Raw genomic sequence first — 108,961 nt, 5'->3', positions numbered from 1 at the left:
CCCGGGACGAGCTGGCGGCGGGCTTGAGGGCTGGCGCGCTCCGGCTTCCGCCGCCCGTTTCCATCGCCTTTCGCCTGATCGAGGACTGGTTCGATCAGGAGGCGACTACTCCCTTGAGCGCCATCGTTTCCAATCAGGAGGCCAAGCCATGACCGCCTACATCATCGTCGACGTGGAGGTGATCGATGCTGAGGGTTACGCCGAGTACGCGAAACGGGTTCCGGAGACGCTCGAACCCTTCGGCGGAAGATTTCTCGTGCGCGGCGGCCGTCGCGAGACGCTGGAGAGCGGCTGGCAGCCGAAGCGAGTCGTGATGCTGGCGTTTCCGTCCATGGAGAAAGCGAAAGCCTGGCGGGCTTCCGAGATCTACGCGGAGCCGAAGGCCCTGCGCCAGCGCACGGCCAGCGCTCGTATGATCGCCGTGCAGGGGGTGGCATGAGGGTGAGCTCACCCGCCAGGTTGCCCCTCCCCCGGGAGCGGTGCTAGCATCCCGGCGCGCCGTCGGCTCGCTTCCATGCTCCCGCGTTTCCTACGACCCGCGCGCCGGCTGTTCCCCGGCCTGGCCGCCCTCGCCCTTGCCTCCCTGATCGGGTCGCCCCTAGCCCATGGGCCCTGGACGCAACCCGTCATCTGGGCCGGGACCGACGTCTGCACGTCCGGGGATCGGGGAGGCGCGCCGCAAAAACCGGCCTCCCTGCCCCATTCCCAGTGCCTGGTGTGCCTCGCCTTTCATCAGGCGTGTTGTGACCCGCCCCTTGCCCCTTCCGCCCTCCGGCCGCTTGCCGCGGCCGACCTCCGGGCAATCCCGTCCGATGCGGATGCACCCGCAGAAACCCGCCGCGGCCTGGTGCCTCCTTCCCAGGGGCCGCCAGCGTTTTCCTGACCGGCTTTCCCGAGACGGGTTCGTGATCATTCCGTGAACTCTCCCGCGGCCGCCGCCCGCGCCGCGGCCAGGATGCGATGTTCCAGGCGTCACGGCCTGACCGAAGACAAGCGCGCCTTGACCACCGATAGAAGGCTCTACCGGATCGCGCTTCTCTAACGTACTCGACAAGAAGGAGAAACCCATGAAGATTTTTCTCAAGCTGGTCCTGTTCGGGACAAGCCTGATGGGGGCCCTGACCCTCGCCCAAGGCTCAAGCGTGGCGGTGGAAAAAGCCTGGTCCCGAGCGACCGCCGAAGGCGCCTCCACGGGCGCCGTGTATCTCGTCCTGAAAAACGATGGCCCCGCCGACCGGCTGGTGGCCGCCAGCGCCCCGGTCGCCGAACGGGTCGAGCTCCACATCATGTCCATGGAGGGCGGCGTGATGAGGATGCGGGAGCTTCCCGCCATCGAGGTGCCGGCCCAAGGGACGGTGGAGTTCAAGCCGGGCGGCCTCCACCTCATGCTGGTCGGGCTCAAGCAGCCCCTCAAGGAAGGAGACCGCTACACCCTCACCCTGAAGTTCGAAAAGGCGGGCACCGTCCAGGCCCCGGTCACCGTCGCTCCCCTGGGCGCGACGGGCCATCCGGACACCCACCACAAGGGTCATTGAGGATGTCGGCGGCGCCGAGCGGCCCGGACAAGGCCCCTCGGCACCCACCTGATCGTCAACCTGGCTGAACAGCGGCGACGGACGGAACCGGATTGATGAGTCGGCACCACCCCATGGCCGGCCCGCGGAAAGTGAGGAAAATCGCCCCTCTCCGTTCAACGGACGGACGTCGCCGCCGCCACGGCGGTCTGCGGTTGCAAGCCGAACATGCGGATGGTTTTCTCGATGAAGGGCTTATACTGGTCTGGCGCGTTCCGGTACCAGTTGGCGAGATACTGCTCGAAAGAGCCGGTCGCGTCCTCTTCCTCCAGGTTGAGATAACCGATGGCGCCCCAGTACTCGGGATTCTCTTCGAACAAAGGCAGCAGGATATTGGCTACCAGCTCGTTCTTTTCCCTCAAATAAGGATCCCGGCGCAGCCGGAGCTGGTGCTCCCGGTACCAGGCGGCTAGGGTCACGCCGGCAGGCAACCGGCGATGGGCCTCTTCCAGGAAATGCTCGGCGTAGCGTTCGAACGCCGGGGCGTATTCCTTCCAGTGGAGGTAAGGCGGCGCTTCTTCGGAGAGCTGCCAGGACTCGGCCAGCCGCCGCAGGGTGAACAGGGACGCCGCCTCGCACACGGCTTCGTCGAACCACTGATTGTGAGCCGCCGTCTTGTCCCCGTGCCGGTCGTAGTTCGACAGGATGTGGGCGAATTCGTGGGCGAACTGGTAGGCGTACTGGGACCAGCGCCGGTCCTTGGCGCTCAGATGCACGATGTACTCGCCGTGGGGCCCTTTTTCGTATTGCGTCAGCGGATTGCCCGCCGCGGGCACCACGAGGATGGGCTTGAGGCTACGCTTCGGGAAATAAGCCCAGAGCTCCTGGGCCACCGAATAAAGCAGCTTTTCGATGTCCCGGGGATCCGCGTTGCCCCAATCCCCCTTCACCACGTGAATGGCGAGCCGCCGGGTCTTTGCGGCGGGGTGGCTCTTCGATTCGACTTTTTTCCCGGGATAGATCTTGGCGTAAGGACCCGTGGCATGGGCCGGCAAGGTCATGAGCAGGACGAGCCCGATGTAGGCGAGAACAAAAGGCAATCGCATCGGGGTCCTCCTCTCCGGCAAGCTAACCCCGAGACACGGAAATCGAAATTATTTTAATCTGGAAGCGTCCGCCCAGGTAGCCGTTTGCAGGCACCGGTTTGCGCTGCAGACTTGGCTCGTCGAAGCCGTCGTCGCCATTCCCCGGGCTCGCCGATCAGGCGATTGAAGCCCGCTGAGCGGTCTGATCGACGTCGTGGTCGACTGGTTCGGAGCGAGCAATTACGCCAAGGGGGCTTGATTAGCAAAGATGCCGAAAATGGACACGGGGATGGATTCAACGCGTCCGCGATCGACGCCTGACCCGGGTCCATCGGCGGCATGTCAGTCCGCCGCGGGAAATGGCCCAAGCCCGCAGCCACTTGGTGGGAGGCACCATGAGCCGCAAATACGTCGATTGTCGCGAATACCCCAGCGAGATGAACTGCACGCTCGCGTTGTGCGCAGACACCGAGGAGGAGCTTCTGGAGGCTGCCGTGCGGCATGCAGTCGCCGTTCACCACCACCAGACCTCTCCCGAGTTCCGCCAACAACTGCGGCAACTGTTCAAGAACGGGACGCCACCCGAATAACTCGCCCCTGAACCGTGCGCCGGAGCGAGGCGAGGAGCGGCGCACGGTTCGTTTTCCGCCGCAGCGAGAGGAGGAGGAACCGCATTCCCGTGCGGCGCTCCTGGGCGGGCAGCGAGGCTCAAGATCCCGCCATCACGGCGAAAAGGAGGCTTACGCTGCGTCCGGGCGCAAAACCGTGCCGACGCCCGGGGCCGTCCCCTGCCGCTTCCACCCTTCGGAAACGGGCACCGTCCGATGGGAAATCAACGCCGTGTTGATCGCGCGAACTACCCCGCTGATCAGCTCCTTGTCCTGGAACTCGACGAAGGCGCGCACGAAATCCGCCACCGACAGTACGGCTAACGAGGCCGCCACCACCAGAAACATCGCCGAGAACGCGCCCGCCATAAGCCGTTTCGACGCTTCCGCCGTCTTCACCCTGCGTCTCCCAGTTACTTACGTAAAAAAAGAAGCCCGCCCCCGAAAAAAGGGGGGACTGCGGAACGCCCTCGGCGAGGGAACGCCCTGGGAAAGCGCCCCCCAGGGCGGTCTCTTTCGACCGGTGTGCAGCTCTAGTCTTTGTTTTTACCCCTCACCGCCCAGTCAGTAGGCCCTCTTGCCGCCGCCGGCCGCCCCCGAGCCGCCCGGCTGGGCGACGAATTCGTCCATGGACAGCTTGCCGTCCCGGTTGCGGTCGAGGCCGTCGAAATCCAGCCTCGTGTCCGCAGGCACGGCCGCCGCCTCCAGCTTGGATATGTGGCCGTCTCCGTCCACGTCCAGCTTCTTGAACAACTCGGCTTGAGGACCTCCTCCCGGCGGAGTCTTCTGCGCCGGTCTGTCTTGGGCCCAGCCAGTGGACGCTACAAGTAGGAATGCAACCATCAACGCTGAGACTTTCATCACGCTCTCCTTGGCTCATGAGGGATTCGAAAAGCCGACCGGATCGGCCTCGCCCATTCCCGCGCAAGAGGTATGCCATCGGCTTCGCTCGTGACGTTTTTTCTTGGGCGCCAATGGGTTAGTCATGCGGCGGGGACAAGCGCCGCCCCCCCACAGGCAGGCCGGGCCTGTTGCGCCCAGGCGACGCTTTGTCGGAATCCGATTTCATCTCCAGGATTTGCGGCGGGATCGGCTGTCGCCCGGGAACGACGCCCGGGCTTCGTCCCGGGCAGCGGGAACGTCTTATACTCGCCGGCAGGAACAAAAGTCATGGGCGAACCTCATTGAACGAGACGATCTACCGCGGCCGCTTCGCTCCCTCTCCCACGGGAGAACTCCATTTCGGCTCCCTGGTGGCGGCGGTGGGCAGTTACCTGGAGGCGAAAACCCGGGGCGGCCAATGGTTGCTGCGCCTGGAGGACCTGGACCGGCCGCGGGTGGCGCCGAAGGCGGCGGAAGCGATCCTGCGCACGCTAGAAGCCTGCGGCTTCGAATGGGACGGGGAAGTGACCTACCAGGCGCGCCGGGAAAGCGCCTACCACGCGGCGCTTCATGCCCTGCGGGCAGGCGGCGTTCTCTACCCTTGCGCCTGCTCCCGCCGGGAGGTTGCGGACTCGGGGCTCTCCGGCGTGGAAGGGCCGGTTTACCCCGGCACCTGCCGTGGGGGTACTGTCCGCCGCCCCCGGTCCCTGCGGGTGCGCACCGGCTCGGAACCCGTGGGATTCCAGGACGCCGTTCAAGGCTGGGTGCAGCAACGCCTGGCTTTGGAGGTGGGCGACTTCGTGGTCTACCGGTCCGACCGGATCTACGCCTACCAACTGGCCGTGGTGGTGGACGACGCCCTGCAGGGCATCACCCACGTGGTGCGCGGCGCCGACCTGCTCGCCTCGACCCCCCGACAGATCTACCTGCAGCGGCTGTTGGGGTTGCCCACGCCCCGCTACGCCCACCTGCCGGTCGCGGTGAACGAGGCGGGGGAAAAGCTCTCCAAGCAGACCCGCGCCCGGCCCATCGAGCCGGCGCGGGCCGCGGCCCATTTAACGGCGGCCCTGGCCTTCCTGGGCCAGCGCCCGCCGTCGGCGCTGGCACGGGCGGACGTGGCGACCGTATGGCAATGGGCCCGCAACCATTGGCGCTTGGAGCGGGTGCCGCGAAAGCCGGCGGCACTCGCCTACATGGGGACCGGCTCCCCGTTGTGAAACACCTTGAGCTCTCCCGCCTGGAGAGGCGTCCAGATCTCGTTGTCGGTGAGGGGCTGGGTGGCGATGACCGAGACCCGGTCGTCGGGGCCGGCTAGGGCGCTGAAGTCCACGGTCAGATCCTCGTCCACCAGGTGGGCCTGGCCGAAAGGGGCCTTGCGCACGATGTAGGACAGATGGTCCGAGCAGTGGGCGAAGAGGTAGTCACCGTTGGAAAGGAGGAAGTTGAACACCCCGAACACGGACAATTCCCGGGCGGCGTCCCACAGGGCCTCGTAAAGGGCGGACAACTCCGGCTGGCCCTTGGGGAACAGCCGCCGCAGGTTTTCCAGCATCCAGCAGAAGGCCAGCTCCGAGTCGGTCTGGCCCACCGGGCGGTAGCGGCCCTCCAGCGTGGGCTCGAAGTCCTTGAGGGTGCCGTTGTGGGCGAACACCCAGTAGCGCCCCCACAGCTCCCGCTGGAAAGGATGGGTGTTCACCAGCGCCACCGGACCACGGGTGGCCCGGCGGATGTGGGCGATCACGTTGAGGGAGTGGATCGGATACTTGCGTACGAAATCGGCGATGGGCGACTCGATGGTGGCGCGAGAGTCGATGAACAGGCGCACCCCCGGCCCTTCGAAAAAGGCCACCCCCCAGCCGTCCCGGTGGTGGTCGGTGCGCCCGCCCCGATGATGGAAGCCCTCGAACGAGAAACAGATATCCGTGGGGACATTGGCGTTCATCCCCAGTAATTGGCACATGGACGATTCCTTAAACGCCGCCCATCGCCCGCTCGGATGGGAGTGGCCGTAACGGCAAGTTTATAATCCTAGCCATGTCCAATAAAACGTTTACCCTGGACGACCGGCTGTACGACTACCTGCTGGCCGTCTCCCTGCGGGAGCCGCCCATCCTCGCGGAGCTGCGCCGGGAGACTCGGGCGGATCCCCTGGCGCGCATGCAGATCGCCCCCGAGCAGGGCCAGTTCATGGCCTTGCTCGCCCGGCTCATGGAGGCGAAGCGCTACCTGGAAATCGGCGTCTACACCGGCTACAGCAGCCTATGGGTTGCCCTGGCGCTTCCCGAAGACGGTCGTGTGGTCGCCTGCGATACGAGCGAAGAGTGGACCCGCGTCGCCCGCCGCTACTGGGAACGGGCCGGCGTCGCCCACAAGGTCGAGCTGCGGCTCGCTCCGGCCCTCGCCACCCTTGACGCCCTGATCGCCGCCGGCGAGACGGAGTGCTTCGATCTTGCCTTCATCGACGCCGACAAGGAAAACTACTGGGGCTATTTCGAGCGCTGCCTGGCGCTGGTGCGGCCCGGCGGGTTGATCGCCGTCGACAACACCCTCTGGAGCGGCAAGGTGGCCGATCCCGACAACCATGAGCCCACCACGGAGGCGGTGCGTGCCTTCAACCGGCGGCTCTCGGGAGAGCGTCGGGTGGAGCTCGCCCTGGTGCCCATCGGGGACGGGCTCACCTTGGCGCTCAAGCAGTAAAAAGCCCTCTTCCGGCAACCCCCGCCGGCCGCAAAAAAATATCATATTGATTCCTATACATTTCGTTCCCAGGCCGGCGCCCTGCTGCCCTATCCCAGCCTAAGCCGCTGATTGTTGGCTGTTTCAAATTTTGATTTAGCAATGGGGTCTTTTGGACGAAGCCCCGGCTACGCCAGGAAATCCTGCTAAGCAAACTTGATGCCACGTACTAAGTTATTCTAAATACGGCGGTTTCATGAAGTTCCCCGCATGGACAAAAAATTCTCCGCGTCGGATGAGGGAGGGGGCTGGTAAAATGTACTCGTCGTTCGACCGGTAACACGTGTCCCCCGTCCGGGGGGCCGCCGGGAGGACCCCCTGACTTTCCGGAGTAGTTCATGACCACGATCGCTGTCGTCAAGAAGAACGGCTATGCCGCCATCGCCGCCGACACCTTGACCACGTTCGGGAGCACTCGGCTCCCGGCGCACTACGACGCCTCCCACGACAAGATCCTTAAGTACGGGGATTCGTACATCGGCATCTGCGGCAGCGCGGCGCACCATCTGGTCCTGGAAAGCGTGTTTCGCGGGACTCCGAACTTGAAGCTGCACAGCAAAAGCGAGATTTTCGAGTCGTTCCGGCGCATCCATCCGATCCTCAAGGAGGAGCACTTCCTCAACCCGAACGAGGACGAGGACGACCCCTACGAATCGAGCCAGATCACCGCGCTGATCGCTAATCCCTCGGGCATCTACGCCGTGTACTCGATGCGGGAGGTGTTCGAATACCACAAGTTCTGGGCCATCGGATCGGGCAACGAATACGCGCTGGGGGCCATGCATCAAGCCTATAACCGCTTCGACAATCCGGCCGATATCGCCCGGGTGGGGGTAGAGGCGGGGGCGGAGTTCGACAAGAGCTCGGCCCTGCCGCTCACCCTCTACACGGTCAAGCTCAAAAACGAAGCCGACAACCAGTGGAGGCTGTTCCAGCACCCGGCCCTGGAAACCCTGAAGACGGCTTGACCGACCGGTTCACCGGCACCTGGCGAATAGCCTCCCCCAGCCTCAACCTCCCTGGGGGCGCGTGCCGACCCACTCGCGGGAACGAGACCCCCATATCGTTCCCGCTTTTTCTTGCTTGAGTTCCTGGGATGCCCGGCCTCGGAACCGGCCATACGCCCAGCGGCCCCTCCTCCGTGGTGGTGGTCCACGGCCTGTACATGAACGGCTGGCTGCTGAAACCCCTGGCCCGCCGCATCGAGCGCTGCGGCTTCCGGGCCCACCCTTTCACCTACCACGACCTGCGCTGGCCTCTCAAGCGCAACGCCGAGTTGCTCGCGCGCTTCGCGGAAACCCTGCCCGGGCTCCTGCACTTCGTCGCCCACAGCCTGGGAGGGCTGGTGGTGCTTAAGGCCTTGGAGCACTTGCCACCAGGACGCCCTGGGCGCCTCGTCTTCCTGGGCACCCCCTATCAAGGGAGCCGGGTGGCCGAGCAGCTCGCGAGCTTCCCCCTCACCCGCTGGCTGCTGGGCCGCTCGGTGCGGGAAGGCCTGCTCACGGCGCGCCCCCGCTGGAGCGGCGCGGGGGAGCTGGGCGTCATCGCCGGCGACCGGCCCCTGGGGCTGGGCATGATTTTCGGCCGCCCTCCCCGGCCCCACGACGGCACCGTGGGCGTGGAAGAGACCCGGATCCCCGGAGCCGCGGACACTCTGGTGCTGCCTGTGACCCACACCGAGATGCTGTTTTCCGCCGAGGTGGCGCACCAGGTGTGCGCCTTCCTGCGGCAAGGCCGCTTCGCCCGGCCCGTTGTGGCGGGTGCCCCGGCGGCGTAGGATAGGCTCACAACCTCTAACAAGTGGACCGCGCGGGGAGAAGAGGGCGGGCGAGGTTTTCGACCGATGAAGGAGGCCTGCCATGTGCTACGAAGACTGGTACGAATGGAAGATGGCCCGGGAACGGGAAGCGCTTAAAAAAGCGCGGGAAGAAATGCAGCGCTTGAAGGAGCAAGCCCAGGCGTCCGGCAAGCGGGCGCCCAGGCAAGAAACCGAGGAAACCAAGCCCGAAACCGCCACTGCCTGAGGGCAGCGCCGGTTCGGACCGGGACAAGCCCCGCCGTTTCGGCGGGGTTTTTTATTCCGGGAAGAGCGCCGCTCCGTTCCGGTGGGCGATGCGCTCCGCCACCTCCGAAGGAAGTTGCTGGAGCCACTGGCGCGCCGCCTCGGCCATCGCCGGGACCTGGGGCCAGCGAGCGGGAGAATAAGTGTCGGTGCCGTACATGAACCGGTCCGGATGCCGGAGGAACAGGGCCCGCCATCGGGGATCCAGGGTGCCGCCCGGCGCCACATCGCTGCGGATGGACAGTTCCACCCAGAGGGAGCGGTAGCGGTTCAGCAAGCGCCCGACCGTGTCGGGATCCGCCGTCATCCCCGCATGGGCCCACAACACCTTGGCGCCCGGATCTAGCTCGAACAGGATCTCCACCGCCCGGTCGTCGGCGTGGGCATGAAGAAAGAGTCCCTCGCGTCCCGCCAGCCGCACCACTTCCCGGACCACCTCCGAGCGGGCTTCTTCCCCATGGAGATGGAATTCGCCGATGCCCCGGTAGATGCCGCGGCGCAGCCGTTCCTCAAGATAAGGGACGACCGATGCGTCCCGGTGCCAGGTGGCCACGTCCGCCGGGCTGCGGTAGGGCCGGAGCACCGGAATGACCCGCTTGGGCGCCGCCTCGTAGAGGCGCACCGTGCCTTCGTCGGGGGTGCTGGAAACCAGGGCCCGGGTAATGCCGGCCTGGTCCAGAATCTCCAGGGCCATGTTCGGGGGATAGAGCTCCCAGACGTCGCGGCTGTAGTGGATGTGGGCGTCGAACAGGGGCAGGCGTTGGGCGGCGGCCTGCCCGGCGACGAAAAGCAGCGCCACGCAGAAAAAGCGGCCGAACCTCATGCGAGCGATTGCTCCAGATCGTCGATGAGATCTTGCTGGGCTTCGATGCCTACCGACAGGCGCAACAGGTGGTCGTCGATGCCGACTTCCCGCCGGTATTCGGGCGGCATGGCCGCGTGGCTCATGGTGGGCGGATGGCCGATCAGGGATTCCACACCTCCCAGCGATTCCGCCAGGGCGAAGACGCGGGCGCGCTTGAGCACCTTCCGGGCCTCGGCCGGCCCTCCCCGCACCGTGAAGGACACCATGCCGCCGAACCCGCGCTGCTGGCGCTTCGCCAAGGCATGGCCGGGATGGGTTTCCAGGCCCGGATAGTGGACCTGCTCCACCTTGGGATGCCGCGCCAGGAATTCCGCCACGGCGCGGGCGTTCTCCTCGTGGGCGGCCATGCGCAGATGCAGGGTCTTCATCCCCCGCAGCACCAGCCAGGCGTCGAAGGGCGCCTGCACCGCGCCCCCCGTCTTGGCGGCGAACTGGATCGCCCGGTTGAGCTCTTCGGTGCGGGCGACCACCGCTCCCCCCACCACGTCGGCGTGGCCGTTGAGATACTTGGTGGTGGAATGCACCACCAGGTCCACCCCGAAGTCCATGGGCCGCTGCAGCAGGGGCGAGAGGAAGGTGTTGTCGGCGATCACCAGGAGGCCCCGGGCGTGGGCGAAAGCCGTGAGCTCCGCCAGGTCCGTGATCCGCAGCAGGGGATTGGACGGCGTCTCCACCCAGATCGCCCGGGTGGCGGGCTTGAGCGCCTGCTCCCGGGCGGCGGGGTCGCCCAAGTCCAGGAAGGTAACCTCCAGCTTTCCCTGGCGCTCAAGGTGTTGCAGCAGCCGATAGGTGCCGCCGTAGCAGTCCTGTGTACACAGAAGATGGGCGCCAGCCTCGAACACCGCCAGGGCGATGGAGATGGCCCCCATCCCGCTCGCCGCCGCCACGGCGCCCGCACCCCCCTCCAGCTCCGCCAGCAGCGCCTCCAGGGCGTGGCGGGTGGGGTTGCCGAGCCGGGTGTACTCGAAGCCGCTCGTCGCGCCCACGTCCTCGAAGCGGAACGTGGACGTCTGGTAGATGGGTAGGGTGACGCTGCGGTACGCCCGGTCGATTTCCTGGCCGGCGTGTACCAGGCGGGTGACAGGATCCATGGCGTTTTCCTCGAACGGCATTCTACCTGGGGCGTCACGGCGCGTTCTTCCAGCGGAAGCCCAGAGCGTTCACGCCCCGGCGCAGGGCCTCGATGGCCTGGGCGACCTCCTCCGCGGGGCCCCGCACCCCCAGCTCCACCCGCCGTCCCTCGGCGGTGAAGCCGGGGAGGCTATAGACCTTGACCCGGGGATATTCCGCGCCCACTTCGCGCATCAGATCGATGAGCTGGCTTTCCGGCGCTTCATAGACCAGCAACGACGCATCCGCCTGCGGCTCGGGGTGGAACAGGTGCCGGTACTGGGTGTCCAGCACCCATTCCATCATGGGCCAGGCCATTTCCGGGAATCCGGGGAGGAAATAGTGGTGGCCCAGGCTGAACCCGGGAATCCGGTTGTAGGGGTTCGGTACGATCTCGGCGCCGGCCGGGAAGTCGGCCATGAGCACCCGCTTCGGGTACGCCTCTTCGCCAAACTTCTCCAGGAGGATGGCCAGGGCCTCCGGATGCCGGACCAGGGGTCGTCCTGCGGCGGCGGCCGCGCACTGGCGGGTGAGATCGTCGGGGGTGGCGCCGATGCCACCGAAGCTGAACACGATGTCCCCCGTGGCGAAGGAGACTTTCAGGGCATGGGTGAGGCGCGCCGGGTCATCCCCCACGTAATGGCACCAGGCCAGGGCCAGACCTCGGGCCGCCAGAATCTGGATCGCCTTGGCCATGTGCTTATCCTGGCGTTTGCCCCGGAGGATTTCGTCCCCGACGATCAGGGCGCCGATACCGGGCGTGGCGTTTGGCATAGCCGTGCCGATGTTTTTTGCGTTGCAATAGGAAATCTTCTGTATACCTTATTAGCGAGCACTTACTTATATTTTCTCATTGATTTAAAAATAATCCTCGTTGGTAAAGGCGAATCTCCTGGATTGGACGTTTTGCTGCAATGCAGTATAATAGGAATGTAAACGTCTTTATCGTCTCGGAGGATTTCATCATGATCACCGCAGTGTTCGGCATCGGGCAACTCCTCGCCCTGGTGGCGGTCGTCTACGGTGCCCTGCTCACCCTGAAAAACCGCCCCCAATTCTGGGCGGGGGTGGCCCGTGCTTTGTATCGGATCGAGGTTTTCTTCGAAACCTTCGACGAAGCGGTGCGGCTCGCGGAGCTGGCCCGCCGGGACCCCTGCCGGGCGGCCCAGGTCGGCCGGGAGCGGCTCCTCAAGTCCGCCAAAACCGCGGGCACCCCGGCCCGAGCGGAGCGCCCCACCCCCCGCAAGTCGCCTGGCGCCCGGTTCAGTGGAGCCGCCTGACCTAAAGGCTTTCGAAACGGATTAAGGGTTTCGATGGCGCTCGCGCGCCTCGTGCAGCATGTGCAGAGTGATCTTGCGCACTTCCGCTTTGCTGGTCTCGATATGGGAGCGCAGCAGCAAGCATGCGTGATCCACTTTGCGTTGCAGAACCGCCCGCAAGATCTTGGCGTGCTCCTGGTAAGTGAGAGCGATTCGCTCCGCGCGGGTGAAGTCGAGCCGGCGGATGATGCGGATGCGTTCCGTGATTTCCAGATGCATGCGGGCGAGCTCCTTGTTTCCCGTCGCCCGCACCAATCCCTGGTGGAACGCCTCATCGAGCCGGGCGACTTCCCTTTCGTCCTCCAGCCGCTCCGTCTGCGGCACCAGCCAGACTTCCTTGAGAGCCGAAAGATCGGGCATCTGACCGGCGGCGCATAGACGGCGTACCGCCGCCTCCTCCAGAATCACCCGTACGTCATACAAATCCTCGAACTGCTTGAAATCGAACGGCCGCACGCTCCAGCCGTTGCGGGCGCTCACCTGCAAATAGCCCTCCCGCTCCAGGCGAAACAGGGCCTCACGCACCGGCGTGCGGGATACGCCGAGCTGCTCCGCGACCTGAGTTTCGGTGAAGCGCTCGCCGGGCAAGAGGCGGAAATCAAAAATGCTCCCCTTGATCTGGGCGTAGACCAGTTCGGGGAGGCTGACGCCGGGCGCTTTTTCCATTGGGCTGTTCTTTCCCGGGTCAGGCGGCGGCGACGCGCTCACCCGAGCTTGGTGCCCGCGAAGAAAGAATCGGCCCATAGGTAGTGGTAAGCCGGTTGCGGACCATGTCCACCCTGGGAATCATAAGCTTCTGGCGCGCCAGGGCAAGGTTGGCGTGGGCGGGCATCACCGCGCCGTGCCGCCTCACCACGGGAGCAGCGGCGTTCAGGTCCCACTGCGGAAAGCCGTTGGGCGGAATCACCAGGGAGCCGCCCGGGCAAGGGGAATCGGTGCGGTTCGCGCACACCACGTAAACGCGATTGTCCTCCGCCTTGGGCACCGCAAGCAAAGAACGATCGTAAGGGTGGCGCCAGGCGCTGGCCCAGGCAATCAAGTCGGCGCCGAGCAGCGCCAACACCCGTGCCGATTCGGGAAACATGCCGTCGTAGCCCAAGAGCACGCCGAGCCGGCCGAACGGAGTATCGAACACCTGGAAGCCGTCGCCTGCGGCGCACCAGGCTCTCGTTTCCGGTTCCACGTGGACCTGTCGCTGTCTTCCCAGCACTCCGCCGTCGGGTCCCACCATCACCGCGCTGGAATAAATCTTTCCCCCTTCCGATTCCAGGATGGGCATCACGATCAGAAAACCGTACTTCCTCGCGATGGCGCTCGCCCGGTCGATGAGCCCGGGCGCCCGGGCCGCATCCTCCCGGGTTTTACCGGCCTCGGGAAGCCAGGTGGAGGAGCCGAAGAACTGGGGCAACACCGCCACCTTCACGCCCAGCTTGGCTGCATGGTCCACCATTTCCAAGGCGGATTCCAGGCTGCCTTCAGCGGGCGTCGCGTGGGCCTGGACCGCCGCCACCATGGCCAGCGCCTGTTCCGGCACCAGTGCCCGTTCGAGCTCGCCCGCCAGCGGCGTCTCGGCGAAGGGTTGGCCTAGAATCCCGTAGACTTCGGGCCGCCGGTCGGCGAAGCGGTCTCCGGTAACGTGCCAGCGCTTTTCCCGCGCCGCGGCCGGGTCGATCTCCGCGCTCGCCACTCCGTGCACGTCGTAGGGCATGCGCGCCTTAATCTCGCCGTCGGGCGCCACGATCAGGCTGCCTCCGGGATAGTAGATGGAGCGCTCGACCCCGGCCTTGGTGGCCGCAACGAGCCACACCCCGTTCTCGTAGGCCCGCGCCGGCACCCACATCTCCGCCTGGTCCATGGCGAAAAAGTTGGCCATGTCGACGATCACCTCGGCGCCCTGCAGCGCGAGGCAGCGGGCGATCTCGGGAATGCGCCCGTCGAAGCAGATGAGGAGCCCCACGCGCCCCAGCTCGGTGTCCGCCACCGGGCAGCCCTTGGCCCCCACCTCGAACCAGTTCTGGTCGTGGGTGGCGAGGAACTGCTTTTGATAGTGCACGACCAAGTCCCCGCGCGGGTCCAGCAATAGGCCCGAGTTGTAAACCTTGCCGGTGATTGGGTCGAACTCGGTGAAGCCGCTGGCGATATGGAGGCCGTATTCGCGCGCCAGCTCCGCCATCGCCTGGACGTAGCGCCCGGTGACGGGCTCGGCGAGGCTGCGGCAGTGCTCGGGCGAGTCGAACAAATAGCCGGTATTCATGCACTCGGGGAACACCACCAGCTTCGCGCCCTGGCGCACCGCCTCGGCGGTGTAGAGGCGAAGCAATCGAATATTTTCGTCCAGGTCTCCCAGGACCGCCAGCGTTTGTACCACAGCAGCGCGGTAAGTCTTCACGGTCATCGTCGTTCCTTCGCCGGTCAAAAATCGAGAGTATTGCGCCGCCCGCTCATTTTCCGCTCGCCGCCCCCACCTGAATGCCGAGATCGGACGGCTTGAGAATGAGTTTGCGCACGTCCATGCGTTCCTTGAGCACACCTTCCTTCCAGAACACGTCGACGAACGCTTGATAGGAGTTGAGGTCCGTCTCGTTCAGGTCCTTGAAGCCGCGCAGGTAGGGCTGAGCCACGTGCTGCACCTGATCCGGCTTAATGGCGGTGTACTTGGGAATGATGGGGCGGTACTTGTCGAAGCTCTCGTTGGCCATTTTCGTGGCCTGATCCAGGATCTCCACCACCTTCTTCGCCACTTCCGGACGCTCCTTGAGGAACTTGGTGCTCAGCACTGCGGCGCCCGAGTAGAACGGATCGGCAATGTGCATCGCCACCGGATTGGTGATGGCCCGCCTGGCTTGCTTCGAGGCCTCCGCAATGGAACCCACCGGCTCCAGGGAAAGGGTCGCGTCCACCGTCCCGGCCACCACCGACGGAACCTGCAGAGGCACGGCAATCTCGGTGAGCCGCACGTCCTTGTCCGGATCGAGGCCGTTCTGGCGCAGGATATAGCGGAAGATGGTCTTCCATTGGATGCCGGGAACGGTGCCGGCCGTCTTGCCCTTCAGATCCTTGAAGGACTGAATGGGCGAGTTCAGCCTGACGATAAGCCCGTCGTTGATGAAGCCGGCCTTGATGCTACCGCCCTGCAGGCCGAACACCTTGAACGTTCCCGGGTAGCGCGACTCCGCCAGCACCGTGATGCCGGCCGCGGCGCCGGGCGGACCGAAGTCCGCCTGCCCCGACACCAGCGACTCGATGATCTGGTTCGGATTCTGGAACTTGACCGCCTCCACTTCGATGCCCGCCTTTTCGAACAACTTCTCTTCCAACGCCACGTAAAACGCCATGGTCTGCATGATGGGCAGCCAGGAGGCCACCACTTTTTCCTTCTTCTGCGCCCACGCCGGAGCGGCGGCGAGGGACAGGCCGAGGAGCAAGCTTGCAAGCAACCTCTTCATGACACTTCTCCTTTCCAAGAAACCTCCGACTTCCTATTTGCCCGACCAGTGCACCAGCCATTTTTCGATGCCGAGAAAGAACAGGTTGAAGCCGTAGCCCATGATCCCCGTGGCGATGATGGAGGCGTACATCTGTTGCAGGTCGAACACCTGCTGGGCGTCAATGACGCGGTGGCCCATGCCGTTGCTGGAGCCGATGAACATCTCGGCCACGATGATGACGACGAGGGCAATGGATACCGCCATGCGCAGGCCCACGAAGGTCTGAGACAACGATTCGAAGAACATGACGTCCCGGAACGTGCGCCAGCGGGACGCCCCCATCACTTTCGCCGCCAGAATGCGGGTCTGACGTGCGTTCATCACGCCGTAGGCCACGTTGAACACCACCACCAGCCATGCGGCGAAAGCGGCTACGGCGATCTTCGAGAAGTCGCCGATGCCGAAGATCACCAGGAACAGGGGAAACATGGCGGTGGCCGGCGTGGAGCGGAAGAAGTCGACCAGGAACTCGATCGATCGGTACACCTTCTGGCTGGCGCCGAGCACGATGCCGACCGGCACCCCGGCCACCAGCGCGGCGGCGAACGCGGTCAGCGTGCGCCGGAGCGTGGCGGCGAAGTCGCCCGGCATGGTGCCGCTCCACAGGCTCTCGAACAGGGTGCCGAAGGTGCCCCAGGGGCTGGGCAGGAGTTTGTGGGTGACCAGCTCCAGGGCGGTGGCGGCCCACCACAGCAGGATCAGGGCGGCCGGACCGATCAGCCCGTGGCCGACGCGCCGCAGCAGGGCGAGGGACGGCAGCGGCCGGGCGACGTCGTCGCCCGCGATCAGAAGCGCCCGCAAAGGCAAAACAGCGAGCCTTTTCATCGGCGCACCTCCTGCTGGAAGATCTCGAGGCAGCGGGCCTTGACCCGGATGAACTCGTCGCAGGACAGAGTGCGAGCGTCCCGCGGGCGGGGGACGGTGAAGTCCACCACCGCCGCCACCCGCGTCGGGCGCCGGGTGAGAAGCAGGACCTGGTCGGCCAGGTAGACGGCCTCTTCCAGGTCGTGGGACACCACCACCATGGTGGTGCCCGTGGCCTGGAACACTTCCTGCAGCTTGTCCCGCATGAAGAGGGTCATTTCGTAATCCAGCGCCGAGAACGGCTCGTCCAGGAACAGCACTTCCGGATGGGGCGCCAGCGCCCGCATGATGGAGATCAATTGCTGCTGGCCGCCGGAGAGCTCGTAGGGGTAGCGATGGAGGTCGAACTTGACGTCGAACGAGGCCAACAGCTCGTCCACCCTGCGCTCCCGTTCCGCCTTGCCGAGCCCCCGGATCTTGAGGGGATAGACGATGTTGTCCCGCGCCCGCAGCCAGGGAAAAAGGGCATCCCGGTAATTCTGAAACACGTAGCCGATGGTGGTCTCCCGCAGCGTCTTGCCGTCGAACAGCACGCTGCCGGAATCCAACGGCACCAACCCGGAGATCAGGTTGATGAGGGTGGACTTGCCGCACCCGTTGGGTCCGAAGACGCACGTGATTTTCCGCTTCGGGATGTCCAGGTCGAAATCGTGGTACAGCGGGCTGCCGGCGAAACGCTTGGTCACGTTGCGCAGCGTGATGTGGGTATCCGGCGCAGGCCGCCGGAAGCCGGCGGGCCGCGGCCGCAGGGCCGGATCTTCGGGCGTGACTCTCATGGGCGTTACCTTCTGGCGATTTGATAGAACCATCGAAACTGCCTCGCCGGCAGCCATCGGCTACCGCTTCTCTGCGGCCACTGACAGCGTGTGCCCGGTCGCTCCCAGGGGCACATCGGTGGCGCGATGCAACCGCGAGCCCAGGGCGCACAGGGCTTCGTCCCGCCACGCAGGCGAGATCAACGTCACTCCGAACGGAAGCCCATCGTCGCGAAACCCGGCTGGCACCGCGATCGCGGCCAGGTCCAGCAGATTGACGAAGTTGGTGTAGGTGCCGAGCTTGTCGTTGGTCAGCACCGGCTCGGCCATGACGTCTTCGATTTTGTAGATGGTGGGCGCCGTCGGTGTAACCAGGACATCGATGGTGGACCACATCGCGGCGACAATGCGCCGGATCTCCTCGAGCCGGTAGAACGCGCGGAAGACATCCATGGCGTTGAAGCGGCCCGCCTGGTCCAGGATCGCCTTCAGTACCGGGTGCAACGCACCGGAGTGAACTGCGTAGAACGGGCCGAGGGCGGCCAAGCGTTCCGCAACCCACGGGCCGCCATAGAGCAGCTCGGCCGCTTCGCGCAGGGGGGCGAAGTCGATCTCCACCGCAACGCCGCCCAGGGCGACGAGTCGCTGAAGAGCGCGGTCGAAGAGCCTGCGGTAGCCTTCGTCGCCAAAGAACTCTTGCTGGTCGGGCTGCGGCACGCCGAAGCGGAACGGGGCCGGGCAGGCCGCCGGCCCGCTCTCCTGCGGCCACTCCCGGGAGAAGGGATCTGCCGGATCAAACCCTTCCGCCACCCGGAAGACGCGCCACGCGTCGGCGCAGGTGAGGGCAAAGATCGACACGCAGTCGAGAGAGCGGCACGCCGGCACTACACCGCGGGTGCTCACCCGCCCGCGGGTGGGCTTCAGGCCCACTACGTTGTTAAAGGCCGCCGGCACCCGACCCGAGCCCGCGGTATCGGTACCCAAGGCAAAGCTTACGAGTCCCAGCGCCACCGCTACCGCCGAGCCCGAGCTGGAGCCTCCGGGGATATACCGCGGATCGAACGGGTTCGCGCATATCCCGTAAGGAGAGCGGACTCCTACCAGCCCGGTCGCGAACTGGTCGAGATTGGTCTTGCCGACGAGAATCGCCCCCGCGGCCTTGAGGCGTGCAACGACGGCGGCATCGGCGGAAGCCTTGTACGCGAATTCGGGACAGGCGGCGGTAGTCGCAAGCCCCTCGCAGTCGATGTTGTCCTTGACCGCGAAAGGAATGCCGTAAAGGGGGGGCTGCCGGGACGCTCCGGCGCCACGGGCCTCGATGGCCTGCGCTTGAGCAATCGCCTCCTCTTCGTCCATCAGGGTGATCCACACGCCGCGAGCGCGGCCGGTCGCGTCAAGCGAGCGCTGCCGGCGGTAGATCTCCCGCACCAGCTTAGTCGGCCGTAGAATCCCGTCGCGAAAAGCGGCCTGAAGGCTCGCCAAGTCGAAGCTCAGGCCCTGGAGGCTGCCGCGATGGCTTGTGGCAATCGGGATACTCACTTGTATACCAGTAGGTGTACCAAAGTTTAAGCAAACGATGTGCCACCGCCTACACGGAACAGTTTGATTGTTATGTCAACGCGTTACGGAAAAGGGTTGGGCGGGGCAGGCACCGTGTTCGTGCATGGCGCACCGCGTTGGTGCCGGACCCGCCCACTTCGCCATACCGCGAATCACGGGTGCTGATCCCTGACGCCGCGCCACCGCTCTCGTGGGGAGCGTCTGCACGCGACGATCCGGATTTGCCGGAGTAGTCCTCCAGGCTGAAGGACCGGTGAGCCAGCTCCGCCCTTCTAGGCCAGCATCCGGTACCGGCGTAGTTTCACGCCACCGCCTGGAGCAGTGGAGCGTCCGCCGGAAGCCTCGCCAGCGCCGCCACCCGCCCGATCACCACGATGGCCGGCGCGGCGATGCCCGCCGCCCGCGCGTCGGCGGCGATGCGGGAGAGGGTGCTCGCCACCGCCCGCTCTCCGGGAAGGGTGGCCGACTGGATCGCCGCGGCCGGAGTCTCCGGCGCGAGCCCGCCTTCCAGCAACGCCTGGGTGATCGAGGCAAGCCGCGCCACGCCCATGTAGATCACCAGCGTGGTGCCGCAGCGCGCGAGGGCCTCCCAATCGGGCTCCGCCCCGTCCCGGGCGTGTCCCGTGACCAGGGTGACGCCGTGGGCGAAATCCCGGTGAGTCACCGGGATGCCCAGCGCCGCTGGGGCGGCGATGCCGGCGGTGACGCCGTTCACCACCTCCACCTCGACGCCCGCCCGGGCCAGGGTTTCGAGCTCCTCGCCGCCGCGGCCGAAGACGAAGGGGTCGCCTCCCTTGAGCCGGGCCACCACCCAGCCGCGCCGGGCGTAGCGCACCATCAGCCGTTCGATGAGCGCCTGCGGGGTAGAGCGGCAACCGCCCCGCTTGCCGACGGGGATGACCCGGGCGTCTCGCTTGGCGAACCGGAGCGCTTCGGGATTCACCAGCTTGTCCATCAGGATGACCTGGGCCTCGCCCAGCGCCCGGACCGCCTTGAGGGTCAGGAGCTCCACGTCGCCGGGGCCTGCGCCGATGAGGTACACCTTGCCACGTTTTGCGTTCATGGCCGCTCGCCTGACACCGCCCGTTATCGGATAGCGTTCGATTCTTCCGTGCTACGCCGCCTGCCGGCGAGAAGCCAGCATGCGCCTCAACTCCGGCACGCAGGAGCCGCACTGGGTGCCGCACTGAAGCGTCTGCTGCAACGTTTGCAGGTTGGCGCCGGCGTCGATGGCGGCGGCGATCTCCCGCTCCGGAACGTTCAGGCAGTTGCACACCACGCGCCCGCGCGGGGAAAAGCCCGCCGGCGCCACCGGCACGGGGGCCAGTAGCCAGCGGCGCAGCTCCTCCACCGGCACCCCCCGGGTCATCCAGTCCTTGAGCCACGCCAGGGCGGCCGTCTCGCCGGTGAAGCGCGCCGCCGCCAGACGTCCGCCAGCGATTCGCACCCGCTTGGCGACCCCCCGCCGGGCGTCCACGTAGCTCATCACGCCGGCCTCGGATTCGAGGCCGAAAATACGATCGATCTCGGCAACCAGTTCCCCGTCCGCGGCCGAGGCGCTGGCGGCCCGCAGGATGACGCAATCGACGTCATGCCCGAACAGCCCGCAGCTCGCGCAGTCGAAGCGCTCGAGGAGGGGCTGAAGGCGCGTCAAGCGCGCCTGTGTCTCGCCCACCGCCATGGCCACCAGCTCCCAGGGCAGCGCCGCCTTCTCCACCCGCACCGCGGCGTGCTTCAGTTCCGGCTGCTTGGACGTGGGATCGAAAACGCTCACGGTGAGGGCGTTGGTGCCGTGGCCCGCCATAAAGCGGGAACCCCAGTGCATGGGCAGGAACACCTGGCCCGGACGCTGCTCCTCGGAAGCCTTGACGCGTACCACGATCGCCCCACGACGGCTCGCCACCCGCGCGAGATCGCCGTCGCGCAGCCCGCGCCGCGCCATGTCTTCCGGGTTCATCGCCAGCAGCGGTTCCTCTTCGTGATTGAACAGCCTCGCCACCCGCCCCGTGCGGCTCATCCCGTGCCACTGGTCCCGCAGCCGGCCGGTGTTGAGGCGGAACGGGTAGCGCGCGTCAGGCGATTCCGCGGGGGTCCGATAGCGCGTCGCCACGAACCGGGCGCGACCGTCGGCGGTGGGAAACACGCCATCGGCGTAGAGCCGCTCGGCGCCGCGGGCTGCTCCGGCAGGAAACGGCCACTGCTGGGGTCCCAGGGCGTCGAGCAGCGCGTAGCTCAAGCCCGTGATGTCCAGATCCCGGCCCCGGGTGGTCTCCCGGTGCTCGTTGAACACCTCTTCCGGCGCGCGGTAAGGAAAGAGGGTGGAAAAGCGCTCTCCCCGGTTGCCGAAGCGCAAGCGCCACTCCAGGCGACGGGCGAAATCCACCGCGATCACCCAATCGGGACGCGCCTCGCCGGGCGGCGGCACGGCGGCCCGTACCCGGGAGATGCGCCGCTCCGAATTGGTGACGGTGCCTTCCTTCTCGCCCCAAGTGGCGGCCGGCAGCAGCACATCGGCATAGGCCGCGGTCTCGGTGTCCCGGTACGCTTCCTGCACCACCACCAGCTCCGCCTTCTCCAGGGCAGCGCGCACCAGCGCCTGGTCGGGCATGGATTGGGCCGGATTCGTGCACGCGATCCACAACACTTTGATCTCGCCCGCGCGAGCCGCTTCGAACATCTCCACCGCCGTCTTGCCCGGTGTGGCAGGCACCTCGGCGACGCCCCACAGCCGCGCCACTTCCGCGCGATGCGCCGGGTTGGCCAGGTCCCGGTGGCCGGAGAGGAGATTCGCCATGCCGCCCACCTCCCGCCCGCCCATGGCGTTGGGCTGCCCGGTGAGGGAAAAGGGACCGGCACCCGGCCGGCCGATCTGTCCGGTGGCAAGGTGCAGGTTGATGAGGGCTGCGTTCTTATCGGTGCCATGGCTCGACTGGTTCAGGCCCTGGCAATAAAGCGAGAGCGTGGCGGGTGAGTCTGCGAACCAGCGCGCCGCTTGCACGATGTCCTCCGCCGGCACGCCGCAGAGGCTCGCCACCGTCTTGGGCGTATATTCCCGCACCGCGTCTTTGAGGGCGTCGAAACTCGTGGTATGGGCTTCGATGAAGGCGGTGTCGAGCCGCCCTTCCCACACCATGACGTGCAACATACCGTTGAACAGCGCCACGTCGGTACCCGGCAGGATGGGAAGGTGCAGATCCGCCGCCGCCGCGGTGTCGGTGCGGCGGGGATCCACCACGATCATTTTCACCGCGGGGTTCGCGCGGCGCGCCTCCTCGATGCGCCGGAACAGGACCGGGTGGGCGTAAGCGGTATTGGAGCCGGCGATGAAAAAGCAATGGGCGTGTTCGATGTCGGCGTAGCAGGTGGGCACGCTGTCGGCGCCGAGGGTCGCCTTGTACCCGGCCACGGCCGAGGACATGCACAGGCGCGAGTTGGTATCGATGTTGTTGGTGCCGATCAGCCCCTTCGCCAGCTTGTTGAAGACATAGTAGTCCTCGGTGAGGAGCTGGCCCGAGATGTATAAGCCCACGGCGTCCGGCCCGTGCTCCAGCACGATGCGGGCAAAGCGCTCGGCCAGGTAGTCCAGGGCCTCGTCCCATCCCGCGCGGCGGCGCGGCTCATCGCGGTTTCGCCGCAGCTCCGGGTACAGGGCCCGGCCGTCTGCTCCGGCGGTCAAGTGCAACGTCGAGCCCTTGCTGCACAGGCGGCCGAAGTTGGCCGGATGATCCGGATCGCCGGCGACGCCCATGATGCGCCCGCCCTCCGTTTCGATCACGACCCCGCAGCCGACGCCGCAGTAGCAGCAGGTGGATTTGACGTGGGGCATGGACGTTCACCCGGGGCGATCGGCGCTCATCGCGGAGCCGCGGAATCGCAAAGCTGGAGAAAAATCACCCCCTCTTCCACCTTCACCGGGTAGACCGGCGCGCAACCCTCGTCCGGAGCCACCGCCTCCCCCGTGTCCAGGCAGACGTTCCAGCCGTGGAGGGGGCAGGCCACCTTGCGGCCGAACACGATCCCTTGGGACAGGGGGCCGCCCTTGTGGGGGCAGCGGTCCAGGAGGGCGAAGACCTCGTCGGCGGCGGTGCGGAACACGGCGATGTTCCCCTCCGAGGTTTCCACCACCCGGGCGCCCAGGCGCGGTACGTCGTCCAAGGCACAAACCGGTATCCACCGATCCGCCTTCGCCGCGGCCTCTTCCATTTCCATCGCTGCTGCATCCATTCCCACGCATCCCCCGCTCGATCGACAAGACCCGCTTACGCTTCCGCTGCTTCGCGCCGCGGCACGATGCGCACCGGCTGGAACTCCTGGGCGGCGGCCCCTTGCACGCACGCTTGCCAGGGATCTTTCTCGCCCTGCAGCGCGTAGAGCAGCCGCTCGTACAGGGCGCGCCGCCCCTGGGGGTCGTCCACGATGCGGGACTTCACGTAATCGAGCCCCACTCGGCTCACCCAGTGCACCGTGCGGTCCAGATAGCGGGCTTCCTCCCGGTAGAGCTGGAGAAAGGCGCCGCAGTACTCGAGCACTTCCTCGTGGGTTTTCACCTTCACCAGGAACTGGGCCACCTCGGCCTTGATGCCGCCGTTGCCGGCCACATAGATCTCCCAGCCGGAATCCACGCCGATCACGCCCACGTCCTTGATGGTGGACTCGGCGCAGTTGCGCGGACAGCCGGAGACCGCCATCTTCACCTTGTGGGGCGCCCACATGCGCTCGAACGCCTTCTCCAGCTCGATGCCCATGCGGGTGGAATCCTGCACGCCGAAGCGGCACCATTCGCTCCCGACGCAAGTCTTCACCGTGCGCAGCGCCTTCCCGTAGGCGTAGCCGGAGGGCATACCCAGGTCCGCCCATACCTTGGGCAGGTCCTCCTTCTTCACCCCCAGGAGGTCGATGCGCTGGCCGCCGGTGATCTTGACCGTGGGGATCCGGTACTTCTCGGCCACGTCGGCGATGCGGCGCAACTGCTGAGGCGAAGTCACCCCCCCGTAGATGCGCGGCACGACCGAATACGTGCCGTCCTTCTGGATGTTGGCGTGGGCCCGCTCGTTGATGAAACGGGACTGGGGATCGTCCCGGGCTTCGTGGGGCCAGGTGGAGATCAAATAATAGTTGAGCGCCGGACGGCAGGTGGCGCAACCGTTGGGGGTACGCCAATTGAGGAACTCCATGGTCTCGGGGATGGAGAGCAGCTTCTCCTCCCGGATGGCCTTGCGCACTTCCTCGTGGGTGAGATCGGTGCAGCCGCACAGGGGCTTCGCCGTGGGCTGGGGCGCGTAGGCGCCGCCGATGGTGGAGGCGAGGATCTGTTCCACCAGCCCGGTGCACGAGCCGCAGGAGGAAGAGGCCTTGGTGTGCCTGCGCACGTCCTCCAGGGTGAACAGCCCTTTCTCTTTGATGGCCTTCACGATGGCGCCCTTGCACACGCCGTTGCAGCCGCAGACCTCCATGTCGTCGGCCATGGCGGCGGCCTTGTTCTGGCCCTGGTGGCCAGCGTTGCCCAGGTGGGTCTGGCCGAACATCAGGTGATCGCGGATTTCGGCGATGTTCTGGCGGTCGCGCAGCAACTGGAAATACCAGGCGCCGTCCACCGTGTCGCCGTAGAGCACGCTGCCCACCAGCACGTTGTCCCGAATCACCAGCTTCTTGTACACGCCTCCCACCGGGTCGGAGAGCACGATCTCTTCCGAGCCCTCATCGCCCATGAAATCGCCCGCGGAGAACACGTCGATGCCGGTCACCTTGAGCTTGGTGGAGGTGACCGAGCCCTCGTAGCGGCCGATGCCCATCATGGCCAGGTGGTTGGCGCACACCCGCGCCTGCTCGAACAGGGGCGCCACCAGTCCATAGGTGACGCCCCGGTGGCTCACGCACTCGCCCACCGCGTAGATGCGCGGATCGAACGTTTGCATGGTATCGTTCACCACAATCCCCCGGTGGCAATGCAGCCCCGCCGCCTCAGCTAGCGCCGTGTTGGGGCGGATACCCACCGCCATCACCACCAGCTCCGCCGGAAGCTCGGTGCCGTCGGCGAAACGCACCGCTTTCACCCGCCCGTCTTCGCCGCCGACGATTTCCTTGGTCTGGGTCTTCAGCCGGAACTTGAGGCCCCGTGCCTCCAGCGATTTCTGCAACAGTCCCGCCGCCGTGGGGTCGAGCTGCCGTTCCATCAGCCACTCCATGAGATGGACCACGGTCACGTCCATGCCCCGGAGCTTGAGCCCGTTGGCCGCCTCCAGTCCCAGCAGCCCCCCGCCGATCACGACCGCATGGCGATGTCTGGCCGCTGCCTCGATCATGGCGTGGGTGTCCTCCACGTCCCGGTAGGTGATGACCCCATCCAGGTCGTTGCCGGGAATGGGCAGGATCACCGGGTTGGAGCCAGTGGCGAGCAGTAGCCGGTCGTAGGGCGCCTGGGTGCCATCCTCGGCCTCCACCACCCTTTTCACCCGGTCGATCTTCACGACCCTTTTGCCGAGGTGGAGATGGATCCCGTGCTGAACGTACCAATCCAGATCGTTTAGGATGATGTCCTGGAGGGTCTGCTCCCCCGCCAGCACCGGCGAGAGCAGAATGCGATTGTAGTTGGGATAGGCTTCCGCGCCGAATACGGTAATGTCGTACAAATCGGGGGCGAGCTTGAGCAGCTCCTCCAGGGTCCGCACCCCGGCCATGCCGTTGCCCACCACCACGAGTCTCGGTCTGATCACCGCACCCTCCTTCTTCAGGCGATTCATCCCATGCCGGCCATGAACGAAAAAGCGCCCAAGACCTCGGAAACCGCCCGTCCGACGGTCGTGGACGCCTTTGTCCTCGAGAACTTCCGTCCCTTAGCCGATCGGGCTGGGGTCTGATCGCTCGGCCGCCGTTGGCCGGAAGCCCGTGGGGGAACCCTTCGCGCTCCCCCGCTTCACTCCCTGTTTAGCAACTGCTGTGCCAGGCGCCGGGAAAGGGCCGGAGACGGTTTTTCTCCCACGGGGATCGGATCTTGCGCCTCCGCACCCCTGGGGTCGCTCCGGCTCAGTGCACCGGAGCGGTGCGCTCTGGCCGGCGATGCACGCCTATGGTGCCGCTCAAGCCCCCGCCATGAGCAAGTAGATCAGGATCAGGTTCACCGCCAAAGAAGCGAGGGCCGCCCATTGCCACAGCACCAGGGGATCGCGTTCCACCAGGGGGGTCGCGCGCCGCACCCCGATTGGCCGCTGGTCTCCCCGTTCCAGGGCCAGCACCATCTCCTCCGCCGTCTCGAACCTGTGCCGCGGGTCCCGAGCCACCGCTTTCAGGATCACGTCCTCGAACCAGGTGGGGATATCCGGCCGGTAGCGGGACGGGGGAACTGGATCGCCGAAGCGCGGGCGTTGGAACGGCTCGATCTCGCCGTAGGGATAACGGCGGGTGAGTAGGTGGTAAAGGCTCACCCCGGCGGCATAGAGATCCGATTGCACGCTGGCGGGTTCTCCGGCGACGCGCTCCGGCGCCATGTAGCTGGGGGTGCCGGGGTTTGCCGGGGAAGCCCCGGCCGTTTCCCCGGCGTGGAGCGCCACCCCCAGGTCTAGCACCCGCAGCCGGCCGTCGGCCCCCAGGTGGACGTTGGCGGGCTTCAGGTCCCGGTGCAGCACCCGCATGCGGTGCAGGTGGCCCAAGGCCTTGCCCAGACGGATGCCGATAGAAACCGCCTCCGCCACGCTGAAGTGCCTGCCCCGGTCCAGGTGCTGCTGCAGCGTGGCTCCCGGGTGATAGGTCATCACGTAATAGAGAAAGCGGCGCGAGCCCGGAGGCAGCGGAACGACCTGCGGAAAGTAATGGGCCAGCACCCGCCCAGCGAGCCATTCTTCGGACAGAAGCGCCTCCAGGCTTTCCCGGTCGTCCCGCAAGGCGGGCTGCAGAGTTTTCAGCACCAGGGCCTGGCCGCTTTCCCCGTGCCGCACCTGGTAAAGCAGCGTCGCCCGGGATTCGTGCAGTAGCGCCTCCACCACGAAATCGTCGATGCGCTGCCCGGGCCTCAGCCGCGGCGGCAGGGGAAGCTGGCGACCCAGGTCCGCAAGATCCCGCCATTCCCGGGGTGGCACTTCCCTCACCCGCACCACCAGGGCAGTGGCGTTGTCGTGGCCGCCCCGGGCGAGCGCCTCCCGCACCAGGGTCTCGGCGGCGCGCCGGGGCGCCTCGTAGAGGCGCAGGATCTCGTGGATGCGCCGCTCACCCAGCGGCTCCCAGACGCCATCGCTAGCGAGCAGGAACACGTCCCCGGCCGCGAGCTCTCCCTCGCTGTAGTCCACCGCCAGGTGCTGGTCGAGCCCCACCGCCCGCCGCAGCACGTGGCGCAGGTCCGGCCGCTCCCACACGTGATCGTTCGTGAGCCGCTCCAGGGAGTGCTTGCGCAGGCAATAGATGCGGGTGTCGCCCACGTGGGCGACCCAGTAGCGATGGCCCCGCAGCACCAGCAGGCTCAGGGTGCTCGCCATGCCCTGGAGTTCCCGATGGACAGCCGCCTGGGCGAGCAACCACCGGTTGATGGCCGCCAGCACCTTGTCCAGGGCGTAGGGAACGTTCCAGGTCTCGGGGGTGGCGTAGTAGTCTGAGAGAACCCCGCGCACGGTACACTCGGCCGCCTCGCGGCCGCCGCCGTTGCCGCCCACGCCATCGGCCACGGCGAAGGCGAGGCCCTTGGACCAGCGTTGCTCGTCCTCGGGGGTGACGACGCCGAAGCAGTCCTCGTTGCGGCTGCGCCGGCCCGCCTCGGTCGCGTGGCCGAATTCCACCTCGAGCCGCGCGGCCGCGCTCTGCCCGGGCGGCGCGGCTTGGCGGATGGATTCGGACGCAGCGCTGACCATGGAAGGTGAAAACGCTCAAACCCTGGCGGCGGTCATGTGAGGCGCGCCCCAAGTGGTGCGCCAGCGGGTCCTCACCCCGTAGAGCCCCGCGAGCGCCAGCAATCCCAGTCCCGCAAAGACAAGCAGCCCCAGCTGATAGTCTCCGGTCAGCTCTTTCGAGTAGCCCAGGCTGGAGGCGAGAAAGAAGCCGCCCAGCCCGCCCGCCATGCCCACCAGCCCCGTCATGACGCCGATCTCCTTCCGAAACCGCTGGGGCACCAGCTGGAACACGGCACCGTTGCCCATGCCGAGGCACAGCATCGCCGCGACGAACACCGAAAGCGCCATCCATGCCTGGCCCAAGCCGGTGGCCGCCAGCCCGATCAGAAGCGAGGCCAGCGTATACATGGCGAGCAGCGACCGGATTCCGCCCAAGCGGTCCGCCATCGCCCCGCCCACAGGACGCACCAAGGAGCCGGCGAACACGCACGCGGCGGTGAAATAGCCGGCCGACACGGCGTCAAGACCGTACTGGTCATTGAAATAGATGGTCAGCGACGAGGCCAGACCGACGAAGCCGCCGAAAGTGACGCTGTAGAAGAACATGAACCACCAGGCGTCCCGATCTTTAAGCACGCGCAAGTACTCGGCAAGCGGCTTGGGCGCCGGGCATTCCGGGCTGTCCTTGGCGAGCGCCAGATAGATCACAAGCGCGATGCCGAGCGGGATCAAGGCCAGACCGAAGACGTTGTTCCACCCGAACGCCTGGGCGAGCCCGGGGGCGAAGAGCGCTGCCAGCACCGTGCCGGAGTTGCCGGCGCCCGCGATGCCCAGGGCGGTTCCCTGGTGCTCGGGAGGATACCAACGGGAAGCAAGCGGCAGCGCCACCGCAAAGGAGGCGCCCGCGACCCCCAGGAACGCGCCCAGGAGCAGCGCCTGCTGGAACGTGTGAATGCCCCACAGCCATGCCACCGCGAGGGCGGCCATCACCACGACCTGTCCGACCACACCGGCGCGTTTGGGCTTCAAGTGATCCACCAGCACCCCCATGACGATGCGCAGCAACGCGCCAGCGAGCACGGGAGTTGCCACCAGGAGTCCCTTCTGGCTCGCGGTGAGCCCCAGGTCCGCCGCGATCTGCACCGCCAGCGGACCCAGAATCACCCACACCATGAAGCTTAAATCGAAGTAAAGAAACGCCGCCAGCAGCGTGGGCGCGTGGCCCGACTTCCAGAAGCCTGCCTTCATTTGATTCGATTCCTTTCGATCCAGGGATGTTAAGCCGCCGGGCGCATCTGGCGCCGGTACAAGAACTCAAGCACACGGCCCCGCAACTGGTGGTAGCGCGCCTCGGCCGTCAGGGCCACCCGGTCCCGGGGACGCGCCAAGTCCACCGGCACCACTTCTCCCACCGTCGCGGCGGGTCCGTTGGTCATTAGCACGATGGCATCCGACAGAAGCACCGCCTCGTCCACGTCGTGGGTGATCATGAGCACGGTGTTGCCGAGCCGGGCATGGATTTCCATCACCGAGTCTTGCAAGTGGGCCCGCGTCAGGGCATCCAGCGCGCCGAAGGGCTCATCCATCAGCAGCACTTTGGGCTCCATGGCAAGCGCCCGCGCGATTCCGACGCGCTGCTTCATGCCGCCGGAGATCTCCGAAGGACGCTTGTCCTTGGCGGCCGCCATGTGGGTGAGCTCCAAGTTGTAAAGCGTCCACTCGTGGCGCTCGGCGCGAGTCTTGCGGTCGCGGAACACCTTGTCCACCGCCAGCCGCACGTTCTCGTACACCGTCAGCCACGGCAGCAGGGAGTGGTTCTGGAACACCACGGCCCGGTCGGGGCCGGGGCCGCGCACCTCGCGCCCGTCCAAAAGCACGATGCCCTCGGTCGCCTCAAGAAGGCCTGCCACGATGTTGAGCACCGTGGTCTTGCCGCACCCGGAATGGCCGATGATGGAAACAAAAGCGCCCCTGTCCACGGCCAGATCCACGTTCTCCACGGCGCAATATGCGCCCGTAGGCGTGTGGAAGGTCATGCCGACCCGCTCGAGCTGGAGATAGGAAGACACGGTGCGCACTCCTTCAGCGGGCGTTGTAGTCGAAGCGGCGCGAGAGCGCGTTCATCACCGCTTCCAGCACGATTCCGACAGCGCCGATCAAGACGATGGCGACGATGATGCTGGGCACGGAGAGGTTGTTCCACTCATCCCAGACGAAGAAGCCGATGCCGATTCCGCCGGTCAGCATCTCGGCAGCGACGATCACCATCCACGCGATGCCGAGGGACAGACGCATGCCGGTTATCACGTAAGGGAGCGCTGCCGGCAGCATCACCTTGCGCGCGATCTCCAGCGGCCCCAGCTTGAGCACGGCCGCGACGTTGAGATAATCCTTCGGCACCGCCCGCACCCCCGCCGCCGTATTGATGATCATGGGCCAGATGCTGGTGATGAAGATGACGAACACCGCCGACGGGTTCACCGCCTTGAATAGAAGCAGCCCGATGGGCAGCCACGCCAGGGGGCTCACCGGCCGCAGCACCTGGATGAGCGGCTGCCACGCCCGGTGGAAGGTAACGCTCATGCCCATGAGGAAGCCGACCGGAATCCCCACGAGCGCCGCGAGGCCGAACCCCGCCCCGACCCGCGCCAGCGAATAGGCAAGCTGCCAGCCAATTCCCTTGTCATTGGGTCCGTTGTCATAGAACGGATTGGCAAGCAGCTCGACGGCCCGATCCCAGGTCTGGCCCGGCGTGGGAAGCTCGGTAGCGATGTGCTCCTGCATGAAGGCCCAAGCCCCCAGCACGATGAGGAAAGTCAGTCCCGCCAGGGACATGGAAGTCAGAGCCGCGGCCGTCTTTGCAGCCAGCCGAGACTCGGGCTTGCGCCCCACGCTGGCGGGCGCCACGCGCGGTGCGCCGCGCGATCGCGGCGTCGGGTCTCGCGTCTCCGCCCGTCGTTCCTCGCGCACGACCATTGCCAGGTTGACAGGTTTTGCGGTCATGGTGAGCTCTCCGGTTTGATCGGCCGCAGCCGCGGGTGCATCGGCCCGAAGCGGCTACGCATTCAGTTTCGCCAGATCAGACATCGCCGCCTTCATGTTCTTGATCTTGAACCCGGCCAAGTACTGCATGAGCTTGCTCGGGTCATAGCGCATGCCATCGAAGAACAAGTCCGGGCCCATCTCGATGGGCTGGGTGGCCTGGGTCAGCGTCCACTTGCCTTGGTGGACACCTTCCGGCTTGTGGTCGATGGTGGGATAGGGAACGCCCAGCTCCTTGGCCGCTTGCCGGTAAAGGTCCGCCCGATACACGGAAGCGGCCGTTTTCTTGATGTCGATGGGCGTTTCAATCTGGCCCCAGCGCAACATCTGGGTGAGAAACCACGCCGCGTGGGACTGCCAGGGAAACGTGGCCGCGTAGCGGTAGAAGACGTTGAAGTCCGGGAGCGGCCGGGGCTGTTCCTCCTTCGCGTAGCGGAAGGTGCCGGTCATGGACATCTTCACCACGTCCTCCGGCGCGTTCACGTAGGCCTTCTGGGAGATGATTTTCACGACCTCCATGCGGTTTTCCGGCTTGTCCATCCACTGGGCCGCCTCGATCAGCGCCTTGATGGCTGCCTTATGGGTGTTGGGGTGCTTCTCCGCCCACTCCAGGTTCACGCCGAACACTTTCTCCGGGTTGTTGTTCCAGATCTCGTAGTTGGTGACAAGCACGCGGCCGATGCCCATTTCCACCGCTCGCGAGTTCCACGGCTCGCCGACGCAATAGCCGACGATGTTCTTGGCGTTCAAGTTGGCCACCATCTGCGGGGGCGGAATGACGATCAGCCGCACGTCGTTGTCGGGATCGATGCCCGCGGAAGCCATCCAATAGCGGATTTCGTAGTTGTGGGTCGACACCGGGAAAACCATGGCGAAGGTCATGGGCGGCTTTCCCGCGGCCTTGTCCGCGTCGATCACTTTCTTGAGCGCCCGAGCACTCAAGGGGCGCTCGCTCATCGCCGCCGGATCGGCTTCCACCATCCGCTCGTAGAGCTCGTTGGAGACGGTAATGGCGTTTCCGTTGAGATCCATGCTGAAGGCGGTGATGGTGGGCTTGGGCGTGGCGCCGATTCCGAGGGAGGCGGCGATCGGCATCCCAGCCAGCATGTGGGCGCCATCCAGCGCGCCGATCGCCACTTTGTCCCGGATGTTGGCCCAGGAAGCCTCCTTCGACACCGTGACGTCGAGGCCGTACTTCTTGAAGTAGCCCTTCTCGAATGCCACCACGATGGGCGCGCAGTCGGTGAGGGGAATGATGCCGAGCATGAGCTTGGTCTTCTCCAGACCTTCGGAGCCTGCCGCCCACGCGGCCGAGCGGATGGCGGGCGGCACCAGCGACAGGATGGAGGCGCCGGCCGCCACGCCGGCCAGCTTGATCACGCGGCGCCGCTCCGGGTTGACAGGCCCCGGATGGCCGTTGCAATGCGTGCTTTCGGTCATTTCGTCTCCTCGAAACAGGTCACCCAAAAGACAACACAAAAAAAGAAAGCGCCCTGACATTGCGGTTTGCTCCACAATTCAGGACGCCTTTGTCCTTCCGCCGGGCCGGTCTTTCCCGCGCTCCGCCCAGCGGCTGCGCTCCGACGCTGGAACGCTTGCCCGAAGGCCTTTCATGCAGGGAGCATGCCAGCTCCCCGCATCCCGCATTTTTCCAGACGTGCCAAGGTGTTGCAGGCCGATCCCGCCATCGCCGGCCGTGCCCGCCATGCCGCCCGCACCATCGCGGTGCGCCGCTGCACCAAATCAGCCCAATCGCTTCATGAAATCGATCACATCCCGCGCCACGTCCGCCAGCCGCATCTTCCTGTCCATGGCCATCTTGCGCAGGAGGCGGTACGCCTCCTCCTCATCGACGCCACGCGCCTTCATGATGACGCCCTTGGCGCGCTCGACCACCTTGCGCTCGTCGAGCCGCGTTTGCGCTTCCGCCAGCGCCCGTCTGAGCGCCTGGTCCGCCTCGAAGCGCGCGATCGCCACGCGTAGAATACTGTCGATGCGCGCGGGGTCGATGCCGTCCACCACGTAAGCCGAAACGCCCGCCCGAATGGCCGCCTCGATGGTCTGCGCGCTCCGGTCGGCAGTGAACAGGACGATGGGCCGCGGCGTCGCACGGGTCACGGCGCAGAGCTGCTCCAGCACGTCGCGGCTCGGGGACTCGGCGTCGACGATGACCACATCGGGCTTGAGTTTCAGGACCAGCTCGTGGAGCTCGAAAGCCGAGCGCGCCTGAGCTGCCACCTCGCACCCTACCGCGGTCAGGGCTTCCTTGAGCAGGCCCACATCCCTGGCCGTATCGTCCACCAGAATCACGCGCATGGAAGCTCCGTTGTTTCCGAGCAGCGCCGCCAAGTCCGGCTCCAACCGATAAAAAAAATCCACCCCGCCTGCCAGTCAGGAAGGACTTCGTTGTCCACGCGGGACCCCTGCTGGTCACAATCGTTCGGCGCCGCTCCACAGCGGCAGCGGCACGCAACGGCTCGCGGGCTCGCACCGCCGCTGCTCGCTTCCAAAACCCAAACGCAACGTCTGTGCCACCCGCAACGCGGCGGGAGGAGCGCCTTGATTTCAATCGGAATACGAAGCGACCGGAGAATCAGCCCGTGGGCGAAGACAGAGGCATCGCCGCCCCGCCGTGGTGCGGTGCGCTTTGACGATGCACCAAGTCGAGACGTCAGTGCCCCGTCACGACAAGCAACTTGCAGGACACGACACCAGAACCTATCCCAACATCGAACAGGGTGCGTGGAGCGCAGCGAAGCGCATCGCGTACCCGCGCGCCAATCTGGAGCACGCCGCGACATTCGTGGCCAACATCATGCAGAGGGCGATGCTGGTGACGCTCCTCGGTCTCATGCTTGTGGCGATGACCATGCCCGAGGCCTCCCTCCTGGGAATACATCCGTTATCGTTCGCGCATCCCGTCGCCTATGTCTACGGGATGCGCATGGTGAGGCAGGCCCATACGCAACGCCATGGGCCGGCTGCCGCCGCGGAACGCCGACTCAGAGGAACTCGGTCCTGGCGGCCTCCACGGCATCGCGGAGCCTGCGGGCCGCACGCTCGACCTCGTGCTTCAGGTCTTCGAAGACGGCGTCCCGGGCTTCCGGAAGCCGCCGCACCAGGCGCTCGAGCTCCCGGGCCTGGCGCCGCAGGGCGAGCACCCGCTCGTCGGCCCGCAGCCTGCCGCTTTCGGAAAGTTGCGCGGCCCGGCGCTCGAGGCGATCGATCTCGGCTTCCCAGGCCCGCAGGCGGGAACCGATCGAGCGCAGGTAGGCGTCGCGCATGCCCATGGGGCTTCTCCGGGTAGATCTATCCCGCGGCCCCCAGTGCTGCCGCCAGGGCCACCGCCGCCAATCCCAGGGCGGCGCCCGCAGCCATGCGGGAAGCGCGCAAGGCCCGCTCCAGACTTTCGTTGGCGTTGACCTGCTTCTCCAGCGCCTGGGCCAGGCGCTGGATCTGCTCGGCAAGCTCGGCGGTAAGCCTCGCCTGGTCGGTGAAATGGCGCTCCAGCGCCTCGAGCCGGGCGCTCAAGTCCCGCTCCCGCCCGGTGCTGCGGGCCGTCATCCACGAGGAGACGATGCGTTCGGCGACGGACACGAGCGGTCCGATGGACTTCAGGATCGGCATGAGCTCAATGGCCATGGGCTCCTCTCGATGCCATCTCGGGCTAACACAATGGAAGAATGCTAACCGATGCGCGAGCGCCAGAACACCGGGGAGCCGCTCCACCGCCGTCCTTCCCGGCGGCCCACGGCGCGCTTAGAATAACGACCTTGCGCGCCGTGGGACCGGAGCACGAGCAACGCCGCCTGCCGCGAACTTTCGAGAGCCGGCGCGGCGTTTGTCGCCTCCCGGCCCACCCGATGCCTGCTAGGTTCGAATAGGAAGCGAGATCTCCGATCCATGGGCGCCGAAATCCACGCTGTTCATCCCCCCGCGCCCGGGACTCCGGAAGCGCTGAGCGTGAGCCCCGTGCTCGGCACGCCCGACCGGCTGCTGGTGCACTACGCCGAAATCGGCATCAAGGGCCAGAACCGGCCCCGCTTCGCCGAGTTGCTGCGCCAGAACATTGAGCACCGGCTGCGCCGGGCGGGCGCGGCGGCCCGGGCGCGCTTGACCCACGACGGCCTGTACGTGGAGATCCCGCCCGGCGCCGAGCTGGAGCGGCTGGTGACCGCCGTCGCCCAGGTGCCGGGCATCGCCTGGTTCGCTCCCGCCTATTCCTTTCCCCGGCCGGCCGCAGGCTGGAGCGAAACGGACGTCCAGCGCCTCGAAGCGGCCCTGGTCGCCCTCGCCCGGGCGAAGGCCCCCGAGCCGACGTTCAAGGTCCGGGTGAAGCGCTCCGACAAGCGCTTTCCTCTCAACTCCAGCGAGCTCGCCCGGCGCTTCGGCGCGGCGATCATCGCGGGCTCCGGCTGGTCCAAGGTGAACCTGGAATCCCCTGATCGGGTTTTCGGCGTGCACATCGCCCGGGAGGCCGCCTACCTCTTCACCGACCGGGTGGAAGGCATCGGCGGGCTGCCGGTGGGCGCGAGCGGGCGGGTGTTGGCCCTCCTCTCCGGCGGGATCGACTCTCCGGTGGCAGCCTACCTCATGGCGAAGCGGGGCTGCCGGGTGGATTTCCTGCACGTGGCGGCGACCCGCATCGACCAGGAAAGCGTGGCGGCGAGCCCGGTAGCGGAGCTGGCGCGGCTGCTGTCCCGCTACACGCTGCGCTCACGCTTGTTTGTCGTGCCTTCGGCCCGCTTCGACATCGGGCTGCTCCAGCGCCGCAGCGCCTACGAGCAAGTGCTGTTTCGCCGCTTCGCCGCCCGCGTGGCCGAGCGGCTCGCCCGGCGCCTCGGCGCGCCGGCCCTGGTGGCGGGGGACAGCCTGGGCCAGGTAGCCTCCCAAACCCTCAAGAACATGGTCACCATGTCGGCGGCGGTGGAGCTGCCGATCCTCAGGCCTCTCCTCGCCTACGACAAGCGGGAGATCATCGACCTCGCCCGCGCGATCGGGACCTACGAGACCTCCATCCGGCCGTACAAGGACTGCTGCTCCCTCCTCTCTCCCCAGCCGCGGACCGCCTCGCGGCACGAAGAGGTGAGCGCTCTGGAGTCCGAACTCTTCCCCGACTACGGCGTCCTGGTGGAGCAGACCCTGACGGAAGCGATCTGCTTCACCTTCGACTGCGGGGAGCGGATCCAAGAGCCTGTGGGCCTCTCGGCAACCGGGATGGCAGGTGCCGACCGGAACCCGGCCCATCAGGCTGGCCCCGCCCTCGAGGAGTGACGCCATGAAAACGTTTCTGGTGTTGATCATCGGCGGCCTGCTCGGCGCCATCGCAGGCTTTGCCGCCGGCATTTTCGCCTATCCGTACATCTTCCTCGCCGACATCGTCGCGACGGAACAGGTGAACAACCCCGTCGGCCGCCAGGTGGTGGCAAGGGGAACCTTCATCCACGCCAATCCCTCAGATCCGATCCATTACGGCAAGGGGCGGGTGACGGTGTATCGGGACCTGGTGCACCTGGAAAGCAATTTCGAAGTGGGCCCGTGACCGAAGTTTCACGTCTACCTGGTGCCCGAGAAGAACGTGATGCCCGACACCGACGCGGCCAGAACCATGTACGTGGATCTCGGACGGCTCAAGGTATTCAAGGGTAGCCAGAACTACCCGATTCCGGAAGGCATGGACCTTTCCAATTACGAGAGCATGGTGATCTGGTGCGAGCAGTTCGGCGTGCTCATCTCGCCGGCACCCCTCGATCCGTTCTAGCCGGCGGCGCAAGTCCTGGCTGGGAGAAATCCTTGACTTCGACTGACCGTTGCGTCCCGCGGGGCTGCCTTCTCTCCGGGGCAGAGCCTCGCCCCGTTCAGCGCGGCGTTTGCCCTCAGAACTGCCCCAGTAGCACGTACAGCCAAAACAGGGTAAAGAGCGCCGGCGCGCCGATCAGGTAATACTTCGACGGCACGGCACCGGCGACCCGGTGGATGAGCTTGGCGCGCGCCAGGGCCGCACCGCCTTCGTGCAGGTGAAACCGAGCGTCCCCCGGGTAGCGGGCCGCCAGGTCGTCGAGCTTCGCGCCCCACACGTCCTGGAAAAGGACGGTGCGGCCGATAGAGAAGACCCACACCAGGGAGACGACGAAGCCGGCCAGGTAGATGAAGATAGGCCAGGACTGGGCATCCGTGGCGAACGCCAGCTCCACCCCGATCGCCAGCAAGGCGTTGGCCAGCAGCAGGACCTGCAGCTTTTGGGTCTTGATCACGTTTTCCCGTGCCCAGAGATCCATGAGCAAGCGGTAGCTCTGCCAGTCGCGCTCGGTCTCGCTCTCCATCGGCGATCCTCCCCTCTTTTGGCCGGCTCAAGCCTTGCGGCGCGCCCGGGCGATCCGCTCGCCGTCGCCCTCGCCCGCCTCCGGTCGATTCCGAATCTCCATGGGCCTTTCCTCCAGCGGCCCTATGGTACCAGCGTTCGCCCCAGCCGACGCCGGCTCCTCAGCGCAAACCCGCGAGAAACTTCTCGAGCCGCTTCACCGACACGGGATAAGGGGTCTTCAACTCCTGGGCGAAGAGCGACACTCGCAGTTCTTCCAGCATCCAGCGGAATTCCTCCAGCCGGGGGTCGGGGGCGCCGGTCTTGCGGCTGCGCTCCAGGCGTTGCTGCCATTCGCTCGCCAGGCGTTGGATTTCCCTCGTCCACCTGGCATCTCGCTCGCCGAAGTCCCGCAGCTTTTCCAGCCGCCGCTGCACGGCCTTGAGGTAACGCGGGTATTCCGCGAGGCGCGGGTACGGCGTGGCAGCGAGGAAGCCCCGGCGGACCAGGGAGTCCAGTTGCCAGGTCACATCCGGCGCTACGTGTTTCCACGCCCGCGCGGCGGGACTCGCCAGCAGTTTTCTCGCCGCCTGGGCTTCGGTCAGGATCTGGGTGAGAAGCCGGATGTACTCTTCTCCCACCACCGGGAGCTTGGCCCGCACCTGCTTGGCCCGGGCCTCGTAATCGCGGCGGGTCCGGATCGGGGATTCGTCGCTCCATACCGCCCGGTCGGCGATCGCCGAGACGAGCTCCTCCTTGAGCGCTTCCCCGTCCCCGTAAGGGGCGTAGAGCATGGCGAGCTGGGGTGCGTCCCGTAGCCTCCGCTCCATCTGCTTCAACGGCTCTTTGAGCTCCAAGCGGAACAGGCGGTTGATCCCCGCGCGAGATGCCGCCGCCGCTTTTTCCGCGGTCTCCAACAGGGTAAGCCGCACCGACTCTCCCTCGTCCACCAGGGCCGGGTAACCTATGAGGACATGCCCGCCGCGACGGAATTCCACCGCTTCCGGCAGCTCCAGGTCGCCCCAGCGCTCGAGCCCCGGGCGTTCCCAGGCGCCCTCGGGGGCGAACGCGGCCTGGGCCCGCTCCCCCAGCGCCCGGCGCAGCGCGTTCAGGTCCCGCCCCATGGCGAGCTCCGCCCCTTTTTCGTCCACCACCCGGAAGTTCATGTGGAGATGGGCCGGAAGCGCCACCGCCCGCAGCACGTCCGGGGGCACCTCCACGCCGCGCATCCGGGTCAACACGCGGCTCAGGGCTTCCGTCAAGGGCGTTGCCTTCGAGAACCGGTCCAGGGCCGTCAGGGCCTCGGTGACGGATTCCGGGAGCGGCACGAAGGCCCGGCGCAAGGACTTGGGAAGCCCGCGGATCAGGGCGTTCAACTTCTCCCGCAGCATGCCCGGTACCAGCCACTCGAAGGGGGCGGCGGGGAGCTGATTGAGCAAGGGGAGGGGCACGGTGGCGGTGACCCCGTCCAGGGGATGGCCGGGCTCGAAGCGATAGGAAAGCCCGAGTTCCACCCCGTTCACGTCCAGCCGCTCCGGGTAGAGGTCCTCGGTGATGTCTTCCGCTTCATGCCGCATGAGATCCTCGCGGGCCATGAACAGGAGCCGGGGATTCTTCGCTTCCGCCTCTTTGCGCCAGCGCTCGAAAGAGTGGCCGTTGTACACGCCGGGCGGAATGCGGACGTCGTAGAAGGCGAACATGCGCTCTTCGTCCACCAGCACGTCCTGGCGCCGGGACTTGTGCTCCAGCGCTTCGATTTCTTCCCGCAGCCTTTCGTTGTGCCGGAAAAACTCGCCCCGGGTGTCGAACTCGCCGGCTACCAGGCCGCGGCGGATGAAGATCTCCCGGGACGCCTTCGGATCGATGGGGCCGTAGTGGACCCGGCGGCGCGGCACCACCACGAGGCCGTGGAGGGACACCTGCTCCCAGGCGACCACCTGGGCGCCGCTCTTCTCCCAGCGGGGCTCGAAGTAGCTGCGCTTGACCAAATGGGCGCCCGCTTGCTCGATCCACTCCGGCTCGATGGCGGCCACGCACCGGGCGTAGAGGCGGGTAGTTTCCACGAGTTCCGCGGCGACGATCCACTTGGGCGCTTTCCGCCGCAAGCCGGAGCCCGGGTGGATCAGGAACTTGATGCCCCGGGCACCCTGGTACTCCCCCGGCCCCTCCCCCTTCATTCCGACGTTGCCGAGAAGCCCCGCCAGCAGGGCCCGGTGGATCTGCTCGTAAGTGGCCGGGGCTTCGTTCGGCCGCATGCCCATCTCGGTCACCAGGGCATGGAGCTGGCCGTGGATGTCGCGCCATTCCCGCAGCCGCAGGTAGGAAAGGAAGCGCCCATGGATTTCTTCCCGCAGCTTGCGGTTGGATTTCTTGTGCTTGAGCGCTTCGTCGAAAAATTTCCAGAGCTTAAGGTACGACAGGAAATCGGAGCGCTCGTCGGCGAACTCGGCGTGGGCCTCCCCCGCCGCCTGCTGCTTCTCCAGCGGCCGCTCCCGCGGGTCCTGCACCGACAGGGCGGAGGCGATGACGAGTACCTCGTTCAAGCAATGCTCGTCGCGGGCCGCGAGGATCATGCGCCCGATGCGCGGGTCGATGGGGAGCCGCGCCAGCTCCCGGCCAATCTTGGTAATGCGGCGGTTCTCGTCCATGGCGCCCAGCTCGGCGAGGAGCTGATAGCCGTCGGCGATAGCCTTGGGCGCCGGCGGGTCCACGAAGGGAAAGCACTCCACTTCGCCCAGGTTCAACGCCTGCATGCGCAGGATGACGGAGGCGAGGGACGAGCGCAGGATCTCCGGGTCGGTGAAACGGGGCCGGGCGTTGAAGTCCTCCTCCGAGTACAGGCGGATCGCCACCCCGCTCGCCACCCGCCCGCAGCGGCCCGCCCGCTGGTTGGCGGAGGCCTGGGAGATCTTCTCGGTGACAAGTTGCTCAACCTTGTTGCGGTAGCTGTAGCGATTGACGCGGGCGTAGCCCGGATCGATGACGTAGCGGATGCCCGGCACGGTGAGGGAGGTCTCGGCCACGTTGGTGGCGAGCACGATGCGCCGTCCCCGGGAGGGCTCGAACACCCGTTCCTGCTCGGCGGCGGAAAGCCGGGCATAGAGGGGCAGGATTTCCGTCCCCGCCGGATGGTGCTTGCGCAACGCCTCGGAGGTCTCCCGGATCTCCCGCTCCCCCGGGAGAAACACCAGGATGTCTCCGGGCCCGGTGCGATGGGCCTCGTCCACCGCGTCGAGGATGGCGCCAGTCAAATCCCGCTCCTCGTCCCGCTCCGGCTCGGCCCAGGGACGATAGCGGATCTCCACCGGATAGAGCCGGCCGGAGACCTCCACCACCGGGGCACCGCCGAAATGCCGGGCAAAGCGCTCGGCATCGAGGGTGGCGGAGGTGATGATGACTTTGAGATCGGGGCGCTCGGGCAGGAGCTGCTTCACGTAGCCCAGCAGGAAATCGATGTTGAGGCTGCGCTCGTGGGCCTCGTCGATGATGAGGGTGTCGTAGGCCGCAAGCAGCGGATCGCTCTGGGTCTCGGCCAGCAGGATGCCGTCGGTCATGAGCTTGATGCAGGTCGTCTCCGACACCTTGTCGGAGAAACGCACCTGGTAGCCCACCGCCTGGCCCAGGGGTGTGGCCAACTCCCGGGCGATGCGGGCGGCCACCGTGCGAGCGGCGATGCGCCGCGGCTGGGTATGGCCGATCAACCCCGCGACACCCCGTTTCAATTCCAGGCAGAGCTTGGGAAGCTGGGTCGTTTTCCCCGAGCCCGTCTCCCCGCAGACGATCACCACCGGGTGGGCCGCGATGGCGGCGGCGATTTCCTCCCGCTTCTGGGAAACCGGCAGCTCCGGGGGAAACGTGGGCACGGGCAGCCGCGCCAGTCGCTCCTGAAAACGGGCGGCGGAGGCTTCCAGCCTGGCTTCCAGCATCCGCAGCCGAGCCGGGTCGCTCCCCCGAGCGCCCAGGCGCGCGATCTCCGCCGCCAGGGTCGGGCGGTCGCGCGCCATGGTCTCGGCCAGTCGGGCCGAGAGGCGCTCCAGCAGGGGACGGCCGCGCAAGGCGGCAGGCACAACCATGGGAAAGCGAAGCTGAAAGCAAATTTTTTATTTTACAATGACCTTTTCCGGGCGCTTTCAGCCATGGACATTCCAGCATCCCTCATCCAGGTCCTCCCTCGGGCCCGGCGCGTTGCGGCCCTCACCGGTGCCGGCGTCTCCGCCGAATCGGGCGTCCCCACGTTCCGGGACGCCCAAACGGGACTCTGGGCCCAGTACGATCCCCACGAGCTGGCCACGCCGGAAGCCTTCCAGCGCAATCCCCGGCTCGTGTGGGAGTGGTACGCCTGGCGCCGAGAGAAGGTGGCGGGGGTCGAGCCCAACCCTGGTCACTACGCCCTCGCCGAGATGGAACGCCGGTTTCCCGAATTCACCCTCATCACCCAGAACGTGGATGGGCTGCACCGGCGCGCGGGCAGCCGCCGGATGCTAGAACTCCACGGCGACATCACCCGCAGCAAGTGTTTCGCCTGCGGCCGCCCCGCGGAGGCCTGGGCGGAAACGGGGGAGATCCCGCCCCGCTGCCCGGCCTGCGGCGGCCGGCTCAGGCCGGACGTGGTCTGGTTCGGGGAGATGCTGCCCGAGAGGGCGCTCGCGGCGGCCATGGACGCCGCCGCCCGTTGCGACGTCTTTCTCAGCATCGGCACTTCGAGTCTCGTCTACCCCGCGGCCGCCTTGCCGGAAATGGCCCTAGGAGCGGGCGCGGTCGTGGTGGAAATCAACCCCTCCGAAACGCCCCTCACCCCTCGCGCCACCTACTCCCTGCGCGGACCGTCGGGTGTGGTGCTCCCGGCCCTGCTCGCCGCCCTTCGGTCCGAAGCCGGTCGATCGGGTGCGGGCGCGGCCCTCGATTGAGCCGCGCGCCATACGCGCACCGCCAGCGCGAGCAGCGTCATCCCGGTCAGCGGCAGTACGAACAGCAGCATCACGCTGCCGAACGCCGGCAGCGCGTCGTGTTCCGTGGCCTTGAGGATCAGGTGAGCGGTGTAGGCGGCGTAGTAGAGCAGGAACAAGGCCCCTTCCCAGCGGACGATCAAGTGGCCGGTGAAAAAGATCGGCAGGCAGGCCACCGCCACTGCGATCATCGCCGGGATGTCGAAGGCGAGCGCCGTGGGGCGACCGCGATGCCATCAATCAGAAAGAGCAACACCGTGACGGCAATCTCCTCCCTGTCCTCTCAGCCCGCTTTTTGCGATCCTTCGGCGGCCGGCCTGTACACCATGCTCAAGACCACGGACGCGGCCAGGATCGCCGCCACCACGGCGAGCGACACGAACACGGGGATCTTGTAGAAGTCGGCGATCAGCATCTTCACGCCGATGAACATCAGGATCAACGCCAGCCCGTAGCTCAGGAGATGGAAGCGCCCGGCGAACCCCGCCAGCAGAAAGTACATCGCCCTCAGCCCCAGGATGGCGAACACGTTGGAAGTCAGCACGATGAATGGATCCAGGGTGATGGCGAAGATCGCCGGGATGCTGTCCACGGCGAAGACCACGTCGGTCACGCCCACCATGACCATGACCACGAACAGGGGCGTGGCCCATCGCACCCCGTTCCGGGTCACGAAAAACCGCTCTTCGTGGAATTCCGGGGTGATCCGCAGATGACCGCGCAGCCAGCGCAGCATCGGGTTGCGCTCCAGGTCCGGCTTGGCGTCGGCGAACACCCACATCTTGACGCCGGTCGCCAGGAGAAACGCGCCGAACAGATACAGCACCCAGTGAAAGCGGGCGATGAGCCAGGCGCCGCCCAGAATCATGGCCGCGCGCAGCACGATGGCGCCCACGATCCCGTAAATCAGGACCCGGCGCTGGTATTTGAGGGGCACGGCGAAGTAGCTGAACAGCATCAGGAACACGAAGATGTTGTCCACCGCCAGCGACTTCTCCACCAGATAGCCGGTCAGGAACTCGGTCACCTTGAGATTGGCCAGGCTGCGGCCGTGCTGGAGGTCCAGGTACCACCACAGCAGGCCGGCGAAGGCGAGGGAAAGGGCGACCCACAGGGCGGACCACCAGGCTGCCTCCCGCAGCGGGACGCGCCGGGAGCCCTTGCGTTCCAGGAGCAGGATGTCCGCGGCGAGGGCGGCCACGACGAAGACGGCGAAGGCCGCCCACATCCAGGGGGTACCGATGGTCTCTGGCATGACTATCTCCTTTGCAGCTCGTTGGCGGGGTGCCCCGTCCCCGAACCGCCAGCCATCGGCCTGGCCTGAAAATAAAAAAGACCTTTGCCGGCGCTGGCAAAGGTCTCGCTTGCAACCGCAGGTTGCCGGCAGGACCGGGGCGGTGCCCGGATTGACGATCCCGCCGCGAGAGCCCATTGAGACGGGCTCCGTCGAGCTACTCCCCTTTGGGGCTGGCGCGGCTTAAGCGCGCCGGTGCGAATTCTACCGAGTTTGGCGGGCGGTCGGCAAAAAAGTTCCGGCGTCCGCGCGCGTCACTGGATAAACCCAAGGGCAAGGCACAGGGGCAGGGTCAGCCAGAAGGCCACGGTGCTCCAGCCGATGAGGAGCGCCGCCGCTTCGTGGTCTAGGCGGAAGCGGTCGGCCAGCAGCAGGGCCGTCATCATGGTGGGCGTGGTCCCTTCCACCACCGCCGCGTACTCGGGCTCCCCCATGGGGGCGAACAGAAGGCGGGCGGCCACCCACACCAGCGCCGGCACCACCAGAAGCTTGACCGCGGCCACCGCCAGGATCTCCCCCTTCGGGATCAGGGCGCGCCACGGCACCGTGAGCCCGAGCACGAAAAGGATCACCGGGATGGTGGCCTGGCCGATGAAGCGGGTGGCGTTGACCAGGGGCTCGTAGACCCAGCCCAGGGACTGGAGCCCGATACCCAGCACGAAGGCCCAGATGGGGGGCATGGTGGCGACGACGCGCCACACCGAGGGCTGGTCGGCGGCATTGCCCCGGTGGGACCCCAGGCGGGTGCAGATCCACACCCCCACGCTCCACACCACCGGGATGGTCATCAGCATGTCGTTGAACACCGCGTAGCGCAGCGCCTCTGGCCCGTAGAAGAACTGCAGCACCGGCACCCCGATGTTGAAGGTGTTGCCGAACATGCCGCCCACCATCAGCACCGCCCGGGTCGTGTCGTTGAGAGGGCGGCCGATCGGAGAACGATAGAGGATCCAGTACAGCACGACCCCGGAGGCCAGGGAGCCGATGCCCACCAGCAGGGGCACCCGCAGCAGGTCGCCGGTGATGGGCGTGGTGGCGGAGACGGAGAAGATGATGGCCGGGTAGAAGACGTACATCACCAGCCGGTTGAGCTGGCTGCGCAGGGGGGCGAGAGGCGCGTCGCGGAAGACAAGGGGCCAGAGCGCCCCTGCCACCACCAGCAGGGACAGGGGCAGCATCACCTGCACCATCAGGCCGACGAGCTGGGAGTAGCGGTCCATCGGTCCTCAAATCCCGGTGGGGCGCAAGCTGGCGGGAAGCGCAGGCGCGCGGGCCTGCCCTTCTTCTGTGGGCAGCGTCCCGGCCTTCGCCGCCTATCTTTTGCCCTTCGCCTCCGGGTTGACCAGATCGGGAGGATCGCCCCGGGTCAAGGCCGCCACCAGGTTTTCAGCGGCCTTTTTGGCCATGTTGAAACGGGTGGAGCGGGTCGCGCTGGCGATGTGGGGCGCCAGCACCACGTTCTTGAGCCGGAGGAACTCGGGGTGGAGATTCGGCTCGTTTTCGTACACGTCGAGCCCAGCAGCGGCGATGGTGCCGTTCCGCAGGGCCTCCGCCAGCGCCGCGTCGTCCACCACCCCGCCTCGGGCGGCGTTAATGAGGATGGCAGTACGCTTCATCTTCTTGAACTCGGCGGCGCCGATCAGGTGGTGGGTCTCGGGCGTGTAAGGACAGTGCAGGGTCACGAAGTCCGAGCGGGCGAGGAGCTCCTCCTTGGATACGAAGGTGGCGCTGCAGCGGCGCTCCACATCCGGCGCGATCCGGTGGCGGTTCCAGTAGAGCACCTGCATGTCGAATCCGAGGGCGCGCCGGGCCACCGCCTGGCCGATGCGTCCCATGCCGATGATGCCGAGGGTGGCCCCGTGCACGTCGGCCCCCAGGAGTTGCTTCAACTCCCAGCGCTTCCACCGGCCGTCGCGCAGGTAGGCCTCCGCCTCGGTTAGGCGCCTGGCCGCCCCGAGGAGGAGGGCCCAGGTGAAGTCGGCGGTGGCTTCATCCAGGACCCCGGGCGTGTTGGTAACCAGGATACCCCGGCGCGTGCATTCCGCCACGTCGATGTTGTTGTAGCCTACGGCGATGTTGGCCACCGCCTTGAGCCTGGGCGCCTTGTCGAGAAGCGCGGCGTCGATCCGGTCCACGATGGAGACCATCGCGCCGTCCTTGTCCGCCAGGCGTTGCGCCAGGTCCTCGGGACCCCACACGGCGTCGCCCTGGTTGTCGCTCACCTCGAAGTGCTGCCGCAGAAAATCGAGGACTTCGTCGAAGATTTCCCGAGTGACGAGGACTTTAGGCTTCATGGTCGATGGTTCTGAGGGCGGAAAAGTCGGGCATTCCCGCACGCGGGCTCAGTCCGCCCGTGCACGGCGCGACGCCATTATACCGTCCCGCCCGCCCCGGAAGCCCGCCAGCGCGGGTGCCCTCCCCGGAAAAGCTCCGGGCGCAGAGGCCCAGGCGGCGCTCCCTGGACGCCTAGCCCTGCCCCCAGGGCGCCTCCGAGGCGTTGCCCGGCAACTGGTATGGCAGTAATATATCAGGTGCACGAGGAAGGAGGGCAGACCGATGCAGGAAAAACGGGCCAAGCGCACCATCACCGAGATCCGCGATTCCAAGAAGACCGGGGAGAAGATGGTCTACATGTCGGTGCCCGACTACACCTCGGCGCGCTGGGCGGAAATGGCCGGGGTGGACGTGGCGGTGGTGGGCGACAGCCTGGCCATGGTGGCCCACGGCCACACGAGCACTATCCCGGCCACCATGGACATGATGATCATGCACTCGGCGGCGGTGCGGCGAGGCGCCCCCAACACCTTCGTCCTGGGTTGCATGCCGTACCAGAGCTACAACACCGTGGACCGGGCCCTCGCCAACGCCGTCCGCTTCATGCAGGAAGGAATGTGCGACGCGGTCAAGCCCCAGGGCGGCAAATCCCAGGCCCACATCCTCAAGGCCATCGTGGACGCCGGCATCCCCTGCGCTTCCCATATCGGCTTGACGCCCCACACCATCGCCATGTTCGGCGGCTTCAAGGTCCAGGGGCGCACGGCGGAAGCGGCCATGAAGATCCTGGAAGACGCCCTGGCGATCCAGGACGCGGGCTGCTTCATGCTGGAGTTCGAGGCGGTGCCGGCGAAGATCGCCAAGGTGATCTCGGAGCAACTGGAGATCCCCACCATCGGCATCGGCGCGGGCGCCGGCACCGACGGCCAGATCCTGCTGTGCTACGACCTGCTTGGCGTATTCACCGATTTCAAGCCCAAGTTCACTAAACGTTACGCCAACCTAACCGAGGTGGCGGTGGCGGGCATCCGGCGCTACGTGGACGAGGTCAAGGGCGGCGTCTTCCCGGACGAGGAGCACAGTTACGGAGTCGACGAGCGGGAGTACGAGCGCTTTCTCGCCATGGTCGAGCACCGGCGGCAGATCTGACCGGCCCCGCGTTTCTCTCTCAAGGCCCGGAGCCGAGCGCTGGGATATACTTTCCGCGCCTTGCCACGAACCACGAAGAACGACGATGGCACCCGAGCAGACAGCATCCGATGAGCCGCCGGCCGAGCTTGACCAGGGCTTCGAGGAGGCGCGCCTTGCCTCGTAACGGCGTCAAGGGCACCGGGGCCCGGAGCGCCGTCCCGCGCCGTGCCGCCCAGGTCCCGCGCTCGCGCCCCCGCCGGCGCGCCGATCAGTCCGGCGAGAGCTTGACCGACCGGGCTTACCGGGATCTGGAGGAGCTGATCGTCACCCTGAAGCTCCCCCCCGGCGCCGCGGTCTCCGAAAGCGTCCTGAGCAGGCAACTGGGCATCGGCCGCACTCCCATTCGTGAAGCCCTGCAGCGGCTCGCCCGGGAGCGTTTGGTGACCATTCTCCCCCGGCGCGGCATCATGGTCTCGGAAGTCAACGTGAAGAGCCAGTTGCGCCTGCTGGAACTGCGGCGCGAGGTGGAGCGGCTCGTCGCCCGCAGCGCCGCGCGTCGGGCGACGCCCGAGGAACGCCAGCGCTTCCATGAGCTCGCGGACAGCTTCGAGCAGGCCGCGCGCACCAACGACGACACCACCTTCATGCGAGTCGACCGGGAGTTCAACGAGCTGTGCCTGGTGGCGGCGCGCAACGAATTCGCCGCCAACGCCATGGGTCTCGTGCACTCTCTGTCGCGGCGCTTCTGGTACATCCACTACAAGCAGGTGGCGGACATGCCCCGCGCCGCCAAGTTGCACGCCGACGAAGCGCGCGCCATCGCCAGCGGCGACGAAAAGGCCGCCGCGGAGGCCTGCGACCGTCTCATCGACTACGTGGAAGAATTCACCCGCGCCACCGTCAGCACCGACGTCTGATTCGCGGCGCGGCGGGATGGCACCGCCTTTTTGGGTCTTGACAAGCGTTCTCGTTCCCGTATACTCATATATCACTCATATATCAGTGATAGACGATATAGACATTACCGATATCACTTATATTGGACCGGTAGAAGATCCGGTAGAGTCTAAGGAGGCAACCATGAAATCCATCGCGTCCGAGCCCATGCTGGTCGAGCGCCACGCCATGAACGAGCGCCAACGCCAGTTCCGCGAGCAATACAAGTCCAAGATCCACCCGCTGTATAACGGGCCTTTCCACATCGGCGTGATCTACGTGGTGGGCGCCGCCGCCATTTGGTGGTGCATCTCCCGTCTGGAAAACGCCACCTGGGAGTGGCTCCTGGTGATCCCCATTTTTTTGTTTTCTAACCTGTTCGAGTGGTGGATTCACAAGAACGTGATGCACCGCCTGGTGGACGTATTCGCCCTGCGCGCCATCTACCAGCGCCACACCCGGGAGCATCACCAGTACTTCACCGACAACGAGATGACGGTGGACTCCACCCGCGAGTGGCGCATCATCTTCTTTCCCTGGCGGGCGCTCTTCACCTTCATGGCGCTCGGCACGCCGTTCGCCTTCTTGCTCGGGTGGCTGATCAACCCCAACGCCGGCTACATCCTGATGATCACCATCATCGGCCAGTACCTGATCTACGAAACGTTCCACTACTGCTGCCACGTGCACGACAACTGGTTCGTGCGCCACATGCCCTTCATCAACACTATCCGGCGCCACCATACGGTGCATCACAACAAGGGCATCATGATGGACATCAACATGAACCTTACTTTCCCCATCGCCGACTGGCTGATGGGGACCAGCGATCTCGACCGAGGCCTGCTGGGCCACCTCTTCAACGGCTATAGCATGAAGTACGTCAAGCCCGAGGTGAAGACCAAGATGGATCGCTGGGTCAACCAGGAAGAGTCCCCGCGGGAAGCACGAGCGGAAGCCGTGTCCGCCCGGCAGCCCGCCTGATTCGTTCGACCACTTGCCATAGGAGGAGGGGCACATGCGACAGAGTCGCAGAAATACTTTGAGAGGTCTCGGCGCGGCGGGCGTCCTGGCCGCCACCGCGTCGCTTGCGCGCGAGGCAGCAGCCCAGCAGAAGGGGCCCAGCTACAACTGGAAGATGGCTACCGGGTGGGCCGGCGGGCCATTGATGGACATCGGGGCCAAGGCCTTTGCGGAGCGGCTCGAGTTTCTGTCCGGAGGACGAATGAGGGTGCAAGTGTTTCCGGGCGGCGCTTTGGGCAACGCGCTCAAGGTCTCGGAGACGGTCAAGAACGGCATCGCCGAGATGGGCCACACCTGGATGGGCTACGACTGGGGTGCGGATCCGACCACCGTGCTCTTCGGCGGCTATGCCGGCAGCTTCAACTCCGAGTACATGCTGCATTGGCTGTACGAGGCCGGCGGCGCCGAGATGCAACGCCAGTTCCGGGAAGAGAAATTCGGCATCGTCTCGATGCCGCTCTTCATTCGTACCGCCGAGGTCTTCCTCCATTCGCGCAAGCCGGTCAGGACCCTGGCGGACCTGAAGGGCCTGAAGCTGCGCACCGCCGGCGCCTGGATCGAGATGGCCAAGGAGCTGGGCGCCTCCCCGGTGACCACACCTGGAGGCGAGATCTACCCGGCACTGGAGCGGGGAGTGATCGATGCCACCGAGTGGGGTACCCTCTGGGAGAACATCACCCCAGGCTTCTACAAGGTGGCCAAGTACCTGATCATCCCGGGCGTGCACCAGCCCACGGCCCCCTTCGAGCTCTGTATCAACAAGGACGTGTGGGGCAAGCTCTCGGCCGGCGACCAGAAGCTGATCGAGCTCACCGCCAAGCTGGTCACTTTCGAGACCTTTACCCGCATCGGTCACGAAGACGCCAAAGCGCTCGAGTTCTACCGTAAAGCTGGCAACGAGATCGTCGAGCTGGACGAGGAGGTGCAGTACGCCGCCCGGGAGCGGGGCTTCGCTTGGGCGGACAAAACCAAAGCCGGCAATCCCTGGTTCGAGAAAGTCTACAAAAGCCAGCGCGAGTTCGAAGCGCTGTGGAAGGACGCGCCTCGATACCGTAACGTCAAGGTGAAGCAGGCGTAACTATTACCCAGCCGGCGAGGGCGCGCGGCGCTTTCGCTGGCCGGGTGCCGAGACCGTCCGCGGCCGGTGCCGGACCGCCGGAGTGCGCGTTTTGCCAACCCTCGACCGCCATGATCCCCCTGCTCAGATTCCTTGACCGCGTGAGCGGCTCGAGCGGCGCCGTGGCCGCCTGGCTCGTAATTCCCCTCATCGCCGCGAGTTGCTACGAAGTCTTCTCCCGATACGTGCTCAACGAGCCCACCCTCTGGGCGTTCGAGATCGGCTACATGGTGATGGGCACCCATTTCCTCATCGGCATGGCCTACACTTTGCGGGAGAACGAGCACGTGCGGGTGGACCTGTTCTATAGCCACGTCTCTCGGCGCGCCCGGGCGCTGATCGACGCGTTCACCTACGTGGTGCTGGTGTTGCCCCTGTGTCTGTGGCTCTCCGCAAGCCTGTGGGAGAAGGCGCTGAAAGCCTACGAGACCCAGGAGCGCTCGGGGATGTCGGCATTCAACCCTCCCATCTGGCCGTACCGGGCCGTGTTCTTCGCCGCCTTCGCCCTGCTGTCGCTGCAGGCGATCGCCCAGCTCATCCGCGCCCTCATGGTCCTCGCGGGCAAAAAACTCCCGGAGGAGCAGGCGTGATGGAGTACTTGCCCCTCGCCATGCTGGCGGCGATGTTCGTGCTCATCTTCCTGGGAGCGCAGGTGGCCTTTGCCCTCATGGGCACGGCGTTGATCTTCGGCTACCTGGTGTTCCACGACGCGGTGATCTTCCAGTTCATGGAAAAGGTGGAGGACATCGCCTCCAACTTCGTCCTGGCCGCGGTGCCCCTATTCGTGTTCATGGGCACCATGCTAGAGCGCTCCGGGATCGCCGAGCAGTTGTTCGAAGCGGTGCACCTGTGGACCCGGCGCCTGCCTGGCGGCCTGGCTCTGGGCACGGTCACCATGTGCGTGATCTTCGCCGCCTCCACCGGCGTGATCGGTGCCACCGAAACCGTGGTGGGCCTGCTCGCCATCCCGGCGATGTTGAAATACTCCTACAACAAGCCCCTGATCTGCGGCACCATCTGCGCCGGCGGGTCGCTGGGCACCATCATCCCTCCTTCAGTGGTGGTGGTGGTGCTGGGGCCGGTGGCCAACGTGTCGGTGGGCGATCTGCTGATGGGCATGATCTTCCCCGGCCTCATCATGGCCGGGCTGTACCTGCTGTTCATCTTCCTGGTGTGCCTGGTGCGGCCGGACTTCGGCCCGCGCATCCCCTCGGGGCCGGACGACCCCGATCTGGGGCAGAAACTGAAGATCACCCTGCGAGCCCTAGTGCCGCCCCTCATCATGATCTTCGCCGTGCTGGGTTCCATCATGCTCGGCTGGGCGGCCCCCACCGAGGCAGCGGCCCTTGGCGCCTTCGGCGCCGTGCTGCTCACCATTTTTTACCGCAGGTTTAGTTTCCCCACCCTCAAGGACGCGGTGCTCAAGACCCTGCGCATCACCTCCATGATCATGGCGATCCTGCTGGGCGGCACCATCTTCACCGGGGTCTTCTTCGCCGCCGGCGGGATCAACCTGACCAACCAGTTGGTGACCCATCTCGACCTCGGGCCCTGGGCGCTGTTGGCGTTGCTGCTCACCCTCTGTTTTCTGGCGGGCTTCGTCCTCGACTGGATTTCGATTCTGCTCATCTTTATCCCCATTTTCATGCCGCTGGTGAACGCCGCCGGGTTCAACCCGGTGTGGTTCTGCATTCTGTTCCTAATCATCATCCAGACGAGTTACCTCACGCCGCCGCTGGCGCCCGCCATTTTCTATCTGCGCGGGATCGCGCCCCCCTCCATTACGCTGATGGACGCCTATAAGGGCGTTATCCCGTTCATCCTGCTGCAAATCGCAACCCTCGCTATCGTGATCGCTTTTCCCCAGACGGTGCTCTGGCTGCCCGAGAAGGTTCTCGGCTTCCGCTAGCGCCGGCATAAAGGAGATCCTGCCATGACCCCGGAACAAGTCCTGTCCCATCCTCCCCGCGTGCTGACCCAGGAGCAGCGGGAGTTCTATTTCGAGCACGGCTATCTGTTGCTGGAAAGAATCATCCCGGACGATTGGCTCGAGCGGCTGCGCGCTGCCACCCAGGCGCTGGTGGAGCGCAGCCGCTCCATCACCAAGTCGGACTCCATCTACGACCTGGAGCCGGACCACCGGCCGGAGGCGCCGCGCCTGCGCCGGGTGTCGAACCCGGTGGAGCAGCATCCGGTGTTCTGGGAGTACTGTTCCCAGTCCTTGCTGGGGGACATTGTGGCCGACCTGGTGGGACCCGACGTCAAGTTCCACCACTCCAAGCTCAATTTCAAATGGGCCAAAGGGGGCGAAGAAGTGAAGTGGCACTACGACATCTCCTTCTGGCCCCACACCAATTATTCGCCTTTGACCGTCGGCACCTATCTTTACGATTGCGGCATGGATCAAGCACCCTTGGGGGTGCTGCCGGGCAGCCACAAGATCGAACCCCTTTTTTCTCAATACGACAAGCGGGGAGAATGGACCGGGTGTCTGTCGGAGGAAGATCTCGCGAAGCTGGATCTCACCCGAGCCGTGTTCCTGCCGGGACCGGCCGGCTCAATCACCATTCATAACTGCCGCACGCTCCACTATTCAGCCAAGAATCTGTCCGATCTGGGCCGGCCGCTGCTCCTCTTTACCTACAGCTCGGCCGACGCGTTCCCCTACACGGCGAACCCGATCCGCTCCAAGTACGACCAAGCCATCATCCGCGGCAAGCGGGCCTTGTGGGCCCACCACGACCCGCGCCCCTGCCTAGTACCCCCCGACTGGTCCGGCGGCTATACCTCTATCTTCGCCCTGCAGCAGACAGAGGCGCAAAAGCGGGCGCAGATGTAGCCTGGAGGAAGAGGTGAGCCATCCTGCCTTGGGTGCCCCCGCGGACCGGCGTCCGGCATACCGCATCGATACCGACGTCGCCGTCGCCGGCGGCGGGGCGGCAGGGGTCGCTGCAGCGGTCACCACGGCGCGCCAGGGTTTACGGGTAACCCTGGTGGAGCGTTATGGCTTCTGCGGCGGCGGCGCGGTGGCTGGCATGTCCGGCACCGTGTGCGGGCTGTACGAGGCGAGCGGCGATCCGGGCAAAACACCGAAGCAGGTGGTATTCGGGTTCGCAGATGAGTTCGTGCGACTGCTGGAAGCGCGGGGCGGGCTGACGCCGCCGGTGCGCTACGGCAAGACCTGGACCCGGGTCCATGACCCCCTGGTATGGCGCGAGGCCGCCGACCATGTGCTGCGGGAAGCGGGGGTGCAGGTGCTCTACCACAGCACTGTCACCGGCGTGCTGCTGGAGGGCGACCGGGTCCAGGGCCTCGCCCTCTACACCAAGCAAGGACCGGTCATGGTGCGCGCCCGCCTCACCATCGACGCGAGCGGTGACGCCGATGTGGTAGCCATGGCTGGATTTCCCTCTTTCGTCGGCGACGAAGGACGGGTACAGAATCCCACCATGATCTTCCGCCTCTGTGGCGTGGACACCGAAAAGTTCCTGCGTATCTACGGCACCGACACTATCATGCCCGAACAGGTCTCGGCGCTTATCCGCTGCCATCACAGCCGCAGCTACTTTCTGCCCAGAGCGAAGATCTGGCTTTTCACCACACCCCGTCCCGGAGAGCTATTGTGCAACTGTACCCGGGTCCTCGGCGCCGACGGGCGCGAGCTCAATACGTTGTATTACGCGGATTTCACCGAGGCGGAGATGGAAGGGCGGCGGCAGGTACGGGAATATGCCCGCTTCTTCCGCGACCACCTGGCGGGCTGCGAAGCGAGCTGGGTCAACGACACCGGCGTTCAGGTAGGCGTGCGCCAGACTCGCCAGGTCCGGGGCGTGATGCTTCTCACGAACGAGGACGTAGTAAGCGCCCGCAAGTTCCGTGACGGCATTGCCCGCTCCCCCTGGCCCATCGAGCTGCATAGCGGCGACAAACCTCGGGTTGAGTGGTTGCTCAACGACTTCTACGAAGTGCCTTACGGATGTCTAGTGCCCCAGCAGGGAGAAGGTCTACTCGTTGCCGGCCGCTGCCTTTCAGCCCAGCACGAGGCGGTGGCCTCGGCCCGTGTCACCGCCCAGTGCTTCAGCTATGGACAGGCGGCAGGACACGCGGCAGCTCTGTGTCTCGAGACCGGATGCGAACCGCGCCAGCTCCTGGGTGAGGACGTGCGTGCCCGGCTCAATCGGGACGGTGCGCGCCTCAACGAATGAAACGCGAGGGCCCCCAACCCTTGATCTGGATCAAAGCCCCCCCTATGGCGATTGATATATTACTGATGTATCAGATGTCGATAGGAGAAACGCCATGGACACCACGCTCGCGACCGGACTCCTTTGCCTGGCAGCGACCTTCGCAGCAGCGCTAGCCATGGCCGCCCGGCGCCGCCTGGCGCCCCGGGAGCGGCTACGCTTCGCCCGCGTGGTGGAGCGTTCGGGCGTCGCCCTGAGCACCCTGGGCCGGCCGGGAACCCTGTGGGAGGTTTCCCAAGCGGTGCGGACCTGCGTCCGCTGCCCCCACGGCAGCCGATGCCAGGCCTGGCTCGACGCGGGGCAGCGGGACGGGTTCGACGCCTTCTGCCCCAACGCCGGGCAGATCCGCCGCATCGCCCGAGGATGAACCGGCGGCGAGAATGACGCCCGACCCAGGACAAGTCGTTCGAGGGCGACATTTCCAGGCCCTGCACCGGGAAGGGCTCTTCATCCTGGCCAACGCCTGGGACGCGGCGAGCGCCCGGGTGTTCGAAGCGGCGGGCTGCGTGGCAGTGGGGACTTCCAGCGCCGGAGTAGCCTTTAGCCTGGGGTGTCCCGACGGAGAGCGCGTCTCTCGGGAAGAGATGTTGGCGGCGGTGGCGCGCATCGCCCGCGCCGTGGAAGTGCCCGTGAGCGCCGACATGGAATCTGGGTATGGCGACACCCTCGAAGCGGTGGCGGAAACGGTACAAGCCGTCATCCAGGCGGGCGCGGTAGGCATCAACCTGGAGGACGCCGCTTTCGACGGGCGCCTGTTCGATCTACCGCTCCAGGTGGAAAAGATCCGCGCCGCCCGGCGGGCGGCCGACGCCTCGGGCGTGCCGTTCGTGATCAACGCCCGCACCGACGTGTTCTGGCACAAGCTGGGAGAGCCCCGGGAGCGGCTGCCCCTGGCCATCGCCCGGGCCACCGCCTATCGGGAGGCGGGCGCCGATTGCCTGTTCGTCCCCGGCGCCGTGGAACCGGACACGATCCGCACCCTGGTCAAGGAAATCCCCGGTCCCCTCAACGTGCTGGCTTCTCCGGGCTGCCCGCCCATCGCGGCGCTCGCGGAAGCGGGCGTGCGGCGGGTGAGCCTGGGGTCGGGGCCCATGCGGGCGGCCATGGGGCTCGCGCGGCGGATCGCGGAGGAACTGTTCGGCGAGGGCACGTACCAGGCGCTCCACCAGGGAGCGATCCCCTATCTGGAAGCGAATGCCCTGTTCGAGCGCCGCGGGCGTTGATCCCCTGCCCGCATCCCTGCCGGTGCGCCCCGGTCACTCTTCCTTCTGCTTGAGGGTTTCGAGGAACTCCCACACCATCAGCGCCGCGCCGATCAGGATCACAATGACGAGGGGAAGCTCCCGGATCTTGAACGCCACCACCGAGACGAAGGCCAGCATCAGGATCATCCCGATCAGCCCGGTCACTAGCTTCGTTCCCATTCGGTCCTCTCCTTCCCGGTTCACTCGCCGGCCTCGTTCACCCGCCGCTCCAGCCAGCGGGCGGTGCGCAACAGCCGGGCGTCGTCCCCGTACTGACCCACCAGTTGCACCCCGAGGGGCAGGCCGTCGGCCCCCTGCATCAGGGGAAGGCTCAGCGCCGGCATGCCGCAGTAGGTCCATAAGGTGCAGAACACCGGGTCCCCCGTGGTTTCCGGGGGCGGCGCGGTGCCGGTGGTGGCGGGTGTGAGAATGGCGCTGTAGCGCTGGGCGAAGAGCTCGTCCAGGCCCTTGCGCACCGCCCGCCGCCGCTCCAGCGCCAGGTTGTAGTCCACCGCCAGCACCCGGCGCCCGCGCTCGATCTGTCCCCGTAGCGACTCGCTCAACTGGTCCCGCCCCTGCTCGTACTCCCGCTGGAAGCTCTTGGCGATGTCCGCTTCCATGAGGGTGCGATGCCAGTCCCACGCCTCGGCGAACAGCTCGGGCAATTTGAATTCCTCCACGTCCTCCCCCAAGTGCTCCACCAGCTCGGCGAACGCTTCCCGCGTCTCGGCCTCGGCCAGTTCCCAGAAGGGCGTCTTCACGAAGGCGATCTTGGGCGGCAGGGGCGGCTCCTCGCCGCACAGCTTGACCAGGGGCGGAACGGGCCTCGGCACCGTATCGGGATCCTCCTCGTCGTATCCCACCAGCGCTTCGGCGAGCAGCGCCACGTCCTCCAAGCTGCGGCCGAAGACGCCGATCTGGTCCAGGGGCCGGGACTGCTGCAGCACGCCGCTGCGAGGGATCAAGCCGAAGCTCGGCTTGAAGCCGTAAACGCCGCAGTACGCCGCCGGCCGGATCACCGAGCCGTTGGTCTGGGTGCCCACCGCCCCCGGCACCATGAACGCTGCCACAGCCGCCGCCGAGCCGCTGGAGGAACCCCCCGGGGAGCGACCGGGGTCCTGGGGATGGCGCGTCTTGCCCGGGGTATAGGTGGCGAGCTCCGTGGTCACGGTCTTGCCCAGGATGACCGCGCCGGCCGCCTTGAGGGCGCGCACCAGGGCAGCGTCGAACAGGGCTACCCGCCCAGCATGAAGGGGCGTGCCGTCTTCGGTCGGCATGCCGCGACAGTCGATGATGTCCTTGAGACCCACGGGTACGCCGTGGAGCCGCCCCAAGGGCTCGCCGCGCTTTCGGGCCTCGTCGGCGCGCCGTGCCGATTCCAGCGCCCACTCCCGGTCCAGGTATACCCAGGCCTGCACTTGGGGCTCCACCGCGTCGATGCGGGCGAGGCAGGCGCTGACCAGCTCCTCGGCGCTCAAGCGCCCTTCCCGGAGGGCCTCGGCCGCCTGGAAGACGCCGAGCCGGTGGAGCCCGGTTCCTGGATCGATTCCGCCCATGGGTGTCGTTCCCCTCCCGTTACCGGACGCCATAGAGCCGGTCCGGCAGCCAGGCCACCAGACCCGGGAAAACGTAGACTATGATCATGGCGATGAACACCATGCCCAGAAACGGCATGCAGCCCCGGAAAATCGTGGTGAGCTGGACGTGGGGCGGGGCGACGCCCTTCAGATAGTAGGCGGACATGGCCATGGGCGGCGTGAGGAAAGAAGTCTGCAGGTTCAGGGCCACCAGGATGCCGAAGAACATGGGGTCGATGTTGAAGTGGGGCAGCAGGGGCAGGAAGATGGGCACGAAGATGATGATGATCTCGCTCCATTCCAGGGGCCAGCCCAGCAGGAAGATGATGAACTGGGACAGGATCAGGAAGGTCACGGGGTTGAGATCCAGGCCCAGCACGAACTCCTTGATCAATCCCTCGCCCCCCAGGTAGGAGAACACCGACGAGAAGGTCCAGGAGCCGACGAACAGCCAGCACACCATGGCGGAGGTGCGGGCGGTGAGGAACACCGCCTCCTTCAGCCGCTCCCAGGTGAGGGCCCGGTAGCCGGCGGCCAACACGATGGCGCCGAAGGCGCCCACCGCCGCCGCCTCGTTGGGTGTGGCGAGGCCGAACAGGATGGAACCGAGCACGGCGAGGATCAGGATCGCCAGGGGGAAGAACGCCGTGAGCAGCAGCCACACGATCTTGAGGAAAGGAACCTGGGTCTCCTCCTTGGGCAGCTTGGGCGCCAGCCTCGGGTTGAGGACGGCCCGAATCAGCACGTAGATCACGTACAGGCCCGCCAGCAGGAATCCCGGGAACAGCGCCGCGGCGTAGAGCTTGACCACCGACACCGCCGAGGTGGCGCCGTAGACTATCAGCATGATGGAGGGCGGGATCAGAATCCCCAGCGTGCCGCCAGCGCAGATCACCCCGGCCGAGAGCTTCTGGTCGTAGCCCGCCTTGATCATGGCGGGAAAGGCCAGCAGCCCCATCAAGGTCACCACCGCGCCCACGATGCCGGTGGCGGTGGCGAACAGGGCGCAGGTCACCAGCGCCGCCACCGCCATGGGCGCCGGCATCCAGCGCAGGCTCACCTGCAGGCTGTAGAACAAGCGGTCGAGGATATTGGAGCGCTCAATCAGATAACCCATGAACAGGAACAGGGGCACCGCCACCAGCACGTCGTTGTTCATGATGCTGAAGGTGTTCTGGGAAAGCAGGTAGAACACCCGGTTGTCGAAAAAGGCCTGGTCCGGCACGTAGTAGGCGTAATAGCCGAAGCCCACGCCCATCGCCATGAGGGTGAAGGCGATGGGAAAACCCAGCATGATGATGAAGATGAACGCCCCCAGCATGAGGAGGGCGATTTCCGGGTTGGTCATCGGCTCGCTCCCTGGTGCGCCTGGGCCTGCGCCCGCGCCCTCTCCTGCTGCTGGGCGAGGATCGCCGTTTCCATCTCCTCCACGTCGTGCAGCCGCTGGGGCCAGCGCCCGGTACGGAAGGCGATGATGCAGCGGATCACTTCCGCCACTCCTTGAAGGGCGAGGAGAGCGCCCGCCACCGGGATGAGGGCCTTCAACTGGTAGATGGGAACACCCACCGGGCTATTCACGCTCACCTCGCGGATGCGGATCGATTCCAGGGCGTAACCGCCGCCGGCGATGACCAGCGCCAGCACCCCCGGAAAGAAGAAGATAAAATACAGCACCAGCTCCACGGTGGCCTGCACCCGGATCGGCCACAGCCGGTAGAACATGTCGGCCCGCACGTGGGCGTTGCGCGACAGAGCGTACGCGCCCGACATGATGAATAGCCCCCCGTACAGGATGTAGCTGAAGTCGAAGGCCCAGCTGGTGGGGTCTCGGAGCACGTATCGCACAAACACTTCGTAAGTCGTGCCCAAAGTGAGGATCAGGATGCACCACGCGAAGGCGTGGCCCACCGACCGGCTCAACTGATCGATGGCGTGCAGCAGACGTTGGACCATGGGTTCACCCGGGAGAGACCGGATACGAAATGGGGCGGCGCCCGAGCGCCGCCCCGTCTACCCTCACGAAACCTTCGACTCCGCCGCTTTGCTCAGAACGGCAGCTTGCCGAAGATGTGCTCGTAGCCCAGTTTGTAGTCGGCGTTGTTGAAGAACCAGTAGTAGCCGACCCGCTTGGCCCAGGCACGCTGGGAATCTACCACCTTCTTGAACATGGGGTCTTCGTCCGACAGCCGCTTGGTGACGACGTCCCAGGCCTTGAGCTGGGCCTCGAAGATCGACTGGGGCGTGCGGATGACGTTGACCCGGTGCTTCTGGATCAGCTCCTGCAGGTCCTTGGAGTACTGGTCCATGGCCAGGGCGAAGTTGGAGGTGCTGGCGGCTTCTGCAGCGTACTTGAGGATCGCCTGCAAGTCCTTCGGCAAAGCCTCGTACCTCTTGCGGTTGAAGACGATCTCGAAGAACTCCATGGCCTGGTGGTAGCTGCCCATCATGTAGTTCTTCGCCACGTCCTGGGCGCCGAAGCGCAGGTCGGAGGTGGGGTTGTTGAACTCGAATGCTTCGATCACGCCCCGCTCCATGGCCGGCACGATCTCGCCGCCCGGGAGCTGTGTGACTTTTACGCCCAGTTCCTGCATCAGGTCCGCCGCCAGCCCCACGGTGCGGTATTTGAGGCCCTTCAACTCCTCGGCCGACTTGATCGGCTTCTTGAACCAGCCCAAGGGCTGGGTCGGCATGGGCATGGCGAAGAAGCCCACCACGTCCAGGTTCAGCTTCTTGAGCAGCTCCTGGTACAGGGGGTAGCCCTCCTTGTGGATCCAGGCGAGGGTCTGGGCCGCGTCGCAGCCGTTAATCGGGCCCGAGCCGAAGAGGGAGGCCACCTTGCTCTTGCCGTACCAGTACACCGGAACGTGGTGGCCGGCATCCAGCACCCCCTTGCTCACCGCGTCCATGACCTCGAAGGGCTTCACCACCGAGCCGGCCACCAGATAATCGATACGCAACCGGCCCCCGGCCATCTCGTTCACCCTCTGGACATACTCCTCGGCCATCTCGTTGAAGACGTCCTTGGCGCCCCACGCGCCCTGCATCTTCAAGACGACAGGGGACTGGGCGACCGAGAACATAGGAAAGCCGGTGATGGCAGCGCCGGCGGACGCCGCGGCGGCGCCTTTCAGGAACTTGCGGCGGGAAGTCTTGACCTTCTCCTCCTTGGCGGAACTCGGTTGTTGTTCGATCCCGGATTTGCGGATTACCTCACTCATCGCTTCCTCCAATTTGTTGTTAAGGCAGTGACGGTATAGCTCAAACCGCGCTGCAAGCCGAAGAGACCGGCGCCTGCGGCGTACAAGAACCGCACCGTGCCTGCCGTTCTGTCGCAGCGTTCGTTTTCACGCCCGGCTAGACCACCCGGTCTGGCGCTCGCAACGTAACCGCTATCATACCTTCGAAAGATGTTTTTTGACCAGTGCCTTAGGGCCGCCTCAGGGAGGGTTCCCCGGTTCAAGACGCCGCCCCCCGCCCCGGCGCCGGATCAAGAACGCCAGAATGGGCGGCGTCATAAGGGTGGTGAGCATCACCATGATGACGATGATGGAAAACACCTCGTCGCTGACCACGCCCAGCCCCTTGCCCACCACGGCGAAAATCAGGCCCACCTCCCCCCGCGGCACCATGCCCCAGCCCACCAGCCACTTGTTCACCCTCCCCGCCACCACGCCGGCCGCCACCTTGCCGATCACGGCGGCCGCGGTGATGCCCACCGCGATCAGGAGCGCGTGCAGGTTGAAAAGGGCGTCCAGGCGCACGCCCATGCCGGTGATCACGAAAAAGAACGGCACCAGGAAATGCCCCAGCGGGTTGATCAGCTCCTCCAGGCCGCGCTGCTGGTGATGGGCGATCACTTTTTCCAGTCGCTGGCGCACGGGGGGTTCCATGTCCTGGATGGCGCGCGACACGTCGGTGATGAACTCGGGGGACTCGAAGTCCCGGAACTGCACCTCGTCCAGGATCAGGCCCGCCGCAAACGCCCCCACGATGGGCGCCAGGCCGATCTGCTGGGCCAGGAAGGCGAACACCAGGCAGGTGCCGATGACCAGCATGAACTTCATGCCGACGCCCGTGTGGATGCGGCTGAAGAACCGGCTGATGCGCGGGGCGAACGTCTGCCCCAGCGCGAGGGCCGCCACCAGGAACAGGACCGCCTTGGCGATGATCCAGGCCACACCGAGGGCGTCCACGGTGCCCGCCGACACGATGGCGGAGACCACTGCCAAGATCACCAGCCCGAGCACGTCGTCGATCACCGCCGCGCCCAGCACGATTTGCGACTCGGCCGTCTGGAGCGTTCCCATGTCCTTGAACACCCGCCCGGTAATGCCTACGGAGGTAGCAGTGAGGGTGGCGCCGAGAAAGAGGTAGGCGTTGAAGGAAAGGCCGGGCAGCAGCGCGGGCCCCACGATCCAGGTCCCTAGCAGGAAAGGCAGCGCCACGCCCACCACGGCCACCAGGAACGCCCGCACCCCCACCCGGCGCATGGAGTCCACGCTGGACTCGAGCCCGATCTGGAAGAGGAGGATGACGACGCCCAGCTCGGCCAGGAACCTGACGATCTCGTCCGTCTTGATGGGCTCGAACCAGTCGATGCCCACCAAGAACAGGTTGCCCAGGGCGATGCCCACCAGCAGTTCCCCCAACACCGCCGGCTGGCCGAGGCGCTCCACCAGGCTCGCCGTCTTGGCCGCTGCCAGGATCAGGGCGATCCACAGGAAGACCCAGGCCGTGTGCTCGGCTTCAGCCGTGACGGCGGCGGCGGCCTGTACGGACCACACGGCGGTGGCCAGGACGCCGCAGCCCAGCGCAAGCCGGACAGCGTTGAGTGTACCCGGTGCTGGCACGGTGACGTCCCCCTCCTCTGATTGTGATCGTTGTCGCCCGGTCATGCGGTGACAGCGCGCGGGCGCTCATTGTAGCCTCCCGCTGCGGGCCGCGCCAAACCTGCACCCGGGCGACGCAGCGGCGACCGGCCCGAGCGGGGGAATCGCTGAATCCGCCCGTTGGGATAAAATCGCCCTGGCCGCGTCAGGGAAACTTTTCTTTCTTCTGGCGGCTCTACGCGAGAGCCCTTCCCCTCGCAACAAGCAGAAAAAGGCCATGAGCATCCTCGTCCTCGTTCTGTTGCCCCTGGTAGCCGCGGGTATCGCCCCCATGCTCGGCCGCCATGGGCGCAACGCCACCGTCCTGGGCGTGGCGCTGCCGGTGGCGGCGGCCTTGGGCTGGCTGCTATGGCTTTCCCCGCGCGCGTTTCAGGGCGAGGTCCTGCGCGCCGGCTGGCAATGGCTGCCGGCGCTGGGGCTCAACCTGACTTTCCGCATCGACGGCCTGGCGTTCCTCTTCGCCTTCCTGATCCTCGCCATCGGGCTGCTGATCATCCTCTACGCCCGCTATTACCTGTCCCCCGCGGACAATTATGGCCGCTTTTTCTGCTACCTCATGCTGTTCATGGCGGCCATGATCGGCATCGTGCTCTCGGAGAACGTGCTGCTCATGCTGGTGTTCTGGGAACTCACCAGCCTGAGCTCTTTCCTGCTCATCGCTTTCCATCACCACCACTACGAGTCCCGTTCCGGCGCCATCACCGCCCTGTCGGTGACCGGGGGCGGGGGACTTGCCCTGCTCGCCGGGCTTTTGCTCCTCGCCCAGGCGGCGGGCAGCTTCGAGTTGAGCGACATCCTCGCTTCCCGGGAAGCGGTCCTGGAGAGCCCCTTCTACCCGCTCATCGTGGTGCTCACGCTCCTGGGCGCCTTCACCAAGTCGGCCCAGTTCCCGTTCCATTTCTGGTTGCCCCACGCCATGGCGGCGCCCACCCCCGTGTCGGCTTACCTGCATTCCGCCACCATGGTGAAGGCCGGCATCTTCCTCATGGCGCGGCTGCACCCGGTGCTCGCCGGCACCGAGGCGTGGTTCTACCTGGTCACGGCCACTGGCCTGGTGACCCTGGTGTTCGGCGCCTACATGGCCATGTTCAAGCACGACCTGAAGGGGCTCCTCGCCTATTCCACCGTGAGCCACCTGGGCCTGATCACCCTGCTGCTGGGCCTGGGCTCGCCGCTGGCGGTGGTGGCCGGTGTGTTCCACATCCTGAACCACGCCACCTTCAAGGCCTCCCTCTTCATGGCCGCCGGCATCATCGACCACGAAACCGGCACCCGGGACATGCGGCGGCTGGCGGGCTTATGGAAGGACATGCCCCACACGGCGGCGCTCGCCATGGTGGCCGCCGCCGCCATGGCGGGGGTGCCCCTGCTCAACGGGTTCCTGTCCAAGGAGATGTTTTTCGCCGAGGCGCTGCAAGGCCGGCTGCTCGGATGGATCGAACCGTTGCTGGCCGCGGCGGCCGGCATGTTCTCCGTGGCCTATTCCCTGCGCTTCATCCACGACGTCTTCTTCCACGGAGAGGCCCGGGATCTGGCGAGGGAGCCCCATGAGCCGCCCCGCTGGATGAAGGTGCCGGTGGAGATCCTGGTGGTCACCTGCGTGGTGGTGGGCCTCTTTCCCGCCGTGACCGTCGGTCCCTTGCTGCACCTCGCCTCGGCGAGCGTCCTCGGCGCGCCGCCCCCCGAGTACAGCCTGGCCATCTGGCACGGCTTCAACCTGCCCCTCGCCATGAGCCTCGCGGCGCTGGGAGGCGGCGTAGCTCTGTACTTCTGGTTGCAGCGCAAGTTCCGCCTGCATGCCCACATCCCCTCCCGCCGCACCGCCAAGCGCCTATTCGACGAGAGCGCCATCCTGGTGACCCGGGCCGCCGCGTGGGCGACGGCGCGGCTCGACAACGGCTCCCTGCAGCGCTCCCTGGCGCTCCTGCTCGCCACCGCCCTGATCGTGGCCGCCGCTCCCCTCACCGAGTCGGCGCTGCCCCTCGTCCCGTCCTCGACGCCCGCGGACGGGGTGAGCGTGGTGGTCCTCGCCGCCCTGCTGGTGGCGGTCGCGGGCAGCGTGATCTACCGCCATGACCACTTGCTTTCGGCCCTGTTCGTCGGCGTGGCAGGATTGATCGTCTCCCTCGCCTTTCTCCGCTTTTCCGCTCCCGACCTGGCCCTCACCCAGCTTTCGGTGGAAGTGGTGTCCATCATTCTGCTGCTCCTAGCCCTGCGGCGCCTGCCAGAGCGCTCCCCCCGGGAAAGCTCGTCCCTGCGGCGGGCGAGGGACGCGCTTCTCTCTGTCCTCGCCGGCCTTGGGGTCGGCTTGCTGGCCTACGGCGTCATGAACCGGCCGCTCTCCAGCATCTCGCCCTTCTTCCTGGAGCAGTCGGTGCCCGGCGGCGGGGGCGCCAACGTGGTCAACGTGATCCTGGTGGACTTCCGCGGCTTCGATACCTTCGGGGAGATCATCGTGCTGGCCATCGCCGCGATCGGCGTGCTCGCCATGGCGGGCGCGCTGGAGCGCGGCGCAGGGGCTTCTTCGGAAACGCAAGCCCAGCAGCACCCCTCACCGGCGGCGTCCAGCGCGCCACCGCCCGCTCCCGGGTCGCACCTACCCCCTTCGGGGGCAGGCACTGCTCCGCCGTCCGCGGGCGCGCTGGAGCGCGGCGCAGGGGCTTCTTCGGAAACGCAAGCCCAGCAGCACCCCTCACCCACCGGGTTCGACGCCCCGGCGGGTGACGCGGAAACCCCGGTCGAGGGGAATCGTCCCACGGAAGGAGGGTCCCTCATCCTCACCGTCGCGGCCCGGGTGATTCTGCCCCTCGCGCTGCTGGTGGCGGTCTACCTGTTCCTGCGGGGCCACAACGACCCCGGCGGCGGCTTCATCGCGGGGCTGGTGACCGCCATCGCCCTGGTGATCCAATACATGGCGAGCGGCCTCGCCTGGGCGCAGCAGCGGCTCAAGCTCGCCCCGCGGCCCATCATCGGCTGGGGCGTGCTCGTCGCCGGGGCCGCGGGCCTGGGAAGCTTCTTTCTCAGCTATCCCTTCCTCACCAGCACCTACGGACACTTGCACTTGCCAGTGCTCGGCGACCTAGAGCTGGCGAGCGCCGTGATCTTCGACCTGGGCGTGTACTTGACAGTGGTGGGCGCCACCCTGGTCTACCTCACCCGGCTGGCCCGCGTGCCGCCGTCGGCCGCATCAAGAGCCCCGTGATGGAAGCGCTGGTGGCCATCGGCATCGGCGCCCTCACGGCGGGAGGCGTGTTCCTCCTGCTGCGTGCCCGCACCTTCCCCGTGCTCTTGGGACTCACTCTCCTCTCCTACGCGGTCAACTTCTTCATCTTTGCCATGGGACGGCTCAGGCTCGCGGCACCCCCGCGCATCGTGGAAGGGGTCTCCGAATACGCCGATCCTCTGCCCCAGGCCCTGGTGCTCACTGCTATCGTGATCAGCTTCGGCATGACCGCCTTTCTGGCGGTATTGGCCGTCTGGAGCCGATGGGCGAGCGGCACCGATCATGTGGACGGCGCGCCCGCGGACGACCGATGAACCACTGGATCATCGTCCCCGTCGTCCTGCCCGCCCTCGCGGCCGCCGTGTTGCTCCTCGCCGCCGGCCGGCCCATGCCGGTGCAGCGCTGGATCTCGGGAACCGCCGCGGCGGCCCTCGCCGCCGTTTGCGTAGGGCTCGCCGCGTCCCTGGACGATTTCCCACGCGTCTATCTGCTGGGCAATTGGCCGGCGCCCTACGGCATCGTACTAGTGCTGGACCGGTTGAGCGTCCTGATGCTCACCCTCACCGCGAGCGTGGCGCTCGGCTGCCTCGCCTACGCGATGACCGGCTGGGATGCTGCGGGCCCCGCGGGAAAACGCTATTTCCATGCCCTGTTCCAGTTCCAGCTCATGGGGTTGAACGGCGCCTTCCTAACTGGGGATCTGTTCAACCTGTTCGTCTTCTTCGAAGTGCTGCTGATCGCCTCCTACGGGCTTCTGGTGCACGGCGGCGGTACCAGACGGGCGCGGGCAGGCATTCACTACGTGGCGGTAAACCTCACGGCTTCAGCCCTGTTCCTCATTGGAGTCGCCCTGCTCTACGGCGCGGCCGGGACCCTCAACATGGCAGACCTGGCCCGCGCGGTGGGAAGGCTGGAGGGGGAAGCGGCGCTGCTCGCCCAGGTGGCGGGGCTCCTGCTGCTCGCGGTCTTCGCCGTGAAAGCGGCGCTTTTTCCCCTGTACTTCTGGCTTCCCATCAGTTACACCGCGGCGGCAGCCCCGGTGGCGGCCCTCTTCGCCCTCATGACCAAAGTGGGGGTGTACGCGATCCTGCGGGTGTTCGTCCTGGTCTTCGGCGAACAGGGGACGGGCGGCTTGGCCGCACCCTGGGTCCTGCCGGCGGGACTCATCACCCTGGGCCTCGGCACCCTGGGGGCCCTGGCGGCGACCGACCTGGGACGCCTCGCGGCCTATCTCACCCTCTCGTCGGTGGGCACACTGCTCGCCGCCGTCGGCCTGTTCACCCCCCAAGCCCTGTCGAGCGCTTTGTTCTATCTGGTGCACAGTACCTTGGTGACCGCCGGCCTGTTCCTCCTCTGGGAGCGGGTGGCGGTGGAGCGTGGTTTCGCCGCCGACCGCTTTCAGCGCGGGCCCCGGCTCGGCCGGCCTCTCCTGCTGTCCGGGACGTACGCGTTTCTCGCCGCCACCGCAGTGGGGCTGCCCCCGTTCTCCGGCTTCCTAGGGAAGGTGATGATCCTGGAAAGCGCCCGGAAGGCGGACGCTGCGCTTCCGGTCTGGGGAGTGCTCCTGGTCACCGGACTCCTCGCCATCTTCGCCGTAGCCCGGGCCGGCAGTCGCCTCTTCTGGGACATCTCCCGGGAGCCGCCGCCCGCCTCGCAAGCCACTTCCCCGGCCCAGGCGGCTCCCCTGCTCGCCCTGGTGGCGGCGCTCGCCGGGCTGGTGATCCTCGCCGCGCCGTTCAAAGCCTTCACCGATCAAACCGCGCGGGAGCTTTTCAACGCAGAACGCTATGCCGCCACCGTGCTTGGCCATCCCGCCCTGCCCCAGCGCGGTCTGCCGGGCGCACCATCCGAGGAGACCACCCGATGAGGGCGCTATCCCGGCTTCTGCCCCATCCCCTACTCTCCCTGGCTGTGGCTCTGGTGTGGCTGTTGCTCGCCAATTCCGTGGCGCCGGCCCATTTGCTCCTCGCCGCGCTCCTGGGCATCGCCATCCCCCGACTCACCGCCGGGCTCTTCCCGGAGCGGCTGCAATCCATCCACCTGGGAATGGCACTGAAGTTGTTTCTGCACTTCTTATGGGACATCGTGATGGCCAACGTGGCGATGGCGCGCATCATCCTGGCACCGGAGTTGCGGGTCAAACCGAGCTTTCTGGCCCTGCCGCTTTCCCTCACCAATCCGTACGCCATCGCCGTGCTCGCCGGCATGATCACCATGACGCCCGGAACGGTATCGGTGGATCTGTCGCCCGACGGCCGCACCCTGTGGATCCACGCCTTGAACGTGGAGGATCCCGAAGGCGCCGTCGCCGAAATCAAACGCCGCTACGAGGAGCCGCTGAAGGAGCTGTTCGAATGATGACCGCCGCCGTCACCGTCGCGCTGGGCGCATTTTCCGCCGCTTTTCTGCTATGCCTGTGGCGCCTCGCGCGGGGCCCGGACGCCATCGACCGGGTGCTCGCCCTGGACACCCTTTACATCAACGCTATCGCCATCATCATGCTGCTCGGAATCGCCCAGGATACGACGGTGTATTTCGAGGCGGCCCTGCTGATCGCGGCGGTAGGTTTCGTGAGCACCGTGGCCCTGGCCAAGTATCTGGCCCAAGGCCCGGTGATCGAATAACCGGAGCAAGGAGGTTGCAAATCATGATCGCCGAGGCCATCGTTTCCCTGTTCATCCTGGCGGGCGCCTTCTTCGGGCTCACGGGATCCATCGGACTGGCCCGCCTGCCCGACTTCTACATGCGTCTACATGGGCCCACCAAGGCCACCACCCTGGGAGTGGGCGGCGTGCTGATCGCGTCCATGCTCCATTTCAGCTTCGCGGGCCCCGGGCTGAGCCTGCACGAGCTGCTGATCACCCTGTTTCTGTTTGTGACGGCGCCGGTTTCTGCCCACCTCATGGCCCGGGCGGGCGCCAGGCGGGGGGTCGATTCCTCCCTCACGCCGCCCGACGAGATCCGGCAAGAATCGGTGCGGGGTTGATGCGGCTTCGCCCCTTCAGCCCATCAGGATGACGTGCACCCGGGACGGCCCATGGGCGCCCAGGGTAACCGTCTGCTCGATGTCGGCCGTGCGGGAGGGGCCCGAGATCAGGTTGACGGCACGGGGCGGCTTTCCCCGCTCGGCCCGCAGGAGCGCCCAGGCATCCTCCAGCGCCTCCACGATGCGCTCGACTGGCACCACGGCTACATGGGTTTCCGGCACCAGGCTCACCGCGGGTGGCGTGGCCGGTCCCGAGAGCATTACCAGGGTGCCGGTCTCCGCGACGGCGCAGAAAGCGCCGGTGATGCCCACCCGGTCCTCCCCCACGGGGTGCCGACTCTCGGCCAAGATGCCCGCCGACTCCCAGCCCCAGCCAGCCAGCTCCGGCCACACCACGGCCTTGAGGGGCAGCCCCCGCTCGGACAGGTAGGCGGCGACGGCGGCCGGCACGTTTTCCTGGGCATCGACCCGCGCCACGGTGCAGGCCATGGCGAGGGCCCGCTCCCGGAAGCGTTCGATGTGCTGCCCGTCGAACGGGGGGCGCGGGCCGGGCATGTGGGCCTCGAGGGTGTGGCGCACCGCTTCGCGCACCTCCAGGGGCGCGCCGCCGCTCGAGCGCCGCAGGGCCTTGCGGATGCGGCTCAGAATTTCTTCCCTGGAATTCATCCCAGCGTCGGCATCGACAGGCCTTTGCCCGGCAGGTCCGTCTCGGACCAGCGGGTGGTCACCACCTTGGTGCGGGTGTAGAAGTACACCCCTTCTATGCCGTGGACATGGAGGTCGCCGAACAGCGACTGCTTCCAGCCGCCGAAGGAGAAGAAGGCCATGGGCACCGGGATGGGCACGTTCACACCCACCATGCCCGCCTCCACCTCATTCTGGAAGCGCCGCGCCGCGGCCCCGGAGCGAGTGAAGAGGGCGGTACCGTTGCCGTAGGGGTTGCGGTTCACGAGATCCAGGGCTTCGTCGAAGTCTCGCGCCCGCAGCACCACCAGCACCGGCCCGAAAATCTCGTCCCGGTAGATGGACATCTCGGGGGTAACGCGATCGAACAGGGTGGGGCCGAGGAAGAAGCCGTTCTCGTGACCGGGAACCTGCAGCCCCCGGCCGTCCACCACCAGCCGGGCACCGGCCGCCTCGCCCTGGTCCACGTAACCCTTCACCCGGTCCCGGTGGGCGCGGGAGATGAGGGGCCCCATCTCCACCCCAGGCTCGGCTCCCGGGCCGACCTTGAGGCCGCGCGCCCGGGCGGCGAGCTTTTCCACTAAGGGATCGGCCGCCTCCCCCACCGCCACCACCGCCGAGATGGCCATGCAGCGCTCCCCAGCCGACCCGTAGGCGGCACCTGCCAGAGCCTCCGCCGCGAAGTCGAGATCGGCATCGGGCAATACCACGGCGTGGTTCTTGGCGCCGCCCAGCGCCTGCACCCGCTTGCCGTGGCGCGCGCCGGTTTCATAGACGTAGCGAGCGATGGGAGTAGAGCCCACGAAGGAGAGCGCCTTGACGTCCGGGTGGGCGAGCAGGGAGTCCACCGCAGCCTTATCGCCGTGGATCACATTGAACACGCCGTCGGGCAGCCCCGCCTCCTTGAAGAGCTCCGCCATGCGCAGGGAGGCCGAGGGAACCTTCTCGGAGGGCTTCAGCACGAAGGTGTTGCCGCAGGCAACGGCCACCGGGAACATCCACAGGGGCACCATGACGGGGAAGTTGAAGGGCGTGATGCCGGCGCAGACCCCGAGCGGCTGGAGCAGGGAGTGGCAGTCCACGCCCCGGCCCACGTCCTCCGCGTGCTCGCCCTTGAGGAGGTGGGGCGCGCCGGCCGCGAACTCGATCACCTCGATCCCCCGTTGCACCGACCCCGCCGCGTCCGCCAGGGTCTTGCCGTGCTCTTCGGTGACGAGGCGTGTGAGCTCATCCCGGTGCGCCTCCATGAGCTCGCGAAAGCGGGTGAGGATCCGGGCGCGCCTCAACGGCGTGGTGCCGCGCCACCCGGGAAAGGCCGCGCGGGCCGCGGCTACCGCCCGTTCCACGTCCTCGGCCCCGCAGAGGGGCACACGCCGGATCACCGCGCCGGTGGCGGGATTGGTGACCTCGCCGGAGCGCTCGGTGCAGGGTTCCACCCGCTGGCCGCCGATCCACAGGGGGACGACCGCCGGTTCCCGCTCCCTCGCCGCTCTAGACGTTGCAGTGCTCATGATCCACCTCGGCTCCGATAAAGTTCGCGAAAAGTTTTGCCCGCGGGCGCCGGAAAATCCCGTCCGTCGGTCCAGCCGCCGCCGAAGGGCAGCCGATGCAACAGCCCCTCTTCGCCGGCCATGCGCTTGAGCAGCCGGGCGCCGAGGCGCGTCGCCCAGGCGTAAGCCCGGGGCCGCTGCGCCAGCCAGGCCCACGCCCGCAGCGCCGACCGCTCGGGCCAGGGCCGCAGGCCCCGCTCCATCTGCTTTTCCCGCAGCTTGCGCATAAGCTCGGGAAGCGGAATTTTCACCGGGCAGACGACCCCGCACTGGTTGCATAGGGTGGCCGCATGGGGCAGGTCCAGGGCGTTCTCCAGCCCCACGTAGGCCGGGGTGAGCACCGAGCCCATGGGGCCAGGATACACCCAGCCGTAGGCGTGGCCGCCCACGCTCTGGTAGACCGGACAGTGGTTCATGCAGGCGCCGCAGCGGATGCAGCGGAGCATGGGCTGCAGTGCCGTGCCCAGGAGGGCGGTGCGGCCCGCGTCCACCAGCACGATGTGGAAGTGCTCCGGCCCGTCCAGGTCGCCTTCACCCTTCACGCCGGTGGACAGGGTGACGTAATTGGTGATGGACTGCCCGGTGGCGGAGCGGGGCAAAAGCCGCAGCAGGGTGGCGAGATCCTCCAGCGTCGGCACCACCTTTTCGATCCCGGTGATCGCCACGTGCACCCGGGGAAGCGTCGTCACCATGCGGCCGTTGCCCTCGTTGGTGACGATCAGGGTAGAGCCGGTCTCGGCGCAGAGGAAGTTGGCCCCCGAGATCCCCATGTCCGCCGTGAGGAAATGGGGCCGCAGCACCTCCCGGGCTTCCCGGCACAGGGCCTCGATCTCGCTCTGGCGCGGCCGCCGGTGTTGGTGCTCGAAGAGAGTCGCGATCTCGTCCTTGTTCTTGTGCACCACCGGCGCCACGATGTGGGATGGAGGCTCGTGGGCGAGTTGCAGGATATATTCCCCCAGGTCGGTCTCCACCACTTCCACGCCGGCCGCCTCCAGCGCCGCGTTAAGATCGCACTCCTCCGACACCATGGACTTGGACTTGACCGCCTTGCGTACCCCGTGGCGGCGGGCGATCTCGCACACGATGCGCGCCGCCTCCTGGTGGGTCGCCGCCCAGTGCACCTCCGCGCCCCGGGCGGTGGCGTTTTTCTCGAACTCCTCCAGATAGAGGTCCAGGTCGGCCAGGGCGCGCTCCCGGATCTGGGCCGCCGCCTCCCGGAACCCCTCGAAGTCGGGCAGTTCCGCGATCGCCCGGGCGCGGGCGTCGACGAAGTTGGTCTGCAGCCTGGCGAGCGCCTGCTGCAGCCGCTCGTCCCGCAGCTTTTCCCGGGCCCGGGCCTTGAAGTACATGGAGGTCGCTTGCATGGGGCCCCTGCTCCCTTACAGCTCTCCGTCGACGCCCGCCAACACCTCCGCCACGTGCAGCACCCGGGTGCGGCGATCGCCCCGGCGGCGCAGCCGGCCTTCGATGTTGAGCATACAGCCCAGATCCCCCAGCACCACCGCGTCGGCCCCCGTGGCCTCGATGGCCTGGCACTTGCGGTCCACGATGCGGGTGGAGATCTCGCCGAACTTCACAGCGAAGGTGCCCCCGAAGCCGCAGCACTGCTCGGCGCCGGGTAGTTCCACCAGGGAAAGCCCCGGCACCTTCGCCAGCAGCTCCCGGGGCTGGCGTTTCACCCCCAGCTCCCTCAGGCCCGCGCAGGCGTCGTGATAGGTGACGGTGCCGGCGAAGCGGCCGGGTACCGCTTCCAGCTTCGCCACCCGCACCAGGAAATCGGCGAGTTCATAGGTCTTGGCGCAAAGCCGCTCCACTGCCTCCCGGCGCGCAGGAAATTCCTGGAGCAGCTCCGGGTAATGGGCCCGAATCATCCCGGCGCAGGAGCCCGAAGGCACCACCACGTAGTCGCAGTCCGCGAATTCTTCCACGAGCTTCAACGCCAGCCCCTGGGCGCCGAGGCGTTCCCCGCTGTTATAGCCCGGCTGGCCGCAACAGGTCTGAGTGGCCGGCACTATCACCTGGCAGCCCGCAGCCTCTAAGAGCTTGAGCGCCGCAAACCCGATGCGGGGGCGCAACAGATCGACGAGACAGGTGACGAAAAGCCCGACGCGCACGGCGCTTGGGAAGCAAAAGGGGCAGAAAAAGGTCGCGTGATCATAGCACACCACCTTTCCCCGCCCGGGCCCGTTGCCGCCGGAAATTTCATAATGTAAAATTTCGCCGGTCTTTGTGCACCGCGGGAGATATTTTCTTGGCCGAAAACGGGACCAAATCCTCCATCCAGGTGCTGGAGCGCATGATGGCGCTGCTGGACGCACTGGCCGAAAGCCCCGAGCCGCTGAACCTGAAGCAGCTCGCCGTCAAGACCAGCCTCCATCCTTCCACCGCCCACCGGATCCTGGGCGTCATGGTGGAGCACCGCCTGGTGGACCGCATCGAGCCCGGCACCTATCGCCTCGGCATCCATCTGCTGGAGCTGGGAAACCTGGTCAAGAGTCGGATCAACATCCGGGACGAGGCCCTGCCCTTCATGCAGAAGCTGCACGAGAAGATCCACGAGACGGTGAACCTCTCCATCCGCCAGGGGGACGAGATGGTCTACGTGGAGCGCCTGGTGTCGAGCCGCTCGGCCATGCGGGTGGTGCATCTGATCGGCGCCCGGGCGCCGCTCCACATCACGGCCGTGGGGAAGCTGTTTCTCGTGGAAGACGGGCCGGAAAAGGTCCGGGAATACGCCCAGCGCACTGGCCTGCCCACCTTCACCCGTAACACCCTCAATACCCTGCCCAAGCTCACCCAGGAGCTGGAACGGGTGCGCCGGCAGGGCTACGCCTTCGACAACGAGGAAGCGGAGCGGGGCGTCTCCTGCGTCGGCGCCGGCATCCGCGACGACGAGGGGCGCCTCGTGGCGGGGCTTTCCATCTCCGCGCCCTCGGAACGCCTGAACAAGGCCTGGGGCCCCCTGGTCAAGGAGGTGGCCGACGACATCTCCCACGCCATCGGTTACCGGCCGGTGCGGGCGCTGCGGCGTTGATCAGGTCGCCTCCAGATAGAGCACGGCGAAGGGCTCCTCTCCCCCGATCCAGCCCCGCTTCAGCCTGAATCCGGCGCCCTGGGCCAGCGCCTCGAAATCCTCCACCGAGTACTTGTAGGAGTTCTCGGTGTGCATCGCCTCTCCCGCGAAAAAGGAAAAGCGCCGCCCGGCGACCGTGACCTGCTGGTAGACCGTGCTTTGCAGGTGCATTTCGATCCGGCCGAGCGCCTCGTTGTAGAAGGCTAGGTGGCGGAAACGCTCGGGGACGAAGTTCCCTCCCAGCTCCCGGTTGATGCGCAGGAGCAGGTTGAGGTTGAACCGGGCGGTCACGCCGCCCGCATCGTCGTAGGCCCGGGTCAACCGGTCCACTCCCCGCTTGAGGTCGATACCGATCAGCAGCCCGCCGCCCGCGCCCACCTGGCGGGCGGTCCGCGCCAGAAAGCGCCCCGCGTCCTCCGGGTCGAAATTGCCGATGCTGGAGCCGGGAAAGTAGGCGATGCGGCGCGTGTGGGGCGCCGCCTGGGGAAGCTCCCAGACTTCGGCGTAATCGGCCCACACCGCCTCGATGTGCAGCCACGGATAGTCCAGGGCGAGCCCGCGGGCCGTGCGCTCCAGCATTTCCAGGGAAATGTCGACGGGCATGTACACCGCCGGCCGCAGCGCCTCGAGGAGGAGGCGCGATTTGCGGCTGTTGCCGCTGCCGTATTCGATGAGCCAGACCCCCGCCCCCAGGCAGGCCGCCATCTCGTCCCGGTGCTGCTCCATGAGGGCCGTCTCGGTCCGGGCGATGGGATATTCGGGCAGCTCGCAGATGGCCTCGAACAGCCGGCTGCCCCGCTCGTCGTAGAAGTATTTCGGCGGTATCCGCTTCGGGCGAGCGGCGAGGCCCGCCAGCACGTCCTCCCGGAACCGGTCGGCGACGGGGGTGCGGGCGTGCAGCCTCGCCCTGGGTGCCACGGACCGTGGTGCCTGGATCCCCGCAGGGGTCGAAGGGGGATCGGGAGCGGAACGCTCGTTCGCCATGGAAATCCGGGGGCCGGGTTGGTCAGCGGCCCCGCGCCCGGGACCCCCAGCGCGAAGGAAAGCCGCTCGCTTAGCCTGATACCGCAGGCAGCCGGGAGGAACTCTCCATCCAGCGCTTGATGCGGTTGGCGTCGCCGATGCGGGTGAGTTTACCCCAAGAATCCAGGAGCACGATGATGACTTGGCGGCCCGCGACCCGGGCCTGCATCACCAGGCAGCGGCCGGCCTCCCGGATGAAGCCGGTCTTGGAAACCTCGATTTCCCAGTCTTTATGGGCCACCAGGCGGTTGGAGTTGCTGAAGGCCATGGCACGCCGGGTGCCCGGGACCTCGATCCTGGCCCGGGGCGTCGTGGTGAACTCCCGGATCAGCGCGTAGCCCCCAGCGGCCTCCACCAGCTTCGCCAGATCCTGCGCGGTGGAGACGTTGCGGGCATCCAAGCCGGTCGGCTCCACGAACTCGGTGCGGGCCATGCCGATGATCCGGGCCTTGACGTTCATGGTGCGGACGAAAGCCTCGGTTCCCCCGGGATAGGTGCGCGCTAGGGCGGCGGCGGCCCGGTTCTCCGAGGCCATGAGGGCCAAGCGCAAGAGCTCCCGGCGCGGGAGTACCGTCCCGACCCGCAGCCGGGAGCTGGTGTGCTTCAGGGTATCCACGTCGGCCGCGGCGATGGCGATCGGCTCGTCCAGGTCGAGCCCGGCATCCAGCACCACCATGGCCATCATCAGCTTGGTGATGGAAGCGATGGGCATCACTTCCGTGCTGTTTTTCGCGTAGAGCTCGGTGCCGCTCGCGTAATCCAAAACCAGCGCGGCCGCCGATTTGAGATGGGGTCCGTCGGCGAGGGCCATGGCGGCTGTCCTAGGAGAAGCTTTCCCGCGCGGAGCCGCGCCCTCGTCCTGGGCCTGCGCCGTGCCGATAATCATCGCGGCGAGCAGCATCGCCAGCCGTCGTCCCATGGAGTCCTCCCTGATTCCGTGTTCGACCGGCCGCCCCTGCGGCACTCCCCTGCCTGGGCCGCTTTCGATCCATGACTACCATAGCAAAAAACATAGCCTATGGAAAGGGTTGAACGGAAAACTTAGTGTATTTTCGAGGCGTTTGCGGCGCCCCATTCAAGCCGCTGGCTGGGTCATGGACAAGCCTCCGGGGCTTGAGGCCTCCCGCTCCCGCTGCTGCAGGGCCCAGAGCCGGGCGTAGGCGCCGCCCCGTTCCAGCAGCTCCTCGTGGCGTCCCCGTTCCACGATACGACCTTGTTCCATCACGAGAATCTCGTCCGCATGCAGGATGGTGGAAAGTCGGTGGGCGATCATGAGGGTAGTGCGACCCCGGGCGATGCGGTCGATTTCCGCCTGGATCGCCTTTTCCGACTGGGAGTCCAGGGCCGAGGTGGCTTCGTCGAACACCAGGATGCGGGGGTTCTTGAGCAGCGCCCGGGCGATGGCCACCCGCTGCTTCTCCCCGCCGGAGAGCTTGAGCCCCCGCTCCCCGACCCGGGTCTCGTAACCGTCGGGCAGCCGCTCGATGAATTCGTGGATGTGGGCGGCCCGGGCGGCCGCTACCACCTCCTCGGGGCTGGCGTCGGGCCGGCCGTATTGGATGTTGTAGAAAATGGTGTCGTTGAACAGCACCGTGTCCTGGGGCACGATGCCGATGGCGGCTCGCAAGCTCGCCTGGGTCACGTCCCGGATGTCGATGCCGTCGATGGTGATGCGCCCGCCGGTCACGTCGTAGAAGCGGAACAGCAAGCGCGCCAGCGTGGACTTGCCGGCGCCCGAATGGCCCACCACCGCCACCGTGCGCCCGGCGGGAATTTCGAAGCTCACCCCCCGGAGAACCTCTCGCCGGCCGTCGTAGCCGAAGCGCACGTCCTCGAAGCGTATGGTGGGGTTCGCCGCCGCCAGGGCCGGCGCATGGGGTTTGTCCTGGATCTCCCGATGCTCGCCGAGGAGCCCGAACATGCGCTCGATGTCGGTCAAGGATTGCTTGATCTCCCGGTACAGCACCCCCAGGAAGTTGAGCGGGATGTAGAGCTGGATCATGAAGGCGTTCACCAGCACCAGGTCACCGATGGTCATGCGCCCCGCCACCACACCCTGGGCCGCCTGCCACATGATCAGGGTGGCGCCGACGGCGATGACGGCGCTCTGCCCCGTGTTCAAGGCGGAAAGGGAAGTGGTGCTTTTCACCGCCGCCGCCTCGAAACGCCGCAGGTTTTCGTCGTAGCGGCGCGCTTCGTGCTCCTCGTTGCCGAAATACTTCACCGTCTCGTAGTTGAGTAGGCTGTCGATGGCCCGGGTGTTGGCGCGGGAATCCTCCTCGTTCATCTGGCGCCGGAACTTGGTGCGCCACTCGGTCACGGTCACGGTGTAGAGGATGTAGGCCACGAGGGTCGCGAAGGTGATCAGGGCGAACCTCACGTCGTACATGTACAGGAGCACTCCGGTCACCAGGAGGATCTCGATCAGGGTGGGAAGGATGGAGTAGAGCGTGTAGCTCATGAGGCTTGAAATGCCGCGCACGCCCCGCTCGATGTCCCGGGAGAGGCCCCCGGTCTGCCGGTCCAGGTGGAAGCGCAGGGACAGGGCATGGAGATGGCGGAAGACCTCCAGGGCGATGCGCCGCGCCGCCCGATGGGTGACCCGGGCGAACACGATCTCCCGCAGCTCGGTGAAGAGGGTGGTGGACAGCCGCAGCGCCCCGTAGGCGACGAGCAGCGCCAGAGGCACCGCCACCAGCACCCGGCTGCCGGAAAGGGCGTCCACGATTTCCTTGAGCACCACCGGCACGGCCACGTTGGCCAGCTTGGCGGCGAGCAGGAAGGCGAGGGCGGCCGCCACCCGGCCGCGGAACTCCCACAGGTAGGGGAGCAGCCGTCTCAAGGTGCGCCAGTCGCCGCCTGAAGCGGCGGGCGCCACCGTATCATGGGCGCGCATCGAGAGGATAAACAAGTAAAAATGCAAGGTTATCAGCCCGCAGGCAGGCCGTCACCGGGAAGAGCGCGCCCGATTGACGCCCGTGCCCATGCCGGCCGAGAATCGGAGCAGGCCGGGCGGGTTTCCGCGCCTCGGATAGCCGGGGCCGTCCGACCCCGTCGTCCTGCCCCTGATACCCGACTCCCGCGAGAGCGATGTCCGCAAGTCCCGCCGACCGTTTCCAGGTCAAGCTGCCGGCCCAGGTGCACGTCATCGTGCGCGATTGGCTCAACTCCAATAGCCTCCTGATCCGGGGCAGCCGGGAAACGGCGTTGATCGACAGCGGCTACTCGGCCTGCGCCGGCGAGACTCTCCGCCTGCTCCAGCGCCCTGAGGCGCTGGGGGCCCGCCGGCTCGATCGGCTGGTCAACACCCATTGCCACAGCGACCACGTGGGGGGCAACGCGGCGCTACGTAGCGCCTACCGCTGCCGGGTGAGCATCCCCCAGGGGGAAGCGCCCCTGGTGGCGCATTGGGACACCCGGGCCCTGTGGCTCGACTACGCCGACCAGTACTGCGACCCCTTCCTCTACGACGACGTGATCGCACCCGGCGAGCGGTTGACCCTGGGCGATCTGGAGTGGGAAGCCATTCCGGTGCCCGGCCACGACATGGGGGCGCTCGCCTTCTACTGCGAAGAAGCGCGGTTGCTCGTGTCCGGCGACGCTCTTTGGGAGCACGGATTCGGCGTCATCGCCCCGGAGAGCGGGGAGCCGGTGCGCCTCAAGGCGGCGCGGGAGGCGCTGGAGGCCCTCGCCCGCCTGGACGTGCACACCGTGATTCCCGGCCACGGCCCGCCCTTCGGCGACGTGGAGGCCGCCCTGGAGCGGGCGTTCAAACGGTTGGAGGCGTTCCAGGCGGATCCCTGCCGCACCGCGCGCCACTTCCTCAAGGTCATGCTCATGTTCTCCCTGCTGGAGAAAGGGCGCATGACGCTCGCCGCCCTGCCCGCCTACCTGGAGGCGGTGGACGCTTACCGGGAAGTGAACCGCCGGTTCCTAGGGCTTCCGGCGGCCGGGCTGGCGGAACGGCTGGTGGCCGAGCTGGAGCGTTCGGGGGCCCTCACCCGCCGCGGCGGGTTTATCTTTCCCGCTGCGGCGGGTGCTCGAGCTTAAGCGCGACGCCCCGTCAGTGCCCCATGCTGGGGGTGTTGACCTTCTTCCCGTTGCTGAGGGAGGTCAGGTAGTACTCGATGTCGGCGTACTCGGGCGCATCGGGCGGAAGCTCGTTGGCCCGTATCGCCACCCCGCACCACTGGAAACGCTTGCGGATGGTCCAGATTTCTCCCTGGCTGGTGCGGTAGTACGGGTGATGGCCTACCTGGTTCTTGGAGCCCGTCAGGAACTGGCCCCGAATCCACTTGTTTTCCGCCTGGCCGTGGCAGTCGTTGCAGGCGAAATTAAGCTGCCCGATTTTACGCCCCATGAGGGCCTTACCCTTGTCCGCGTGGGCCTTTTCTTCGGCGGTGCGGAAACGAATGTTGATGGGCACGCCACGGCCGAGGCTCCGCAGGTAGATGGAGAGTTGGGTGTTCTCGTCCCCCTGCATGGGAAACTCGGCACCGGTGGTGGCCCGGGCATGGCGGGTAATGAATTCCTCGGTGTTCAGCACCTTCTTCATCCGCGGCTCGTAGTAGGGCATGCGTGCCGCCCAGGTGCGAAACGCCTTCTTCGGATCTTTATGGCAGCTCGCGCACGACTTGCCGTTGGGACCCGCCGTGGCGAAGAGCCGCTCACCCTTTTCTCCCTCCCCCCAGGCGGGATTCTGGAAAGGATCGTCCGGATCGTAGGCCGGCTCTTCCTTGACCCGCCGATTGGGATCGTCCCGCGGATCCTTGAACTGGGCCGGCTCTTTCAGCGTCTTCAAGTACGCCACGATGTCCCGGATCTCCTCCGGCGAATAGAGCCCGTGTCGCCCCCAGGGCGGCATCATGGTGGTGGGATTGAAGACCCGGGGATCGTAGATGTAGTTGTACAGCCACCAGTCGGTGCGGCCCCAGGTCCCGATGGTGGACAGGTCCGGCCCCACGTTCCCCGGCAACGCCCCGCCCGGCAGGATGTGACAGGCGAGGCATCCGCCGCCCCGGGAGCGATCGAAAGCGAGCTTCTTTCCGTTTTCCGGGTTCCCGTCCGTGATGGGCCCGAACACCCGCTGGTAGCCTTCGACGGGCGGGGACGCTTCCGTGCGCAGGGTGTTGAACTTATCCCAGTTGGCCTGGGGCCAGGGAGCATACCGGACCCAGGGGACGGGCGCGGCGGGTTTTTCCATCTCCAGGGGCGCCGCCCCCCGCTTGCCGCCCTCGGCGGCGGAGACCGGCGCGGCCCAGGCCAAAGCCACCAGCGCCGCTGCAAAGCATGGTTTCATCCGTTTCATCTCACCCTCCTCCATGAGCGTGGTTCGGATCTTCAAGCCGGGTCCGATGCCAACGAACCGACCAGGAACGCCTTCTGAAACGTCAGCGTCAGGATACGAAAAAAAGGGGCGTTCTTGCGAACGCCCCAATAGCCAAAGGAGGAGGATGAAAGCAACGAGAAGCTCCCGCCGCCTTCATCCCCTTAGAAGCAATCATCATGCCAAAAATTTTCATTTTTGTATTCAGACGAGTATGTTCTTGGGTGATCTCTACGACGCCCTTCAGCGCGCAAAAAGTGCCGCATTATGGTGCGGGCTTTGCGCACCGCCGGGAGGTTTCCAGGGGAATTTTAGTTATTTATTGGATAATGTAGCGCTTAAGTCCATGCAGCATCTAATAAAAATGGTCTATGTGACAATAGAGGCTCCCTATCGAGGCACGCCCGCGTGCGGGGACGCAGGGAAGCTACAAGCGAATCATGGTGGCGGACAAGGCCGCGTGATCGGAAATCCGGGACCAGGGATGCCCGTGATGGACATGCGCATGCCTCACGTGGAAGCCTCGCACGTAAATCCGGTCCAGGCGGAACAGGGGCAGGGCCGAGGGGAAGCTTCGGGCCGCCCGGCCCCGGGTCAACTCGAAGACCTCCCTGAGCTCCAGGGCATCCACCAGGATACGGCTCGCCTTGCCCCGCCAGTCGTTGAAGTCCCCGGCGATGATGAGGGGAGCGTTCTCCGGCACCAGCTCCCGGATGCGCCGCTCCAGGGTCCTCAACTGGCGGGTGCGGCCCCGGGCGGAAAGCCCCAGGTGCACGCAAACGCAGTGCAGCGTGCGTGTCCAGCCGGGCACCTGGACTTCGCAATGCAGGAGCCCCCGCCGCTCGAATCGGTGGGTGGAAATGTCTTCGTTCTCCCAGGCGACGATGGGGAAACGGGACAGAATCGCGTTGCCGTGATGGCCCTCGTCGTACACGGCGTTTTTCCCGTAGGCGAAGTCCATCCAGACGGTGTCGGCGAGGAATTCGTACTGGGGCTTGACCGGCCAGTTGTGGAAGCGCTCGGCGTGCCGCTCATGGGCCCCCACCACCTCTTGCAGGAAGACCACGTCCGCGCCCAGGGCGTGGATCCGGTCCCGCAGCTCGTGCACCACCATGCGGCGGTTGAAGTGGGAAAATCCTTTGTGGATGTTGTAGGTTGCGACGTGCAACGTATCGGTCATCGTTCGCTACGGCTGCCACGGGTTGGCGAGTATGTTACTGGTTTCCCGAAGGCGGGGGAACGGGCATGGCGCGCCCACGGACGGCGCGCCGCTCCATTTCCCGCACCATCCCCTCCAGTTGCCGGCGCACGTTGTAGCGGATGAGCAAGGGACCGATCAAGGGCGGTACCCAGAAATCCGGCACCAGGCGGGCGCGGTAAGCGATGCGGGTGCCGGCGCCGTTGGGGCTTAGATGCCATTCGCCTTCCAGTTCCTTGAAGTTGCCCGACACGGCCTTGAAGCGGATGCGCTCTTCTCCTTCTTCCTGGAGGGCAAGCACGGCCCGGTACTCGGCGCTGAAGAACAGCACCCGGTTCTTGCCCCGCAGGTCCAGGAGCCGCTCATGGATGCCGCTAGGCAGGAGCCGGCTGTGCGTCACGTCGGGAACGAAATCGACGAACTGGGCGTAGTCGGTCAGGGTGGCCCAGGCGGCTCGGGGCGGAACTGGCAAGTCGAGCTGCCCGTGGATGATAATCGTCTCTCCGTCGCGGCTCACCCGCAGCTCGTCGGCGGCCGCAGCGAAGGCCCAGAGACATACTACCAGCGCCAGGAAAGCTCCCAGGCGCGCCTGGGGACGGCGGCGTTCAGGAGACCTGCAGCATGCGCTCCAAGGCGACGCGGGCAAGGCGGGCCTCTTCTTCGGGCACCTCAATCCGGTTGACCACCTTCCCCTGGGCCAGGTTCTCCAGCGTCCACGCCAGGTGTTGCGGGTCGATGCGGGCCATGGTGGAGCACATGCACACCGTGGGCGCCATGAACTGGACGATCTTGCCCTCGGGCTTGAACTGCTCGGCGATGCGGTTCACCAGGTTGAGCTCAGTGCCCACGAGCCAGCGGGTGCCCGCCGGCGCCTCGGCGATGGTCTTGATGATGAACTCGGTGGAGCCGACGTAGTCGGACAGCCGGCACACGTCGAAATTGCACTCCGGGTGAGAGATCACGATGGCGTCCGGGTGCTGGTTCTTGTAGCGCAGGATGTGGCTCGCCTGGAACATCTGGTGCACCGAGCAATGGCCTTTCCACAGCAGGAGCTTGGCCGTGCGGATTTTCTCCGGGGCGAGGCCCCCCATGGGCTCGTCCGGATCCCACACCAGCATCTCCTCCAGGGAAATGCCCATCTGGTGGCCGGTCCAGCGCCCCAGATGCTGGTCCGGGAAGAACAGAACCTTGGGCCGCCGGGCGAACGACCACTCCAGAATCTTGCGGGCGTTGCTGGAGGTGCACACGATACCTCCGTGCTCGCCGCAGAACGCTTTGAGATCGGCCGCCGAATTGATGTAAGTGACCGGCGTCACCTGCTCGTCGGGATCTAGGACTTCGGAGAGCTCCCGCCATGCCCGCTCCACCTTCGCCAGGTTCGCCATGTCGGCCATGGAGCAGCCGGCGTTCAGGTCGGGCAGGATCGAGACCTGCTCGGGCCGGCTGAGGATGTCGGCCACCTCGGCCATGAAGTGCACGCCGCAGAAGACGATGTACTCGGCGTCCGTCTGGGCGGCGAGCCGGGAGAGCTTCAGCGAGTCTCCGGTCAGGTCGGCGTGCTTGTACACGTCGGCCCGCTGGTAATGGTGGCCCAGGATCACGGCCCGCTTGCCGAGTGCCGCCTTGGCGGCCAGGATGCGCTCTTGGCAATCCTCGTCCGGCAGGCGCTGGAAGCGATCGAAGGCGATGGCGGCGGTGTGCACGGCTGTGATGACCTCTCGCGCTTCGTGGCTATTCAAGGATAGATATAGAGTCCCTTTAAGACCGTTTCAACCGGTCAGGGTTTCCCCACCCGCTGGGGGAGCAAGAGGATAGCGTCCCGGTTGCTCCAGGAAAAGACCTTCTGCGCTGCCTCCCGGTAGGGCAGCCACTGATAGCCCAAGTGCTCCCGGGGCGCCACCCGCACCGGCGTGGGCTCCGGCACCTCCAGCGCGAAGACGTGCTCTGTGTTGTGGGTCACCCCCGGCGGGTAGCGGTGGCGCCATTCGCGGAAGATTTCGTAGCGGTTGGTGATTCCCCAGTCCGTGAGCCGGTAGGCGGCGGGGTCGAGGCCCGTCTCTTCCGCCACCTCCCGCCGGGCCGTCTGTTCCAGGGTTTCGCCCGGGTTCTGGCTGCCGGTCACCGACTGCCAGAACCCGGGCCGGTCGGCCCGCTCCAGCAGCAGCACTTCTAGCGCCGGCGTGTGGATCAGCACCAGCACCGAGACCGGTATCTTGTAGGGGGTCACTTACCGCCCTGCGGCTCGGCCTGTTCAAGCTTTCGCGGTCTCCGGACGACGGACGCGGATGTGCAGCTCTCGGAGCTGCTTCTCGTCCACCGGGCTCGGCGCGCGGGTCAGCAGGCACTGGCCCCGCTGGGTCTTGGGGAAGGCGATCACATCCCGGATCGACTCCGCCCCCGCCATCAAGGCCACGATCCGGTCGAGCCCGAAGGCCATGCCGCCGTGGGGCGGCGCGCCGTACTGGAGCGCCCGCAGCAGAAAGCCGAACTTCTGCTCCGCTTCCTCGGCACTGATGGCGAGGGCCCGGAACACTTTCGACTGCACTTCCTGGCGATGGATGCGCACCGAGCCGCCCCCCACCTCCCAGCCGTTCAACACCATGTCGTAGGCCTTGGAGCGGGCGCGTCCTGGCTCGCGCTCCAGCAGATCCTCGTGGCCCACCGCGGGCGAAGTGAAAGGGTGATGCAAGGCGGCCCAGCGCTTTTCCTCCTCGTCCCACTCGAACATGGGAAAGTCCACCACCCATAGGGGCCGCCAGCCGGGCTCCGCGAGCCCCCGGTCGTGGGCAAGCTTCAGCCGCAACGCGCCGAGGGACTCGTTGACCACCTTGGCCCGGTCCGCGCCGAAGAAGACGAGGTCTCCGTCCTTGGCCCCGGTACGCTCCAGGATCGTCTGGATCGCCTGCGGGGAAAGGAACTTGAGGATGGGCGATTGTAGTCCCTCCACCCCTTTCCCCAACGCGTTTACCTTGATGTAGGCGAGGCCCTTGGCGCCGTAGATCTTGACGTACTCCGTATAGTCGTCGATCTCTTTGCGCGTGAGCTCGCCGCCCCCGGGCAGGCGCAGCGCCGCCACCCGACCATCCGGCAGGCGCGCCGCTTCGCGGAACACCTTGAACTCCACATCCCCCATGGCATCGGTGAGCTCGGTGAGCACCAAGGGAACGCGCAGATCGGGCTTGTCCGAGCCGTATAGTGCCATGGCGTCGTCATAGGTGAGGCGCGGAAACGGCGCGGGCAGCTCCACGTCCAGGACCGCCTTGAACACGCTGCGGATCATATCCTCCATGAGGGCGGTGATCTCCGGCACGTCCAGAAACGAGGTCTCCACGTCGATCTGGGTGAACTCCGGCTGCCGGTCCGCTCGCAGGTCCTCGTCGCGGAAGCATTTGACGATCTGGTAATAGCGGTCGAAGCCCGCCATCATCAGTAGCTGCTTGAACAACTGCGGCGACTGGGGTAGGGCGTAGAATTCCCCCGCATGCAGCCGGCTTGGCACCAGGAAGTCCCGCGCCCCCTCCGGGGTGGAGCGGGTGAGCATGGGGGTCTCGATGTCGACGAAGCCGTGCCGGTCCAGAAATTCCCGCACCGCCATGGCCACCCGATGGCGCAGCCGCAGGTTGCGCTGCATCTGAGGTCGCCGCAGGTCCAGCACCCGGTGCTCCAGGCGCACCTGCTCGCTGATGGTCTCGTCGTCCATGAGGAACGGGGGCGGCAGGGAGGGATTGAGCACTTCCACCTGGTGAGCAAGCACCTCCACCTCGCCGCTCGCCAGGTTGGGATTGACTGTGCCGGCGGGGCGCTCCCGCACCCGGCCCGCGACCCGGAGCACATACTCGTTGCGCACCGAATCGGCCACTCGGAACGGCTCCGGCCGCTCCGGGTCGCACACGATCTGGACCAGGCCCTCCCGGTCCCGCAGGTCGATGAAAATGACGCCGCCGTGGTCGCGGCGCCGGTGCACCCAGCCGCAGAGGGTGACCTCCTGGCCCACGTGCTGGCGGTTAATCCATCCGCAATAGGTCGTTCGCATGTCGATCCGATGAGAGTTCCGGTCCTGGGTAGCGATACGCCGCTCCGGGCGCCTGCACGCGCCGTGGGGGAAAAATCAAGCGATCCGCGCCCGCCCTCTGCGGCCGCCCGGGCCGGGTTTCGCCTCCGGGGCGAGCACGCCCATCGAGACGATGTACTTGAGCGCCGCGTCGACGCTGATGTCGAGCTCGACCACGTCGCCCTTGGGCATCATCAGAAAGAAGCCGGAAGTGGGGTTGGGCGTAGTGGGCACGTAAACGCTCACGTACTCGCCCTGCAGGTGGTCAGCTACGTCTCCGCCCGGTTTGCCGGTGAGAAAGGCGATGGTCCACGCCCCCGGCCGCGGGTACTGGATCAGGAGCGCCTTGCGGAAGGCCACGCCTTTGCTGGAGAAAAGGCTGTCGCTCACCTGCTTGACGCTGTAGTAGATGGACTTCACCACCGGAATGCGCCGCAGCAGCCCTTCCCAATAATCGATCAGGCGCTGCCCGATAACGTTGGTGGCGAACACCCCGGTGGCCAGCACCACCCCGAAACTGAGGATCACCCCCAGCCCGGGGATTCGAAACCCGAGCCAGCGCTCCGGCTGCCACGCGTCGGGCAAGAGGAGCAGGGTCTGGTCCATGCTGCTCACCAGCAGGTTCAGCACCCACAAGGTGATGCCAAGCGGTATCCAGATCAGCAGCCCGGTGACCAGGTATTTTTTCATGCCTCCGCCTTGGATGCGGCGCAGCCGCAGGCGCCCGCGCCGCAGGCGTGGCCCGATGAAGTCCCTTCCTTGGACTCCGATTTCGCCGCAGGCCTGGAGCCGCTGTTCTTGAAGTCGGTCACGTACCAGCCCGTGCCCTTGAGCTGGAAGCCCGCCGCGGTGAGTAGCTTATTGAAAGATTCCTGGCCGCACTGGGGACACACGGTCATGAGCGGCTCTCCCACCTTCTGCAGGTATTCCCTCTGAAAACCGCAGGACGAACAGCGATACTCGTAGATCGGCATGGCTACCCCCCTGAAAAATCGATCAAAACCATTATACCCTGCGCCCAGTAGGCAAGGGGAAAAATGGGGTTCCTGCGGGCTGATTCCAAGTCGGTCGTGGAGGCCTCGCTCGGCGCCCAGAGCGTGCAGAAGGCTTGCCCGATCTTGAATTTTATCCTGGTTATGCTGCGATGCAGCATAACCAGGATTACCGGACGGAGAGGCCTCCCGCCTTGACTCGTATAATCAGCTTTTTCCATCTCTTGCCCCAGGAGGTTTTCCTTGACCCAATCCTTCGGACGCTGCCAGGCGCTGATCGACCAGGCCCGGTTCCATGGGCCGGTGGCCACAGCCGTGGTTTACCCGGTGAGCCGGGAGGGTCTGCTTGGGGCGGTCGAAGCCGCCCGATGCGGTCTCATCCATCCCCTGCTCGTCGGTCCGGGTGAAACCATTCGCCGGGTCGCCGCCGAGGCGGGGGTGGACTTGGCCGGGTGCGTACTGATCGAGGAGACCGAGCCGGTCGCCTGTGCGGCCCGCGCCGCCGCCCTGGCCCGGGCAGGGGAGGCCCAGGTGATCATGAAGGGGAGCCTCCACACCGACGAGCTCATGGGGGTGATCGTGTCCCGGGACGCGGGCCTGCGTACCCACCGGCGCATCAGCCACGTCTTCTGCATGGACGTGGCCGCCTATCCCAAGCTGCTCCTCATTTCGGACGCGGCGGTCAACATCGCCCCCGGCCTCGCCACCAAGCGCGACATTGTGCAGAACGCCATCGATGTGGCCCGGGTGATCGGGGTGGAGACGCCCCGGGTCGCCCTGCTCTCGGCGGTGGAGACCGTCAACCCGGACATCCCCTCCACCGTGGATGCGGCGGCCCTGTGCAAGATGGCCGATCGGGGCCAGATCACCGGCGCCGTCCTGGACGGTCCCCTGGCCTTCGACAACGCCATCTCGGCGCAGGCCGCCAGGACCAAAGGCATCGTCTCCCCCGTCTCCGGTCAAGTGGATGTGCTGGTGGTCCCTAACCTGGAGGCGGGCAACATGCTCTACAAGCAACTGGTTTACCTCTCCGGGGCCCTCGCCGCCGGCGTGGTGGTGGGCGCCCGGGTGCCGGTGGTCCTCACCAGCCGCGCCGACACGCCGGCGAGCCGCATCGCCTCCACCGCTGTCGCCTGCCTGCTTGCCCAAGCCCGGAAAGCGAGCGCCGAGTGAGCGACCACGTCCTCGTCGTTAACGCCGGCTCGTCCAGCGTGAAATTCGCCGTCTACCCCGTGGATGGGGACTGGAAGGTCCACTACCGCCTGCGGGGTGAGCTGGAGGGGATCGGTCACGCCCCCCGGTTGCACGCCAGAACGCCGGAGGGTCCGCTAGCCCGGGAGGAAACGCTGCCCTCCCGCGATGCCCGGTCTTTCGGGCCCCGGGAAGCGGTGGCCTTTCTGGTGGGGTGGCTGGGCCGGCACTTGACACAGCACCGGCTGGTGGCCGCCGGTCACCGGGTGGTCCACGGCGGCGAGCGCTTCTCGGCGCCGGTGCTCATTGCGCCGGAGGTGATGGACTACCTGCAGCAGCTCGTGCCCCTGGCCCGCCTGCATGAGCCCTGGGAGCTGGAGGCGATCCGGACCCTGGCCCAGGCGCGGCCGGACCTGCACCAGGTCGCCTGTTTCGATACCGCATTCCACGCCACCCAGCCGGAGGTGGCGCGGCGCTTCGCGCTACCGCGCCGGTTCCACGACGAGGGAGTGAAGCGTTACGGCTTCCACGGCCTGTCCTACGAATACGCCACCCACGCCTTGCCGGCCCTGGTGGGGGACCGCGCCTCAGGCCGGGTGGTGGTGGCCCATCTCGGCAACGGGGCGAGCCTTTGCGCCTTGCAGGGGCTGAAAAGCGTCGCCACCACCATGGGTTTCACGGCCTTGGACGGCTTGGTGATGGGTACCCGCCCGGGGGCCCTGGACCCGGGCGTGCTCCTTTACCTGATCCAGGAGCGGAACATGACGGTCGAGCAGGTGAGCGACCTGCTGTACTTCCGCTCGGGGCTCCTGGGCGTCTCGGGTTTAAGCCACGACATGCGGGCGCTACTGGCGAGTCCCGATGCGCGGGCCCAAGAAGCCGTGGAACTCTTCGTCTATCGGGTGGTGCGGGAGGTGGGCTCCCTGGTCGCCGCCCTGGGCGGGCTGGACGTGCTGGCCTTCAGCGGCGGCATCGGCGAGCGCTCGCCCGAGATCCGGGAACGCGTCTGCGCCCAGCTCGCCTGGCTGGGGATCAAGCTGGATCCCGACGCCAACCGGGCCGGCGGGCCGATAGTGAGCGCCGCCGCAAGCCCCATTCCCGTGTGCGTGGTCCATTGCAACGAGGAGTTGGTGATCGCCCGCCATACCTGCCGGCTGCTGCAACAGCGGGGGCTCATCGCCCGTCGCCGCCCTCCCTTCGCCACCTAGGCGCCGCTCAGAAGGGAATATCGTCCTCGAAGTCGTCGAAGCTGCTGCCGCTCGAAGCCTTTGCCCGCGCGGGGCTTGGAGCGGCGCCCGCACTCTCCCGATCGGCCGCTTCGAAAGCGCCTCCCCCCCGCGACCCCAGCATCTGCATCCGCTCCGCGACGATCTCGGTGGTATAGCGGTCCTGGCCCTCCTTGTCCTGCCACTTGCGGGTGCGGAGGCTCCCCTCCACGTACACCTGGCTGCCTTTTTTAAGATATTCGCCGGCGATCTCGGCGAGCTTGCCGAAAAAGGCTACCCGGTGCCACTCGGTGCGTTCCTGCTTTTCCCCGTTCTTGTCCTTCCAGGTCTCGCTGGTGGCCAGGCGTATATTGGTCACGGCGTCGCCGCTGGGCAGGTAGCGCACCTCGGGATCGGCGCCCAAGTTGCCGATCAGAATCACTTTGTTGACGGATGCCATCGGAAAATCCTCTTTGCGCCGGTTACGCGCGCACAGACAGCATAGCGCAGAAGCCCGACCGCCGCCATCGGGCGGGGCGGGTGGCCGGAAACGGAAACCTGCCGCCGGGGCGCCACCTGGGCTCGAGCCTCCCGGAGCCGCATCGGCGGAAAGCCGCACGTCGGCTCGAGAAGGGCAACGAAAATTCAGTACACTAACAAATTTGGCTTGCTTTCTTTTCGAGCGATGGATTTCATTCGAATCCGCGGGGCTCGCACGCATAACCTCAAGAACATCCACGTCGACCTGCCGCGCAACCGGCTGGTGGTGATCACCGGCCTTTCCGGTTCGGGCAAGTCCTCCCTCGCCTTCGACACCCTCTACGCCGAGGGCCAGCGCCGCTACGTGGAGTCCCTCTCCGCCTACGCCCGGCAGTTTCTCGAACTCATGGAAAAGCCGGACGTGGATCTGATCGAGGGGCTCTCCCCGGCCATCGCCATCGAGCAGAAAGCGGCCTCCCAGAATCCCCGTTCCACCGTGGGCACGGTAACCGAGATCCACGACTACCTGCGGTTGCTGTTCGCCCGAGCGGGCGACCCCCATTGTCCCGAGCACGGCATCGTCCTGCAGGCCCAGAGCGTGAGCCAGATGGTGGACCACGTGCTGCAATTGCCGGAAGGCACCCGGCTCATGATCCTGGCGCCGGCGGTGGTGGGCCGCCGGGGCGAGCAGGCGGAACTATTCGACGAGCTGCGCGCCCAGGGCTTCGTGCGGGTGCGCGTGGACGGCAGGGTCTATGAGGTGGATGCGCTGCCCAAACTCGCCAAGAACCGCAAGCACACCGTGGAGGTGGTGGTGGACCGGCTGCGGGTCGCGCCCGACGCCAAGCAGCGCCTGGCGGAATCCTTCGAGACGGCGCTGCGCCACTCCGACGGGCGGGCCCTCGCCGTCGAAATGGATACCGGCCGGGAACACGTGTTCTCGTCCCGCTTCGCCTGCCCAGTGTGCAGCTACTCGCTGCCGGAGCTGGAGCCCCGGCTTTTTTCCTTCAACAATCCAATGGGGGCATGCCCCGAATGCGACGGACTGGGAACCATCACCTTCTTCGACCCGAAGCGGGTGGTAGCCTTTCCCCATCTATCCCTCGGCGCCGGCGCCATTCGGGGTTGGGACCGGCGCAACCAGTTCTATTACCAGCTCCTCGTGAGCCTCGCGAAGCACTACGGCTTCGACATCGAAAAGCCCTTCGAGGAGCTGCCGGAGAAGATACAGCAGGTGATCCTCTACGGCTCGGGCGACGAGCGCATCCGCTTCACCTATCTGGGGGACAAGGACCAGCGCCACCGGCGGGAGCATCCCTTCGAAGGCATCATCTCCAACCTGGAACGACGCTACCGGGAAACCGATTCCACGGTGGTGCGAGAAGAGCTGGCCAAGTACTTGAACACCCGGGTCTGCCCCCAGTGCCAAGGCACCCGGCTGCGGTTGGAGGCGCGGCACGTGCGCTTCGCCGGCCGCACCATCTATGAGCTATCTTCCATGCCTCTCAAGGAGGCCCAGGCGTTTTTCGAGAGCTTGAGCCTTTCCGGCACGAAGCAGGCGATCGCCGACAAGATCGTGAGGGAGATCGGCAATCGCCTGCGCTTCCTGAACGACGTGGGGCTGGACTACCTCACCCTGGATCGCTCCTCGGACACCCTCTCGGGAGGAGAGGCCCAGCGCATCCGCCTCGCCTCCCAGATCGGTTCCGGCCTGACGGGAGTGATGTACGTGCTGGACGAGCCGTCCATCGGGCTGCACCAGCGGGACAACAACCGGCTGCTCTCGACCCTCAAGAGCCTGCGCGACCTGGGCAACACGGTGATCGTGGTGGAGCACGACCGGGAGGCGATCCTGTGCGCCGATCACGTGGTGGACATGGGCCCCGGCGCCGGAGAGCACGGCGGGGAAGTGATCGCCCAGGGACCGCCGGCGGCGATCTTGGCGGCGGAGGCCTCCCTCACGGGACAGTACCTCTCGGGAGTGCGCACCATCGCCGTTCCCCGGCGCCGCCGCCGGCCCCATACGGAACGCCGGCTGCGGCTGGTGGGGGCGAGCGGCAACAACTTGAAGGGCGTCACCCTGGACGTGCCAGTGGGCTTGTTCGTCTGCGTGACAGGCGTCTCCGGCTCGGGCAAGTCGACCCTCATCAACGATACCCTGTACGCCGCGGTGGCGCGCGCTCTGTACGGGGCGAGCCTGGAGCCCGCGCCCCACGAGCGTATCGAAGGGCTCGAGTACTTCGACAAGGTGGTCAGCGTGGACCAGAGCCCCATCGGGCGCACGCCCCGCTCCAATCCGGCCACCTATACGGGCCTGTTCACCCCGATCCGGGAGCTCTTTGCCCAGGTCCCCGAGGCCCGGGCGCGGGGCTACGGGCCCGGCCGCTTCTCCTTCAACGTCAAGGGCGGACGGTGCGAGGCGTGCCAGGGCGACGGCATGCTCAAGGTGGAAATGCACTTCCTGCCCGATATCTACGTGCAGTGCGACGTGTGCCACGGGCGTCGCTACAACCGGGAGACGCTGGAGATCCGCTACAAAGGGAAGACCATCCACGAGGTCCTGGCGATGAACGTGGAGCAGGCCTACGAGTTTTTTCAGTCCGTGCCCCTGGTTGCCCGCAAACTGCGCACCCTGCTGGACGTGGGGCTGGGATACATGTCCCTCGGCCAGTCGGCCACCACCCTCTCCGGCGGGGAAGCCCAGCGGGTGAAGCTCGCCCTGGAGCTTTCCAAACGGGACACCGGGCGCACCCTCTACATCCTGGACGAGCCCACCACGGGGCTTCATTTCCACGACATCGATCTGCTGCTCAAGGTGCTGCACCGCCTGCGGGACCACGGCAATACGGTGATCGTCATCGAGCACAACATGGACGTGATCAAGACCGCCGACTGGATCGTGGACCTAGGCCCGGAGGGCGGCGACCGGGGGGGTCGCATCATCGCCGAAGGGCCGCCCGAGCAGGTAGCCACGGTACCGGAGAGTTTCACCGGACAATATTTACGGCGCATACTCACCACCTGACGAGGCATCCATGGCAAAAAGAACGACAGAACCGAGGACTCTCCTCATCGAGAGCTTCCGCGCGGCGGTTGCCGCGGCCGATCCTCTGCGCATCGTGCCGAGGCACCTGCCGCCGCCGCCCAAAGGGCGCACCCTGGTGGTCGGGGCGGGCAAGGCCGCCGCCTCCATGGCCAAGGCGGTGGAAGACCATTGGCCGGCCGAGGCGCCCCTCTCGGGCCTGGTCATCACCCGCTACCAGCACGGGCTGCCCACCCGGCGCATCCGGGTGGTGGAAGCAGGCCACCCGGTTCCCGACGAGAGCGGGGAGGCGGCGGCCCGAGAAATCCTCGAGGAGGTGAAACGGGTGGGGCCGGACGACCTGGTCCTCGCCTTGGTGAGCGGCGGAGGCTCCAGCCTGCTGTCCCTCCCGGCGCCGGGCATCGGCATGGTGGACCTCAAGGCGGTGACGCGGGAGCTGCTCGCCTGCGGGGCCTCCATCCAGGAGATCAACACGGTGCGCAAGCACTTGTCCCTGATCCAGGGCGGACGCCTCGCCGCCGCCTCCCAGGCGCCGGTCCTGGCGCTCATCGTCTCCGACGTGACCGGCGACGACCCGACCCACATCGCCTCGGGGCCCTTCGCCCCCGATCCCACCACTTACGAGGACGCCCTGGCGATCTTGAGGGACTACCGGATCGAACCCCCCCCAGCCGTGCGCGCCCATCTGGAGCGCGGCCGCGCCGGCGATCTTCCCGAGACCCCCAAGCCGGGGGACCCCGTCTTTGCGCGGGTGGAGAATCGGATCATCGCCACGGCCCACGGGTCCCTGGTGGCCGCGGGAGAGTATTTTCGCCGCCGCCGCATCCCCACCGCCATCCTGGGCGACAGCGTCACGGGCGAGGCGCGGGAGGTGGCCCAGGTGTACGCAGCGCTAGCGCGGGAAGTGCGCGCCTACGGCCATCCCTGGAGGCCGCCGGTCGCTCTGATCTGCGGCGGGGAGACCACCGTCACCGTGCAGGGCAAGGGCCGCGGCGGGCGCAACTGCGAGTTCCTCCTGGCCTTGACCCTGGCGCTGGACGCCCTGCCGGACGTCCATGCCCTCGCCTGCGACACCGACGGCATCGACGGCACGGAAGACAATGCGGGCGCTGTCTGCGGCCCCGAGACGTTGGCCCGGGCCCGAACCCTCGGCCTGGATGGCAAAGAGCGGCTCGCGGACAACGACGGCTACACCTTCTTCGAGCGGCTGGGGGATCTGGTGATCAGCGGACCCACCCGCACCAACGTCAACGACTACCGGGCGATCCTGATCCTGTGAAGTCCAGGCGGGCCTGAACCCGCCCGCCGTCGTAGACCAGCCCCTCGGGCGTCCACCGGGCCGCCGGATGAAGCCGGTGACGAACGCTCATCCCCGGCTGCAGGAGGTGGACGACCGGGTTCCCGCAGGCGCACAGGTAATCCGCGATCAGGGAACGGTGGCAGCGTTGGGGCGCCTGTTCCGCGCACATGAGGGCGAGGGGCGTCTGCTGGGCCAGGGAGAGAATCTCCGCGACGGCGGCCCGAAAGGCCTCCGTCTGCATATGATCGGCAAAGCCCCGGAACGCCGGTTCCTCCAGCGCCCCGTGGGGCGAGCCGGTCCCGGGCGCGCGGAAACCTCCCAGGGCCTTTCCCTGCCACTGGTAGCGGATTCCCGCTTCCCGGAGGGAAGCCTCCAGCCGCGCCCGCTCGAACTGGGGATGCCGGCGGGAGACGGGGTAAGCCCGCACGTCCACGAGCCAGGCGACGCCCTGGGCTGCGAGCAGGTCGATCAGCGCCGCCCCCGGACGAGCGCCGTGGCCCACCGTGTAGACCAATGCCATGCGCCCCTCACTCCCATGCAACCCGGGTGCCCACGGAGAGTCCCAGCACGGCCTTCGCGCTGCCCCGGTTCACCGCCACCTCCGCCAGGCCCAGACAATTCTCGTACCAGAAAGGCGTACCGGGAGGCGCTTCGCTGAAGACGCGGCCATGGGGAAGGGAGCCTCCGCCCACCCGCAGACGGCGCTCGGGGTCCACCCCTTGGGCGCGGAGCCCGGTCATGGCGTTGCCGTAGTGGTCGATGTAAATGATCCGGGCCAGGTCGCCAGCGGGCAGTGCCACCTCCAGCGCCGGCACCGGCTGGAGAAAGGCCGCCGGATCGTCGCCTTTGGCCAGGCGCGCCGCCACCGGTGCAAACAGGTCGCGGCCGTGGAAGGAGGCGCTCAGGCGGGCGGGCCGCCAGACGATGCGATGGCACCTCGCTTCCTGAGCCCGTTCCGCCACCACCGAAAGCAAGCCGTTGTCCGGTCCGACGAACCAGCGGCCATCGGCCTGGACCGCCACCGGCTGGCGTGGGCCGCCGACGCCGGGATCCACCACCGCCATGAACACCGATCCCGCTCCGAACTCGGAAACCAGCGCAGCGAGCAGGTGGGCGCCCGCCTCCACGTCGAAGGCCGGCGCGTCGTGCAGCAGGTCAACCACCCGCGCTTGCGGCGCTTCCCGCGCCAGCACCCCGTGCACCTGGCCGACATAGAGGTCGGATGCGCCGAAATCGGTTAACAAGACGATGGCCACGGTGGCTTCCCACAAAGCCGAAAGCCGGGCGGCGCCCGGCTTCCTGAAGCGCGCCGACTCTCGCCCCCCGCACGTCTTAGGGCTTGGCTCGCGCCTTCTTTTCGGGTTTTTCCGCTGCCTCGGATCTACCCAAGAGCTCTACCAGTCCCATCGGCGCATGGTAGCTCCGACATCACCCCGGCTGCGCCGGGGGTGAGTCTCCGCAGCAATGAGCCTTACTCTTTCGCTTCGGACGCCCCCGTGGTCTTCTCGCCCGTCTCTGGGCGATCCAGCAACTCTACGAGTGCCATCGGCGCATTGTCACCCCGGCGGAAGCCGAATTTCAGGATTCGCAGGTAACCGCCGTTACGGTTCTTGTAGCGGGGACCCAGCTCGTCGAAGAGCTTGACCACGCTCTGCCGGTCCCGCAGCCGGTTGAAAGCGAGCCGGCGGTTGGCCAGGGTCGGCGTCTTGGCCAGGGTGATGAGGGGTTCCGCCACGCGACGCAGCTCCTTCGCCTTGGGCAGGGTGGTCTTGATGACCTCGTGCCGCAGCAGCGAGTTGGTCATGTTGCGGAACATGGCCAGCCGGTGGCTGGTGGTGCGGTTGAGCTTGCGGTATCCCTGACGGTGGCGCATGATGATGTCCTTTCCCCCTACCGGCCCGCGCTTAGGGCCTTTCCAGTCCCGCGGCGGTCAGTCTTAGCTCCGGCCAACCTGAAGGTTACCCTGCGCTGAAACTGGCCCCAAGGGCCTGCGGCCGAGATCGGCCAATGTCACCTCCCTTACGGCCTTTCCAGTCCCGCGGGCGGCCAGTTTTCCAGTTTCATCCCCAGGGTCAGCCCGCGCGAGGCGAGCACTTCCTTGATCTCGTTGAGCGACTTGCGCCCCAGATTGGGCGTCTTCAGCAGCTCCGTTTCCGTACGCTGGATCAGGTCGCCGATGTAATAGATATTTTCCGCCTTGAGGCAGTTGGCGGAGCGCACGGTAAGCTCCAGGTCATCTACCGGCCGCAGCAGGATCGGGTCCACCTGGGGCGACTTGGGAGCCTCCACTTGGGCCGGCGTGCCTTTGAGATCGGCGAACAAGGACAATTGATCCACCAGGATCCGCGCCGCGTAGCGGATCGCCTCCTCGGGCTCGATGGCGCCATTGGTTTCGACATCCATGACGAGCTTGTCCAGATCGGTGCGCTGCTCGACCCGGGCGCTTTCCACCGTATAGCTCACCCGGCGCACCGGGCTGAACGAGGCGTCCAGCATGATGGTGCCGATGCCCCGCCCGGCCGTTTCGGTCGGCCGGCGCACGGTGGCTGGCACGTAGCCGCGGCCCTGCTCCACCTTGATCTGCATTTCCAGCTTGCCTCCGGCAGCCAAATGGGCGATCACGTGCTCGGGGTTGACGATCTCCACGTCGTGGGTGACCTCGATATCGGCGGCCGTCACCGGGCCCTCGCCCTGCTTCTTGAGGGTCAAGGTTGCCTCGGTGCGATTATGCAGTCTCAACACCACGCCTTTCAGGTTGAGCAGGATGTCCACCACGTCCTCGCGCACTCCCTCGATCGTCGAGTATTCGTGCAGCACGCCGTTGATGTGCACTTCCGTCGGCGCATATCCGGGCATCGAGGAAAGGAGGACGCGTCGCAACGCGTTGCCCAGCGTGTGGCCGTAGCCGCGCTCGAACGGCTCCATGGTGATGCGCGCGTACATGGGCGACAGATGCTGCACGTCGACGATGCGCGGCTTGAGAAAAGCACTGGCTTGCATGTTCACTACCTCTTGGTCAACTGGCACACGACCGCCCTTGCGTTCCGTTTTCTGCTCCCGCAACGGCGCCGCACCAAGGATCTCGCCCCCGGGCGCCTTGGCCGACTACTTGGAATAAAGCTCCACCACCACGTTCTCGTTGATGGTCTGGGGAAGCTCGGAGCGCTGGGGCCGTGCCTTGAACGTTCCCTTCAGCGCCTTGACATCGACCTCGATCCACTCGGGAAAGCCCCGCTGCTCGGCCGCTTCGGCCGCCGCTTTGATGCGCAGTTGCTCCTTGGCCCTTTGCGCCACCTCCACCACGTCGCCTGGTCGAAGCCGATACGACGGAATGTTCACGCGGCGGCCGTTCACCAGGATGCCGTTGTGGCGCACGAGCTGCCGGGCCTCGGCGCGGGAGGCCCCGAAGCCCATGCGGAAGGCGACGGTGTCCAAGCGGCTCTCCAACAATTGCAGCAGGGTTTCCCCGGTGATCCCTTTGCGGCGGTCGGCCTCGAAGTAGAGATTGCGGAATTGCCGCTCCAGCAGCCCATAGGTGCGCCGCAGCTTCTGCTTCTCGCGCAGCTGGATCGCGTAGTCGGAAAGCCGTCCGCTCTTCTGGCCGTGCTGCCCGGGCGGATAGCTGCGGCGCTCCACCGGACACTTGTCCGTGAAGCACTTCTCGCCCTTGAGAAACAGTTTCTCGCCTTCGCGGCGGCACTGCCGGCATTTGGCATCCAGGTATCTCGCCACGCTTGCTCTCCTTGGAAAATCAGATGCGACGCCGCTTCGGCGGGCGTACGCCGTTGTGCGGAATCGGGGTCACGTCCGAGATGCTGGTGATCTTGAAACCGACCGCGTGCAGCGCGCGCACCGCGGACTCGCGCCCAGGACCGGGCCCCTTGATCCTGACCTCCAGGTTCTTTACCCCGTACTCCTGGGCCGCGCGCCCCGCCTGCTCGGCGGCGACTTGGGCGGCAAACGGCGTGCTCTTGCGCGAGCCCTTGAATCCGTTGCTTCCGGCCGTGGCCCAGGCCAAGGCGTTCCCTTGCCGGTCGGTGATGGTCACGATGGTGTTGTTGAACGACGCGTGAATGTGGGCGATGCCTTCGGCCACATTCTTCTTGACCTTCTTTCGCACCCTGGTGCTGGTTTTCGCCATGCTGGTTCCTTACTTGGCTTGTGTCGCCGTCTTTTTGGCGGCGCCGATGATCTTGCGCGGGCCCTTGCGGGTGCGCGCGTTGGTGCGGGTTCGCTGCCCGCGCACGGGAAGCCCCCGGCGGTGCCGCACCCCCCGGTAGCAGCCGAGGTCCATCAGCCGTTTGATGCTCATGGACACTTCCCGGCGCAGATCGCCCTCGACCGTGTATTTGCCCACCTCGTCGCGCAGGCGATCCATCTCGGAATCGCTCAAGTCCTTGATTTTCTTTGATCCATCTATTCCGGCAGCAGCGCAAATGCGGCGCGCCCGGCTGCGCCCGATGCCGTAGATCGCGGTGAGCGCAATCACGGCGTGCTGATGGTTCGGAATATTGACGCCTGCGATGCGGGCCATGCAAAGACTCCGAAAACGGAAAACTTTAAATTATATCCACTACAACCTTGCCGCGCCAGGCGAAAAGGCGCAGCCGCTCAACCTTGGCGCTGCTTGTGACGAGGGTCCGAGCAGATCACCCGGACCACCCGCTTGCGCCGCACGATCTTGCACTTGCGGCAGATTTTCTTCACCGACGCCTGAACCTTCATCATCAGCTCCTCGAAAGCTTGGGGCAGTCCACCCCGCCACGCTCCTTCTACGGGCTCCGCGGCCGGGGCTCGCGCCCTCGACCGGCCCTATTTCGCCCGGAACACGATGCGGCCGCGCGAAAGATCGTAAGGGGTGAGCTCCACCGTCACCTTGTCTCCGGGCAAGATGCGGATGTAGTGCATCCGCATCTTGCCCGAGATGTACCCCAAAATCACATGCCCGTTTTCCAGTCTCACGCGAAACGTGGCGTTGGGCAGGGTCTCCAGTACCTCGCCCTGCATTTGGATCGTTTCTTCCTTGGCCATACGACCTAGCGCACCGGAAGCCCGCCCTTCAGATTGGCCTTCTTGAGCAGACTTTCATACTGGTGCGACATCACGTAGGCCTGGACCTGGGCCATGAAGTCCATGGTCACGACCACGATGATCAGCAGGGACGTGCCGCCGAAATAGAACGGGACGTTCCACTTGAGGATCAGGAATTCCGGGAGCAGGCAGACCAGGGTCACGTAAACGGAGCCGGCCAGGGTCAGCCGCATCATGATCCGCTCGATGTAGCGCGCGGTCTGCTCGCCGGGACGGATGCCGGGCACGAAGGCACCGCTTTTCTTCAGGTTATCCGCAGTCTCCTTCGGGTTGAAGACCAGGGCGGTGTAGAAGAAGCAGAAGAATATGATCGCCGCCGCGTACAGCAGCACATAAATCGGCTGGCCGGGGGAAAGGGTGGCCGCGATGTCGCGCAGCCAGGTGACGGACTCGTGGCTGCCGAACCAGCCGGCCAGGGTAGCCGGGAACAGGATGATGCTGGAGGCGAAGATGGGCGGAATGACGCCTGCCATGTTCAGCTTGAGCGGCAGGTGCGAGCTGGTGCCGCCGTAGATCTTGCGTCCGACCTGGCGCTTGGCGTAATTCACCAGGATCTTGCGCTGCCCCCGCTCCACGAACACCACCAGGGCGGTAACCGCCAGCGCCCCGACTAGGAGCATCAGCACCAGGGGAATGGAGAACGCACCGGTGCGCGCCAGCTCCAGCGTCCCGCCGATGGCCTGGGGCAGGCCCGCCACGATCCCGGCGAAGATGATCAGGGAAATCCCGTTGCCGATGCCCCGCTCGGTGATCTGTTCCCCGAGCCACATCAGGAACATCGTGCCCGTGACCAGGGTGACGACGGTGGTGAAGCGGAACATGAGTCCCGGCTCCGGCACGAGACCCGGCTGCGCCTCCAGGGCGATGGATATGCCGATGCTCTGGAACGTGGCGAGGAACAGGGTTCCGTACCGGGTGTACTGGGTGATTTTGCGGCGCCCCGCCTCCCCTTCCTTTTTGAGCTGCTCAAGCTGCGGCACCACCACCGTCGCCAGTTGCATGATGATGGAAGCCGAGATATAGGGCATGATGCCCAAGGCGAAAATGGTGAAGCGCGACAGCGCTCCCCCGGAGAACATGTTGAACAGCCCGAGAATGCCCCCCTGCTGGGAGCGGAAGAGCTCCGCCAGCACGGCGGCGTCGATGCCCGGGACGGGGATATGGGCGCCGATGCGGTAGACGATCAACGCGCCGACCAGAAACCATAGCCGGCGCTTGAGATCGCCCATCTTGCCGGTCATGCCCAGCAATGACTCCCGGGTCGTCGCCATGGAACGGTCCTCAACCCTCGACGCTGCCGCCCGCGGCTTCGATCGCGGCCCGCGCCCCTTTGGTCACCTTGACGCCCTGGAGCTTCACCGCCCGGGTGATCTTGCCCGAAAGGATGACCTTCGCCCCCAGCGCTCGGCGCGGGACCACGCCCGCCTTCTTGAGGGCGTCCAGGTCCACGTTGTCGATGCCGAGCTTATCGATCGCACCGAGCCGCACCTCGGCCACGGCGTCCTCGGTCAGGGAGTTGAAGCCCCGTTTCGGTAGCCGCCGCTGCAACGGCATCTGCCCGCCCTCGAAGCCCACCTTGTGATAGCCGCCGGAGCGGGCCCTCTGGCCTTTATGGCCCCGGCCCGAGGTCTTGCCCAGCCCGCTGCCGATGCCCCGTCCGACCCGGCGGCGCGGTCGCTTGGCGCCCGCCGCCGGCTTAAGATCGTTCAGCCGCATTCAATCCTCGCACTTCACCAGGTAGCCGACGCGGCGGATCATGCCCCGCACCGCCGGCGTGTCCTCGACTTCGACCGTGTGGTTCAGCCGCCTGAGCCCCAGCCCGCGCACGCAGGCGCGGTGCTCCTTTTTGGTCCCGATCAGGCTGCGCACCAGTGTGACCCGCAACCGCTTCCCGGTCCCGCTCATTTGGTCCGCTCCAGAATCTCTTCCACGCTCTTGCCGCGCTTGGCGGCGATTTCGGAGGGCGCGTGGACGGCGAGCAGCCCCTTGATCGTCGCCCGCACCACGTTATAAGGATTCGTGGAGCCGATGGACTTGGCCAGGATGTTGGTCACCCCCATCACCTCGAACACGGCCCGCATGGGGCCGCCGGCGATGATCCCCGTCCCCTCGGAGGCGGGTTTCATGTAGACCTTCGCCGCGCCGTGCCGCCCGACCGCCGGATGATACAGCGTGCCGTTCCTGAGCTTGATCTTCACCATCTTGCGGCGCGCCTGTTCCATCGCCTTCTGCACCGCCACCGGCACCTCGCGCGCCTTGCCCTTGCCCATCCCGATTCCGCCGTCGCCGTCGCCGACGACGGTGAGCGCGGCAAATCCGAGGACCCGGCCCCCTTTCACCACCTTGGTGACCCGGTTGACCGCGACCATTTTCTCCCGGAGGTTGTCCTGCCGCTCTTCGATCTGCCCTTTTGCCATCTGCTTAACCTCGTCGGCTGACTATACAGGCCTTTGCCCGAGGGCTGCTCTCCCCGTGTCCTAGAACTTGAGGCCGCCTTCCCGCGCCGCCTCGGCGAGGGCTTTCACGCGTCCATGGTACTTGAAGCCGCTCCGATCGAACGCCACCCGTTCGATCCCGGCGTTTCTCGCCTTCTCCGCGATGCGCTTGCCGACCAGCGCCGCCGCGGCGATGGTGTGGCCCCGGGGCAGGTCCTTGCGCACATCGGGCTCCAGGGTGGAGGCGCTCGCCACCACCCTCCCGCCGCTGGCGTCGATCACCTGGGCGTAGATGTGGAGGTTGCTGCGGAACACGGTCAGCCGCGGGACCTTGAGCTCCGCGATCTTCAGCCGGGTCCTGCGAGCCCGGCGCAGTCGTGCTTGCTTCTTGTTCAGCATGGGAAGCCTCGGCTCACTTCTTCTTGGTCTCTTTCAAGACCACGTGCTCATCCGCGTAGCGGATTCCCTTGCCCTTGTAGGGCTCCGGCTTGCGGTAGCCGCGGATTTCCGCCGCCACCTGCCCGACCTGCTGCTTGTCGATGCCCTTGACCACGATTTCGGTCTGGCTCGGGGTCTCCACCTTGATCCCTTTGGGCATCTTGCGGCTGATCGGGTGGGAAAAGCCCACCGTCAGATTCAGGCTGTCGCCGCTCGCCTGGGCCCGGTAGCCCACTCCGACCAGCGTCAGCCGCTTCTCGAAACCCTTGGTCACGCCGTGAACCATATTGGCCACATTGGCGCGGGTGGTTCCGGACATGGCCTTCGCCATGGCGCTGTCGTTCGCCGCCTTGAAATGGAGGGCATCCCCGTTCTTCTCCACGATCACGTGGCGGGTCAGCGGCCTGGTCAAGGTCCCGAGGGGGCCTTTGACCGTGATCTCGCTTCGGGAGAGCGCCACTTCCACCCCTTTGGGCAGCAGGATTGGATATTTCGCGATTCGGGACACGGCCAGATCCTCACGCCACGATGCACAGCACCTCGCCGCCGATGCCGGCGGCGCGAGCCTGATAGTCCGTCATCACGCCCCTGGACGTGGACACGATGGCGATTCCCAGGCCGTTCATGACCTTGGGCATCTCCCTGGACCCCCTATAGACGCGCAGCCCGGGACGGCTCACGCGCTCGATGGTTTCGATCACCGGCCGTCCCGCGTAATACTTGAGCGCGATCTCCAGTACGGGCTTTCCCTCCGCTTCGCGAACGGCGAAGTCCTCGATGTAGCCCTCCTCTTTCAACACCTTGGCGATCGCCACCTTGAGCTTGGACGACGGCATGCTGACGCTCGACTTCTCCGCCGCTTGCGCGTTGCGGATCCGCGTCAGCATGTCGGCGATCGGATCACTCATGCTCATCTAAGTTCTCCTGCAGGCTGCTTGCTCCGGTCACCCATCCTCCGTCGACGAGGCGAGCCCGGCCGATGCCTCGATTCGGTTACCAGCTTGCCTTGATCATCCCCGGGATCTCGCCGCGCATCGCGATCTCCCGCAGCTTGTTCCGGCCCAGCCCGAACTTGCGGAAAGTGCCCCGGGGACGGCCGGTGAGGGCGCAGCGGTTGCGCAGCCGCACCGGGCTGGCGTTGCGCGGGAGGCGCTGCAACTTGAGCAACGCCAGGTGCCGCTCATCTTCCGAAAGCTTCTGGTTCCTGGCGATCGAGAGCAGTTCCCGGCGTTTGGCCGCGTATTTCTTCACCGTGGCGCGGCGCTTCAATTCGCGATTGATCAAGGACTTCTTCGCCATGTGCCCCTCAGCTCTTGAACGGAAACTTGAACGCCGCCAGCAGCGCCCGGGCTTCCTCGTCTGTCCTGGCGGTGGTGGTGATCGTGATGTTCATGCCCCGTAGCGCATCGATCTTGTCGTACTCGATTTCCGGGAAGATGATCTGCTCCTTCACGCCCATGCTGTAGCCGCCCCGGCCGTCGAAGGCCCGAGGCGAAAGACCCCGGAAGTCACGGATGCGGGGAATCGCGATCGAGATCAGGCGGTCGAGGAACTCGTACATCCGCGCGCGGCGCAGCGTGACCATGCAGCCCACCGGAAAGCCCGCGCGGATCTTGAAAGCGGCGATCGACTTGCGGGCCTTGGTCACCACGGGCTTCTGCCCGGCGATCCTTTCCAGGTCCGCGACCGCGTTTTCTATCACCTTCTTGTCCGCCACGGCTTCGCCCACCCCCATGTTGAGCGTGATCTTCTCGATGCGCGGCACCTGCATCACGCTCTTGTACCCGAACCGCTTCATCAGCTCGGGCACCACAGTCTCGCGGTAGTACTGCTGCAAACGTGCCATCGACCGTCCCTTCAAACGTCGATCACTTCCCCGTTGGACTTGAAATAGCGCACCTTGCGCTTGTCCTCCAGGAGCCTGAATCCCACCCGATCGGGCTTCTGCGTGTGCGGGTTGAATATGGCCACGTTGGAGACGTGAATCGGCATCTCCTTCTCGATGATGCCCCCGGTGGTCCCCTTTATGGGGTTGGGACGCTGGTGCTTTTTCACTCTGTTCACGCCCTCCACCACCACGCGCTCGTCGTCGACCACGCGCAGCACGGTGCCCCGCCGGCCTTTGTCTTTGCCGGCGATCACGATGACCTCGTCACCTTTGCGGATCTTGCGCATCGGCTTTTCCTCAGAGCACTTCGGGCGCAAGCGAAACGATCTTCATGAACCGTTCGGTGCGCAGTTCCCGGGTCACGGGACCGAAGATGCGGGTCCCGATCGGCTCCAGCTTGTTGTTGAGCAGCACCGCCGCGTTCGAGTCGAACTTGATGAGCGAGCCGTCCGCCCGCCGCACGCCCTTGGCGGTGCGCACCACGACCGCGTTGTAGATCTCGCCCTTCTTGACGCGGCCGCGGGGAGCCGCTTCCTTTATGCTCACTTTGATGACGTCGCCGATGTTGGCGTAGCGCCGCTTCGAGCCGCCCAGCACCTTGATGCACTTGAGCGTGCGCGCGCCGGTGTTGTCGGCCACGTCCAGCAGGGACTGCATCTGTATCATTTCGAATCCCTCTCCAACTTAACCCGATGCCGGGCTCGCCCGGCTGACCGGCCAGTTTTGGATCCCGTCCGGGAAAGGCCACCCTACAAAGGGAAAATCGCTAATTATATCAACTAATCCGCCGCGGTACCAGGACTCAAACTGCCCGCGCCTTCTCCAGCAGCTTGGTCACACGCCACGACTTGGTCTTGGAAATCGGCCGGCACTCCTCGATCTCCACCAGGTCGCCTTCGCGTGCTTCGTTGTTCTCGTTGTGGGCGTGATACTTCTTGGAGCGCGTAATCACCTTGCCTATCAAGGGATGCTTGACTCGGCGCTCCACCAGCACCGTGACGGTTTTGTCCATCTTGTCGCTCACCACCCGCCCCATGAGGGTGCGGCGGCGTTTCGCCTGTTCCTCACTCATTGCTTACCCGCCCTCTCCCTCAGAATCGTGCGCACCCGGGCAATGTCCCGCCGCACTTTGCCGAGCTGGCTCGTGTTGGCGAGCTGCTGGGTGGCGTGCTGCATGCGCAGGCTGAACTGGGCGCGCAGCAGCTCGCCCAGCTCTTTTCTTAATTCGTCCACCGACTTGGAACGCAACTCTCTTGGCTTCACGGACTCACCCCAGTTGGCGAACGACGAATTCGGTTTGCACCGGCAACTTGGCCGCCGCCAGGCGGAAGGCTTCCCTGGCGATGGCCTCGGACACACCGTCCATTTCGTAGAGAACCTTGCCGGGCCGGATCTCGGCGACGAAAAATTCCGGGTTCCCCTTCCCGTTGCCCATGCGCACTTCCGCCGGCTTCTTGGAAACGGGCTTGTCCGGGAAGATGCGGATCCAGATCCGGCCGCCGCGCTTGACGTGCCGCGTCATGGCGCGGCGGGCGGCCTCGATCTGCCGTGCGGTCAGGCGGCCGCGGGTAATCGCCTTGAGTCCGTACTCGCCGAAGGAAACCTTGTGGCCACGGGTGGCGATGCCCCTGTTGCGCCCCTTCTGCTGTTTGCGGTACTTGGTTCTAGCTGGCTGCAGCATTTTTCGCTCCTGCTCTCCGAGCACGCCGCGGCTGCTCGGTCGGCGCCGCAGGCGGCAAGGCCGTCGCCGGCTGCTCGGCCTTGCCCAGGATTTCCCCCTTGAACACCCACACCTTGACGCCGATTACCCCATAGGTCGTCTTCGCCTCGGAAAAACCGTAGTCCACGTCGGCCCGCAGGGTGTGCAGCGGCACGCGCCCCTCCCGGTACCATTCCGTCCGGGCGATCTCCACGCCGTTCAATCGGCCGGCGCTCATGATCTTGATGCCCTGGGCACCCAGCCGCATGGCGTTGGTGATGGCGCGCTTCATGGCTCGGCGGAACATGATGCGCTTTTCCAGCTGGGCAGAAATGGAGTCGGCGATTAACTGCGCGTCTAGCTCCGGCTTGCGGATTTCCTCGATGTTCACGTGCACCGGGACTCCCATTAACCGCTGCAGCTCGGTGCGCAGCATCTCGATGTCCTCGCCCTTCTTGCCGATCACCACCCCCGGGCGGGCGCTGTGGATCGTGATCTTGGCGTTTTTGGCCGGCCGCTCGATCACGATCTTGCTCACCGCCGCGTGGGCGAGCTTCTGGCGCAGATGATCCCGGACCTTGATGTCCTCGTTGAGCATCACCGGGAAATTCTTGTCGTTCGCGTACCAGCGGGAAGTCCAATTGCGCAGGACCGCGAGCCTGAAGCCGGTCGGATGGATCTTCTGTCCCATGGATGCTCCTTAAGTTTTCGCCGCCTTGCCGGTCTTTTCGTCGCCGACGGTCACGAAGACGTGGCAGGTCGGCTTCAGGATCCTGGCCCCCCGGCCCTTGGCGCGGGCGTGGTAGCGGCGCAGGGTGGGTCCCTGTTCCACCAGGACGCGCACCACCTTCAGCTCGTCCACGTCCGCTCCTTCATTGTGCTCGGCGTTGGCGATGGCGGATTCCAGCACCTTCTTGATGATCCCGGCCGCTTTCTTGGGGCTGAAGGTCAGGATATTGAGCGCCCGCTCCACCGGAAGCCCGCGGATCTGGTCGGCCACCAGCCGCCCCTTCTGCGCCGAAAGCCGCACGCCCCACAGCCTGGCGGTAGTCTCCATGGCCTCCCTCCCTATTTCTTCGTCGCCACCGCCGCCTTCTTGTCGGCGGCATGGCCCCTGAAAGTGCGGGTGAGCGCGAATTCCCCGAGCTTGTGGCCCACCATGTTTTCCGTGATGAACACGGGGATGTGCTGCTTGCCGTTGTGCACGGCGATGGTCAAGCCGACAAAGTCGGGAATGATGGTGGAGCGGCGCGACCAGGTCTTGATCGGACGCTTGTCGTTCGCCGCCCGCGCTGCCTCCACCTTGCGCATGAGGTGGTGATCGACGAACGGGCCTTTCTTAACTGAACGTGCCATTGGCCTGATGCCTCATCAAGTCTTCTTGCGACGGCTGACGATCATTGCGGTGGTGCGCTTGTTGCGCCGGGTCTTGTAGCCCTTGGTGGGTACGCCCCACGGCGACACCGGGTGGCGCCCCCCCGAGGTCTTGCCCTCGCCGCCGCCGTGGGGGTGGTCGATGGGGTTCATCGCCACGCCGCGGACGGTGGGCCTGATGCCGCGCCAGCGGCTGGCCCCGGCCTTGCCGATCGACTCCAGGGAGTGCTCCTCGTTGCCCACCTCGCCGATGGCGGCTCGGCAATTCAGGTGCACCTTGCGGATCTCCCCGGAACGCAGCCGCAGCTGGGCGTAATCGCCTTCCCGGGCGAGCAACTGCACCGACGTGCCCGCCGCCCGGGCAAGCTGGGCGCCCTTGCCCGGGACCATTTCCACACAGTGGACGGTAGTACCCACAGGAATATTGCGCAGCGGCAGGACGTTTCCAGGCTTGATCGGCGCGTCCACCCCGCTCATCACCCGATCCCCCACGGCAAGGCCCTTGGGGGCGATGATGTAGCGGCGCTCACCGTCCGCGTAGCACAAGAGCGCGATGTGGGCGGAGCGGTTCGGGTCGTACTCAATGCGCTCCACCCGGGCGGGAATGCCGTCCTTCGTCCGGCGGAAGTCGATGATCCGGTAGTGGTGCTTGTGTCCGCCACCCTGGTGCCGGGTGGTGATCCTGCCGGCGTTGTTGCGACCGGAGCCGCGCTTCTGGGACTCGGTGAGAGGCTCGTACGGCCGGCCCTTGTACAGCCCGGGCGTGACCACCCGCATGACGGCGCGCCGTCCGGGGGACGTGGGCTTCAGTTTGACCAGCGGCATTTACTTGACCTCCGCGGCGAAATTGATCTCCTGCCCAGGTGCAAGGCACACGTACGCTTTCTTCCAGTTGCGCCGGCGTCCCTCGTGGCGCCCGAAGCGCTTTCTCTTGCCCTTCACGTTGGCCACCTGGACCGACCACACCTGGGTCTTGAACATGAGCTCTACCGCCGCCTTGATCTCCGGCTTGGTGGCGTCCTGGGCCACCCGGAAAACGTACTGCCGGTGGCGATCCGCCACCAGGGTGCTCTTTTCCGAGACCACGGGCGCCAGGATGAGCTTCATCAGCCGTTCTTGGTTGAACCCGCTCATGCGTACATCTCCTCGAACTTGGCCACCGCACCCCGGGTGAGCAACACGCTCGGGAAACGCACCAGGCTCACCGGATCGGCTTGATGGGGCTCCAGCACCAACACATCGGGCAAGTTGCGCGCGGAGAGGTAGAGGTTGTCGTCGACCCCATCGGCGATAATCAGAACCCGTTCGAGGCCCATGTCCTTGAGCTTCCGCGCCAGGAGCTTGGTCTTCGGCGCTTCGACCTTGAGTTCCTCCACCACCGACAGCCGCCCTTCCCGGGCCAGCTGGGAGAGGATGGAGGCCATCCCGGCGCGGTACATCTTCCGGTTCACTTTGTGGCTGAAGTTCTCGTCCGGCGTACTGGGAAAGATCTTCCCGCCACCGCGCCACAGGGGACTGCCGGCGAAGCCCGCGCGGGCACGGCCGGTGCCCTTCTGGCGCCAGGGCTTGCGGTGGGACTTATTGACCTCCCCCCGCGCTTTCTGTTTGCGCGTCCCGAGACGCGCGTTGGCCAGATAAGCGGTCACCAGTTGGTGCACCAGCGCCTCGTTGTACTCGCGCCCGAACAGGCTGTCGGAGGCGCTGAGGCTCGCCTTGGGTTGCCCCTTGTCGTCGATCAACTTGAGGTCCATCACGCACCCGCCTTCACGCTGGGACGAACGATCACCCGGCTCCCCTTCGAGCCGGGCACAGCGCCCTTGACCAGCAGGAGCTGCCGCTCGCCGTCGACGCGCACCACTTCCAGATTCTGCACCGTGCGCTTGACCGCGCCGAGGTGGCCCGGCATGCGCTTCCCGGGGAACACCCGCCCCGGATCCTGGTTCTGGCCGGTGGAGCCGGGCTTGTTGTGGGAAATGGAATTGCCGTGGCTCGCACGGTTGGAGCTGAAGTTGTGGCGCTTGATGACGCCGGCGAAACCCTTGCCGATCGTGATTCCGCTCACGTCCACGTGCTGGCCCACTTGGAACAGTTCCACCCCGATCGCGTCGCCGGGCTTGAGACTCGCCAGGACCTCCGCAGCGGCCCTGAACTCGCTCAGCGCCTCCCCCGCCTCCACCCCGGCCTTGGCGAAATGCCCGGCCATCGGCTTGGTTACCCGGCTCGCACGGCGCTTGCCGAAAGTCACCTGCACAGCGCTGTAGCCGTCGGTCTCGGGCGATTTGATCTGGGTGACGCGGTTGCTGGAGACGTCTAGCACGGTCACGGGAACGGCGGTCCCGTCCTCCGCGAAAATGCGGGTCATGCCGACTTTGCGGCCCATCAGTCCCAGTGTCATCGTTCTCGTTCCCTTCAACAGCGCCGGTTGCGGTTGACCGGCGGTCATGCACGATTCGGTTAAGGGGGGCGGCTCGGAGAGCACCCGTTCCGCCTTTACCCTTCGCCCATCGCTATAACTTGATCTCCACGTCCACCCCCGCCGGCAGATCGAGCTTCATCAGCGCGTCCACCGTCTTGTCGGTGGGATCAATGATGTCCATCAGCCTCAAGTGCGTGCGAATCTCGAACTGGTCGCGCGAGGTCTTGTTGACGTGGGGCGAGCGCAGGACATCGAAGCGCTCGATGCGTGTCGGCAGCGGCACGGGGCCGCGCACCACCGCCCCGGTCCGCTTGGCAGTTTCGACGATCTCCAGCGCCGACTGGTCGATCAGGCGGTAATCGAACGCCTTGAGGCGGATTCGTATCTTCTGGCTCTGCATGCTTTAACCCCATGTAAGCGTCTGGGCGCGGCGGCCGGTTCCGTAGGGGAAAGCGCCCCTCCACGGCCGTGGCCCGCGTCCCAGCCGCTATTCGATGATTTTCGCCACCACGCCGGCGCCCACCGTGCGCCCGCCCTCGCGGATGGCAAAGCGCAGCCCCTCCTCCATCGCAATCGGGGCAATCAAGCTCACCGTGATCGACACATTGTCCCCAGG

120 protein-coding genes and 1 pseudogene (1 of these 121 cut by a window edge) are annotated in these 108,961 nt (G+C 66.3%); 36 read left to right on the top strand and 85 right to left on the bottom strand.

Annotated features, from left to right (window positions below; genetic code table 11):
* The 3 genes from nudC to ACUVYZ_RS11300 all read left to right on the top strand — a co-directional run.
* Positions 1–152 carry the 3' end of an NAD(+) diphosphatase gene (nudC, locus tag ACUVYZ_RS11310; protein ID WP_439934557.1) on the top strand. Its footprint begins 817 nt before the window's first position, so the window shows 152 of its 969 coding nt (coding positions 818–969); its start codon lies off the left edge, out of view; it ends in the stop codon at positions 150–152.
* Positions 149–439 carry a DUF1330 domain-containing protein gene (locus ACUVYZ_RS11305; RefSeq protein ID WP_439934556.1) on the top strand — a complete coding sequence of 97 codons (291 nt, stop codon included), beginning with the start codon at positions 149–151 and terminating at the stop codon, positions 437–439. The genes nudC and ACUVYZ_RS11305 overlap by 4 nt, the downstream gene beginning before the upstream one ends.
* A 628-nt stretch (positions 440–1,067) precedes the next feature.
* Positions 1,068–1,535 carry a copper chaperone PCu(A)C gene (locus ACUVYZ_RS11300; RefSeq protein ID WP_439934555.1) on the top strand — a complete coding sequence of 156 codons (468 nt, stop codon included), beginning with the start codon at positions 1,068–1,070 and terminating at the stop codon, positions 1,533–1,535.
* Between the two features lie 155 nt (positions 1,536–1,690).
* Here ACUVYZ_RS11300 and ACUVYZ_RS11295 read toward each other — a convergent pair whose 3' ends face one another.
* Positions 1,691–2,620 (bottom strand): hypothetical protein, encoded by a 930-nt coding sequence (locus ACUVYZ_RS11295; RefSeq protein WP_439934554.1) that lies wholly within the window; start codon positions 2,618–2,620, stop codon positions 1,691–1,693.
* Between the two features lie 374 nt (positions 2,621–2,994).
* Between ACUVYZ_RS11295 and ACUVYZ_RS11290 the strand changes: the two genes are divergently transcribed.
* Positions 2,995–3,189: a DUF1059 domain-containing protein gene (locus tag ACUVYZ_RS11290; protein ID WP_439934553.1), complete on the top strand. Its 195-nt coding sequence runs from the start codon at positions 2,995–2,997 to the stop codon at positions 3,187–3,189.
* Positions 3,190–3,339: 150 nt separating this feature from the next.
* Here ACUVYZ_RS11290 and ACUVYZ_RS11285 read toward each other — a convergent pair whose 3' ends face one another.
* Positions 3,340–3,606, bottom strand: coding sequence for a hypothetical protein (locus ACUVYZ_RS11285; RefSeq protein WP_439934552.1), 267 nt, complete (start codon positions 3,604–3,606; stop codon positions 3,340–3,342).
* A gap of 165 nt (positions 3,607–3,771) precedes the next feature.
* Positions 3,772–4,050, bottom strand: coding sequence for an EF-hand domain-containing protein (locus tag ACUVYZ_RS11280; protein ID WP_439934594.1), 279 nt, complete (start codon positions 4,048–4,050; stop codon positions 3,772–3,774).
* Between the two features lie 341 nt (positions 4,051–4,391).
* On the opposite strand from ACUVYZ_RS11280, the gene gluQRS reads away from it, so the two are divergent.
* Positions 4,392–5,306, top strand: coding sequence for a tRNA glutamyl-Q(34) synthetase GluQRS (gluQRS, locus tag ACUVYZ_RS11275; RefSeq protein ID WP_439934551.1), 915 nt, complete (start codon positions 4,392–4,394; stop codon positions 5,304–5,306).
* Here gluQRS and ACUVYZ_RS11270 read toward each other — a convergent pair.
* On the bottom strand, positions 5,279–6,049 hold the full coding sequence (locus ACUVYZ_RS11270; protein ID WP_439934550.1) for a class II glutamine amidotransferase: 771 nt from the start codon (positions 6,047–6,049) through the stop codon (positions 5,279–5,281). The two genes, gluQRS and ACUVYZ_RS11270, sit on opposite strands and share 28 nt — an antisense overlap.
* Before the next feature lie 74 nt (positions 6,050–6,123).
* On the opposite strand from ACUVYZ_RS11270, the gene ACUVYZ_RS11265 reads away from it, so the two are divergent.
* The 4 genes from ACUVYZ_RS11265 to ACUVYZ_RS11250 all read left to right on the top strand — a co-directional run bounded on the left by ACUVYZ_RS11265 (position 6,124) and on the right by ACUVYZ_RS11250 (position 8,849).
* Positions 6,124–6,786 (top strand): class I SAM-dependent methyltransferase, encoded by a 663-nt coding sequence (locus tag ACUVYZ_RS11265; protein ID WP_439934549.1) that lies wholly within the window; start codon positions 6,124–6,126, stop codon positions 6,784–6,786.
* A gap of 377 nt (positions 6,787–7,163) precedes the next feature.
* Positions 7,164–7,793, top strand: coding sequence for an MFS transporter (locus ACUVYZ_RS11260; RefSeq protein ID WP_439934548.1), 630 nt, complete (start codon positions 7,164–7,166; stop codon positions 7,791–7,793).
* A 128-nt stretch (positions 7,794–7,921) separates the two neighbouring features.
* On the top strand, positions 7,922–8,602 hold the full coding sequence (locus ACUVYZ_RS11255; RefSeq protein WP_439934547.1) for an esterase/lipase family protein: 681 nt from the start codon (positions 7,922–7,924) through the stop codon (positions 8,600–8,602).
* A gap of 82 nt (positions 8,603–8,684) precedes the next feature.
* Positions 8,685–8,849, top strand: coding sequence for a hypothetical protein (locus ACUVYZ_RS11250; protein WP_439934546.1), 165 nt, complete (start codon positions 8,685–8,687; stop codon positions 8,847–8,849).
* Between the two features lie 51 nt (positions 8,850–8,900).
* On the opposite strand, the gene ACUVYZ_RS11245 is transcribed toward ACUVYZ_RS11250, so the two are convergent.
* The 3 genes from ACUVYZ_RS11245 to ACUVYZ_RS11235 are packed head-to-tail and all read right to left on the bottom strand — an operon-like array spanning position 8,901 to position 11,636.
* Positions 8,901–9,710, bottom strand: coding sequence for an amidohydrolase family protein (locus ACUVYZ_RS11245; RefSeq protein WP_439934545.1), 810 nt, complete (start codon positions 9,708–9,710; stop codon positions 8,901–8,903).
* Entirely contained in the window at positions 9,707–10,843 is a 1,137-nt protein-coding gene (locus ACUVYZ_RS11240) for a trans-sulfuration enzyme family protein (RefSeq protein WP_439934544.1), read from the bottom strand. The genes ACUVYZ_RS11245 and ACUVYZ_RS11240 overlap by 4 nt, the downstream gene beginning before the upstream one ends.
* 34 nt (positions 10,844–10,877) lie before the next feature.
* Positions 10,878–11,636, bottom strand: coding sequence for a competence/damage-inducible protein A (locus ACUVYZ_RS11235; protein WP_439934543.1), 759 nt, complete (start codon positions 11,634–11,636; stop codon positions 10,878–10,880).
* 191 nt (positions 11,637–11,827) lie between these two features.
* Between ACUVYZ_RS11235 and ACUVYZ_RS11230 the strand changes: the two genes are divergently transcribed.
* Positions 11,828–12,142, top strand: coding sequence for a hypothetical protein (locus ACUVYZ_RS11230; protein ID WP_439934542.1), 315 nt, complete (start codon positions 11,828–11,830; stop codon positions 12,140–12,142).
* A gap of 21 nt (positions 12,143–12,163) precedes the next feature.
* Here ACUVYZ_RS11230 and ACUVYZ_RS11225 read toward each other — a convergent pair whose 3' ends face one another.
* From ACUVYZ_RS11225 to ACUVYZ_RS11140, 18 genes are all read right to left on the bottom strand, one after another.
* Positions 12,164–12,847, bottom strand: coding sequence for a GntR family transcriptional regulator (locus ACUVYZ_RS11225; protein WP_439934541.1), 684 nt, complete (start codon positions 12,845–12,847; stop codon positions 12,164–12,166).
* A gap of 19 nt (positions 12,848–12,866) precedes the next feature.
* Positions 12,867–14,576 carry a carbon-nitrogen hydrolase family protein gene (locus tag ACUVYZ_RS11220; RefSeq protein WP_439934540.1) on the bottom strand — a complete coding sequence of 570 codons (1,710 nt, stop codon included), beginning with the start codon at positions 14,574–14,576 and terminating at the stop codon, positions 12,867–12,869.
* A 46-nt stretch (positions 14,577–14,622) separates the two neighbouring features.
* The gene (locus ACUVYZ_RS11215) at positions 14,623–15,627 is read right to left on the bottom strand and encodes an ABC transporter substrate-binding protein (protein ID WP_439934539.1); all 1,005 of its coding nucleotides are present in this window, start codon (positions 15,625–15,627) and stop codon (positions 14,623–14,625) included.
* 33 nt (positions 15,628–15,660) lie between these two features.
* Positions 15,661–16,494 carry an ABC transporter permease gene (locus tag ACUVYZ_RS11210; RefSeq protein ID WP_439934538.1) on the bottom strand — a complete coding sequence of 278 codons (834 nt, stop codon included), beginning with the start codon at positions 16,492–16,494 and terminating at the stop codon, positions 15,661–15,663.
* Positions 16,491–17,309 carry an ABC transporter ATP-binding protein gene (locus tag ACUVYZ_RS11205; protein WP_439934537.1) on the bottom strand — a complete coding sequence of 273 codons (819 nt, stop codon included), beginning with the start codon at positions 17,307–17,309 and terminating at the stop codon, positions 16,491–16,493. Before ACUVYZ_RS11205 ends, ACUVYZ_RS11210 begins: the two co-directional genes overlap by 4 nt.
* 60 nt (positions 17,310–17,369) lie before the next feature.
* Positions 17,370–18,827 (bottom strand): allophanate hydrolase, encoded by a 1,458-nt coding sequence (gene atzF / locus ACUVYZ_RS11200; protein WP_439934536.1) that lies wholly within the window; start codon positions 18,825–18,827, stop codon positions 17,370–17,372.
* 322 nt (positions 18,828–19,149) lie between these two features.
* Positions 19,150–19,911 carry a uroporphyrinogen-III C-methyltransferase gene (gene cobA / locus ACUVYZ_RS11195; RefSeq protein ID WP_439934535.1) on the bottom strand — a complete coding sequence of 254 codons (762 nt, stop codon included), beginning with the start codon at positions 19,909–19,911 and terminating at the stop codon, positions 19,150–19,152.
* 51 nt (positions 19,912–19,962) lie between these two features.
* On the bottom strand, positions 19,963–22,674 hold the full coding sequence (locus ACUVYZ_RS11190; protein WP_439934534.1) for a nitrate reductase: 2,712 nt from the start codon (positions 22,672–22,674) through the stop codon (positions 19,963–19,965).
* 26 nt (positions 22,675–22,700) lie between these two features.
* The gene (gene nirD, locus ACUVYZ_RS11185) at positions 22,701–23,072 is read right to left on the bottom strand and encodes a nitrite reductase small subunit NirD (RefSeq protein ID WP_439934533.1); all 372 of its coding nucleotides are present in this window, start codon (positions 23,070–23,072) and stop codon (positions 22,701–22,703) included.
* A gap of 35 nt (positions 23,073–23,107) precedes the next feature.
* Positions 23,108–25,525 (bottom strand): nitrite reductase large subunit NirB, encoded by a 2,418-nt coding sequence (nirB, locus tag ACUVYZ_RS11180; RefSeq protein WP_439934593.1) that lies wholly within the window; start codon positions 25,523–25,525, stop codon positions 23,108–23,110.
* A gap of 399 nt (positions 25,526–25,924) precedes the next feature.
* Complete coding sequence (locus ACUVYZ_RS11175; RefSeq protein WP_439934532.1) at positions 25,925–27,682, bottom strand: bifunctional protein-serine/threonine kinase/phosphatase; 1,758 nt, start codon at positions 27,680–27,682, stop codon at positions 25,925–25,927.
* Positions 27,683–27,697: 15 nt separating this feature from the next.
* Complete coding sequence (locus ACUVYZ_RS11170) at positions 27,698–28,909, bottom strand: nitrate/nitrite transporter (RefSeq protein WP_439934531.1); 1,212 nt, start codon at positions 28,907–28,909, stop codon at positions 27,698–27,700.
* Between the two features lie 29 nt (positions 28,910–28,938).
* Positions 28,939–29,730, bottom strand: coding sequence for an ABC transporter ATP-binding protein (locus ACUVYZ_RS11165; RefSeq protein ID WP_439934530.1), 792 nt, complete (start codon positions 29,728–29,730; stop codon positions 28,939–28,941).
* Positions 29,731–29,743: 13 nt separating this feature from the next.
* Positions 29,744–30,664: a nitrate ABC transporter permease gene (gene ntrB / locus ACUVYZ_RS11160; RefSeq protein ID WP_439934529.1), complete on the bottom strand. Its 921-nt coding sequence runs from the start codon at positions 30,662–30,664 to the stop codon at positions 29,744–29,746.
* A gap of 54 nt (positions 30,665–30,718) precedes the next feature.
* Positions 30,719–32,143 carry a CmpA/NrtA family ABC transporter substrate-binding protein gene (locus ACUVYZ_RS11155; protein ID WP_439934528.1) on the bottom strand — a complete coding sequence of 475 codons (1,425 nt, stop codon included), beginning with the start codon at positions 32,141–32,143 and terminating at the stop codon, positions 30,719–30,721.
* A 303-nt stretch (positions 32,144–32,446) separates the two neighbouring features.
* Positions 32,447–33,019, bottom strand: a complete 573-nt coding sequence (locus ACUVYZ_RS11150) for an ANTAR domain-containing response regulator (protein WP_439934527.1) — start codon at positions 33,017–33,019, stop codon at positions 32,447–32,449.
* A 686-nt stretch (positions 33,020–33,705) separates the two neighbouring features.
* Entirely contained in the window at positions 33,706–33,993 is a 288-nt protein-coding gene (locus ACUVYZ_RS11145) for a hypothetical protein (protein WP_439934526.1), read from the bottom strand.
* 19 nt (positions 33,994–34,012) lie between these two features.
* On the bottom strand, positions 34,013–34,345 hold the full coding sequence (locus ACUVYZ_RS11140; RefSeq protein WP_439934525.1) for a hypothetical protein: 333 nt from the start codon (positions 34,343–34,345) through the stop codon (positions 34,013–34,015).
* Positions 34,346–34,666: 321 nt separating this feature from the next.
* Between ACUVYZ_RS11140 and thiI the strand changes: the two genes are divergently transcribed.
* From thiI to ACUVYZ_RS11125, 3 genes and pseudogenes are all read left to right on the top strand, one after another.
* Positions 34,667–35,977 (top strand): tRNA uracil 4-sulfurtransferase ThiI, encoded by a 1,311-nt coding sequence (gene thiI / locus ACUVYZ_RS11135; protein WP_439934524.1) that lies wholly within the window; start codon positions 34,667–34,669, stop codon positions 35,975–35,977.
* Positions 35,978–35,981: 4 nt separating this feature from the next.
* Positions 35,982–36,245, top strand: coding sequence for a hypothetical protein (locus tag ACUVYZ_RS11130; protein WP_439934523.1), 264 nt, complete (start codon positions 35,982–35,984; stop codon positions 36,243–36,245).
* A gap of 12 nt (positions 36,246–36,257) precedes the next feature.
* A pseudogene (locus ACUVYZ_RS11125) lies at positions 36,258–36,464 on the top strand (DM13 domain-containing protein); the annotation flags it as partial.
* Positions 36,465–36,579: 115 nt separating this feature from the next.
* On the opposite strand, the gene ACUVYZ_RS11120 reads toward ACUVYZ_RS11125, so the two are convergent.
* Positions 36,580–37,026 (bottom strand): hypothetical protein, encoded by a 447-nt coding sequence (locus ACUVYZ_RS11120; protein ID WP_439934522.1) that lies wholly within the window; start codon positions 37,024–37,026, stop codon positions 36,580–36,582.
* Between the two features lie 160 nt (positions 37,027–37,186).
* A complete protein-coding gene (gene hrpA, locus ACUVYZ_RS11115) occupies positions 37,187–41,008 on the bottom strand; it encodes an ATP-dependent RNA helicase HrpA (RefSeq protein ID WP_439934592.1) in 3,822 nt (1,273 codons plus the stop codon).
* Between the two features lie 132 nt (positions 41,009–41,140).
* On the opposite strand from hrpA, the gene ACUVYZ_RS11110 reads away from it, so the two are divergent.
* A complete protein-coding gene (locus ACUVYZ_RS11110; protein WP_439934521.1) occupies positions 41,141–41,911 on the top strand; it encodes an SIR2 family NAD-dependent protein deacylase in 771 nt (256 codons plus the stop codon).
* Here the strand turns inward: ACUVYZ_RS11110 and ACUVYZ_RS11105 are convergent.
* From ACUVYZ_RS11105 to ACUVYZ_RS11090, 4 genes are all read right to left on the bottom strand, one after another.
* Positions 41,812–42,141, bottom strand: a complete 330-nt coding sequence (locus ACUVYZ_RS11105; protein ID WP_439934520.1) for a hypothetical protein — start codon at positions 42,139–42,141, stop codon at positions 41,812–41,814. The two genes, ACUVYZ_RS11110 and ACUVYZ_RS11105, sit on opposite strands and share 100 nt — an antisense overlap.
* A 92-nt stretch (positions 42,142–42,233) precedes the next feature.
* Positions 42,234–43,205 (bottom strand): TerC family protein, encoded by a 972-nt coding sequence (locus ACUVYZ_RS11100; RefSeq protein ID WP_439934519.1) that lies wholly within the window; start codon positions 43,203–43,205, stop codon positions 42,234–42,236.
* A gap of 293 nt (positions 43,206–43,498) precedes the next feature.
* Positions 43,499–44,464: an AEC family transporter gene (locus tag ACUVYZ_RS11095; RefSeq protein WP_439934518.1), complete on the bottom strand. Its 966-nt coding sequence runs from the start codon at positions 44,462–44,464 to the stop codon at positions 43,499–43,501.
* A 93-nt stretch (positions 44,465–44,557) separates the two neighbouring features.
* Positions 44,558–45,538: a 2-hydroxyacid dehydrogenase gene (locus tag ACUVYZ_RS11090; RefSeq protein WP_439934517.1), complete on the bottom strand. Its 981-nt coding sequence runs from the start codon at positions 45,536–45,538 to the stop codon at positions 44,558–44,560.
* Between the two features lie 262 nt (positions 45,539–45,800).
* Between ACUVYZ_RS11090 and panB the strand changes: the two genes are divergently transcribed.
* The 10 genes from panB (at position 45,801) to ACUVYZ_RS11040 (ending at position 55,192) form a co-directional block, all read left to right on the top strand.
* On the top strand, positions 45,801–46,667 hold the full coding sequence (gene panB, locus ACUVYZ_RS11085) for a 3-methyl-2-oxobutanoate hydroxymethyltransferase (protein WP_439934516.1): 867 nt from the start codon (positions 45,801–45,803) through the stop codon (positions 46,665–46,667).
* A 110-nt stretch (positions 46,668–46,777) separates the two neighbouring features.
* Positions 46,778–47,566, top strand: a complete 789-nt coding sequence (locus ACUVYZ_RS11080; RefSeq protein ID WP_439934515.1) for a GntR family transcriptional regulator — start codon at positions 46,778–46,780, stop codon at positions 47,564–47,566.
* Between the two features lie 163 nt (positions 47,567–47,729).
* Positions 47,730–48,569 (top strand): sterol desaturase family protein, encoded by an 840-nt coding sequence (locus tag ACUVYZ_RS11075; protein WP_439934514.1) that lies wholly within the window; start codon positions 47,730–47,732, stop codon positions 48,567–48,569.
* A gap of 34 nt (positions 48,570–48,603) precedes the next feature.
* Entirely contained in the window at positions 48,604–49,686 is a 1,083-nt protein-coding gene (gene dctP, locus ACUVYZ_RS11070) for a TRAP transporter substrate-binding protein DctP (RefSeq protein ID WP_439934513.1), read from the top strand.
* Positions 49,687–49,847: 161 nt separating this feature from the next.
* A complete protein-coding gene (locus ACUVYZ_RS11065; RefSeq protein ID WP_439934512.1) occupies positions 49,848–50,315 on the top strand; it encodes a TRAP transporter small permease subunit in 468 nt (155 codons plus the stop codon).
* Positions 50,315–51,634 carry a TRAP transporter large permease gene (locus ACUVYZ_RS11060; protein WP_439934591.1) on the top strand — a complete coding sequence of 440 codons (1,320 nt, stop codon included), beginning with the start codon at positions 50,315–50,317 and terminating at the stop codon, positions 51,632–51,634. Before ACUVYZ_RS11065 ends, ACUVYZ_RS11060 begins: the two co-directional genes overlap by 1 nt.
* 24 nt (positions 51,635–51,658) lie before the next feature.
* Positions 51,659–52,564: a phytanoyl-CoA dioxygenase family protein gene (locus tag ACUVYZ_RS11055; RefSeq protein ID WP_439934511.1), complete on the top strand. Its 906-nt coding sequence runs from the start codon at positions 51,659–51,661 to the stop codon at positions 52,562–52,564.
* Positions 52,565–52,577: 13 nt separating this feature from the next.
* On the top strand, positions 52,578–53,930 hold the full coding sequence (locus ACUVYZ_RS11050) for an FAD-dependent oxidoreductase (protein WP_439934510.1): 1,353 nt from the start codon (positions 52,578–52,580) through the stop codon (positions 53,928–53,930).
* Between the two features lie 94 nt (positions 53,931–54,024).
* Entirely contained in the window at positions 54,025–54,336 is a 312-nt protein-coding gene (locus tag ACUVYZ_RS11045) for a DUF6455 family protein (protein WP_439934509.1), read from the top strand.
* A gap of 13 nt (positions 54,337–54,349) precedes the next feature.
* Entirely contained in the window at positions 54,350–55,192 is an 843-nt protein-coding gene (locus ACUVYZ_RS11040) for an isocitrate lyase/PEP mutase family protein (protein WP_439934508.1), read from the top strand.
* Positions 55,193–55,225: 33 nt separating this feature from the next.
* Here ACUVYZ_RS11040 and ACUVYZ_RS11035 read toward each other — a convergent pair whose 3' ends face one another.
* From ACUVYZ_RS11035 to ACUVYZ_RS11010, 6 genes are all read right to left on the bottom strand, one after another.
* The gene (locus ACUVYZ_RS11035) at positions 55,226–55,393 is read right to left on the bottom strand and encodes a hypothetical protein (RefSeq protein WP_439934507.1); all 168 of its coding nucleotides are present in this window, start codon (positions 55,391–55,393) and stop codon (positions 55,226–55,228) included.
* 20 nt (positions 55,394–55,413) lie between these two features.
* The gene (locus ACUVYZ_RS11030) at positions 55,414–56,769 is read right to left on the bottom strand and encodes an amidase (protein ID WP_439934506.1); all 1,356 of its coding nucleotides are present in this window, start codon (positions 56,767–56,769) and stop codon (positions 55,414–55,416) included.
* Positions 56,770–56,788: 19 nt separating this feature from the next.
* Positions 56,789–58,138 carry a TRAP transporter large permease gene (locus ACUVYZ_RS11025; protein WP_439934505.1) on the bottom strand — a complete coding sequence of 450 codons (1,350 nt, stop codon included), beginning with the start codon at positions 58,136–58,138 and terminating at the stop codon, positions 56,789–56,791.
* Positions 58,135–58,743, bottom strand: a complete 609-nt coding sequence (locus tag ACUVYZ_RS11020) for a TRAP transporter small permease subunit (RefSeq protein ID WP_439934504.1) — start codon at positions 58,741–58,743, stop codon at positions 58,135–58,137. The genes ACUVYZ_RS11025 and ACUVYZ_RS11020 overlap by 4 nt, the downstream gene beginning before the upstream one ends.
* A 92-nt stretch (positions 58,744–58,835) precedes the next feature.
* Positions 58,836–60,008 carry a TRAP transporter substrate-binding protein gene (locus ACUVYZ_RS11015; protein WP_439934503.1) on the bottom strand — a complete coding sequence of 391 codons (1,173 nt, stop codon included), beginning with the start codon at positions 60,006–60,008 and terminating at the stop codon, positions 58,836–58,838.
* 219 nt (positions 60,009–60,227) lie between these two features.
* Complete coding sequence (locus ACUVYZ_RS11010; protein WP_439934502.1) at positions 60,228–61,640, bottom strand: cation:proton antiporter; 1,413 nt, start codon at positions 61,638–61,640, stop codon at positions 60,228–60,230.
* 256 nt (positions 61,641–61,896) lie between these two features.
* Here ACUVYZ_RS11010 and ACUVYZ_RS11005 point away from each other — a divergent pair, with 256 nt between their 5' ends.
* The 6 genes from ACUVYZ_RS11005 to ACUVYZ_RS10980 are packed head-to-tail and all read left to right on the top strand — an operon-like array spanning position 61,897 to position 67,888.
* Entirely contained in the window at positions 61,897–64,881 is a 2,985-nt protein-coding gene (locus ACUVYZ_RS11005; protein ID WP_439934501.1) for a monovalent cation/H+ antiporter subunit A, read from the top strand.
* Positions 64,881–65,216: a Na+/H+ antiporter subunit C gene (locus ACUVYZ_RS11000; protein ID WP_439934590.1), complete on the top strand. Its 336-nt coding sequence runs from the start codon at positions 64,881–64,883 to the stop codon at positions 65,214–65,216. Before ACUVYZ_RS11005 ends, ACUVYZ_RS11000 begins: the two co-directional genes overlap by 1 nt.
* On the top strand, positions 65,213–66,769 hold the full coding sequence (locus ACUVYZ_RS10995) for a monovalent cation/H+ antiporter subunit D (protein WP_439934500.1): 1,557 nt from the start codon (positions 65,213–65,215) through the stop codon (positions 66,767–66,769). Before ACUVYZ_RS11000 ends, ACUVYZ_RS10995 begins: the two co-directional genes overlap by 4 nt.
* Positions 66,766–67,260, top strand: coding sequence for a Na+/H+ antiporter subunit E (locus ACUVYZ_RS10990; RefSeq protein ID WP_439934499.1), 495 nt, complete (start codon positions 66,766–66,768; stop codon positions 67,258–67,260). Before ACUVYZ_RS10995 ends, ACUVYZ_RS10990 begins: the two co-directional genes overlap by 4 nt.
* Positions 67,257–67,526: a K+/H+ antiporter subunit F gene (locus ACUVYZ_RS10985; protein WP_439934498.1), complete on the top strand. Its 270-nt coding sequence runs from the start codon at positions 67,257–67,259 to the stop codon at positions 67,524–67,526. The genes ACUVYZ_RS10990 and ACUVYZ_RS10985 overlap by 4 nt, the downstream gene beginning before the upstream one ends.
* A 23-nt stretch (positions 67,527–67,549) precedes the next feature.
* Complete coding sequence (locus tag ACUVYZ_RS10980) at positions 67,550–67,888, top strand: Na+/H+ antiporter subunit G (protein WP_439934497.1); 339 nt, start codon at positions 67,550–67,552, stop codon at positions 67,886–67,888.
* 15 nt (positions 67,889–67,903) lie between these two features.
* Here ACUVYZ_RS10980 and ACUVYZ_RS10975 read toward each other — a convergent pair whose 3' ends face one another.
* The 4 genes from ACUVYZ_RS10975 to ACUVYZ_RS10960 are packed head-to-tail and all read right to left on the bottom strand — an operon-like array spanning position 67,904 to position 72,236.
* Positions 67,904–68,554 carry a LutC/YkgG family protein gene (locus ACUVYZ_RS10975; RefSeq protein WP_439934496.1) on the bottom strand — a complete coding sequence of 217 codons (651 nt, stop codon included), beginning with the start codon at positions 68,552–68,554 and terminating at the stop codon, positions 67,904–67,906.
* Positions 68,551–70,083: a CoA-acylating methylmalonate-semialdehyde dehydrogenase gene (locus ACUVYZ_RS10970; RefSeq protein ID WP_439934495.1), complete on the bottom strand. Its 1,533-nt coding sequence runs from the start codon at positions 70,081–70,083 to the stop codon at positions 68,551–68,553. Before ACUVYZ_RS10970 ends, ACUVYZ_RS10975 begins: the two co-directional genes overlap by 4 nt.
* The gene (locus tag ACUVYZ_RS10965) at positions 70,080–71,486 is read right to left on the bottom strand and encodes a LutB/LldF family L-lactate oxidation iron-sulfur protein (RefSeq protein ID WP_439934494.1); all 1,407 of its coding nucleotides are present in this window, start codon (positions 71,484–71,486) and stop codon (positions 70,080–70,082) included. Before ACUVYZ_RS10965 ends, ACUVYZ_RS10970 begins: the two co-directional genes overlap by 4 nt.
* A gap of 15 nt (positions 71,487–71,501) precedes the next feature.
* Positions 71,502–72,236, bottom strand: a complete 735-nt coding sequence (locus ACUVYZ_RS10960; RefSeq protein WP_439934493.1) for a (Fe-S)-binding protein — start codon at positions 72,234–72,236, stop codon at positions 71,502–71,504.
* Between the two features lie 182 nt (positions 72,237–72,418).
* Between ACUVYZ_RS10960 and ACUVYZ_RS10955 the strand changes: the two genes are divergently transcribed.
* A complete protein-coding gene (locus ACUVYZ_RS10955) occupies positions 72,419–73,156 on the top strand; it encodes an IclR family transcriptional regulator (protein ID WP_439934589.1) in 738 nt (245 codons plus the stop codon).
* On the opposite strand, the gene egtD is transcribed toward ACUVYZ_RS10955, so the two are convergent.
* From egtD to ACUVYZ_RS10940, 3 genes are all read right to left on the bottom strand, one after another.
* The gene (gene egtD / locus ACUVYZ_RS10950) at positions 73,157–74,113 is read right to left on the bottom strand and encodes an L-histidine N(alpha)-methyltransferase (RefSeq protein ID WP_439934492.1); all 957 of its coding nucleotides are present in this window, start codon (positions 74,111–74,113) and stop codon (positions 73,157–73,159) included.
* Positions 74,114–74,249: 136 nt separating this feature from the next.
* The gene (gene pbpG, locus ACUVYZ_RS10945; RefSeq protein WP_439934491.1) at positions 74,250–75,137 is read right to left on the bottom strand and encodes a D-alanyl-D-alanine endopeptidase; all 888 of its coding nucleotides are present in this window, start codon (positions 75,135–75,137) and stop codon (positions 74,250–74,252) included.
* Positions 75,138–75,293: 156 nt separating this feature from the next.
* On the bottom strand, positions 75,294–77,114 hold the full coding sequence (locus ACUVYZ_RS10940) for an ABCB family ABC transporter ATP-binding protein/permease (RefSeq protein ID WP_439934588.1): 1,821 nt from the start codon (positions 77,112–77,114) through the stop codon (positions 75,294–75,296).
* 194 nt (positions 77,115–77,308) lie between these two features.
* Between ACUVYZ_RS10940 and ACUVYZ_RS10935 the strand changes: the two genes are divergently transcribed.
* A complete protein-coding gene (locus ACUVYZ_RS10935; RefSeq protein ID WP_439934490.1) occupies positions 77,309–78,268 on the top strand; it encodes an MBL fold metallo-hydrolase in 960 nt (319 codons plus the stop codon).
* Between the two features lie 13 nt (positions 78,269–78,281).
* On the opposite strand, the gene soxA is transcribed toward ACUVYZ_RS10935, so the two are convergent.
* From soxA to ACUVYZ_RS10895, 8 genes are all read right to left on the bottom strand, one after another.
* Entirely contained in the window at positions 78,282–79,526 is a 1,245-nt protein-coding gene (gene soxA, locus ACUVYZ_RS10930) for a sulfur oxidation c-type cytochrome SoxA (protein ID WP_439934489.1), read from the bottom strand.
* Positions 79,527–79,971: 445 nt separating this feature from the next.
* On the bottom strand, positions 79,972–80,724 hold the full coding sequence (locus tag ACUVYZ_RS10925; RefSeq protein WP_439934488.1) for an endonuclease/exonuclease/phosphatase family protein: 753 nt from the start codon (positions 80,722–80,724) through the stop codon (positions 79,972–79,974).
* Between the two features lie 34 nt (positions 80,725–80,758).
* Positions 80,759–81,259: an SRPBCC family protein gene (locus ACUVYZ_RS10920; protein WP_439934487.1), complete on the bottom strand. Its 501-nt coding sequence runs from the start codon at positions 81,257–81,259 to the stop codon at positions 80,759–80,761.
* 88 nt (positions 81,260–81,347) lie between these two features.
* Entirely contained in the window at positions 81,348–82,445 is a 1,098-nt protein-coding gene (gene nadA, locus ACUVYZ_RS10915; RefSeq protein WP_439934587.1) for a quinolinate synthase NadA, read from the bottom strand.
* 74 nt (positions 82,446–82,519) lie between these two features.
* Positions 82,520–82,969 carry a dihydroneopterin triphosphate diphosphatase gene (nudB, locus tag ACUVYZ_RS10910; RefSeq protein ID WP_439934486.1) on the bottom strand — a complete coding sequence of 150 codons (450 nt, stop codon included), beginning with the start codon at positions 82,967–82,969 and terminating at the stop codon, positions 82,520–82,522.
* A gap of 24 nt (positions 82,970–82,993) precedes the next feature.
* Positions 82,994–84,775 carry an aspartate--tRNA ligase gene (aspS, locus tag ACUVYZ_RS10905; RefSeq protein ID WP_439934485.1) on the bottom strand — a complete coding sequence of 594 codons (1,782 nt, stop codon included), beginning with the start codon at positions 84,773–84,775 and terminating at the stop codon, positions 82,994–82,996.
* A 75-nt stretch (positions 84,776–84,850) separates the two neighbouring features.
* Entirely contained in the window at positions 84,851–85,483 is a 633-nt protein-coding gene (locus tag ACUVYZ_RS10900) for a DUF502 domain-containing protein (RefSeq protein WP_439934484.1), read from the bottom strand.
* Complete coding sequence (locus ACUVYZ_RS10895; protein ID WP_439934483.1) at positions 85,480–85,767, bottom strand: FmdB family zinc ribbon protein; 288 nt, start codon at positions 85,765–85,767, stop codon at positions 85,480–85,482. The genes ACUVYZ_RS10900 and ACUVYZ_RS10895 overlap by 4 nt, the downstream gene beginning before the upstream one ends.
* A 261-nt stretch (positions 85,768–86,028) precedes the next feature.
* Here ACUVYZ_RS10895 and ACUVYZ_RS10890 point away from each other — a divergent pair, with 261 nt between their 5' ends.
* Both ACUVYZ_RS10890 and ACUVYZ_RS10885 read left to right on the top strand, forming a co-directional pair.
* Positions 86,029–86,958, top strand: a complete 930-nt coding sequence (locus ACUVYZ_RS10890; RefSeq protein ID WP_439934482.1) for a bifunctional enoyl-CoA hydratase/phosphate acetyltransferase — start codon at positions 86,029–86,031, stop codon at positions 86,956–86,958.
* Entirely contained in the window at positions 86,955–88,184 is a 1,230-nt protein-coding gene (locus ACUVYZ_RS10885) for an acetate/propionate family kinase (RefSeq protein WP_439934481.1), read from the top strand. The genes ACUVYZ_RS10890 and ACUVYZ_RS10885 overlap by 4 nt, the downstream gene beginning before the upstream one ends.
* 7 nt (positions 88,185–88,191) lie before the next feature.
* Here the strand turns inward: ACUVYZ_RS10885 and ssb are convergent, their stop codons facing one another.
* Positions 88,192–88,641: a single-stranded DNA-binding protein gene (gene ssb, locus ACUVYZ_RS10880; protein WP_439934480.1), complete on the bottom strand. Its 450-nt coding sequence runs from the start codon at positions 88,639–88,641 to the stop codon at positions 88,192–88,194.
* Positions 88,642–88,866: 225 nt separating this feature from the next.
* On the opposite strand from ssb, the gene uvrA reads away from it, so the two are divergent.
* Both uvrA and ACUVYZ_RS10870 read left to right on the top strand, forming a co-directional pair.
* Entirely contained in the window at positions 88,867–91,686 is a 2,820-nt protein-coding gene (gene uvrA, locus ACUVYZ_RS10875) for an excinuclease ABC subunit UvrA (RefSeq protein WP_439934479.1), read from the top strand.
* Between the two features lie 10 nt (positions 91,687–91,696).
* A complete protein-coding gene (locus ACUVYZ_RS10870; RefSeq protein ID WP_439934478.1) occupies positions 91,697–92,983 on the top strand; it encodes a glycerate kinase type-2 family protein in 1,287 nt (428 codons plus the stop codon).
* On the opposite strand, the gene ACUVYZ_RS10865 is transcribed toward ACUVYZ_RS10870, so the two are convergent.
* The 32 genes from ACUVYZ_RS10865 to ACUVYZ_RS10710 all read right to left on the bottom strand — a co-directional run.
* Positions 92,952–93,524, bottom strand: coding sequence for a DUF488 domain-containing protein (locus tag ACUVYZ_RS10865; protein WP_439934477.1), 573 nt, complete (start codon positions 93,522–93,524; stop codon positions 92,952–92,954). The two genes, ACUVYZ_RS10870 and ACUVYZ_RS10865, sit on opposite strands and share 32 nt — an antisense overlap.
* Positions 93,525–93,531: 7 nt before the next feature.
* Positions 93,532–94,260, bottom strand: a complete 729-nt coding sequence (locus ACUVYZ_RS10860; protein WP_439934476.1) for an SAM hydrolase/SAM-dependent halogenase family protein — start codon at positions 94,258–94,260, stop codon at positions 93,532–93,534.
* Positions 94,261–94,475: 215 nt separating this feature from the next.
* Complete coding sequence (rplQ, locus tag ACUVYZ_RS10855) at positions 94,476–94,877, bottom strand: 50S ribosomal protein L17 (protein ID WP_439934475.1); 402 nt, start codon at positions 94,875–94,877, stop codon at positions 94,476–94,478.
* 146 nt (positions 94,878–95,023) lie between these two features.
* The gene (locus ACUVYZ_RS10850; protein ID WP_439934474.1) at positions 95,024–96,004 is read right to left on the bottom strand and encodes a DNA-directed RNA polymerase subunit alpha; all 981 of its coding nucleotides are present in this window, start codon (positions 96,002–96,004) and stop codon (positions 95,024–95,026) included.
* A gap of 105 nt (positions 96,005–96,109) precedes the next feature.
* Positions 96,110–96,736 (bottom strand): 30S ribosomal protein S4, encoded by a 627-nt coding sequence (gene rpsD / locus ACUVYZ_RS10845; RefSeq protein ID WP_439934473.1) that lies wholly within the window; start codon positions 96,734–96,736, stop codon positions 96,110–96,112.
* A gap of 19 nt (positions 96,737–96,755) precedes the next feature.
* Complete coding sequence (gene rpsK, locus ACUVYZ_RS10840; protein ID WP_439934472.1) at positions 96,756–97,145, bottom strand: 30S ribosomal protein S11; 390 nt, start codon at positions 97,143–97,145, stop codon at positions 96,756–96,758.
* A 9-nt stretch (positions 97,146–97,154) separates the two neighbouring features.
* Entirely contained in the window at positions 97,155–97,538 is a 384-nt protein-coding gene (rpsM, locus tag ACUVYZ_RS10835) for a 30S ribosomal protein S13 (RefSeq protein ID WP_439934471.1), read from the bottom strand.
* 77 nt (positions 97,539–97,615) lie between these two features.
* Complete coding sequence (gene rpmJ, locus ACUVYZ_RS10830; RefSeq protein ID WP_333839877.1) at positions 97,616–97,729, bottom strand: 50S ribosomal protein L36; 114 nt, start codon at positions 97,727–97,729, stop codon at positions 97,616–97,618.
* A gap of 87 nt (positions 97,730–97,816) precedes the next feature.
* Positions 97,817–98,035: a translation initiation factor IF-1 gene (gene infA / locus ACUVYZ_RS10825; RefSeq protein ID WP_333839879.1), complete on the bottom strand. Its 219-nt coding sequence runs from the start codon at positions 98,033–98,035 to the stop codon at positions 97,817–97,819.
* 5 nt (positions 98,036–98,040) lie between these two features.
* Positions 98,041–99,366, bottom strand: a complete 1,326-nt coding sequence (secY, locus tag ACUVYZ_RS10820; protein WP_439934470.1) for a preprotein translocase subunit SecY — start codon at positions 99,364–99,366, stop codon at positions 98,041–98,043.
* Positions 99,367–99,376: 10 nt separating this feature from the next.
* On the bottom strand, positions 99,377–99,811 hold the full coding sequence (gene rplO, locus ACUVYZ_RS10815) for a 50S ribosomal protein L15 (RefSeq protein WP_439934469.1): 435 nt from the start codon (positions 99,809–99,811) through the stop codon (positions 99,377–99,379).
* Complete coding sequence (gene rpmD / locus ACUVYZ_RS10810) at positions 99,812–100,000, bottom strand: 50S ribosomal protein L30 (protein WP_439934468.1); 189 nt, start codon at positions 99,998–100,000, stop codon at positions 99,812–99,814.
* Complete coding sequence (gene rpsE, locus ACUVYZ_RS10805) at positions 99,997–100,512, bottom strand: 30S ribosomal protein S5 (RefSeq protein ID WP_439934467.1); 516 nt, start codon at positions 100,510–100,512, stop codon at positions 99,997–99,999. The genes rpmD and rpsE overlap by 4 nt, the downstream gene beginning before the upstream one ends.
* Before the next feature lie 60 nt (positions 100,513–100,572).
* A complete protein-coding gene (rplR, locus tag ACUVYZ_RS10800) occupies positions 100,573–100,926 on the bottom strand; it encodes a 50S ribosomal protein L18 (protein WP_439934586.1) in 354 nt (117 codons plus the stop codon).
* Between the two features lie 16 nt (positions 100,927–100,942).
* Complete coding sequence (rplF, locus tag ACUVYZ_RS10795; protein ID WP_439934466.1) at positions 100,943–101,476, bottom strand: 50S ribosomal protein L6; 534 nt, start codon at positions 101,474–101,476, stop codon at positions 100,943–100,945.
* Between the two features lie 10 nt (positions 101,477–101,486).
* Positions 101,487–101,882, bottom strand: coding sequence for a 30S ribosomal protein S8 (gene rpsH, locus ACUVYZ_RS10790; protein ID WP_439934465.1), 396 nt, complete (start codon positions 101,880–101,882; stop codon positions 101,487–101,489).
* 79 nt (positions 101,883–101,961) lie between these two features.
* Positions 101,962–102,267 carry a 30S ribosomal protein S14 gene (gene rpsN / locus ACUVYZ_RS10785; protein WP_439934464.1) on the bottom strand — a complete coding sequence of 102 codons (306 nt, stop codon included), beginning with the start codon at positions 102,265–102,267 and terminating at the stop codon, positions 101,962–101,964.
* 7 nt (positions 102,268–102,274) lie between these two features.
* Complete coding sequence (gene rplE, locus ACUVYZ_RS10780) at positions 102,275–102,814, bottom strand: 50S ribosomal protein L5 (RefSeq protein WP_439934463.1); 540 nt, start codon at positions 102,812–102,814, stop codon at positions 102,275–102,277.
* Between the two features lie 11 nt (positions 102,815–102,825).
* On the bottom strand, positions 102,826–103,143 hold the full coding sequence (gene rplX / locus ACUVYZ_RS10775; protein ID WP_439934462.1) for a 50S ribosomal protein L24: 318 nt from the start codon (positions 103,141–103,143) through the stop codon (positions 102,826–102,828).
* A gap of 10 nt (positions 103,144–103,153) precedes the next feature.
* Positions 103,154–103,522 carry a 50S ribosomal protein L14 gene (gene rplN, locus ACUVYZ_RS10770; protein WP_333840063.1) on the bottom strand — a complete coding sequence of 123 codons (369 nt, stop codon included), beginning with the start codon at positions 103,520–103,522 and terminating at the stop codon, positions 103,154–103,156.
* A 136-nt stretch (positions 103,523–103,658) separates the two neighbouring features.
* Positions 103,659–103,928, bottom strand: a complete 270-nt coding sequence (rpsQ, locus tag ACUVYZ_RS10765) for a 30S ribosomal protein S17 (RefSeq protein ID WP_439934461.1) — start codon at positions 103,926–103,928, stop codon at positions 103,659–103,661.
* Positions 103,925–104,119, bottom strand: a complete 195-nt coding sequence (gene rpmC / locus ACUVYZ_RS10760; RefSeq protein ID WP_439934460.1) for a 50S ribosomal protein L29 — start codon at positions 104,117–104,119, stop codon at positions 103,925–103,927. Before rpmC ends, rpsQ begins: the two co-directional genes overlap by 4 nt.
* Before the next feature lie 4 nt (positions 104,120–104,123).
* Complete coding sequence (gene rplP / locus ACUVYZ_RS10755; RefSeq protein WP_439934459.1) at positions 104,124–104,537, bottom strand: 50S ribosomal protein L16; 414 nt, start codon at positions 104,535–104,537, stop codon at positions 104,124–104,126.
* Entirely contained in the window at positions 104,521–105,246 is a 726-nt protein-coding gene (gene rpsC / locus ACUVYZ_RS10750) for a 30S ribosomal protein S3 (RefSeq protein WP_439934458.1), read from the bottom strand. The genes rplP and rpsC overlap by 17 nt, the downstream gene beginning before the upstream one ends.
* 9 nt (positions 105,247–105,255) lie before the next feature.
* Positions 105,256–105,612, bottom strand: a complete 357-nt coding sequence (gene rplV / locus ACUVYZ_RS10745) for a 50S ribosomal protein L22 (protein ID WP_439934457.1) — start codon at positions 105,610–105,612, stop codon at positions 105,256–105,258.
* Positions 105,613–105,623: 11 nt separating this feature from the next.
* Complete coding sequence (gene rpsS / locus ACUVYZ_RS10740; protein ID WP_439934456.1) at positions 105,624–105,911, bottom strand: 30S ribosomal protein S19; 288 nt, start codon at positions 105,909–105,911, stop codon at positions 105,624–105,626.
* Positions 105,912–105,926: 15 nt separating this feature from the next.
* The gene (gene rplB, locus ACUVYZ_RS10735) at positions 105,927–106,754 is read right to left on the bottom strand and encodes a 50S ribosomal protein L2 (RefSeq protein WP_439934455.1); all 828 of its coding nucleotides are present in this window, start codon (positions 106,752–106,754) and stop codon (positions 105,927–105,929) included.
* A complete protein-coding gene (gene rplW / locus ACUVYZ_RS10730; protein ID WP_439934454.1) occupies positions 106,755–107,063 on the bottom strand; it encodes a 50S ribosomal protein L23 in 309 nt (102 codons plus the stop codon).
* Complete coding sequence (gene rplD / locus ACUVYZ_RS10725) at positions 107,060–107,680, bottom strand: 50S ribosomal protein L4 (RefSeq protein ID WP_439934453.1); 621 nt, start codon at positions 107,678–107,680, stop codon at positions 107,060–107,062. The genes rplW and rplD overlap by 4 nt, the downstream gene beginning before the upstream one ends.
* Entirely contained in the window at positions 107,680–108,324 is a 645-nt protein-coding gene (rplC, locus tag ACUVYZ_RS10720) for a 50S ribosomal protein L3 (RefSeq protein ID WP_439934452.1), read from the bottom strand. The genes rplD and rplC overlap by 1 nt, the downstream gene beginning before the upstream one ends.
* A gap of 112 nt (positions 108,325–108,436) precedes the next feature.
* Positions 108,437–108,745, bottom strand: coding sequence for a 30S ribosomal protein S10 (gene rpsJ, locus ACUVYZ_RS10715; protein WP_173059996.1), 309 nt, complete (start codon positions 108,743–108,745; stop codon positions 108,437–108,439).
* An 87-nt stretch (positions 108,746–108,832) separates the two neighbouring features.
* On the bottom strand, positions 108,833–108,961 hold a 129-nt coding region (locus tag ACUVYZ_RS10710), incomplete at its 5' end, for an EF-Tu C-terminal domain-related protein (protein ID WP_446033063.1).

Source organism: Pelomicrobium sp. P1 (assembly GCF_052805615.1).
The sequence above is the reverse complement of the archived record's forward strand: the minus strand, read 5'-3'. Positions and strand labels throughout refer to the sequence as shown.

Coding starts and splice junctions, on each gene's coding strand:
- ACUVYZ_RS11305 (WP_439934556.1), top strand. CDS start 149: ATGACCGCCTACATCATCGTCGACGTGGAGGTGATCGATGCTGAGGGT.
- ACUVYZ_RS11300 (WP_439934555.1), top strand. CDS start 1,068: ATGAAGATTTTTCTCAAGCTGGTCCTGTTCGGGACAAGCCTGATGGGG.
- ACUVYZ_RS11295 (WP_439934554.1), bottom strand. CDS start 2,620: ATGCGATTGCCTTTTGTTCTCGCCTACATCGGGCTCGTCCTGCTCATG.
- ACUVYZ_RS11290 (WP_439934553.1), top strand. CDS start 2,995: ATGAGCCGCAAATACGTCGATTGTCGCGAATACCCCAGCGAGATGAAC.
- ACUVYZ_RS11280 (WP_439934594.1), bottom strand. CDS start 4,050: ATGGTTGCATTCCTACTTGTAGCGTCCACTGGCTGGGCCCAAGACAGA.
- ACUVYZ_RS11270 (WP_439934550.1), bottom strand. CDS start 6,049: ATGTGCCAATTACTGGGGATGAACGCCAATGTCCCCACGGATATCTGT.
- ACUVYZ_RS11265 (WP_439934549.1), top strand. CDS start 6,124: ATGTCCAATAAAACGTTTACCCTGGACGACCGGCTGTACGACTACCTG.
- ACUVYZ_RS11260 (WP_439934548.1), top strand. CDS start 7,164: ATGACCACGATCGCTGTCGTCAAGAAGAACGGCTATGCCGCCATCGCC.
- ACUVYZ_RS11255 (WP_439934547.1), top strand. CDS start 7,922: ATGCCCGGCCTCGGAACCGGCCATACGCCCAGCGGCCCCTCCTCCGTG.
- ACUVYZ_RS11250 (WP_439934546.1), top strand. CDS start 8,685: ATGTGCTACGAAGACTGGTACGAATGGAAGATGGCCCGGGAACGGGAA.
- ACUVYZ_RS11245 (WP_439934545.1), bottom strand. CDS start 9,710: ATGAGGTTCGGCCGCTTTTTCTGCGTGGCGCTGCTTTTCGTCGCCGGG.
- ACUVYZ_RS11240 (WP_439934544.1), bottom strand. CDS start 10,843: ATGGATCCTGTCACCCGCCTGGTACACGCCGGCCAGGAAATCGACCGG.
- ACUVYZ_RS11235 (WP_439934543.1), bottom strand. CDS start 11,636: ATGCCAAACGCCACGCCCGGTATCGGCGCCCTGATCGTCGGGGACGAA.
- ACUVYZ_RS11230 (WP_439934542.1), top strand. CDS start 11,828: ATGATCACCGCAGTGTTCGGCATCGGGCAACTCCTCGCCCTGGTGGCG.
- ACUVYZ_RS11225 (WP_439934541.1), bottom strand. CDS start 12,847: ATGGAAAAAGCGCCCGGCGTCAGCCTCCCCGAACTGGTCTACGCCCAG.
- ACUVYZ_RS11220 (WP_439934540.1), bottom strand. CDS start 14,576: ATGACCGTGAAGACTTACCGCGCTGCTGTGGTACAAACGCTGGCGGTC.
- ACUVYZ_RS11215 (WP_439934539.1), bottom strand. CDS start 15,627: ATGAAGAGGTTGCTTGCAAGCTTGCTCCTCGGCCTGTCCCTCGCCGCC.
- ACUVYZ_RS11210 (WP_439934538.1), bottom strand. CDS start 16,494: ATGAAAAGGCTCGCTGTTTTGCCTTTGCGGGCGCTTCTGATCGCGGGC.
- ACUVYZ_RS11205 (WP_439934537.1), bottom strand. CDS start 17,309: ATGAGAGTCACGCCCGAAGATCCGGCCCTGCGGCCGCGGCCCGCCGGC.
- cobA (WP_439934535.1), bottom strand. CDS start 19,911: ATGAACGCAAAACGTGGCAAGGTGTACCTCATCGGCGCAGGCCCCGGC.
- ACUVYZ_RS11190 (WP_439934534.1), bottom strand. CDS start 22,674: ATGCCCCACGTCAAATCCACCTGCTGCTACTGCGGCGTCGGCTGCGGG.
- nirD (WP_439934533.1), bottom strand. CDS start 23,072: ATGGATGCAGCAGCGATGGAAATGGAAGAGGCCGCGGCGAAGGCGGAT.
- nirB (WP_439934593.1), bottom strand. CDS start 25,525: ATGGCCGGGGTGCGGACCCTGGAGGAGCTGCTCAAGCTCGCCCCCGAT.
- ACUVYZ_RS11175 (WP_439934532.1), bottom strand. CDS start 27,682: ATGGTCAGCGCTGCGTCCGAATCCATCCGCCAAGCCGCGCCGCCCGGG.
- ACUVYZ_RS11170 (WP_439934531.1), bottom strand. CDS start 28,909: ATGAAGGCAGGCTTCTGGAAGTCGGGCCACGCGCCCACGCTGCTGGCG.
- ntrB (WP_439934529.1), bottom strand. CDS start 30,664: ATGACCGCAAAACCTGTCAACCTGGCAATGGTCGTGCGCGAGGAACGA.
- ACUVYZ_RS11155 (WP_439934528.1), bottom strand. CDS start 32,143: ATGACCGAAAGCACGCATTGCAACGGCCATCCGGGGCCTGTCAACCCG.
- ACUVYZ_RS11150 (WP_439934527.1), bottom strand. CDS start 33,019: ATGCGCGTGATTCTGGTGGACGATACGGCCAGGGATGTGGGCCTGCTC.
- ACUVYZ_RS11145 (WP_439934526.1), bottom strand. CDS start 33,993: ATGGGCATGCGCGACGCCTACCTGCGCTCGATCGGTTCCCGCCTGCGG.
- ACUVYZ_RS11140 (WP_439934525.1), bottom strand. CDS start 34,345: ATGGCCATTGAGCTCATGCCGATCCTGAAGTCCATCGGACCGCTCGTG.
- ACUVYZ_RS11130 (WP_439934523.1), top strand. CDS start 35,982: ATGAAAACGTTTCTGGTGTTGATCATCGGCGGCCTGCTCGGCGCCATC.
- ACUVYZ_RS11120 (WP_439934522.1), bottom strand. CDS start 37,026: ATGGAGAGCGAGACCGAGCGCGACTGGCAGAGCTACCGCTTGCTCATG.
- hrpA (WP_439934592.1), bottom strand. CDS start 41,008: ATGGCGCGCGACCGCCCGACCCTGGCGGCGGAGATCGCGCGCCTGGGC.
- ACUVYZ_RS11110 (WP_439934521.1), top strand. CDS start 41,141: ATGGACATTCCAGCATCCCTCATCCAGGTCCTCCCTCGGGCCCGGCGC.
- ACUVYZ_RS11105 (WP_439934520.1), bottom strand. CDS start 42,141: ATGATCGCAGTGGCGGTGGCCTGCCTGCCGATCTTTTTCACCGGCCAC.
- ACUVYZ_RS11100 (WP_439934519.1), bottom strand. CDS start 43,205: ATGCCAGAGACCATCGGTACCCCCTGGATGTGGGCGGCCTTCGCCGTC.
- ACUVYZ_RS11095 (WP_439934518.1), bottom strand. CDS start 44,464: ATGGACCGCTACTCCCAGCTCGTCGGCCTGATGGTGCAGGTGATGCTG.
- ACUVYZ_RS11090 (WP_439934517.1), bottom strand. CDS start 45,538: ATGAAGCCTAAAGTCCTCGTCACTCGGGAAATCTTCGACGAAGTCCTC.
- panB (WP_439934516.1), top strand. CDS start 45,801: ATGCAGGAAAAACGGGCCAAGCGCACCATCACCGAGATCCGCGATTCC.
- ACUVYZ_RS11080 (WP_439934515.1), top strand. CDS start 46,778: ATGAGCCGCCGGCCGAGCTTGACCAGGGCTTCGAGGAGGCGCGCCTTG.
- ACUVYZ_RS11075 (WP_439934514.1), top strand. CDS start 47,730: ATGAAATCCATCGCGTCCGAGCCCATGCTGGTCGAGCGCCACGCCATG.
- dctP (WP_439934513.1), top strand. CDS start 48,604: ATGCGACAGAGTCGCAGAAATACTTTGAGAGGTCTCGGCGCGGCGGGC.
- ACUVYZ_RS11060 (WP_439934591.1), top strand. CDS start 50,315: ATGGAGTACTTGCCCCTCGCCATGCTGGCGGCGATGTTCGTGCTCATC.
- ACUVYZ_RS11055 (WP_439934511.1), top strand. CDS start 51,659: ATGACCCCGGAACAAGTCCTGTCCCATCCTCCCCGCGTGCTGACCCAG.
- ACUVYZ_RS11045 (WP_439934509.1), top strand. CDS start 54,025: ATGGACACCACGCTCGCGACCGGACTCCTTTGCCTGGCAGCGACCTTC.
- ACUVYZ_RS11040 (WP_439934508.1), top strand. CDS start 54,350: ATGACGCCCGACCCAGGACAAGTCGTTCGAGGGCGACATTTCCAGGCC.
- ACUVYZ_RS11035 (WP_439934507.1), bottom strand. CDS start 55,393: ATGGGAACGAAGCTAGTGACCGGGCTGATCGGGATGATCCTGATGCTG.
- ACUVYZ_RS11030 (WP_439934506.1), bottom strand. CDS start 56,769: ATGGGCGGAATCGATCCAGGAACCGGGCTCCACCGGCTCGGCGTCTTC.
- ACUVYZ_RS11025 (WP_439934505.1), bottom strand. CDS start 58,138: ATGACCAACCCGGAAATCGCCCTCCTCATGCTGGGGGCGTTCATCTTC.
- ACUVYZ_RS11020 (WP_439934504.1), bottom strand. CDS start 58,743: ATGGTCCAACGTCTGCTGCACGCCATCGATCAGTTGAGCCGGTCGGTG.
- ACUVYZ_RS11015 (WP_439934503.1), bottom strand. CDS start 60,008: ATGAGTGAGGTAATCCGCAAATCCGGGATCGAACAACAACCGAGTTCC.
- ACUVYZ_RS11005 (WP_439934501.1), top strand. CDS start 61,897: ATGAGCATCCTCGTCCTCGTTCTGTTGCCCCTGGTAGCCGCGGGTATC.
- ACUVYZ_RS11000 (WP_439934590.1), top strand. CDS start 64,881: ATGGAAGCGCTGGTGGCCATCGGCATCGGCGCCCTCACGGCGGGAGGC.
- ACUVYZ_RS10995 (WP_439934500.1), top strand. CDS start 65,213: ATGAACCACTGGATCATCGTCCCCGTCGTCCTGCCCGCCCTCGCGGCC.
- ACUVYZ_RS10990 (WP_439934499.1), top strand. CDS start 66,766: ATGAGGGCGCTATCCCGGCTTCTGCCCCATCCCCTACTCTCCCTGGCT.
- ACUVYZ_RS10985 (WP_439934498.1), top strand. CDS start 67,257: ATGATGACCGCCGCCGTCACCGTCGCGCTGGGCGCATTTTCCGCCGCT.
- ACUVYZ_RS10980 (WP_439934497.1), top strand. CDS start 67,550: ATGATCGCCGAGGCCATCGTTTCCCTGTTCATCCTGGCGGGCGCCTTC.
- ACUVYZ_RS10975 (WP_439934496.1), bottom strand. CDS start 68,554: ATGAATTCCAGGGAAGAAATTCTGAGCCGCATCCGCAAGGCCCTGCGG.
- ACUVYZ_RS10970 (WP_439934495.1), bottom strand. CDS start 70,083: ATGAGCACTGCAACGTCTAGAGCGGCGAGGGAGCGGGAACCGGCGGTC.
- ACUVYZ_RS10965 (WP_439934494.1), bottom strand. CDS start 71,486: ATGCAAGCGACCTCCATGTACTTCAAGGCCCGGGCCCGGGAAAAGCTG.
- ACUVYZ_RS10955 (WP_439934589.1), top strand. CDS start 72,419: ATGATGGCGCTGCTGGACGCACTGGCCGAAAGCCCCGAGCCGCTGAAC.
- pbpG (WP_439934491.1), bottom strand. CDS start 75,137: ATGGGACGACGGCTGGCGATGCTGCTCGCCGCGATGATTATCGGCACG.
- ACUVYZ_RS10940 (WP_439934588.1), bottom strand. CDS start 77,114: ATGCGCGCCCATGATACGGTGGCGCCCGCCGCTTCAGGCGGCGACTGG.
- ACUVYZ_RS10935 (WP_439934490.1), top strand. CDS start 77,309: ATGTCCGCAAGTCCCGCCGACCGTTTCCAGGTCAAGCTGCCGGCCCAG.
- soxA (WP_439934489.1), bottom strand. CDS start 79,526: ATGAAACGGATGAAACCATGCTTTGCAGCGGCGCTGGTGGCTTTGGCC.
- ACUVYZ_RS10925 (WP_439934488.1), bottom strand. CDS start 80,724: ATGACCGATACGTTGCACGTCGCAACCTACAACATCCACAAAGGATTT.
- aspS (WP_439934485.1), bottom strand. CDS start 84,775: ATGCGAACGACCTATTGCGGATGGATTAACCGCCAGCACGTGGGCCAG.
- ACUVYZ_RS10900 (WP_439934484.1), bottom strand. CDS start 85,483: ATGAAAAAATACCTGGTCACCGGGCTGCTGATCTGGATACCGCTTGGC.
- ACUVYZ_RS10895 (WP_439934483.1), bottom strand. CDS start 85,767: ATGCCGATCTACGAGTATCGCTGTTCGTCCTGCGGTTTTCAGAGGGAA.
- ssb (WP_439934480.1), bottom strand. CDS start 88,641: ATGGCATCCGTCAACAAAGTGATTCTGATCGGCAACTTGGGCGCCGAT.
- uvrA (WP_439934479.1), top strand. CDS start 88,867: ATGGATTTCATTCGAATCCGCGGGGCTCGCACGCATAACCTCAAGAAC.
- ACUVYZ_RS10870 (WP_439934478.1), top strand. CDS start 91,697: ATGGCAAAAAGAACGACAGAACCGAGGACTCTCCTCATCGAGAGCTTC.
- ACUVYZ_RS10865 (WP_439934477.1), bottom strand. CDS start 93,524: ATGGCATTGGTCTACACGGTGGGCCACGGCGCTCGTCCGGGGGCGGCG.
- rplQ (WP_439934475.1), bottom strand. CDS start 94,877: ATGCGCCACCGTCAGGGATACCGCAAGCTCAACCGCACCACCAGCCAC.
- ACUVYZ_RS10850 (WP_439934474.1), bottom strand. CDS start 96,004: ATGCAAGCCAGTGCTTTTCTCAAGCCGCGCATCGTCGACGTGCAGCAT.
- rpsK (WP_439934472.1), bottom strand. CDS start 97,145: ATGGCGAAAACCAGCACCAGGGTGCGAAAGAAGGTCAAGAAGAATGTG.
- rpsM (WP_439934471.1), bottom strand. CDS start 97,538: ATGGCCCGCATCGCAGGCGTCAATATTCCGAACCATCAGCACGCCGTG.
- rpmJ (WP_333839877.1), bottom strand. CDS start 97,729: ATGAAGGTTCAGGCGTCGGTGAAGAAAATCTGCCGCAAGTGCAAGATC.
- infA (WP_333839879.1), bottom strand. CDS start 98,035: ATGGCCAAGGAAGAAACGATCCAAATGCAGGGCGAGGTACTGGAGACC.
- secY (WP_439934470.1), bottom strand. CDS start 99,366: ATGGCGACGACCCGGGAGTCATTGCTGGGCATGACCGGCAAGATGGGC.
- rplO (WP_439934469.1), bottom strand. CDS start 99,811: ATGCGGCTGAACGATCTTAAGCCGGCGGCGGGCGCCAAGCGACCGCGC.
- rpmD (WP_439934468.1), bottom strand. CDS start 100,000: ATGAGCGGGACCGGGAAGCGGTTGCGGGTCACACTGGTGCGCAGCCTG.
- rpsE (WP_439934467.1), bottom strand. CDS start 100,512: ATGGCAAAAGGGCAGATCGAAGAGCGGCAGGACAACCTCCGGGAGAAA.
- rpsH (WP_439934465.1), bottom strand. CDS start 101,882: ATGAGCATGAGTGATCCGATCGCCGACATGCTGACGCGGATCCGCAAC.
- rpsN (WP_439934464.1), bottom strand. CDS start 102,267: ATGGCGAAGAAGTCCTTGATCAATCGCGAATTGAAGCGCCGCGCCACG.
- rplE (WP_439934463.1), bottom strand. CDS start 102,814: ATGGCACGTTTGCAGCAGTACTACCGCGAGACTGTGGTGCCCGAGCTG.
- rplX (WP_439934462.1), bottom strand. CDS start 103,143: ATGCGCAAGATCCGCAAAGGTGACGAGGTCATCGTGATCGCCGGCAAA.
- rplN (WP_333840063.1), bottom strand. CDS start 103,522: ATGATACAGATGCAGTCCCTGCTGGACGTGGCCGACAACACCGGCGCG.
- rpsQ (WP_439934461.1), bottom strand. CDS start 103,928: ATGAGTGAGGAACAGGCGAAACGCCGCCGCACCCTCATGGGGCGGGTG.
- rplP (WP_439934459.1), bottom strand. CDS start 104,537: ATGCTGCAGCCAGCTAGAACCAAGTACCGCAAACAGCAGAAGGGGCGC.
- rpsC (WP_439934458.1), bottom strand. CDS start 105,246: ATGGGACAGAAGATCCATCCGACCGGCTTCAGGCTCGCGGTCCTGCGC.
- rplV (WP_439934457.1), bottom strand. CDS start 105,612: ATGGAGACTACCGCCAGGCTGTGGGGCGTGCGGCTTTCGGCGCAGAAG.
- rpsS (WP_439934456.1), bottom strand. CDS start 105,911: ATGGCACGTTCAGTTAAGAAAGGCCCGTTCGTCGATCACCACCTCATG.
- rplB (WP_439934455.1), bottom strand. CDS start 106,754: ATGCCGCTGGTCAAACTGAAGCCCACGTCCCCCGGACGGCGCGCCGTC.
- rplW (WP_439934454.1), bottom strand. CDS start 107,063: ATGAGCGGGTTCAACCAAGAACGGCTGATGAAGCTCATCCTGGCGCCC.
- rplD (WP_439934453.1), bottom strand. CDS start 107,680: ATGGACCTCAAGTTGATCGACGACAAGGGGCAACCCAAGGCGAGCCTC.
- rplC (WP_439934452.1), bottom strand. CDS start 108,324: ATGACACTGGGACTGATGGGCCGCAAAGTCGGCATGACCCGCATTTTC.
- rpsJ (WP_173059996.1), bottom strand. CDS start 108,745: ATGCAGAGCCAGAAGATACGAATCCGCCTCAAGGCGTTCGATTACCGC.